At 75.0% G+C, this 113,877-nt stretch carries 105 protein-coding genes and 1 tRNA gene (2 of these 106 running past the window's edge); 63 read left to right on the top strand and 43 right to left on the bottom strand.

Going from position 1 to position 113,877, the window contains the following annotated elements; genetic code table 11:
• A protein-coding gene (locus AB0J00_RS04680) for a histidine kinase (protein ID WP_357740857.1) crosses the window boundary here: on the bottom strand, positions 1-319 show its beginning. 1,760 nt of this gene lie to the left of the window's left edge; the window shows 319 of its 2,079 coding nt (coding positions 1-319); the start codon lies at positions 317-319; its stop codon lies beyond the left edge, outside the window.
• A 197-nt stretch (positions 320-516) separates the two neighbouring features.
• Here AB0J00_RS04680 and AB0J00_RS04685 point away from each other — a divergent pair, with 197 nt between their 5' ends.
• Positions 517-1,155 carry a hypothetical protein gene (locus tag AB0J00_RS04685; RefSeq protein ID WP_357740860.1) on the top strand — a complete coding sequence of 213 codons (639 nt, stop codon included), beginning with the start codon at positions 517-519 and terminating at the stop codon, positions 1,153-1,155.
• Between the two features lie 56 nt (positions 1,156-1,211).
• On the opposite strand, the gene AB0J00_RS04690 is transcribed toward AB0J00_RS04685, so the two are convergent.
• Both AB0J00_RS04690 and AB0J00_RS04695 read right to left on the bottom strand, forming a co-directional pair.
• Positions 1,212-1,652, bottom strand: a complete 441-nt coding sequence (locus tag AB0J00_RS04690) for a YdeI/OmpD-associated family protein (RefSeq protein WP_357740863.1) — start codon at positions 1,650-1,652, stop codon at positions 1,212-1,214.
• Positions 1,653-1,706: 54 nt separating this feature from the next.
• The gene (locus tag AB0J00_RS04695; protein ID WP_357740866.1) at positions 1,707-3,164 is read right to left on the bottom strand and encodes an NAD-dependent succinate-semialdehyde dehydrogenase; all 1,458 of its coding nucleotides are present in this window, start codon (positions 3,162-3,164) and stop codon (positions 1,707-1,709) included.
• Between the two features lie 138 nt (positions 3,165-3,302).
• On the opposite strand from AB0J00_RS04695, the gene AB0J00_RS04700 reads away from it, so the two are divergent.
• Complete coding sequence (locus AB0J00_RS04700) at positions 3,303-4,049, top strand: SOS response-associated peptidase (RefSeq protein WP_357740869.1); 747 nt, start codon at positions 3,303-3,305, stop codon at positions 4,047-4,049.
• Between the two features lie 7 nt (positions 4,050-4,056).
• The gene (locus AB0J00_RS04705) at positions 4,057-5,571 is read left to right on the top strand and encodes a fused MFS/spermidine synthase (RefSeq protein ID WP_357740871.1); all 1,515 of its coding nucleotides are present in this window, start codon (positions 4,057-4,059) and stop codon (positions 5,569-5,571) included.
• Between the two features lie 6 nt (positions 5,572-5,577).
• On the opposite strand, the gene ybaK is transcribed toward AB0J00_RS04705, so the two are convergent.
• Positions 5,578-6,054 carry a Cys-tRNA(Pro) deacylase gene (gene ybaK / locus AB0J00_RS04710; protein ID WP_357740874.1) on the bottom strand — a complete coding sequence of 159 codons (477 nt, stop codon included), beginning with the start codon at positions 6,052-6,054 and terminating at the stop codon, positions 5,578-5,580.
• Between the two features lie 249 nt (positions 6,055-6,303).
• On the opposite strand from ybaK, the gene AB0J00_RS04715 reads away from it, so the two are divergent.
• The 5 genes from AB0J00_RS04715 (at position 6,304) to AB0J00_RS04735 (ending at position 10,617) form a co-directional block, all read left to right on the top strand.
• A complete protein-coding gene (locus tag AB0J00_RS04715; protein WP_357740877.1) occupies positions 6,304-6,993 on the top strand; it encodes a sigma-70 family RNA polymerase sigma factor in 690 nt (229 codons plus the stop codon).
• The gene (gene rsrA / locus AB0J00_RS04720; protein WP_357740880.1) at positions 6,990-7,355 is read left to right on the top strand and encodes a mycothiol system anti-sigma-R factor; all 366 of its coding nucleotides are present in this window, start codon (positions 6,990-6,992) and stop codon (positions 7,353-7,355) included. Before AB0J00_RS04715 ends, rsrA begins: the two co-directional genes overlap by 4 nt.
• Positions 7,356-7,701: 346 nt before the next feature.
• Entirely contained in the window at positions 7,702-8,718 is a 1,017-nt protein-coding gene (locus tag AB0J00_RS04725; RefSeq protein WP_357740882.1) for a biotin carboxylase N-terminal domain-containing protein, read from the top strand.
• A 76-nt stretch (positions 8,719-8,794) separates the two neighbouring features.
• Entirely contained in the window at positions 8,795-9,019 is a 225-nt protein-coding gene (locus AB0J00_RS04730; RefSeq protein WP_357740885.1) for a biotin/lipoyl-binding carrier protein, read from the top strand.
• Positions 9,020-9,120: 101 nt separating this feature from the next.
• Positions 9,121-10,617, top strand: a complete 1,497-nt coding sequence (locus AB0J00_RS04735) for a DUF222 domain-containing protein (RefSeq protein WP_357740888.1) — start codon at positions 9,121-9,123, stop codon at positions 10,615-10,617.
• A gap of 82 nt (positions 10,618-10,699) precedes the next feature.
• On the opposite strand, the gene AB0J00_RS04740 is transcribed toward AB0J00_RS04735, so the two are convergent.
• Entirely contained in the window at positions 10,700-11,194 is a 495-nt protein-coding gene (locus AB0J00_RS04740) for a GNAT family N-acetyltransferase (protein WP_357740891.1), read from the bottom strand.
• Between the two features lie 42 nt (positions 11,195-11,236).
• Here AB0J00_RS04740 and AB0J00_RS04745 point away from each other — a divergent pair, with 42 nt between their 5' ends.
• Positions 11,237-12,724 carry a sensor histidine kinase gene (locus tag AB0J00_RS04745; RefSeq protein WP_357740894.1) on the top strand — a complete coding sequence of 496 codons (1,488 nt, stop codon included), beginning with the start codon at positions 11,237-11,239 and terminating at the stop codon, positions 12,722-12,724.
• 61 nt (positions 12,725-12,785) lie between these two features.
• Here the strand turns inward: AB0J00_RS04745 and AB0J00_RS04750 are convergent, their stop codons facing one another.
• Positions 12,786-13,037, bottom strand: a complete 252-nt coding sequence (locus AB0J00_RS04750) for a WhiB family transcriptional regulator (protein ID WP_153361367.1) — start codon at positions 13,035-13,037, stop codon at positions 12,786-12,788.
• A 293-nt stretch (positions 13,038-13,330) separates the two neighbouring features.
• Positions 13,331-14,278 (bottom strand): diacylglycerol kinase family protein, encoded by a 948-nt coding sequence (locus tag AB0J00_RS04755; protein ID WP_357740897.1) that lies wholly within the window; start codon positions 14,276-14,278, stop codon positions 13,331-13,333.
• Between the two features lie 98 nt (positions 14,279-14,376).
• On the opposite strand from AB0J00_RS04755, the gene AB0J00_RS04760 reads away from it, so the two are divergent.
• Positions 14,377-14,874, top strand: coding sequence for a hypothetical protein (locus AB0J00_RS04760; protein WP_357740900.1), 498 nt, complete (start codon positions 14,377-14,379; stop codon positions 14,872-14,874).
• Positions 14,871-15,800: a threonine/serine dehydratase gene (locus AB0J00_RS04765; RefSeq protein ID WP_357740903.1), complete on the top strand. Its 930-nt coding sequence runs from the start codon at positions 14,871-14,873 to the stop codon at positions 15,798-15,800. Before AB0J00_RS04760 ends, AB0J00_RS04765 begins: the two co-directional genes overlap by 4 nt.
• Here AB0J00_RS04765 and AB0J00_RS04770 read toward each other — a convergent pair.
• The 6 genes from AB0J00_RS04770 to sodN form a co-directional block, all read right to left on the bottom strand.
• On the bottom strand, positions 15,797-16,579 hold the full coding sequence (locus AB0J00_RS04770) for an HAD-IIA family hydrolase (protein WP_357740906.1): 783 nt from the start codon (positions 16,577-16,579) through the stop codon (positions 15,797-15,799). The genes AB0J00_RS04765 and AB0J00_RS04770 overlap by 4 nt on opposite strands.
• 23 nt (positions 16,580-16,602) lie before the next feature.
• Complete coding sequence (locus tag AB0J00_RS04775; RefSeq protein WP_357740910.1) at positions 16,603-17,085, bottom strand: GNAT family N-acetyltransferase; 483 nt, start codon at positions 17,083-17,085, stop codon at positions 16,603-16,605.
• Complete coding sequence (gene pssA, locus AB0J00_RS04780) at positions 17,082-17,882, bottom strand: CDP-diacylglycerol--serine O-phosphatidyltransferase (RefSeq protein ID WP_357740913.1); 801 nt, start codon at positions 17,880-17,882, stop codon at positions 17,082-17,084. Before pssA ends, AB0J00_RS04775 begins: the two co-directional genes overlap by 4 nt.
• A gap of 14 nt (positions 17,883-17,896) precedes the next feature.
• Positions 17,897-18,562 carry a phosphatidylserine decarboxylase gene (locus AB0J00_RS04785; protein WP_357740915.1) on the bottom strand — a complete coding sequence of 222 codons (666 nt, stop codon included), beginning with the start codon at positions 18,560-18,562 and terminating at the stop codon, positions 17,897-17,899.
• A 64-nt stretch (positions 18,563-18,626) separates the two neighbouring features.
• Entirely contained in the window at positions 18,627-18,821 is a 195-nt protein-coding gene (locus AB0J00_RS04790) for a hypothetical protein (RefSeq protein ID WP_357740918.1), read from the bottom strand.
• 306 nt (positions 18,822-19,127) lie between these two features.
• Positions 19,128-19,532 (bottom strand): superoxide dismutase, Ni, encoded by a 405-nt coding sequence (gene sodN / locus AB0J00_RS04795; RefSeq protein WP_357740921.1) that lies wholly within the window; start codon positions 19,530-19,532, stop codon positions 19,128-19,130.
• Between the two features lie 51 nt (positions 19,533-19,583).
• Here sodN and AB0J00_RS04800 point away from each other — a divergent pair, with 51 nt between their 5' ends.
• Positions 19,584-19,958, top strand: coding sequence for a S26 family signal peptidase (locus AB0J00_RS04800; protein ID WP_357740924.1), 375 nt, complete (start codon positions 19,584-19,586; stop codon positions 19,956-19,958).
• A gap of 3 nt (positions 19,959-19,961) precedes the next feature.
• Here AB0J00_RS04800 and AB0J00_RS04805 read toward each other — a convergent pair whose 3' ends face one another.
• From AB0J00_RS04805 to AB0J00_RS04840, 8 genes are all read right to left on the bottom strand, one after another.
• Complete coding sequence (locus AB0J00_RS04805; protein ID WP_357740927.1) at positions 19,962-20,672, bottom strand: metal-dependent hydrolase; 711 nt, start codon at positions 20,670-20,672, stop codon at positions 19,962-19,964.
• A 27-nt stretch (positions 20,673-20,699) separates the two neighbouring features.
• A complete protein-coding gene (locus AB0J00_RS04810) occupies positions 20,700-23,546 on the bottom strand; it encodes an FAD-binding and (Fe-S)-binding domain-containing protein (RefSeq protein WP_357740930.1) in 2,847 nt (948 codons plus the stop codon).
• Positions 23,543-24,778 (bottom strand): multidrug effflux MFS transporter, encoded by a 1,236-nt coding sequence (locus AB0J00_RS04815; RefSeq protein ID WP_357740933.1) that lies wholly within the window; start codon positions 24,776-24,778, stop codon positions 23,543-23,545. The genes AB0J00_RS04810 and AB0J00_RS04815 overlap by 4 nt, the downstream gene beginning before the upstream one ends.
• Before the next feature lie 3 nt (positions 24,779-24,781).
• Positions 24,782-24,976: a DUF6104 family protein gene (locus tag AB0J00_RS04820; protein WP_357740936.1), complete on the bottom strand. Its 195-nt coding sequence runs from the start codon at positions 24,974-24,976 to the stop codon at positions 24,782-24,784.
• Positions 24,977-24,996: 20 nt separating this feature from the next.
• Positions 24,997-28,875, bottom strand: coding sequence for a multifunctional oxoglutarate decarboxylase/oxoglutarate dehydrogenase thiamine pyrophosphate-binding subunit/dihydrolipoyllysine-residue succinyltransferase subunit (locus tag AB0J00_RS04825; protein WP_357740939.1), 3,879 nt, complete (start codon positions 28,873-28,875; stop codon positions 24,997-24,999).
• A gap of 164 nt (positions 28,876-29,039) precedes the next feature.
• Positions 29,040-29,858: an ankyrin repeat domain-containing protein gene (locus AB0J00_RS04830; protein ID WP_357740941.1), complete on the bottom strand. Its 819-nt coding sequence runs from the start codon at positions 29,856-29,858 to the stop codon at positions 29,040-29,042.
• A gap of 10 nt (positions 29,859-29,868) precedes the next feature.
• Positions 29,869-30,624, bottom strand: a complete 756-nt coding sequence (locus AB0J00_RS04835) for an ABC transporter permease (protein WP_357740943.1) — start codon at positions 30,622-30,624, stop codon at positions 29,869-29,871.
• The gene (locus tag AB0J00_RS04840) at positions 30,624-31,607 is read right to left on the bottom strand and encodes an ABC transporter ATP-binding protein (protein ID WP_357740946.1); all 984 of its coding nucleotides are present in this window, start codon (positions 31,605-31,607) and stop codon (positions 30,624-30,626) included. The genes AB0J00_RS04835 and AB0J00_RS04840 overlap by 1 nt, the downstream gene beginning before the upstream one ends.
• Positions 31,608-31,843: 236 nt before the next feature.
• Between AB0J00_RS04840 and AB0J00_RS04845 the strand changes: the two genes are divergently transcribed.
• Together AB0J00_RS04845 and AB0J00_RS04850 are read left to right on the top strand one after the other, a co-directional pair.
• Positions 31,844-32,875 (top strand): adenylate/guanylate cyclase domain-containing protein, encoded by a 1,032-nt coding sequence (locus tag AB0J00_RS04845; RefSeq protein WP_357741363.1) that lies wholly within the window; start codon positions 31,844-31,846, stop codon positions 32,873-32,875.
• A gap of 35 nt (positions 32,876-32,910) precedes the next feature.
• A complete protein-coding gene (locus tag AB0J00_RS04850; protein WP_357740949.1) occupies positions 32,911-34,569 on the top strand; it encodes an ABC-F family ATP-binding cassette domain-containing protein in 1,659 nt (552 codons plus the stop codon).
• Positions 34,570-34,617: 48 nt separating this feature from the next.
• On the opposite strand, the gene AB0J00_RS04855 is transcribed toward AB0J00_RS04850, so the two are convergent.
• The 3 genes from AB0J00_RS04855 to AB0J00_RS04865 all read right to left on the bottom strand — a co-directional run bounded on the left by AB0J00_RS04855 (position 34,618) and on the right by AB0J00_RS04865 (position 36,348).
• Positions 34,618-34,689 (bottom strand) — tRNA-Arg (locus AB0J00_RS04855).
• 82 nt (positions 34,690-34,771) lie between these two features.
• Positions 34,772-35,494 (bottom strand): DUF305 domain-containing protein, encoded by a 723-nt coding sequence (locus AB0J00_RS04860; RefSeq protein ID WP_357740952.1) that lies wholly within the window; start codon positions 35,492-35,494, stop codon positions 34,772-34,774.
• A complete protein-coding gene (locus tag AB0J00_RS04865) occupies positions 35,491-36,348 on the bottom strand; it encodes a DUF3105 domain-containing protein (RefSeq protein WP_357740955.1) in 858 nt (285 codons plus the stop codon). Before AB0J00_RS04865 ends, AB0J00_RS04860 begins: the two co-directional genes overlap by 4 nt.
• Before the next feature lie 222 nt (positions 36,349-36,570).
• Between AB0J00_RS04865 and argS the strand changes: the two genes are divergently transcribed.
• The 9 genes from argS to prmC all read left to right on the top strand — a co-directional run bounded on the left by argS (position 36,571) and on the right by prmC (position 48,117).
• Positions 36,571-38,232, top strand: coding sequence for an arginine--tRNA ligase (argS, locus tag AB0J00_RS04870; protein ID WP_357740958.1), 1,662 nt, complete (start codon positions 36,571-36,573; stop codon positions 38,230-38,232).
• Positions 38,229-39,722 (top strand): diaminopimelate decarboxylase, encoded by a 1,494-nt coding sequence (gene lysA, locus AB0J00_RS04875; RefSeq protein ID WP_357740961.1) that lies wholly within the window; start codon positions 38,229-38,231, stop codon positions 39,720-39,722. The genes argS and lysA overlap by 4 nt, the downstream gene beginning before the upstream one ends.
• Positions 39,719-41,041, top strand: a complete 1,323-nt coding sequence (locus AB0J00_RS04880) for a homoserine dehydrogenase (protein ID WP_357740965.1) — start codon at positions 39,719-39,721, stop codon at positions 41,039-41,041. The genes lysA and AB0J00_RS04880 overlap by 4 nt, the downstream gene beginning before the upstream one ends.
• Before the next feature lie 114 nt (positions 41,042-41,155).
• Positions 41,156-42,241 (top strand): threonine synthase, encoded by a 1,086-nt coding sequence (gene thrC, locus AB0J00_RS04885; RefSeq protein ID WP_357740968.1) that lies wholly within the window; start codon positions 41,156-41,158, stop codon positions 42,239-42,241.
• Complete coding sequence (thrB, locus tag AB0J00_RS04890) at positions 42,238-43,173, top strand: homoserine kinase (RefSeq protein WP_357740971.1); 936 nt, start codon at positions 42,238-42,240, stop codon at positions 43,171-43,173. Before thrC ends, thrB begins: the two co-directional genes overlap by 4 nt.
• A gap of 281 nt (positions 43,174-43,454) precedes the next feature.
• A complete protein-coding gene (rho, locus tag AB0J00_RS04895; protein WP_357740973.1) occupies positions 43,455-45,686 on the top strand; it encodes a transcription termination factor Rho in 2,232 nt (743 codons plus the stop codon).
• 150 nt (positions 45,687-45,836) lie between these two features.
• Positions 45,837-46,061, top strand: a complete 225-nt coding sequence (gene rpmE / locus AB0J00_RS04900; protein WP_357740976.1) for a 50S ribosomal protein L31 — start codon at positions 45,837-45,839, stop codon at positions 46,059-46,061.
• Positions 46,062-46,159: 98 nt separating this feature from the next.
• On the top strand, positions 46,160-47,248 hold the full coding sequence (prfA, locus tag AB0J00_RS04905) for a peptide chain release factor 1 (protein ID WP_357740979.1): 1,089 nt from the start codon (positions 46,160-46,162) through the stop codon (positions 47,246-47,248).
• 11 nt (positions 47,249-47,259) lie between these two features.
• Positions 47,260-48,117 (top strand): peptide chain release factor N(5)-glutamine methyltransferase, encoded by an 858-nt coding sequence (prmC, locus tag AB0J00_RS04910; protein ID WP_357741366.1) that lies wholly within the window; start codon positions 47,260-47,262, stop codon positions 48,115-48,117.
• Here prmC and AB0J00_RS04915 read toward each other — a convergent pair.
• Positions 48,087-48,878 (bottom strand): endo alpha-1,4 polygalactosaminidase, encoded by a 792-nt coding sequence (locus AB0J00_RS04915; RefSeq protein WP_357740982.1) that lies wholly within the window; start codon positions 48,876-48,878, stop codon positions 48,087-48,089. The two genes, prmC and AB0J00_RS04915, sit on opposite strands and share 31 nt — an antisense overlap.
• 30 nt (positions 48,879-48,908) lie before the next feature.
• On the opposite strand from AB0J00_RS04915, the gene AB0J00_RS04920 reads away from it, so the two are divergent.
• The 14 genes from AB0J00_RS04920 (at position 48,909) to AB0J00_RS04985 (ending at position 60,086) form a co-directional block, all read left to right on the top strand.
• Positions 48,909-49,550, top strand: a complete 642-nt coding sequence (locus tag AB0J00_RS04920) for an L-threonylcarbamoyladenylate synthase (protein ID WP_357740985.1) — start codon at positions 48,909-48,911, stop codon at positions 49,548-49,550.
• A gap of 170 nt (positions 49,551-49,720) precedes the next feature.
• Complete coding sequence (locus AB0J00_RS04925; RefSeq protein WP_357740988.1) at positions 49,721-51,013, top strand: MraY family glycosyltransferase; 1,293 nt, start codon at positions 49,721-49,723, stop codon at positions 51,011-51,013.
• The gene (locus tag AB0J00_RS04930; RefSeq protein WP_357740990.1) at positions 51,010-51,528 is read left to right on the top strand and encodes a hypothetical protein; all 519 of its coding nucleotides are present in this window, start codon (positions 51,010-51,012) and stop codon (positions 51,526-51,528) included. The genes AB0J00_RS04925 and AB0J00_RS04930 overlap by 4 nt, the downstream gene beginning before the upstream one ends.
• 14 nt (positions 51,529-51,542) lie before the next feature.
• Positions 51,543-51,869 carry a hypothetical protein gene (locus AB0J00_RS04935; protein WP_357740993.1) on the top strand — a complete coding sequence of 109 codons (327 nt, stop codon included), beginning with the start codon at positions 51,543-51,545 and terminating at the stop codon, positions 51,867-51,869.
• Complete coding sequence (gene atpB, locus AB0J00_RS04940) at positions 51,866-52,681, top strand: F0F1 ATP synthase subunit A (protein WP_357740996.1); 816 nt, start codon at positions 51,866-51,868, stop codon at positions 52,679-52,681. Before AB0J00_RS04935 ends, atpB begins: the two co-directional genes overlap by 4 nt.
• 103 nt (positions 52,682-52,784) lie before the next feature.
• On the top strand, positions 52,785-53,009 hold the full coding sequence (gene atpE / locus AB0J00_RS04945; RefSeq protein ID WP_357740999.1) for an ATP synthase F0 subunit C: 225 nt from the start codon (positions 52,785-52,787) through the stop codon (positions 53,007-53,009).
• Positions 53,010-53,052: 43 nt separating this feature from the next.
• Entirely contained in the window at positions 53,053-53,616 is a 564-nt protein-coding gene (locus AB0J00_RS04950) for a F0F1 ATP synthase subunit B (protein WP_357741002.1), read from the top strand.
• Positions 53,613-54,443 carry a F0F1 ATP synthase subunit delta gene (locus tag AB0J00_RS04955; protein WP_357741005.1) on the top strand — a complete coding sequence of 277 codons (831 nt, stop codon included), beginning with the start codon at positions 53,613-53,615 and terminating at the stop codon, positions 54,441-54,443. The genes AB0J00_RS04950 and AB0J00_RS04955 overlap by 4 nt, the downstream gene beginning before the upstream one ends.
• A gap of 59 nt (positions 54,444-54,502) precedes the next feature.
• Positions 54,503-56,140, top strand: a complete 1,638-nt coding sequence (atpA, locus tag AB0J00_RS04960; protein WP_357741008.1) for a F0F1 ATP synthase subunit alpha — start codon at positions 54,503-54,505, stop codon at positions 56,138-56,140.
• Between the two features lies 1 nt (position 56,141).
• Positions 56,142-57,089 carry a F0F1 ATP synthase subunit gamma gene (locus AB0J00_RS04965; protein ID WP_357741011.1) on the top strand — a complete coding sequence of 316 codons (948 nt, stop codon included), beginning with the start codon at positions 56,142-56,144 and terminating at the stop codon, positions 57,087-57,089.
• A 95-nt stretch (positions 57,090-57,184) separates the two neighbouring features.
• The gene (atpD, locus tag AB0J00_RS04970; protein WP_357741014.1) at positions 57,185-58,630 is read left to right on the top strand and encodes a F0F1 ATP synthase subunit beta; all 1,446 of its coding nucleotides are present in this window, start codon (positions 57,185-57,187) and stop codon (positions 58,628-58,630) included.
• A gap of 254 nt (positions 58,631-58,884) precedes the next feature.
• Entirely contained in the window at positions 58,885-59,118 is a 234-nt protein-coding gene (locus tag AB0J00_RS04975) for a hypothetical protein (RefSeq protein WP_357741016.1), read from the top strand.
• 142 nt (positions 59,119-59,260) lie between these two features.
• Positions 59,261-59,641, top strand: a complete 381-nt coding sequence (locus AB0J00_RS04980) for a F0F1 ATP synthase subunit epsilon (RefSeq protein WP_357741369.1) — start codon at positions 59,261-59,263, stop codon at positions 59,639-59,641.
• A gap of 40 nt (positions 59,642-59,681) precedes the next feature.
• The gene (locus AB0J00_RS04985) at positions 59,682-60,086 is read left to right on the top strand and encodes a DUF2550 domain-containing protein (protein ID WP_357741019.1); all 405 of its coding nucleotides are present in this window, start codon (positions 59,682-59,684) and stop codon (positions 60,084-60,086) included.
• Between the two features lie 12 nt (positions 60,087-60,098).
• Here AB0J00_RS04985 and AB0J00_RS04990 read toward each other — a convergent pair whose 3' ends face one another.
• Positions 60,099-60,701, bottom strand: a complete 603-nt coding sequence (locus AB0J00_RS04990; RefSeq protein WP_357741022.1) for a cob(I)yrinic acid a,c-diamide adenosyltransferase — start codon at positions 60,699-60,701, stop codon at positions 60,099-60,101.
• 65 nt (positions 60,702-60,766) lie between these two features.
• Here AB0J00_RS04990 and murA point away from each other — a divergent pair, with 65 nt between their 5' ends.
• A complete protein-coding gene (gene murA, locus AB0J00_RS04995) occupies positions 60,767-62,053 on the top strand; it encodes a UDP-N-acetylglucosamine 1-carboxyvinyltransferase (protein ID WP_357741025.1) in 1,287 nt (428 codons plus the stop codon).
• A 4-nt stretch (positions 62,054-62,057) separates the two neighbouring features.
• Here murA and AB0J00_RS05000 read toward each other — a convergent pair whose 3' ends face one another.
• The 5 genes from AB0J00_RS05000 to AB0J00_RS05020 form a co-directional block, all read right to left on the bottom strand.
• Positions 62,058-62,378, bottom strand: coding sequence for a hypothetical protein (locus AB0J00_RS05000; RefSeq protein ID WP_357741028.1), 321 nt, complete (start codon positions 62,376-62,378; stop codon positions 62,058-62,060).
• Positions 62,379-62,456: 78 nt separating this feature from the next.
• Positions 62,457-63,482 (bottom strand): Gfo/Idh/MocA family oxidoreductase, encoded by a 1,026-nt coding sequence (locus AB0J00_RS05005; protein ID WP_357741031.1) that lies wholly within the window; start codon positions 63,480-63,482, stop codon positions 62,457-62,459.
• Positions 63,483-63,534: 52 nt separating this feature from the next.
• Positions 63,535-64,716 (bottom strand): EAL domain-containing protein, encoded by a 1,182-nt coding sequence (locus tag AB0J00_RS05010; protein WP_357741033.1) that lies wholly within the window; start codon positions 64,714-64,716, stop codon positions 63,535-63,537.
• Positions 64,717-64,771: 55 nt separating this feature from the next.
• A complete protein-coding gene (locus tag AB0J00_RS05015) occupies positions 64,772-65,521 on the bottom strand; it encodes a DUF2071 domain-containing protein (protein WP_357741036.1) in 750 nt (249 codons plus the stop codon).
• Positions 65,518-66,357: a hypothetical protein gene (locus AB0J00_RS05020; RefSeq protein ID WP_357741039.1), complete on the bottom strand. Its 840-nt coding sequence runs from the start codon at positions 66,355-66,357 to the stop codon at positions 65,518-65,520. Before AB0J00_RS05020 ends, AB0J00_RS05015 begins: the two co-directional genes overlap by 4 nt.
• A 61-nt stretch (positions 66,358-66,418) precedes the next feature.
• Here AB0J00_RS05020 and nucS point away from each other — a divergent pair, with 61 nt between their 5' ends.
• The 3 genes from nucS to AB0J00_RS05035 all read left to right on the top strand — a co-directional run bounded on the left by nucS (position 66,419) and on the right by AB0J00_RS05035 (position 69,227).
• Positions 66,419-67,090 (top strand): endonuclease NucS, encoded by a 672-nt coding sequence (gene nucS, locus AB0J00_RS05025; protein ID WP_357741042.1) that lies wholly within the window; start codon positions 66,419-66,421, stop codon positions 67,088-67,090.
• Positions 67,091-67,201: 111 nt separating this feature from the next.
• Positions 67,202-68,878: a 3-hydroxybutyryl-CoA dehydrogenase gene (locus AB0J00_RS05030; RefSeq protein WP_357741045.1), complete on the top strand. Its 1,677-nt coding sequence runs from the start codon at positions 67,202-67,204 to the stop codon at positions 68,876-68,878.
• A gap of 4 nt (positions 68,879-68,882) precedes the next feature.
• On the top strand, positions 68,883-69,227 hold the full coding sequence (locus AB0J00_RS05035; protein ID WP_357741048.1) for a hypothetical protein: 345 nt from the start codon (positions 68,883-68,885) through the stop codon (positions 69,225-69,227).
• Here AB0J00_RS05035 and AB0J00_RS05040 read toward each other — a convergent pair.
• The 5 genes from AB0J00_RS05040 to mce form a co-directional block, all read right to left on the bottom strand.
• Positions 69,221-69,793 carry a class F sortase gene (locus AB0J00_RS05040; RefSeq protein ID WP_357741051.1) on the bottom strand — a complete coding sequence of 191 codons (573 nt, stop codon included), beginning with the start codon at positions 69,791-69,793 and terminating at the stop codon, positions 69,221-69,223. The two genes, AB0J00_RS05035 and AB0J00_RS05040, sit on opposite strands and share 7 nt — an antisense overlap.
• Before the next feature lie 80 nt (positions 69,794-69,873).
• On the bottom strand, positions 69,874-70,728 hold the full coding sequence (locus tag AB0J00_RS05045; protein ID WP_357741054.1) for a DUF4397 domain-containing protein: 855 nt from the start codon (positions 70,726-70,728) through the stop codon (positions 69,874-69,876).
• Between the two features lie 86 nt (positions 70,729-70,814).
• A complete protein-coding gene (locus AB0J00_RS05050; protein ID WP_357741057.1) occupies positions 70,815-71,681 on the bottom strand; it encodes a hypothetical protein in 867 nt (288 codons plus the stop codon).
• Between the two features lie 66 nt (positions 71,682-71,747).
• Positions 71,748-73,208 carry a hypothetical protein gene (locus AB0J00_RS05055; RefSeq protein ID WP_357741059.1) on the bottom strand — a complete coding sequence of 487 codons (1,461 nt, stop codon included), beginning with the start codon at positions 73,206-73,208 and terminating at the stop codon, positions 71,748-71,750.
• A gap of 78 nt (positions 73,209-73,286) precedes the next feature.
• On the bottom strand, positions 73,287-73,739 hold the full coding sequence (gene mce, locus AB0J00_RS05060) for a methylmalonyl-CoA epimerase (RefSeq protein ID WP_357741062.1): 453 nt from the start codon (positions 73,737-73,739) through the stop codon (positions 73,287-73,289).
• 266 nt (positions 73,740-74,005) lie between these two features.
• Between mce and AB0J00_RS05065 the strand changes: the two genes are divergently transcribed.
• The 6 genes from AB0J00_RS05065 to AB0J00_RS05090 all read left to right on the top strand — a co-directional run bounded on the left by AB0J00_RS05065 (position 74,006) and on the right by AB0J00_RS05090 (position 81,083).
• On the top strand, positions 74,006-75,214 hold the full coding sequence (locus tag AB0J00_RS05065; protein WP_357741065.1) for an acetyl-CoA C-acetyltransferase: 1,209 nt from the start codon (positions 74,006-74,008) through the stop codon (positions 75,212-75,214).
• The gene (gene meaB, locus AB0J00_RS05070; protein ID WP_357741068.1) at positions 75,211-76,221 is read left to right on the top strand and encodes a methylmalonyl Co-A mutase-associated GTPase MeaB; all 1,011 of its coding nucleotides are present in this window, start codon (positions 75,211-75,213) and stop codon (positions 76,219-76,221) included. The genes AB0J00_RS05065 and meaB overlap by 4 nt, the downstream gene beginning before the upstream one ends.
• Before the next feature lie 36 nt (positions 76,222-76,257).
• Positions 76,258-77,730, top strand: a complete 1,473-nt coding sequence (locus tag AB0J00_RS05075; protein WP_357741071.1) for an NAD(P)/FAD-dependent oxidoreductase — start codon at positions 76,258-76,260, stop codon at positions 77,728-77,730.
• A gap of 43 nt (positions 77,731-77,773) precedes the next feature.
• On the top strand, positions 77,774-78,322 hold the full coding sequence (locus AB0J00_RS05080) for a MarR family transcriptional regulator (RefSeq protein WP_357741074.1): 549 nt from the start codon (positions 77,774-77,776) through the stop codon (positions 78,320-78,322).
• A gap of 22 nt (positions 78,323-78,344) precedes the next feature.
• Positions 78,345-80,036, top strand: a complete 1,692-nt coding sequence (locus AB0J00_RS05085; protein ID WP_357741076.1) for a methylmalonyl-CoA mutase family protein — start codon at positions 78,345-78,347, stop codon at positions 80,034-80,036.
• Positions 80,037-80,168: 132 nt separating this feature from the next.
• Positions 80,169-81,083 carry a tetratricopeptide repeat protein gene (locus tag AB0J00_RS05090; protein WP_357741078.1) on the top strand — a complete coding sequence of 305 codons (915 nt, stop codon included), beginning with the start codon at positions 80,169-80,171 and terminating at the stop codon, positions 81,081-81,083.
• A gap of 107 nt (positions 81,084-81,190) precedes the next feature.
• Here AB0J00_RS05090 and AB0J00_RS05095 read toward each other — a convergent pair whose 3' ends face one another.
• The 5 genes from AB0J00_RS05095 to AB0J00_RS05115 form a co-directional block, all read right to left on the bottom strand.
• Positions 81,191-82,642, bottom strand: a complete 1,452-nt coding sequence (locus AB0J00_RS05095; RefSeq protein ID WP_357741081.1) for a neutral zinc metallopeptidase — start codon at positions 82,640-82,642, stop codon at positions 81,191-81,193.
• 67 nt (positions 82,643-82,709) lie between these two features.
• Positions 82,710-85,907, bottom strand: a complete 3,198-nt coding sequence (gene glgB, locus AB0J00_RS05100; RefSeq protein ID WP_357741084.1) for a 1,4-alpha-glucan branching protein GlgB — start codon at positions 85,905-85,907, stop codon at positions 82,710-82,712.
• Positions 85,908-85,966: 59 nt separating this feature from the next.
• Positions 85,967-87,337 carry a hypothetical protein gene (locus AB0J00_RS05105; protein ID WP_357741086.1) on the bottom strand — a complete coding sequence of 457 codons (1,371 nt, stop codon included), beginning with the start codon at positions 87,335-87,337 and terminating at the stop codon, positions 85,967-85,969.
• Between the two features lies 1 nt (position 87,338).
• On the bottom strand, positions 87,339-89,210 hold the full coding sequence (gene treS, locus AB0J00_RS05110; protein WP_357741089.1) for a maltose alpha-D-glucosyltransferase: 1,872 nt from the start codon (positions 89,208-89,210) through the stop codon (positions 87,339-87,341).
• A 93-nt stretch (positions 89,211-89,303) separates the two neighbouring features.
• Positions 89,304-91,334 carry an alpha-1,4-glucan--maltose-1-phosphate maltosyltransferase gene (locus AB0J00_RS05115; RefSeq protein ID WP_357741091.1) on the bottom strand — a complete coding sequence of 677 codons (2,031 nt, stop codon included), beginning with the start codon at positions 91,332-91,334 and terminating at the stop codon, positions 89,304-89,306.
• A gap of 182 nt (positions 91,335-91,516) precedes the next feature.
• Here AB0J00_RS05115 and glgP point away from each other — a divergent pair, with 182 nt between their 5' ends.
• Together glgP and AB0J00_RS05125 are read left to right on the top strand one after the other, a co-directional pair.
• Positions 91,517-94,066, top strand: a complete 2,550-nt coding sequence (gene glgP, locus AB0J00_RS05120; RefSeq protein WP_357741094.1) for an alpha-glucan family phosphorylase — start codon at positions 91,517-91,519, stop codon at positions 94,064-94,066.
• A 183-nt stretch (positions 94,067-94,249) separates the two neighbouring features.
• Entirely contained in the window at positions 94,250-95,218 is a 969-nt protein-coding gene (locus AB0J00_RS05125) for an FHA domain-containing protein (RefSeq protein ID WP_357741097.1), read from the top strand.
• A 65-nt stretch (positions 95,219-95,283) separates the two neighbouring features.
• Here AB0J00_RS05125 and glgX read toward each other — a convergent pair whose 3' ends face one another.
• On the bottom strand, positions 95,284-97,530 hold the full coding sequence (gene glgX, locus AB0J00_RS05130; protein ID WP_357741099.1) for a glycogen debranching protein GlgX: 2,247 nt from the start codon (positions 97,528-97,530) through the stop codon (positions 95,284-95,286).
• A gap of 112 nt (positions 97,531-97,642) precedes the next feature.
• Here glgX and AB0J00_RS05135 point away from each other — a divergent pair, with 112 nt between their 5' ends.
• The 10 genes from AB0J00_RS05135 to ligA all read left to right on the top strand — a co-directional run bounded on the left by AB0J00_RS05135 (position 97,643) and on the right by ligA (position 110,696).
• The gene (locus AB0J00_RS05135; protein WP_357741102.1) at positions 97,643-98,431 is read left to right on the top strand and encodes an ABC transporter ATP-binding protein; all 789 of its coding nucleotides are present in this window, start codon (positions 97,643-97,645) and stop codon (positions 98,429-98,431) included.
• Between the two features lie 60 nt (positions 98,432-98,491).
• Positions 98,492-99,277 carry an enoyl-CoA hydratase-related protein gene (locus AB0J00_RS05140; protein WP_357741105.1) on the top strand — a complete coding sequence of 262 codons (786 nt, stop codon included), beginning with the start codon at positions 98,492-98,494 and terminating at the stop codon, positions 99,275-99,277.
• Positions 99,274-100,392: a PLP-dependent cysteine synthase family protein gene (locus tag AB0J00_RS05145; protein WP_357741107.1), complete on the top strand. Its 1,119-nt coding sequence runs from the start codon at positions 99,274-99,276 to the stop codon at positions 100,390-100,392. The genes AB0J00_RS05140 and AB0J00_RS05145 overlap by 4 nt, the downstream gene beginning before the upstream one ends.
• A 119-nt stretch (positions 100,393-100,511) precedes the next feature.
• A complete protein-coding gene (locus AB0J00_RS05150; RefSeq protein ID WP_357741110.1) occupies positions 100,512-101,291 on the top strand; it encodes an electron transfer flavoprotein subunit beta/FixA family protein in 780 nt (259 codons plus the stop codon).
• A gap of 28 nt (positions 101,292-101,319) precedes the next feature.
• Positions 101,320-102,282: an electron transfer flavoprotein subunit alpha/FixB family protein gene (locus tag AB0J00_RS05155; protein ID WP_357741111.1), complete on the top strand. Its 963-nt coding sequence runs from the start codon at positions 101,320-101,322 to the stop codon at positions 102,280-102,282.
• A gap of 119 nt (positions 102,283-102,401) precedes the next feature.
• Positions 102,402-103,589 (top strand): cysteine desulfurase family protein, encoded by a 1,188-nt coding sequence (locus tag AB0J00_RS05160; RefSeq protein ID WP_357741114.1) that lies wholly within the window; start codon positions 102,402-102,404, stop codon positions 103,587-103,589.
• Between the two features lie 79 nt (positions 103,590-103,668).
• Complete coding sequence (gene mnmA, locus AB0J00_RS05165; protein WP_357741117.1) at positions 103,669-104,769, top strand: tRNA 2-thiouridine(34) synthase MnmA; 1,101 nt, start codon at positions 103,669-103,671, stop codon at positions 104,767-104,769.
• Positions 104,770-104,961: 192 nt separating this feature from the next.
• Entirely contained in the window at positions 104,962-107,370 is a 2,409-nt protein-coding gene (locus AB0J00_RS05170; RefSeq protein ID WP_357741120.1) for a bifunctional metallophosphatase/5'-nucleotidase, read from the top strand.
• Positions 107,354-108,412, top strand: a complete 1,059-nt coding sequence (locus AB0J00_RS05175) for a methionine synthase (protein WP_357741123.1) — start codon at positions 107,354-107,356, stop codon at positions 108,410-108,412. The genes AB0J00_RS05170 and AB0J00_RS05175 overlap by 17 nt, the downstream gene beginning before the upstream one ends.
• 91 nt (positions 108,413-108,503) lie before the next feature.
• Complete coding sequence (gene ligA / locus AB0J00_RS05180; protein ID WP_357741125.1) at positions 108,504-110,696, top strand: NAD-dependent DNA ligase LigA; 2,193 nt, start codon at positions 108,504-108,506, stop codon at positions 110,694-110,696.
• Between the two features lie 9 nt (positions 110,697-110,705).
• Here the strand turns inward: ligA and AB0J00_RS05185 are convergent, their stop codons facing one another.
• A complete protein-coding gene (locus AB0J00_RS05185; RefSeq protein WP_357741128.1) occupies positions 110,706-111,368 on the bottom strand; it encodes an ACT domain-containing protein in 663 nt (220 codons plus the stop codon).
• 228 nt (positions 111,369-111,596) lie between these two features.
• Here AB0J00_RS05185 and gatC point away from each other — a divergent pair, with 228 nt between their 5' ends.
• The 4 genes from gatC to gatB all read left to right on the top strand — a co-directional run.
• A complete protein-coding gene (gatC, locus tag AB0J00_RS05190) occupies positions 111,597-111,896 on the top strand; it encodes an Asp-tRNA(Asn)/Glu-tRNA(Gln) amidotransferase subunit GatC (protein WP_357741131.1) in 300 nt (99 codons plus the stop codon).
• Between the two features lie 79 nt (positions 111,897-111,975).
• Positions 111,976-113,493, top strand: a complete 1,518-nt coding sequence (gene gatA / locus AB0J00_RS05195) for an Asp-tRNA(Asn)/Glu-tRNA(Gln) amidotransferase subunit GatA (protein WP_357741134.1) — start codon at positions 111,976-111,978, stop codon at positions 113,491-113,493.
• Positions 113,490-113,684, top strand: a complete 195-nt coding sequence (locus AB0J00_RS05200; protein WP_357741136.1) for a hypothetical protein — start codon at positions 113,490-113,492, stop codon at positions 113,682-113,684. The genes gatA and AB0J00_RS05200 overlap by 4 nt, the downstream gene beginning before the upstream one ends.
• 2 nt (positions 113,685-113,686) lie before the next feature.
• Positions 113,687-113,877, top strand: the start of a protein-coding gene (gene gatB / locus AB0J00_RS05205) for an Asp-tRNA(Asn)/Glu-tRNA(Gln) amidotransferase subunit GatB (RefSeq protein WP_357741139.1). The gene runs 1,315 nt beyond the window's last position; only the first 191 of its 1,506 coding nucleotides appear in the window; the start codon lies at positions 113,687-113,689; the stop codon falls past the right edge of the window.

The following is a 113,877-nucleotide window of genomic DNA, read 5'->3' on the forward strand; positions in this document are numbered from 1 at the left end:
CGGGGCGGGCGGGTGAGCTGCTCACCGCCCAGCCGAGCCACGCGGTCGCGACGACGTCGAGCGCCCACACCAGCCCGCCGGCGGCCAGCACCCAGCCCGGCACCGAGCGGGGCTGCGCGGTGAGCACCACCGCGCCGGCGGCGGCCAGCACGAGCGCGGTGAGCAGGTCGATCGGGCCGGTGCCCAGCTCGAGCGCCGCGCTGACCCCGTCGGGTGTGGAGAGCTCGAGCGCCACGGCCACCGCGCCCAGCACGACCGCGGCCGCCGGCGGAGCCACCGCGCGCAGGGGCACGGCGGCGAGCGCGGGCCGGTGCAGCACGCGCTGATCCTGGCCCGTCCGGTGTCCCGTTGTCCCGGGTCCGGTGTCCCGTCCGACCGGGACACCCCCGCCCGGCGCCCGGGCCCCCGGAGGGGACGGCGGTCGTGACGGCGGGCCCTGCCGGCCCGGGACGGCGCATCGAGACGGTTCCCCTGCAGCGCGGCACCCCGGCCGCCGACGTCCGGAGAGGAACCGAGATGACCCTCAGCACCAGCCCCGCCCCCGCCCGCAGCGACGCCCGCCCCGCCCCGCCCGCGGCGGGCGACACCGCCGGCCTGCGCACCACGGTCCGGCGGGGCGGCGCGGTCCTCGCCGCCGGCGCCGCGGCGTGGGCCGTGGGCACCGCGGCGGTCGGCATCAACCCCGACGACACCACCGGGCTGTGGGTGCAGGCGGCCACCGCGCTGGCGTTCCAGCTCGGCCTCGTCGCGCTGCTGACGGTCTACCGGCGGACCCGCGCCCTCGGCACCGGCCGGGTCGCCCGGGCGGTCGTGGTGGTCGAGCACGCCCTGCTGGCCGGCGCGATGCTGAACACCCTCGACCCGGCGCTGCCGTTCCTGCGCGGTACCGCCCTGCACCTGGCCTTCGACATCTGCTGGCCGCTGTCGATGCTGGGCATGTTCGGCATCGGTGTGCGGATGGCGCTCGCCGGCCGCTGGACCGGCGCGGCCCGGGTGTGGCCGCTGGTCGCCGAGACCTGGGCGGTCGTGGTCATCCCGCTGAGCGGGCTGCTCCCCGGCATGGACCGGGTGATCTCCCCGGTACACCTGCTGGTCGGCTACACCACCCTCGGCCTGGTGCTGGCCACCCGCCCGCAGCTGGCCCGGCGCCGCTGACCGCACCCGCAGCACCGAGGGGCCGGCCCGCTCGACGGGCCGGCCCCTCCGCGTGCTCAGCCGGCGCGCAGCGCGGCGACGACCGCGGCCACCCGCCGGGCGCGGGTCGCCTCGGCCTTGGCGCTCTCCACGGCCCGCGCGTGCTCCTTGCGGGCGGAGGGCGCGAGGGCGTCGAAGCGGGCGCGCAGGCCCGGCTCGGCGTCCAGCGCGGCGGCCAGGTCGGCGGGCACCTCGACCTCGCGCGGCGCGGTGTCCAGCGCCACGTCCACCTCGACCTCGTCGCCGGCGGCCAGCCCGGCCGCCGTCCGGTGCTCGGCGCTCACCGGGAGCAGGGACCGGCCGCCCATGACGCCGACGGTGGTCCGGTAGGTGTGCCCGCCGAGGGTGACGACCACCGGGGGCCGCCTGCCGCCGCCGAGCGCCTCGACCACGTCCGGGGGCACGACCAGGCCGGTGGCGGTCTTGCCGTGCAGCTCCAGGACGGTCGTGAACCTCATGCGGCAGAGGGTGGCAGCCCGGGGCGCCGGCGACCAGCGCCCCGGGCGCCCGGCTCAGCCGGCGGCCTCGTCGACGGTCTCCTCCTGCTTGGTGCCGACGACCCGCACCAGCCGCTGGTTGGCGAACTCGAACATGCCCAGCTCGGACAGCTCACGGCCGTAACCGGACCGCTTCACGCCGCCGAACGGCAGCTCCGGCGAGGTGCCCGACGGGGAGTTCACCCAGACCATGCCCGACTCCAGCCGCTCCGCGACCTGGCGGGCCCGGTCGACGTCGCTGCCGTAGACGGTGGCCGACAGGCCGTACTCGGTGTCGTTGGCCAGCTGCACCGCCTCGTCCTCGCTGGACACCCGGTAGACGACGGCCGCGGGGCCGAACAGCTCCTCGCGGTAGGCGCGCATCTCGGGGGTGACGTCGGCGAGGATCGTCGGGTTCACGAAGGCGCCCGGCCGGTCGGGCCGGTCGCCGCCGGTGACCACGGTGGCGCCCTTGTCGATCGCGTCCTGCACCTGGGCGTGCAGGTCGGCCGCGGCCCGCTCGGAGGACAGCGGGCCCAGCGTCGTCGCCGGGTCGGTGGGGTCGCCGGGGGTGAAGGCCTGGAACGACTGCGACAGGCCGCTGACGAAGTCGTCGTACACGTCGTCCATCACGATGAACCGCTTGGCGTTGATGCACGCCTGGCCGGTGTTGAGCAGCCGGGCGATCGTCGCCGCCTGCACCGTCTGCTCCAGGTTGCCGCCGTCGAGCACGATGAACGGGTCGGAGCCGCCGAGCTCGAGCACCGACTTCTTCAGGTGCTTGCCGGCCAGCGACGCCACGCTGCTGCCGGCCCGCTCGCTGCCGGTCAGCGTGACCCCCTGGACGTGCCGGTGGGCGATCACCTGCTCGACGTCGGAGATCTTCAGGAACAGGTTGGTGTAAACGCCCTCGGGGACGCCGGCGTCGTGGAAGATCCGCTCGATGGCCAGCGCCGTCTGCGGGTTGTTCTCCGCGTGCTTGAGCAGGATGGCGTTGCCGAGCACCAGGTTGGGCGCGGCCACCCGGGCCACCTGGTACAGCGGGAAGTTCCACGGCTCGATCGCCAGGATGACGCCGACCGGCTCGCTGAGCACCGACGCCTCGCCGTCCATCACGTCGATGCGCTTGGGCGCCAGGAAGCCGGGGCCCTTCTCCGCGTAGTAGCCGTAGATGCCGGCCACCATCATCGCCTCGCCGGTGGCCTCCTGGATGCGCTTGCCCATCTCCGTGGTGATGAGCGCGCCGAGCTCGTCGCGGCGCTCGCGCATGAGCTCGCCGATCCGGCCGACGATCGCGGCGCGCTCCTCGACCGGCCGGCGGCGCCACTCCTGGAAGGCGGCGTGCGCCTTCTCCACGACGCCGTCGATCTCGCTGGTCTCCAGGAAGGGGAACTCCTGCTCGGTCTCCCCGGTGAACGGGTTGACCGTCGCGTACCGGCGCTCGCCGGCGTCGCTGGCCGTCTTCCCGGCGGTAGGGCTCTGGGTGGTGCTCACGGGTTCCTCCGTCGTCGTCGATGCGGTGGACGTGCTCGCCCCGTGCCTACCCCGCATGGACCCCGTCGTGCACACGGGGGAGCGCTGGGCGGAAGGCGGACCTAGGCTCGGGTCCCGCCGTCCGGGAGGAGCCCGCCGATGTGTGGTCGGTACGCCGCGAGCCGCAGCCCCGAGGACCTCGCCGTCGAGTTCGAGGCGGTCCCGGCCGAGGGACAGCCGCCCCTGCCGGCGGACTACAACGTCGCGCCGACCAAGGACGTGTACGTCGTCCGGCAGAAGAAGGAGCGCGACGCCGAGGGTGCGCTCACCGGCGCCGCCCACCGGGAGCTGCGGGCCGTCCGCTGGGGGCTGGTCCCGTCGTGGGCCAAGGACCCCTCGGTGGGCAACCGGCTGCTCAACGCCCGGGTCGAGTCGCTCACCGAGAAGCCCGCGTTCCGGACGGCGGCCGCGAGCCGCCGCTGCCTGGTGCCGGCCGACGGCTGGTACGAGTGGGCCAAGCGGCTGGACGGCCCGACCAAGCAGCCGTACTACATCACCCCGCGGGACGGCTCGGGGCTGGCGTTCGCCGGCCTCTGGGAGGTCTGGGGGCGGGGCGACGACCGGCTGTACACCTGCACCGTGATCACCGCGCCGGCCGTCGGCGCGCTCACCGAGGTCCACCAGCGGATGCCGCTGGTGCTGCCGCGCGACCGGTGGGCCGGCTGGCTCGACCCGGCCCGCGACGACGTGCAGGAGCTGGCGCAGCCGACCCCGCCGGAGGTGGTCGAGGCGCTGGAGCTGCGGCCGGTCGGCACCGCGGTGAACAACGTGCGCAACAACGGGCCGCAGCTGGAGGACCGGGTGGAGCAGGTCAGCGCGCCGGCCGACCAGCCGGCCCTGTTCTGAGCCGCCGGTGCCCGAGGACGTCCCGCCCGGGTCGCGGGCGCTGCCGGGCTGGGTCGCCGGCGGCGTGACGTTCCTGGCCTCGGGCACCGTGCTGGTGCTGGAGGTCGTCGGGCTGCGGCTGATCGCCCCGTACGTGGGCATCACCCTGCAGACCAACACCGCGGTGATCGGGTTCGCGCTGGCCGCGATCGCCCTGGGTGCGTGGACCGGCGGGGCGGTGGCCGACCGCACCGACCCGCGGCGGCTGCTCGCCCCCGTCCTGGTGGCCGGCGGCGCGCTGGTGGTCGCCGTCCTGCCGCTGGTGCGGTTCGCCGGCGGCCTGCTCACCGGGGCCGCGGCGGGCAACGTGCTGCTGCTGGCGTTCGTGGCGGTCGGGGTGCCGGCGGCGCTGCTGTCGGCGGTGCCGCCGATGGTGGTCAAGCTGCAGCTGGGGTCGCTCGCGGAGACCGGCTCGGTGGTGGGCCGGCTGTCGGGCATCGGCACCCTCGGCGGGATCGCCGCCACCTTCCTCACCGGGTTCGTGCTGGTCGCGGTGCTGCCCAGCAGCGTGATCCTGGTGGCCACCGGGCTGCTCACCGTCGTCGTCGGGCTCGCCCTGGCGGTGCTGCTGCGCCGGGCGGTGCCGCTGCGCGCGGACCGCCGCACCGCCGGGCTGCTCGCGCTCACCGCCGCGGTGCCGCTGCTGGCCGCCGCGGCTCCCACCCCCTGCGAGGCCGAGACGTCGTACCACTGCGCCCGGGTGACCGCCGACCCCGAGCGGGACGGCGGCCGGGTGCTCGTGCTCGACACCCTGCGGCACTCCTACGTCGACCTCGACGACCCGCGGCACCTGGAGTTCGAGTACGTGCGGGCCATCGCCGCGGTGAGCACGGCGGTCGCCCCGGCCGGGGAGCCGCTGAGCGCGCTGCACCTGGGCGGCGGCGGGCTGACCCTGCCGCGCTGGCTGGCGGTCGAGCGGCCGGGGACGGTCAGCCGGGTGCTCGAGGTCGACCCGGGCGTGGTCGAGCTGGACGAGCAGCGGCTCGGCGTCCGCACCTCACCGGAGCTGCAGGTGCGGGTCGGCGACGCCCGGGTCGCGCTGGCCGAGGAGCCGGCGGGGGAGCGGGACCTCGTCGTGGGCGACGCGTTCGGCGGCCTCGCCGTCCCGTGGCAGCTGACGACGGTCGAGGCGCTGCGGCTGGTCGACCGGTCGCTGGCCGACGGCGGCGTCTACGCGGCCAACCTCATCGACCACCCGCCGCTGGACTTCGTCCGCGCCGAGCTCGCCACGCTGCGCCGGGTGTTCCCCTCGGTGGTGCTGCTGGCCCGGGCGCCGGTCGTGCTCGGGGAGGACGGCGGCAACGTCGTCGCCGTCGCCTCCCGGCAGCCGCTGGACACCGCCCGGCTGGCCGACGCGCTCGCGGCCCGGGAGCTGGCCTGGCAGGTGGTCGCGGGTGCGGAGCTGGACCGCTTCGTGGGGTCCGCGCCGGTGCTGACCGACGACTTCGCGCCGGTCGACCAGCTGCTCAGCCCCTACGGCTGAGGGTCCTCAGCGCGCGATGGCCGCCGTGCGGGCGCGGGTGAGCCGCACCAGGTCGGCGGGGGCGAGCTCGACCTGCAGGCCGCGGCGCCCCGCGCTGACCATGACCGTCGGGAAGGCCAGCGCGCTGTCGTCGACGACCGTGGGCAGCGCCTTGCGCTGGCCGAGCGGGCTGATGCCCCCGCGCACGTAGCCGGTGGTGCGCTCGGCGTCGGCCGGGTCGGCCATCGCGGCCTTGCGGCCGCCGGCCGCCGCGGCCAGCGCCTTGAGGTCCAGCTGGCCGCTGACCGGGACCACCGCGACGGTGAGCGTGCCGTCGACCCGGGTGACGAGGGTCTTGAACACCTGCGCGGGGTCCGCGCCGAGCGCGGCCACGGCGACCCCGCCGTAGCCGTGCCCGTCGGCGCCGTCGGCCGGGTCGTACTCGTGCAGGGAGTAGGACGCCTTCGCCTGGTCCAGGGCCCGCACCGCGGGAGTCGCCGCCACGGCGCAGCAGCGTAGGGGAGGGCGCGCCGGCCTCCCAGCGAGTTCTGCGCCACGCCCCTGCAGGGGAATCGCGGCCGGGGGCGCCCGGTTGCACCGACCGTGAGCAACACAGTCTCGGGCGCCCGCGCGGCACGTGGACTCGCGTCCGCCGGCGCACCCTCCCGTCGTCCGCCCGGCCGCCCGGACCGCTCCCGGCTAGGATCGACCGACGTGGTGGCCCGTGTCCGGGCGCCGCAGAGAGGACGGTCGGTGCCCGAGGAGCCCACGGTCGAGAACGCAGTCGTGACCGACGACCAGGTCGAGACGCCCGAGGCGCGTGCCGACGGCAGCCGCTCGGCCGAGGCCGAGACGCGCGCCGAGCGGGACGCCCGGTTCGAGCGCGACGCGCTGCCCTACCTGGACCAGCTCTACCCGGCGGCGCTGCGGATGACCCGCAACCCGTCGGACGCCGAGGACCTGGTCCAGGAGACGTTCGTCAAGGCCTACTCCGCGTTCCACCAGTTCGCCGAGGGGACCAACCTCAAGGCCTGGCTGTACCGGATCCTGACGAACACCTACATCAACAGCTACCGCAAGAAGCAGCGGCAGCCGCAGCAGTACCCCACCGAGCAGGTGCAGGACTGGCAGCTGTACGCGGCCGAGGAGCACAGCTCCAGCGGGCTGCGCTCCGCGGAGATCGAGGCGCTGGACCACCTGCCCGACTCCGACATCAAGGAAGCCCTCCAGCAGCTGCCGGAGGACTTCCGCCTGGCGGTGTACCTCGCCGACGTCGAGGGGTTCGCCTACAAGGAGATCGCCGAGATCATGGGCACGCCCATCGGCACGGTGATGTCCCGCCTGCACCGCGGCCGCCGCGGTCTCCAGAAGCTGTTGGCCGACTACGCCCGCGAGCGCGGCTTCGTCCGCGCCGGGGCCTCGGAGGAGGCGAAGCAGTCGTGACCGACGACGTTCACGGCAGCAGTGCGCACACCGACCACGGGCACGGGCACGAGCACGCCGCCTCGTGCGACGACGTCCTGTCGCACGTGTTCGAGTTCCTCGACCACGAGACCGGCGACGACCGCCGGGCCGTGATCGCCGAGCACCTCGACGAGTGCTCGTCCTGCCTGCGGCAGTTCGGCATCGAGCAGGAGTTCAAGGCCCTCGTCCGGCGCCGCTGCGGCGGCGACCCGACGCCGGTGGGCCTGCGCGACCGGATCAAGCTGCAGCTGACCACGGTCTCCTTCGAGGAGGACGGCACCCAGGTGTGGGTCGAGCGGGCCAGCGTCGAGACGGTCCGCTCCGAGAGCGCCGGGGACTGACCGGGCGCACCCCAGCACGAGAACGGCCCCCTCCCGCACTGCGGGAGGGGGCCGTTCCGCACCTGTCGCTCAGGCGTTGGGGCGCTTGCCGTGGTTGGCGCCGTTCTTCTTGCGGGAGCGGCGCTTGCGGCCTCGCTTCGACATCGGTGCCTCCTCTCACTGCGGTCGTCCCGGCGGGCGGCCGGGCGGCGGACGGGTACCCGGCGGGGTGCGGGGCACCCCGATCCGGGTCAAGCTGACCCTGCAAGGATCGCACGGCCGAGCAGCAGGCCCCCGGTGGCGGGGTCCGTTGCGCCGGCGTGCGGAGGACCGACCGGCGGCTGCCGCCGGAGGACGGGGGGACGACGTGGTCTCGGGCACCGTCGAGAGCGTGCTGGTGGCCGGGCGCGGGCCGATGGCCTGCGCCGTGGTGCAGGCGTGCTCGCGGCTGGGCGTGAAGGCGGTCGCGGTCTACTCGGAGGCCGAGCGCGACGCCCGGCACGTCCGGCTGGCCGACGACTCGGTGCTGCTCGGGCCGGCCCCGGCCACCGAGTCCTACCTGCACGCCGACCGGATCGTCGAGGCCGCCCGGCGCAGCGGCGTCGGGGCGGTGCTGCCCGTGCCGCCGGCGCTCGCCGGCAACGTCGAGCTGGCCGCCGCGGTCGCCGACGCCGGGCTCCGCTGGGTCGGTCCGGACGCCGAGGTGCTGGAGCGGCTCGGCGGGGACGGCGTCGAGCCGGCCAGCGAGCGCGGCTTCCTGGCCTGGGTCGACGACCGCGGGCTGCACCACGTGACGCCGGTGCTGCGCGACCGGGCCGGCGGCACCCCGCGGGTGAGCTGGACGCCGCCGGAGGGGCTCGGGCCGCTGCCGCCGGCGGCCCGCCGGCTGCCCGAGCTCGGCTGGCGGGGGCTGGTGACCGTCGGCATCAGCCCGGACGGCGAGCTGGCCGAGGTCGCCGCCGGGTTCTCCCTGGACCTCGCGGTGCTCGAGCGCGCGCACGCCGTCGACGCGGTGGCGCTCGCGCTGGGCCGGCGCGCACCGGCGGCGCTGCCCGCGCCGCGGGCGGCGGTCGCCGTCCAGCTGCGCTCGACCCTCCCACCGGGGACGGCGGGGCGGGTGACCGGACGGCTGCCCGACCTGCCGGCCGGCCGGGCGGACGCCGAGCTGGTGGCGGTGAGCGGCTACGACCGCGGCGACCGCCTCGACGGGTGGTACGACGCGCTGCTGTCGACGGTGAGCGCGGCGGGCGCGGACACCGCCACCGCCGCGCGGGCCGCCGTGGACGTGCTCACCGGGCTGCCGGAGACGGGCGTGCCCCACGACGGGGCCGAGGTCTGCGGGGTGCTCCACCAGATCGCCGGACTGGTGCCCGACCGAGGCTGAGCACCCTGGGCCGTGCTTTCATGATCGTGCCGCCGAGCCCCTCGTCGGCACCCGTCCCGAGCACAGGAGGCACCCGGTGGCCGTCGAGGAGATCCACGCCGAGATGGTCTCCAGCGTCTGGAAGGTGCTGGTCTCGCCGGGCAGCGAGGTGGCGGCCGGCGACACGCTGGTCATCCTCGAGTCGATGAAGATGGAGATCCCGGTGCTCACCGAGCACGCGGGGACCGTCGGCGAGGTGCACGTGGTGGAGGGCGAGGTCCTCCAGGAGGGAGACCTCATCGCCACGGTCGACCGCTCCTAGGCCGCCGCCGCCCGAGCTGTCCACCGGGCTGCGGATGCCGGTTGGCGGCACCGGCTGTCTGACCAGCCGGAACTGTCAGACCCTGCTCGTAGGTTGCGGGCATGACCTCGACCGCTGCGCTCCCCGGTTCTGCGGGTGGGTCGCGGGTGGAGGTCGACCTGGCGTGGGAGATCGACCGGTGGCGCGGGGTGCCGCTGTCGGCGTCGCCGGGTGAGGTGCTGGCCGAGCGGATCCAGCGCACGCAGCGGCGCCGGGCGGTCGACGCCGCGGAGGAAGCCGACCTGATCCTGGCGCTGGCGGCTCAGCGGGCCGCCGCCCTCGCTCCGCCTCCGGAGCACCCCGGTGCCCGCCGGCCCGGCTGGTCGCGGGAGGAGGCGTGGGAGCAGGTCAGCGAGTTCTTCCCCGCCGAGCTGTCGATGATCCTCAACCTCGGCCGGGGCACCGCGGCGGTGCGCTTGACCCGGGCATTGACCTGGCGGGACAAGCTGCCGGCGACGTTCGCGCTGCTGCACCGCGGGGCGATCGACGAACGCCGGGCCGATGCCCTCGCCGACGTGCTGAAGGTCGCCAGCCCGGAGGTCGCCGGGCGGGTGGAGGCCGTGCTGCTGCCGCAGGCGGAGCAGCTGTCGGTGACCCGGCTCAAGACGCGGGCCCTCGCGCTGCTGCTGGCCTTCGACCCGGCCGCGGCGGAGGAACTGCGCGCGAAGGCCGCGCAGGCCGCGGACGTGACCCTGTACCCCTCGGCGTTGACCGGGCACACCGCGATCGTCATCGACCTGCCCAGCGACCAGGCCACGATCGCGTTCAGCTTCATCGACGAACTCGCGAAGACCGCCAAACGCGATGGGGACGACCGGCCGATCGGGGTGATCCGCGCCGAGATCGCCGCCGCGCTGCTGCTGCGCCCGGGCACCGGTGGGCTGGTCCCGGTGTGCGCGCACCTGACCGTCACCGTCGACCTGGCCTCGCTGGAGGACCGGAGCAGTGCACCGGGTGAGGTGAACGGGCTGGTGGTCACCGCCGCGCACCTGCGGGAACTGCTCGCCCGGGTGGGTGCGCTGGGGTTGACCGCGCCCGACGGTGGGTCCCTGTCGTTCGCGATCACCGGCCCCGACGGGGAGCTCCTGGCCACCGTCACCGCGGCGGAGCTGGAGCGGCTGGTCCGCCGCGGTTGCCCCGACCACCCGGACACCGCCTGTGGGTGCGCGGCGCTCGGGCCGCCGCCGGAGACCAGCGCATACGCGCCGACGGCGAAGCAGCGGGCGTTCGTCACCACCCGCGACCGGCGGTGCCGGTTCCCCAACTGCGGGCAACGCGTCGGCTGGGCAGACCTCGACCACGTTCTCGCGCACTCCTGCGGCGGTCGCACCGACTGCACCAACCTGTGCTGCCTCTGCCGCAGCCACCACCGGTTGAAGACCTTCGCCCGCGGCTGGCGGTTCGCCATGACTGCCGACGGGACGCTCACCGTCACGACACCGTCCGGGGTCACCCGGACGACCCGACCACCCGGCATGCGACCGCCACGGCCCGAGCCGGAGCCACCGCCGGGTCCGGCACCGCCACCGCCCGTCATCACCGACGATCCACCGTTCTGACCACCCACCGCAGCCCTGCGGTCATCGGCCCCTGCTCGCACACCGGGCGAGGCCGGTGGGCTGGCTCGGTGGTGTGCTGCTCTCAGAGGGGGAGGCCGTAGACCATCAGGTCGATGCCGGGCATGGGCGACCAGTCGCGCTCGGGCAGCCGGGTGAAGCCCAGCCGCTCGTACAGCCGGTGCGCGGTCGTCATCCGCGGGTCGGTCGACAGCACCATCAGCCGCTTGCCCGCGGCCCGGGCGCGCTCCAGGCACTCCTCGACCAGCGCCCGGCCCACCCCGCGACCCTGCACGGTCGGGTCGACCACCAGCATCCGGAACGCCGCCTCGTCGTCCGAGCGGGTCACCTCGCCGAAGTCGCCGGCCAGCACCAGCGCCGTGCTGCCCAGCACCCGCCCGTCGTCGTCCCGGGCGACCAGCAGGGTCGAGCGGTCCGCCCGGCCGGCGACGTCCGCCAGCTGCACCGCGTACTCGGGGGAGGCGAAGCCCTCCGCCACGTACACGCCGGCCGTCAGCTCGGCGATCCGGTCGTGGTCGGCGGGGGAGGCGGGTCCGATGGTCAGCGAGCCGGAGGTCACCCGAGCAGGGTAAGGAGTGCGCCGCCTAGGCTCGTCGGCACCATGAGCAGCCTCTCCGAACGTCTCACGCGCGGCTCGGCGTCCTCCCCGGGGCAGGTCGACCACGCCCGCCGGCTCGTCGCGGACTGGCAGCTGCTGGCCGACCTGTCCTTCGCCGACCTCACGCTGTGGGTCCCGCTGCAGGACGGCGCCTGGTGGTGCGTCGCGCAGGTCCGGCCGCTCACCGCGCCCACCAGCCAGCCGGAGGACCTGGTGGGCGCGGAGGTGCGCGGCGTCGAGGCGGAGTCGCTCGTGCGTGCGCACCAGGAGGGCCGGCCGGTCACCGAGGGGGACCCCGACTGGTCGGGTCCCAGCCCCCGCCGCCGCGAGGTCATCCCCGTCCGGCACGACGGCGTGGTCGTCGCCGTCCTCGCCAAGGACACCAACCTGGCGGCCACCCGGTCGCCGTCCCAGCTCGAGCTCACCTACCTCGACATCGCCGCCGACCTGCAGCTGATGGTCGCCGCCGGCACCTTCCCGCCCCGCATGCTCGACGACGCGGAGATGAGCCCGCGGGTCGGCGACGGCCTGGTCAAGCTCGACGCCGACGGCCGCGCCGTCTACGCCAGCCCCAACGCCCTCTCGGCGTTCCGCCGCATGGGCGTCACCGGCGACGTGGTGGGGGAGAAGCTCGGTGAGGTGACCCGGGCGCTGGCCGGCGACCGGGTGGCCGGCGAGGCGGTCGCCGCGAAGATGGCCGCCGCCGTCGCCGGGCGCTTCCCCGACCCGATGGACGTCGAGAACGACGCCGCCACCATGCTCGTCCGCGCCCTCCCGCTGCAGGCCCCCGGCGGTGAGGAGGGCGCGCTGGTGCTCGTCCGCGACGTCACCGACGTCCGCCGCCGCGACCGCGCGCTGATGACCAAGGACGCCACCATCCGGGAGATCCACCACCGGGTGAAGAACAACCTGCAGACCGTCGCCGCGCTGCTGCGCCTGCAGGCCCGCCGGATGACCGAGCCCGCGGCCCGCGCCGCGCTCGAGGAGTCCGTCCGCCGGGTCGCGTCCATCGCGGTCGTCCACGAGACGCTCGCCGGCAGCCGGGAGGACGTCGTCGAGGTCGACGACGTGCTCGACCAGGTGATCCCCATGCTCGGCGACGTCACGTTCGTCGGGCCGGCCGCCCGGATCAAGCGGGACGGCCGCTTCGGTGAGCTCCCCGCCGCCGCGGCGACCCCGCTGGTCATGGCGGTCACCGAACTGCTGCACAACGCCGCCGAGCACGCCTTCGACGACGACGGCGCCCCCGGCACCATCACCCTCGGCGCGGAGCGCGACGGCGCCGACCTGCGGGTGGTCGTGCGGGACGACGGCCGCGGGCTGCCGGACGGCTTCGACCCCGCGCAGAGCACCGGCCTGGGCCTGCAGATCGTGCGCACCCTGGTCACCAGCGAGCTGCACGGCTCCCTGCAGATGGGTGCGCCCGCCGACGGAGGCCCGGGCACCGAGGCCGTGCTGGTGCTCCCCGGCGCCGGCCGCCGCCGGCGCTGAACGCAGCGAGGCCCGCTCCCCGGGAAGAGCGGGCCTCGCTGCGTTCAGCGGTGGTGCGTGATCAGGCGGTGCGAACCCGGGTGCGGGCGGTGCGGCGCTTGAGCGCGCGACGCTCGTCCTCGGACAGCCCGCCCCAGACGCCGGAGTCCTGCCCGGAACTCAGGGCCCACTCGAGGCACGACTCGACGACCGGGCAGCGACGGCAGACGGCCTTCGCCTGCTCGATCTGCACGACCGCCGGACCGGTGGTCCCGATGGGGAAGAAGAGCTCGGGGTCCTCGTCGCGGCAGAGGGCGCGGTGGCGCCAGTCCATGGCCGTGTACTCCTCGATGTCGTGTGCCTGGTCGTCCTGCATCCGGTCACCGGTCTCGGACCGTCTCCGGCTGGCATGCTGGGTTCCCCAGCGCCTCGCTCGGCGACCGCCTGCCCTGTGTTACCAGCAGGTTGCTTACTTGTGATGCTTTCACGAAGTACCCGAGAGTCAAGCAGTTCAGGGGCATCGCGGAGAGCCTCGTGAGCAACCTCACCACGCACGTGGGAGCCCCGCCACTCGTACCTAGCACACGCCGTCCGCGGGGTCCGTCCCCCGGGCGGGTCGAGACGTGCCTAGGCGACCACGCGGAGCGCGTCGGGCAGTGACCGCACCCGCAGCGCGGTGGTGGTGCCGAGGTGGTCGCCGTCCAGCTGCCAGCCCCGCGGACGGGTGGCGGTCAGGGTGAGCTCGGCCAGGTCGTGCCAGCGGTGCACCCGGCGGCCGCGGGGTTCGGCGCCCGCGACCATCGTCTGGCGCAGCGTGCGGAGCATCCGGGTCGCGCCCATCCGCCCCAGCGCGAAGACGTCCAGGCCGGTCTCGAACGACGCCTGCGGGGTGGGCCGGATGGGGCGGTCGCCGAGGTAGGTCCACGGGTCCACGTTGGAGACCAGCCCGAGGAAGACGCCCTCGACCGCCGGCTCGCCGGGCACCTCCACGGTGATCGGCGGACGGCGGTGGTCGGCGCCCAGCAGGAACGCGGCGACCCCGGACCGCACGTACAGCGCCCCGGTCGAGCGGCGCCCCTTCGCCCGCTGGCCCTCCACCCGGGCGATCACGTCGGCGTCGAACCCCAGCCCGGCGGCGAACACGAACGCCCGCGGGTCGGTCCACCCGTCGTCCGCGGTGCGCGCCTGCGCCGTCCCGAGCGACACGCTGCGCACGTGCCCGGCCCGCAGCGACTCCAGGATCTCGCCGGTCGCTTCGACCGGGTCCCGCGAACGGCCCAGCGCCCGGGAGAAGACGTTCGTCGACCCGCCCGGGACGACGGCCAGCAGCGGCGTGCGCGGGCCGTGGTCGAGCAGCCCGTTGGCCACCTCGTTGACGGTGCCGTCACCGCCGAGCGCGACGACCACGTCGATGCCCTCGGCCGCGGCCCCGGCGGCCAGCTCCCGGGCGTGCCCGCGGTGGCCGGTCTCCGCGACGTCGACCTTCAGCTCGCTGGACAGCGCCCGCACCAGCACGTCGCGCACCTTGCGGGTGGTCGTGGTCGCCGCCGGGTTGGCGACCAGCAACGCACGCATGCGGTCAACCTAACCGGCGCCCCGGGCGGGCCCGGGGGAGGGCCGCTCCCGTGCCCGAGCGGCCGGGCGGGGCGGCCGCCCGGCGTAGCCTCTGCGGCGTGTCAGGCCAGCCGACCGGGGAGCCCGGGCGTCGTCGTCCCCGCGCGGAGGGGCTGCTCGGCGGAGCCGCGCAGCCGTCGCCCGCCCGCCCGCCGCGGCCCGCCTCGGCCGCGCCGCGCGCCCTCCGCCGGGCCGCGCTGGTGGTCGGGCTCGAGACCCTGGGGCTCGCCGCGGTGGCCGTCGTCCTCGTGGTGCTGGTGGTCGCCGGGAACGCGACCGACGTCACCGGTGCGCTGGGTGAGGCCGTCTTCGTGGCGATCATCGCCGCGGCGCTCGGCGTCGCGGGCCGCGGCCTGTGGCGCGGCGCGAGCTGGTCGCGCGGCCCCGTGGTCGCCCTCCAGCTGTTCCTGGCCGTGATCGGGTTCTCGTTCGCCTTCCAGGGCGACCAGCCGGCCATCGGGGTCCCGATCCTGGTGCTGGTGCTCGCCGAGCTGTACCTGCTGCTCACGCCGGAGGCCCGGCTGGCGTTCGCCGAGCAGCACCCGGGCGACCGGTGATCACCCGGACGGACGTCGAGGCGGCCGCCGTCCGCGCCGCCGGCCGGGTGGTGCGCACCCCGCTGGTGACCGCCGAGGTCGCCGGCCGGCCGGTGGTGTTCAAGCTGGAGTTCCTGCAGCACACCGGCACCTTCAAGGCCCGCGGCGCGGTCAACCGCATCGCCGGCGCCGCCGAGCGCGGCGAGCTCGACCCGCGGGTGGGCGTGGTCGTGGCCTCCGGGGGCAACGCCGGGCTGGCCAACGCGTGGGCGGCCGCGGCGCTCGACGTCCCGGCGACCGTCTTCGTGCCCACCACCGCGCCCGAGGTCAAGGTGCGCCGGCTGCGCGCGCTGGGCGCGACCGTCGTCCAGCACGGCACCGAGTACGCGATCGCCCACGCGGCCGCCGTCGAGCACGCGACGGCCACCGGCGCGGTGTACTGCCACGCCTACGACCAGCCGGAGATCGCCGCCGGCGCCGGCACGCTCGGCCTGGAGCTGCTGGCCGACACCCCCGCTGTCGACACCGTGCTGGTCGCGGTCGGCGGCGGCGGGCTGATGGCCGGGGTCGCCGCCGCCGTCGAGGGCACGGCCCGGGTGGTCGGCGTGGAGCCGGAGAACGCGCCCACGCTGCACGCCGCCGTCGCCGCCGGTGAGCCGGTCGACGTGGCGGTGTCCGGCGTCGCCGCCGACTCGCTGGGTGCCCGGCGGATCGGCGACATCGGCTGGTCGGTCGCCGTCCGCACCGGGGTGCAGCCGGTGCTGGTCACCGACGACGACGTCGTCGCCGCCCGCCGGCACCTGTGGGCCGAGCACCGGGTCGTCGTGGAGCACGGCGCGGCGACGGCCCTGGCCGCGCTGCTGGCCGGCGCCTACGTGCCGGCCGAGGGGGAGCGGGTCGCCGTCGTGCTGTGCGGCGCGAACACCGACCCCTCAGACCTGCACTAGACCAGCTCGATCACGTCGGCGATCGAGTCGCACACCCGGCTGGGGCGGAACGGGAAGCGGCTGATCTCGCCGGCCTTCGTCGAGCCGCTGAGCACCAGGATGGTGTCCAGCCCCGCCTCGATGCCGGCGACGACGTCGGTGTCCATCCGGTCGCCGATCATCGTGGTCGACTCCGAGTGCGCCTCGATGCGGTTCATCGCGCTGCGGAACATCATCGGGTTCGGCTTGCCGACGAAGTAGGGCTCCATGCCGGTGGCCCGGGTGATCATCGCGGCGACCGAGCCGGTGGCCGGCAGCGGCCCCTCGGCCGACGGGCCGGTGGCGTCGGGGTTGGTGGCGATGAACCGCGCGCCGTCACCGATCAGCCGGATCGCGCGGGTGAGCGCCTCGAACGAGTACGTGCGGGTCTCGCCGAGCACCACGAAGTCCGGGTCGGTGTCGGTGAGCGTGTAGCCGGCCTCGTACAGCGCGGTGGTCAGCCCCGCCTCACCGATGACGTACGCCGAGCCGCCGGGCAGCTGGGTGGACAGGAAGTCCGCGGTCGCCAGCGCGGAGGTCCAGATGGCCTCCTCGGGCACCTGCAGCCCCGCCCGGGACAGCCGCGCGGCGAGGTCGCGCGGGGTGAAGATCGAGTTGTTGGTCAGCACCAGGAACCGGCGGTTGCGGTCGACCAGGCGCTGCAGGAAGTCCGCGGCGCCGGGCAGCGCGTTGCCCTCGTGCACCAGCACGCCGTCCATGTCGGTGAGCCAGCACTGGGACTCCGTGCGCTCGATGGTCACGCCTGCTCCTGTCGGTCGGTCGGTCAGCGGGGGTCGGCGGCGAACCGGGTGAGCGCCTCGTCGGTGAGGCGGAACGTCGTCCACTCGTCCATCGGCACGGCGCCCGCCGCCCTGTAGAACCCGATCGCCGGCTCGTTCCAGTCCAGCACGACCCACTCCAGCCGGGACCACCCGCGGGCGACGCACTCCGCCGCGAGGGTGCGCAGCAGCTCGCGGCCGTACCCGCCGCCGCGGTGCTCCGGCCGGACGTAGAGGTCCTCGAGGTGGATGCCGTGCGTGCCCCGCCAGGTGGAGAAGGTGCGGAACCACAACGCGAAGCCGGCCACCGAGCCGTCGGGGGCCTCGGCCACGTGCGCGAACACCGCCGGGGAGTCGCCGAACAGCGCGGCGTCCAGCTGGTCGGTGGTCATCAGCGCCTCGTGCTCGGCCTTCTCGTAGGCGGCGAGCTCGCGCACCAGGCCGACGACGGCCGGGACGTCGTCCGGCCGCACCGGGCGCACCGTCATGACAGCACCTCCTTGACCCGCGGCGGCACGAGGCGCCCCAGCGGTGCGACGATCGGGACCACCAGCGGGGACAGCAGGTAGGCGTAGGCGAACACGCACACGGTGATGCGGGGCGCCAGCGCCAGCCCGGCGAGCAGCACCACCACCGCGATCACCAGGCCGTACGGACGGCGGCTCTTCGGGCTGACCAGCGACCGGAACGACCGGTAGCGGACGTTGCTGATCATCAGCAGCGCCGGGACGGCGAGCACGGCCAGCACCCACAGCCGCTCCCGGCCCTGCATCTGCTCCTCGAACGCGAAGACGCTGGCCAGCACCACCGCGGCCGCGCCGGGGCTGGGCAGGCCGATGAAGTACCGCTTGTCGGCGGTCGGGTCGATGGTCGTGTTGAACCGGGCGAGCCGGAGCGCCGCGCACGCCACCCAGAGGAAGCAGGCGACCCAGCCGAGCACGTCGAGCTGGTCGAGGTCGCCGGACAGCAGCGCGAACGCCAGCAGCGGCGGGGCCAGCCCGAACGACACCAGGTCGGCGAGGGAGTCGAACTGCAGGCCGAACGGCGAGACCGCGCCGACCAGCCGGGCCACCGCGCCGTCGGCGATGTCGAAGACGACCGACAGCGCGATGAGCAGGCAGGCCAGCCCGTACTCGCCGCGGAAGGCCACCAGGATGGCGGCGAAGCCGCACATCATGTTGGCCAGGGTGAACAGGCTCGGCAGCCACGAGCGGGCGCGGCGCCGGCCGCCGCGGACCGAGCCGCGGACGAACTCGACGGTGGCGGTGCGCCGGGTGGGCGGCATCCTCGCCGTACCCGTCAGCTCGGCGGGGCCCAGCGGGCGATGACGGTCTCGCCGCCGCGCACCCGCTGACCCTCGGTCACGGTGACCACGCAGTCCCGTGGCACGAAGACGTCCATCCGCGACCCGAACTTCATCAGCCCCACCCGTTCCCCCGTGGCCACCTGCTGGCCGACCTGCACCCGGGTGACGATCCGGCGGGCGAGGACGCCCACGATCTGCCGGAAGACGACCGTGCGGTCGCCGTCACGCACCCACAGCTCGCTGCGCTCGTTCCGGTGGGCGCTCTCCTTGCGGTACGCCGCGAGGAAGCTGCCGGGCCGGTACTCGTACGACTCGATGCGCCCCCGGTACGGGGCGCGGTTGACGTGCACGTCGACCACCGACAGGAAGACGCTGACCTGCTGCCAGTCACCGTCGGGGGCCACGCCCGGCTGCGGCTCCCCGGCCACCATCACCACGCCGTCGGCGGGGGAGAGCACGTCGTCGGCCGGCGCCGGGTCGACGTCGCAGCGGCGCTGCGGGTCGCGGAAGAAGACCGCCATGTAGCCGGCCAGGGCCAGCAGCGGCCAGCTCCACCACCGCGCCCAGCGGCTACCGGTGGCCCGGCCCAGCACGGCCAGACCGGCCCCGGGTACCAGGGGGACGGTGAGGAAGGGCCAGCCGGCCCGGTCGATGCGCATGTCGTACCGAGGTTACTTGGGTGGGCTCCCGCCCACTCCCCGGCGGCCGCGCGACGCGGGCGGATCAGGCCGAGGCGCGCTCGCCGCTGGCCCCGCGGGTGCTGAGCCGCGGGCGCTGGGGGCCGCCGTACCAGTCCAGGCAGATCACCGTCGCGTCGTCGCGCAGGTCGCCGCCGGTGGCCCGCAGGACGGCCTGGCCGAGGGCGTGCACCGCCTCGCGGGGGTGCAGGTCGGCGGTGCCGGCGAGCGCGCGGGCCACGTCGAGCGAGGCGGCGTTGCGCGGACCAGCGAGTGCCCGCTGAAGTCGGACACCAGCAGCGACACCTCGCGGGCGCCGGAGAGCGTCATGAGCTCCTCGGCGACGGCGGTCACGGCGTCGACGGGTGCGGCCGCCTCCACCCGCTCCAGCAGGGAGCGCAGGTCGAAGCAGGGCTCACGGGACTCGGCTCCTCGAGGCAGCGCTGCAGGGGTGGGGGACAGGGGTGGGCGACCGGGGGACGGGACACCGCTGCCGGGCAGTCCGCGGAGGACGGCCCGGCAGCGGGGGTGGTGCGTGCGGCCTGGATCAGGCAGCGGCCTTGGTCTCCCAGAAGATCTTGTCGATCTCGGCGATGTAGTCGAGCAGCTTCTGGCCCTCGGCGGGGTCCATGCTGCCCTTGCCGCCGGCGGCGCCGGCCTGCTTGGTGGCCTTGTTGAACAGCTCGTGCAGCTGCGGGTACTTCTCGAAGTGCGGGGCCTTGAAGTAGTCGGTCCACAGCACCCACAGGTGGTGCTTGACCAGGTCGGCCCGCTGCTCCTTGATGAGCACGCAGCGGGTCTTGAAGACCTCGTCGTCCGAACCCTGGTACTTCTCCTGGATGGCCTTCACCGACTCGGCCTCGATGCGGGCCTGAGCGGGGTCGTAGACGCCGCAGGGGAGGTCGCAGTGCGCGGTGGCCTCCACGGCGGCGAACATGCGGAACAGACGCATGGGGGTGCCTCCCGGGATCGTGGTGTGCTTCCGGGTGGGACCCTACTCGCGGTGATCACCGACGACATGCCCAGCAGCCCACCCGCCCGCTGGTTCCGGGCCCGGGTCAGCGGCGCGTCCATGTCGCCGACCCTCCGGCACGGTGACCAGCTGCTGGTGCGCGCGGTCGCCCCGGGCGGTCCGGTCCGCCCCGGTGAGGTGGTGCTCGCGCGGTTCCCGGCGCGGCCGGCGCTGCTGGTGGTCAAGCGCGTGGTGCGGGCCGTCGACGGCGGGCACTGGGTGCACGGCGACAACCCGTTCGGCACCGATGACAGCCGGTCGTTCGGCGTCGCGGTCGTCGTCGGCCGGGTGGTGGTCCGCCTGTGGCCCCGGCCCGGCCGGCTGCCGGCCGCACCGGAGGCGGACGGCGCCGCTGCCGCGGGCTGAGGGTCAGCCCGCCGCGAACCGGTCGAGCAGCGGGCCCAGGGAGTCGGCAGCGCCGGTGTTGACGAACACCAGCAGCACCGCGGCCAGCAGGAACGCCGGGGCGAGCACGAACTTCTCGAAGCCGGCGCCGGTGCGCAGGGGGGTGAGCTTGAGCCGGGCGCGGTGCAGCACCCAGACCAGCGGCACCGGCACCCCCTGGCAGGTGAGCGCGTCGCCGGCGATGTGGGTGAGCACGCCGACGGCGACCGCGGCGGGCAACCAGGTCGGGTCGTAGGTGTGGTCCAGCAGCAGCCAGGCCGCGCCCCAGGACATCACCAGGTTGCCGATGACGGTGTTCTCCGCGCGCCCGGGGATCACGAAGTTCAGCGCCCGCAGCGCCAGCCCGATCGCCAGCGCGAGCAGGAGCAGCGACGTCCACGGCGTCCAGGTCGCGGCGTACGCGAGCAGCCCGAAGGCGACCGGGCCGAGGACGGCGTCGTGGGTGCCCCAGCGGTGCCCGCCGGACACCGCGCCGACCACCGCCGCGGGGACGTCGGTCAGCGGCCCCCACATCCGGGAGATCGTCGCGCCCTTCTGGTCGAGGTCGGGCAGCATGGCGAACCCGCCGACGGCCGCCGTCCAGGCGACCTGGGCGACCACGCCGTGCACCGGGGCCCAGGGCAGCGTCGCGGCCCCGGCGGCGAGGCCGGACAGGGCGTGGGAGTGACCGAGCACGTGCCCAGGGTGACCCCGGGGGCCGGGTCAGGCAGGGAGGCGCGCGGCCAGCAGCTCGGCGAGGTGGACGCCGGGGCGGTCGGCCAGCTGGTCGAGCTGGGTGCGGCAGGAGAAGCCGTCGGCCAGCACGACGGCGTCCGGGCCCGCGCCGCGGACGGCGGGCAGCAGCGACTGCTCCGCGATCGCCACCGAGACGTCGTGGTGCCCGCGCTCGGCGCCCCAGTTGCCGGCCAGCCCGCAGCAGCCGCCGACCCGGGTGACGGCCGCACCGGCCTCGCGCAGCAGCCGCTCGTCGGTGCTCCAGCCCATCGTGGCGTGGTGGTGGCAGTGCGGCTGGGCCACGACCTCGACGCCGGACAGGTCCGGTGCCCGCCAGCCGGGCGTGCCGGTGAGCACCCCGGCCAGCGTGCGGGTGGCGGCGGCGACCCGCTCCGCCGCGGGGCCGCCGACCAGGTCCACCGCCTCGCCGCGCAGCACCGCGGTGCACGAGGGCTCCAGCCCCACCAGCGGCAGGCCGGCGTCGGCGTAGGGGGCCAGCCGCGCCACGGTCCCGGCGAGCACCCGGCGCGCGGCGTCGAGCTGGCCGGTGGTGATCCAGGTGAGCCCGCAGCAGGTGTCCTCGGCGACCACCGCGACCCGGTGACCGGCCGCGGTGAGCACCCGCACCGCGGCGTCGGCGACGTGCGGCGCGAAGTGGTCGGTGAACGAGTCGACCCACAGCGCGACGGTCGGGCTGCCGGCGTCCGCGGCGGGGGTCCAGCCGGCCCGGAAGGTGCGCGCGGCGAACGACGGCAGCCGGCGCCGCTGGTCGACCCCGGCGCCCCACTTGGCGAGCGCGCCGCCGACCCGTGAGCCGAGGAACCCGTTGACCAGCCGGGGCGCGCGGGCGGCGAGGTCGGCCCAGCGGGGCAGCCGGCCCAGTGCGTAGTGCGCGCGCGGGCGCAGCCGGCGCCGGTAGGTCTGGTGCAGCACCTCGGACTTGTAGGTGGCCATGTCGACGCCGGTCGGGCAGTCGCGGGCGCACCCCTTGCACGACAGGCACAGGTCCAGCGCCTCGTGCACCTCCGGCGACCGCCAGCTCCGCACCGGCCCGCCGGGCGCGAGCATCTCCTGCAGCACCCGGGCGCGGCCGCGGGTGCTGTGCGCCTCCTCCCGGGTGGCCTGGAACGACGGGCACATCACCCCGCCGGTGGCGGTCAGGTCGGCCCGGCACTTCCCGACGCCGGTGCACCGGTGCACCGCGGCGGAGAAGTCGCCGCCGTCGTGGCCGTAGGCGAAGGCCAGCCCGCGGCGGAGCGCGGGGGCGGCGGCCACCCGCAGGTCGGCGTCCACCGGCGCCGGGCGGACCAGCACGCCGGGGTTGAGCACGTCGTCCGGGTCGAGCAGGCCCTTCACCTGCTCGAAGAGCGCGAGCGCGGCGGGGGAGTACATCGCGGCCAGCAGCTCGCTGCGGGCCCGGCCGTCGCCGTGCTCACCGGACAGCGACCCGCCGTACCCGGCCACCAGCTCGGCGGCGTCGGTGACGAAGGCGCGGTACCGGTCGCGGCCGGCCGGCGCGGGGGCGCCGGGGCCGAACGGGAAGTCGATCCGCACGTGCACGCAGCCGTCGCCGAAGTGCCCGTAGGGCAGCCCCTGCAGGCCGTGCTCGGTCAGCAGCGCCTCGAACCGGCGCAGGTAGCTGCCCAGCTGCTCCACCGGGACGGCGGCGTCCTCCCAGCCGGCGTGCGCGGGGCGCCCGTCGCTGGTGCGCGCGGCCAGCCCGGCGCCGTCCTCGCGGATCCGCCAGATCGCCGCTGCGTGCGCCGGGTCGGTGACCACCATGGTGTCGACGGCGCCCGCGGCGGCGGCGATCCGGCGGCCCCGGTCGGCGACCTCGGCGGCGTCGTCGCCGGTCAGCTCCACGATCAGCCAGCCGTCGCCGCGGGGCAGGTCGGGGACGACGGCCGCCGGGACGTCGCGCAGCCGCTGCACGATCCGCGGGTCCAGCCCCTCGACGGCGGTGGGGGAGTGCGGCAGCAGCGCGGGCGTGGCGTCGGCGGCCTCGGGCATCGACGGGTAGCCGAGCACCACCAGCGCCCGGGCGGCGGGCTCGGGCACCAGCCGCACGGTGGCGCCGAGGGTCAGCGCGAGCGTGCCCTCGCTGCCGACCAGCGTGCGGGCCAGCGCGGTGCCGAGGTCGCGGTCGGCGCCGCGCTCGGGCAGCAGGTGCTCCAGCGCGTAGCCCGACACCTGGCGGCCGAACCGGCCGAGCTCGGTGCGGACGGTCGCCAGGTGCGCGTCGACCAGGGCGCGCAGCCGGTCGCCGACGGGGCCGACGGGCAGCCCGGCGGCCAGCCGCAGCCGCTCGCCGCTGCCGGTGACGACGTCCAGGCCGGTCACGTTGTCCGACGTCCGGCCGTAGCCCAGCGCCCGCGAGCCGCAGGCGTTGTTGCCGATCATCCCGCCGATCGTGCAGCGGTTGCTGGTGCTCGGGTCGGGGCCGAACCGCAACCCGTACGGGCGGGCGGCGGCCTGCAGCGACGCCTGGACGACGCCCGGGTCGACCACCGCGGTGCGCGACCCGGGGTCGATCCGGTGCACCCGGGACAGGTGCCGGCTGGTGTCGATGACGACGCCCGGCCCGACCGCGTTCCCGGCGATCGAGGTGCCCGCACCGCGCGCGGTGACCGGTACGCCGAGCTCGCGGCAGACGGCGAGGGTCGCGACGATCTCGTCCGGGTGCCGCGGCCGGACGACCGCCCGGGGCAGCACCCGGTACAGCGAGCCGTCGCTGGAGTACAGCGCCCGGGCCAGCCCCGAGCCGTCCGCGTCGGCGACCCCCGCGCGCTGCAGCGCCGCGAGCAGCGCGGCGTCCGTGTCGTCCGGCGCGCTCATGCCGGCACCTCCGAGGTGGGGACGGGCACGGCGGGCGTGCGCTCGCGGACGAGGAGGAACACCCCGGTGGCGGCCAGCGCGCTGCCGGCCATGACCACCGCCATGGGCAGCAGCTCGCCGGACGGGCCCAGCCCGGCGAGCGGGGCGATCAGGCCGCCCAGCGCGAACTGGGAGATGCCGAGCAGCGCCGAGGCGCTGCCGGCGACCTGGCGGGCGCCGGACATCGCCAGGGTGGTCGCATTGGGCGCCACCAGCCCGAAGGCGGTCGCGTTGACCAGCAGCGCGGGGACGACGACCGGCAGCCCCCACCCGGCGAGCGCGGCGGTGACCAGCACGGCCGCCGCTGCAGACTGCAGCAGCAGCCCGGCGAGCACCAGCCGCCGCGGGCCGGCGCGGGCGACCAGCACCCGCGAGGCCTGGCCGGCCGCGACGATGCCGGCGCCGTTGAGGGCGAACAGCAGGCTGAACTGCGCCGGGGAGAGCCCGAAGCCGTCCTGCAGCACGAACGACGACGTCGAGATGTAGGTGAACAGCGCGCCGAAGCCCAGTCCGAAGGCGAGCACCGGGCCGAGGAACGCGCGCTGGCCGAGCAGCACCCGGCCGGTGGCGAGCGTCGCGCGCACCCCGCCGCCGGTGCGGTCGGACCGCGGCAGGGTCTCCGGCAGCCGGGTCGCCGACCAGACCAGCAGCACGGCGCCGATCGCGGTGAGCACGGCGAACACCCCGCGCCAGTCGGTGACCCGCAGCAGCTGCCCGCCGGCCACCGGCGCCAGCACGGGGGCCACGCCGTTGATCGAGGCGAGCACGGCGAACGCCCGGGCCGCGGCCAGGCCCTCGGTGCAGTCGCGGACGATCGCCCGGGACAGCGCGATGCCGGCCGCCCCGGCCATGCCCTGCAGCAGCCGGACGCCGACCAGCACCCAGATCGACGGGGCGAGCGCGCAGAGCACCGACGCGACGGCGTAGGCGACCAGCCCGATCAGCAGGGGTGCCCGCCGGCCGAACCGGTCCGACAGCGGCCCGGCCACCAGCTGACCGGCGGCCAGGCCCAGCGCGGCCGCGGTCAGCGTCAGCTGGGCGGCGGCCTGCCCGGCACCGAGGTCGTCCTCGACCGCGGGGAGACCTGGCAGGTACATGTCCATCGACAGCGGCCCGAACGCCGAGAGCAGTCCCAGCAGGACCATGAGGTCCTTGCTGGGCACGCTCCCGGCGGTCAGCTGCTGGCGGCGCACCGGCTAGTCGTCGAGGTCGTCGGAGTCGTCGTCGGTGCCACCGCGGGCCAGCCAGGTGGCCAGCCGCTCGACCGGCACCTCGAAGTCGGGGTGCTCGTCGACGAAGGCCTGCAGCTGGTCGGCCAGCCAGGCGAGGGTCACCTGCTCCTCGCCCCGCCGGTCGGCCAGCTCCTCCAGCCCGCGGTCGGTGAAGTACACGGCTGCTCTCCCGCCCGGTGTCAGCCGGTGAACGCGCGGGCGACCAGCTCGCGCTGCTCGACCTCGTGCACCTTGGCCGAACCGACGGCCGGGCTGGCCGACGCCTTGCGGCTGATGCTGCGCAGCGTGCGGCCGGCCGGCAGGTGCTCGGGGAGGTTGACCAGCATGAACTGGCGGGCGCCCATGTTGGCCGGCTCCTCCTGCACCCACACCACGTCGCGGGCGTTCGGGTAGCGGGACAGCGCCGTGGCGACCTCCTCGGCCGGCAGCGGGTACAGCTGCTCGACCCGCAGGACGGCGGTGTCGGTCGCCCCGCTCGTCTCGCGCTGCGCGAGCAGCTCGTAGGAGATCTTGCCGCTGCACAGCAGCACCCGGGTCACCGCCGCGTCGTCCAGCGGCTCGCCGCCGACGCCCGGGTCGCCGAGCACCGGCTGGAAGCCGGCGTCGGTGAAGTCGGCGACGGCGCTGACCGCGGCCTTGGCCCGCAGCAGCGACTTCGGCGTGAACACGACCAGCGGCCGGTGCACGTCCGACAGCGCCTGGCGGCGCAGCAGGTGGAAGTAGTTCGCCGGGGTCGAGCAGTTGGCGACGGTCATGTTGTTCTCCGCCGACAGCTGCAGGAACCGCTCGATGCGGCCGCTGGAGTGGTCGGGGCCCTGGCCCTCGAGACCGTGCGGCAGCAGCAGGACGACGCCCGACCGCTGGCCCCACTTGGCCTCACCGGAGCTGATGAACTCGTCGATGACCATCTGCGCGCCGTCGACGAAGTCGCCGAACTGCGCCTCCCAGAGCACCAGCGCCTGCTGGTTGGCCACCGAGTAGCCGTACTCGAAGCCCAGCGCCGCGTACTCGCTGAGCAGCGAGTCGTAGACGAAGAACTTGCCCTGGTCCGGGCTGAGGTTCAGCAGCGGCGTGTACTCGCCGGCGTTCTCCCGGTCGATGAGCACCGAGTGGCGCTGCACGAAGGTGCCGCGGCGGGAGTCCTGCCCGGCGAGCCGGATCGTGCGGCCGTCCATCAGCAGCGAGCCGAAGGCCAGCAGCTCGCCCATCGCCCAGTCGATGCCGCCCTCGCTGGCCATCGCCGCGCGCCGCTCCAGCAGCCGCTGCAGCTTCGGGTGCGGGGTGAAGCCCTCGGGGAAGGAGACGTGCGCGTCGCCGACCGCCTTGAGCACCTCGGGGGTGATCGCCGTCCGCACGGTCGCCTCCTGCGGCGAGCGCGGGTCCATGACCGGCTCGGGCGCGGAGGTGTCGCGCGCGTCGTGGGTCTCGGCGAACGCCCGCTCCAGCTGGTCGCGGTAGTCCTTCAGCGCCTCCTCGGCCTCGGCCAGCGTGATGTCGCCGCGGCCGACCAGCGCCTCGGTGTACAGCTTCCGGACCGAGCGCTTGCGGTCGATGATGTCGTACATCAGCGGCTGGGTCATCGAGGGGTCGTCGCCCTCGTTGTGCCCGCGCCGGCGGTAGCAGACCAGGTCGATGACGACGTCCTTGCGGAACGCCTGCCGGTAGTCGACCGCCAGCTTCGCGACCCGCACGCACGCCTCGGGGTCGTCGCCGTTCACGTGGAAGACCGGCGCGCCGATCATCCGGGCGACGTCGGTCGAGTACAGCGTGGAGCGCGACTGCGCCGGGCTGGTGGTGAAGCCGACCTGGTTGTTGATGACCACGTGCACGGTGCCGCCGGTGCGGTAGCCGCGCAGCTGGGACAGGTTCAGCGTCTCCTGCACCACGCCCTGGCCGGCGAACGCGGCGTCGCCGTGCAGCAGGACCGGCAGGACGGTGAACCCGTCGGCGCCCTGGCCCTTGTCGAGCATGTCCTGCTTGGCCCGCACGATGCCCTCGAGCACCGGGTTGACCGTCTCCAGGTGGCTGGGGTTGCTGGCCAGGGAGACGGCGATCTCGCGGCCGTCGGCCGGGTTGGTGAACGAGCCCTCGGCGCCGAGGTGGTACTTCACGTCGCCGGATCCCTGGACGGTGCCCGGGTCGATGTTGCCCTCGAACTCACCGAAGATCTTCGAGTAGCTCTTGCCCAGCACGTTGGCCAGCACGTTGAGCCGGCCGCGGTGGGCCATGCCGATGGCGACCTCGTCCAGGCCGTACTCGGTCGAGCTGACCAGCACCTCGTCCAGCAGCGGGATGACCGACTCGCCGCCCTCGAGGCTGAACCGCTTCTGGCCCACGTACTTGGTCTGCAGGAAGGTCTCGAACGCCTCGGCGGCGTTGAGCCGGGCGAGGACCCGCTTCTGCTTGTCCCGGCCGGGCTGGTCGTGCTTGACCTCGACCCGCTGCTGGAGCCACTCGCGCTCCTCCGGGTCGGTGATGTGCATGTACTCGACGCCGACGGTGCGGCAGTACGAGTTGCGCAGCACGCCGAGGATGTCGCGCAGCTTCATCACCCGCTCGCCGGCGAAGCCGCCGACGGGGAACTCGCGGTCGAGGTCCCAGAGGGTGAGCCCGTGCTGGACGATGTCCAGGTCGGGGTGGGTGCGGACCTTGAACTCCAGCGGGTCGGTGTCGGCCATCAGGTGGCCGTTGCGCCGGTAGGCCTCGATGACCTCGATGACCCGGGCGTTCTTGTCGATCTGCCCCTCGTGGGTGACCCGCTTGTCCGGCACCCAGCGGACCGGCTCGTAGGGGATCCGCAGCGAGCGGAAGACCTCGTCGTAGAAGCCGTCCTCGCCCAGCAGCAGGGCGTGCATCCGGCGCAGGAAGTCGCCGGACTCGGCGCCCTGGATGATCCGGTGGTCGTAGGTCGAGGTCAGCGTGATGATCTTCGAGATGCCCATGTCGGCGAGCGCCTCGGGGCTCATCCCCTGGAACTCGGCCGGGTACTCCATCGCGCCGACGCCGATGATGGCGCCCTGCCCGGCGGTCAGCCGCGGCACCGAGTGGTTGGTGCCCAGGGTGCCGGGGTTGGTCAGGCTGACCGTGGTGCCGGAGAAGTCCTCCATGGTCAGCTTGTTCGCCCGGGCCCGCCGGATGATGTCCTCGTACGCGCCCCAGAACTGGGCGAAGTCCATCTGCTCGGCGCCCTTGATCGAGGCGACGACGAGCGAGCGCGAGCCGTCGGCCTTGGGCAGGTCGATGGCCAGGCCGAAGTTCACGTGCTCGGGCTGCACGTGCGTGGGCTTGCCGTCGACCTCGGCGAACGCCGCGTTCATGTTCGGGAAGCTGTCCAGCGCCCGGACCAGCGCGTAGCCGATCAGGTGCGTGAAGGAGACCTTGCCCCCGCGGGCGCGGGCCAGGTGGTTGTTGATGACCACCCGGTTGTCGGCCAGCAGCTTGGCGGGGACCGCGCGCACGCTGGTGGCCGTCGGCACGGTCAGCGACGCGTTCATGTTCTTGACCACGGCGGCCGCGGCACCGCGCAGCGGCGAGCGCTTCGGGCCCTCACCGGTCGCGGCCTTCGGCTGCGGCGCCGCCGGGGCGGCCTTCGCGGCCGGCTGCGCGTTCGCGGCCCGCTCGGCCGGCCGGGCCACCACGGTGTCCTCGGTCCGGGCGGAGACCGACGTCGCCCGCGAGGGCGCGGGCTGGGCCTGCGCGGCGGGCTTCCCGGCCGCCTGCGCGGCGGGCGCCGACTGGGCGGCCTGGGCCGCCGCCTGCTGGGGGGCCGGGGCCGGGGCCGGCTTCGGGGCCGGGGTCTGCTGCGGGGCGGGAGCCGCCTGCTGCGCGGCGGGCGCCTGCTGCTGGGCCGGCGCGGCCGCGGCGCCCGCGGTGCGGTCCTGGCCGTCGGAGACCGGGCTGCCCGGGCGGTAGTCGGCGAAGAACTCGTGCCACGCCTGGTCGACGCTCTTCGGATCGGCCAGGTACTGCTGGTACATCTCCTCGACCAGCCACTCGTTGGTGCCGAAACCCGCCACCGGAGAGGAGTTCGAGGCGGCGGACGGCTGGGATTCGCTCACGCTTGACACGGGGTCGAGTGCCTTCTTCGTCGAGGGACGTCGTTGGACCGGGTGCCCACTCTAGTCCTCGGCCCAGGAGGTCGGCCGGAGGCGACAGGACGTCCCGTACGTGTGCCGGCTCACGTCCGGACGGCGGTGCGCGTCACGTCCGCTGCGGCGGTCGCTCAGTGCCGGGCGCCGGCCGCGACGAGCAGCGCGGTGACCTCGTCCCGGGCCGCGGCGGGGCGGCCTGCGGCGCGGTCCCGGGCGGCGGCGACCCGGCTGATGTCCAGGGCGCTGGCGCCGTCGGAGGTGGTCGCGTCGACGTCGGCCCCGGCGGCCAGCAGCCGCCGCACGACCTCGGCGGCTGCGTCCTCGGGCGCGGTGGCGACGGCCGTGTGCAGCGGCGTGCGCCCGGTGTCGGGCTCCCGGGCGGCGACGTCGGCCCCGGCGGTGAGCAGCAGGCCGACCACCTGGGCGGCCCCGGCCCCGGCCGCCGCGTGCAGGGCGTCGGCGTCCGCGTCGGCGCCGCGGCCGAGCAGCAGCCGGGCGGCCGGCACGGACCCGCCGTGGGCGGCCCACCGCAGCAGCCCCACGCCGGTGGCCGGGTCGCGCAGCGGGGCGCCGGCGTCGAGGTGCCCGGCGAGGGCCGGGACGTCGCCGAGGAACGCCGCGCTGGCCGCGTCGACCGGCGCGCCCAGCCCGCGCAGCACCCCGACCAGCGCCGGGGCGTGCTGGAGGGCGACGTGCAGCGGGGTGCGGCCGTCCTCCGTGGTCGCGGCGAGGTCGGCGCCCGCCTCGACCAGCGCCGTCACCAGCTCCTCCCGGCCGCCGGCGACGGCCAGGTGCAGGGGCGTCCAGCCGCTGACGCCGTCCCGCTCGACGGGAGCGCGGAGCAGCCGCGGCGCCTCGTCGACCGCCGACCGGACGGCCGCGCCGTCGCCGGCGGCGATGAGCGCGGCGAGCCGCGGTGCGGTCATGCGGAGGCCGGCGGGCTCGGTCACGGGGCGGCCGTCAGACGATGTCGCGGCGGACGGCCAGCAGGGTGCCCAGGACGGCGGCCACCAGCCCGTACGCGAGCAGCAGCAACCCGCCCTGCCACTGGTTGAGCAGGTCCGCCGGCCCCTCGGTCACCGCGGTGAGCGCGGCGGTCGCGCCCCCGGGCAGCCACTTGTAGACGCCGGAGATGGCCGAGATGCCGCCGATGATGTTCTCGATGATGAACAGGTAGACCAGCGACCCGACGATCGCGCCGACCTGGTTGCGGAACAGGGCGCCCACCCCGACGCCGATCACGGCGTACAGCACGATCGAGAGCCCGGCGCCCAGCAGCACCTCGCCGTTGTCCCCGCCCAGCGACGGGGCGGCGCCCCGCGCGCCGGCGTAGACCACCACGACCAGCACCGTCACCGCCACGGTGACCAGCGCGAACGGGATGCCGGCGAGCAGGTAGGCGAGCAGCTTCGCCGACACCACCCGGCCGCGCCGCGGCGTGGTCAGGAACGTCGGGGTGGCGGTGCGGTGCCGGTACTCCTGGGTGATCCCGATGATGCCGAGGACCAGGGCCAGGATGCTGCCGTTGCCGGCCAGCCCCAGCACGGTCTGCTCGAACTCCGCGGTGCCGACCGGGCCCGGGCCGCCGTCCTGCCCGGCCAGCCCGGTGAACAGCGCGGCGAGCCCGGCCGACAGCACGCACGACCCCAGGAGCAGGCCGATCCACACCTTCGTGGTCAGCAGCTTGGTCCACTCGGCCTGCACGAGGCGGCCCATCACGCGGCACCCTTCCCGTCGGACGCGGGCGCGGTGCCCGACGCGTACTGCTCCTGGCCGCTGGTCAGCTGGAAGTAGACCTCCTCGAGCCCGCTGGTGCGGGACCGCAGCTCGTGCAGCTCGACGCCGGCGGCGAACGCCGTCGAGCCCACCTGCGCGGAGGTCAGCCCGTGCACCGTCAGCGCGTCCGGTCCGGTGGTCTCGACGCGGGTGCCGGCGGCGGTGAGCCGCTCGGCCAGCTGGACCGCCTGCGGGCTGCGCACCAGCACGCTGCCGCCGCCGTTGCCGTCGGCGCCGGCGCGCAGCTCGGCCAGCGAGCCCTGCCGCACGAGCCGGCCGGCCCCGACGATGACCACCCGGTCGGCGGTCTGCTCGACCTCGGCGAGCAGGTGGCTGGACACCAGCACGGTGCGGCCCTGCTCGTGGGCGAGGTAGCGGAGGAAGCCGCGCAGCCACTGGATGCCCTCGGGGTCCAGGCCGTTGGCGGGCTCGTCGAGCACCAGGACGGCGGGGTCGCCCAGCAGTGCGGTGGCCAGGCCCAGCCGCTGGCGCATGCCCAGGGAGTACCCGCCGGCCTTGCGGTGCGCGGCGGGGGTGAGCCCGACCTGCTCCAGCACGTCGTCGGCGCGGGAGACCGGCAGCCCGGCGGCGCGGCAGTAGACGCGCAGGTGGTTGCGCCCGGTGCGGGCCGGGTGGAACGCCGTCTCCAGCACCGCACCCACCCGGCGGGTCGGCTCGGTCAGCTGCGCGTAGGGCACGCCGTCGAAGGTCGCCGTCCCGGCGTCGGGGGTGATCAGGCCGAGGGCCATCCGCAGCGTCGTGGTCTTGCCGGCGCCGTTCGGGCCGAGGAAGCCGGTGACCTGCCCCGGCTCGACGGTGAAGCTGAGGTCGTCGACGGCGCGGACCTGGCCGAAGGTCTTGGTCAGGCCGCTGACCTCGACCCGGACCGGGGCCGCCGCGGCCGTGCTGGCGCTGCTGATCACGTCCTCCTGCTGCTCGGGGGACCGCCCGGGAGCCCGGACGTCGCGCCCCATCCAAGCGCACCGGCCCGCCCGAGCACAGCACCCCGCCCGGCCCGCCACCGCCGGGACGTGACCCCGCACACACCGGCCGGGGGAGCGCGTCGGGTAGCTTCCGCCGCGTGAGCGCCTCCGCCGTCGTGCACGCCGGGGGCTGACCGCTGCCCGGTCCCGACCCCCGCGCGTCCCTCGAGCAGCTGCTGCTCGGCGGGCCCCGCCGGCACACCCGGCTGGACGTCGCCGCGCTGTCCGGGCTGCCGCCCGAGCGCACCCAGCGGCTGTGGCGGGCGCTGGGCTTCGCCGACGCCGCCGACGACGACCCGGTGTTCACCGACGCCGACGTCCGCGCGCTCGCGCTGCTGCGCACCCTCATCGACTCCGGTTTCGCCGACCCGGACACCGAGGCGTCGATCGCCCGCGCGATGGGGCAGGCGCTGTCCCGGCTGGCCGACTGGCAGACCGACATGCTCGCCGCCGTCCTCGCCGGCGCGCAGCGCGGCCGGCCCGGTGGTGCCGACCTGGACGCCGAGGTGGTCCGGGCCGCGGAGGCGCTGCTGCCGGTGGTGGAGGAGCTGCAGCAGTACGTGTGGCGACGGCACCTGGCGGCCATCGCCGGCCGGCTGCTGGACGCCGACGCCGCCGACCGCCGGGAGCTCGCGGTCGGGTTCGCCGACCTGGTGGGCTACACCTCGCGCAGCCGCGGCATGGGCGGCCGGGAGCTCGGCGCGATGGTCGAGGACTTCGAGAGCACCGCCGCCGACGTCATCGCCCGCCACCACGGGCGGGTGGTGAAGACCGTCGGCGACGGCGTGCTGTTCACCTGCGCCGCGCCGGTGGACGCGGTGGAGATCGGGCTGCAGCTGCCGGTCGAGTGGTCCGCGCCGGACCGCCCGCCGCTGCGGGTGGGCGCCGCGTTCGGCCCGGTGCTCACCCGGCTCGGCGACGTCTACTCCCCGGTGGTCAACCTGGCCAGCCGGCTGACCTCGATCGCGCACCCGTCCTCGGTGCTGGTCGACCAGGAGCTGGCCCGGCGGCTGCGCGGCATGCGCGCCTACCGGGTGCGCCCGCTGCGCCGGGTGTCGGTGCGCGGCTACGACGACCTGCGGCCCTGGCTGGTGCGCCGGCGCGGTGCGGACGAGCCGCCGGGCGTGGAGTCGTTCGAGGACCTGCTCGACGAGATGACCGACGAGGTCCTCGAGGACCTGCCGGCGGACCCGCCCACCGACCGCTGAGGGAACCCGCTCGCGCCGGGCGGCACCATGGGGGCGTGTCCGCCACCCTGCTCGCCCGCGGCCTGGCCGCCGGCCACGGCGCCCGCGTCCTGTTCACCGACCTCGACCTGGTGGTGGCGCCGGGCGACGTCGTCGGCCTGGTCGGGGTCAACGGCGCCGGAAAGTCGACCCTGCTGCGCACCCTGGCCGGCCTGCTGCCGGCGGAGTCCGGGGAGGTCACCCTCTCCCCGCCGACCGCGACGGTCGGCTACCTGCCGCAGGAGCCCGACCGCCGGCCGGGGGAGACGGTGCTCGACGCGCTCGGCCGGCGCACCGGGGTGACCACCGCGACGCGGGTGATGGACGACGCCCTGACGGCGCTGACCGACGGCGAGCCCGGCGCGGACGACGCCTACGCCGACGCCCTGGAGCGCTGGCTGGCCCTCGGTGGCGCCGACCTCGCCGAGCGCGCCGAGGAGGTCGTCGCCGAGGTGGCGCCCGGGGTGGCGCTGGACGCCGCGATGACCGGGCTGTCCGGCGGGCAGGCCGCGCGGGTGGGGCTGGCGTCGCTGCTGCTGTCGCGCTACGACGTCCTGCTGCTCGACGAGCCGACCAACGACCTCGACCTCGCGGGGCTGGAGCAGTTGGAGCGCTTCGTCGCCGGTCCAGGGCGGTCGGGTGGGTCGGCGGTCGGCGTGGTGCTGGTCAGCCACGACCGCGAGTTCCTCGCCCGCACGGTCACCCGGGTGGTGGAGCTGGACCTCGCCCAGCAGCTGGTGCGGGTGCACGACGGCGGCTACGAGGCTTACCTGACCGAGCGGGAGGTGGCCCGCCGGCACGCCCGCGAGGAGTACGAGGAGTACGCCGACACCAGGGAGGGGCTCGAGGCCCGGGCCCGGATGCAGCGCAACTGGATGACCCAGGGCGTGCGCAACGCCGTCCGCAAGCAGGGCAAGGAGCCGGACAAGAGCATCCGCGCGCACATGCGCGCCACGTCGGAGAAGCAGGCCGCCAAGGCCCGGCAGACCGAGCGGCGCATCGAGCGGCTGGAGGTCGTGGAGGAGCCGCGCAAGGAGTGGGAGCTGCGGATGGAGATCGCGGCCGCCCCGCGCGCGGGCAACGTGGTGGCGAGCCTGCGCGGCGCCGTCGTCCGCCGGGGCGGTTTCACCCTCGGCCCGGTCGACCTGCAGGTCGACTGGGGCGACCGGCTGGCGATCACCGGCGCCAACGGGTCGGGCAAGAGCACCCTGCTCGGGGCGCTGCTGGGCCGGGTGCCGCTGGCCGAGGGCAGCGGCGGGCTGGGCTCGGGCGTGCAGGTCGGCGAGGTCGACCAGGCGCGCGGGCTGTTCCTCGGCGACGAGCCGCTGGCCCGCGCGTTCGGCCGGGAGGTGCCCGACTCGCCGGACGCCGACGTCCGCACGCTGCTGGCGAAGTTCGGGCTGCGCGCCGACCACGTGCTGCGCCCCGCCGCGACGCTCTCCCCGGGGGAGCGGACCCGGGCGGCGCTGGCGCTGCTGCAGGCCCGCGGGGTGAACGTGCTGGTGCTCGACGAGCCGACCAACCACCTCGACCTGCCGGCGATCGAGCAGCTCGAGCAGGCGCTGGCCGGCTACCCGGGCACGCTGCTGCTGGTCACCCACGACCGCCGGATGCTGGAGGCGGTGCACACCACGCGGCGGCTGGTCGTGGACGGCGGGCGGGTCACCGAGGCCTGAGACGGCGAACGGCCCTCCCGACCAGGTCGGGAGGGCCGTTCGCGGATGTGCCCCCGGCAGGATTCGAACCTGCGCCCCTGCCTCCGGAGGGCAGTGCTCTATCCCCTGAGCTACGGGGGCTCATCTCGGCCCCGCTCGCGCGGCGCCGAGAAGGAACGCTACCAGCCCCGCCCGCCGGCTCCGGCAGGGGGGCGGGGAGGTCTCAGGCGTCGGCCGGCAGCGGCGCGCCGCCCTTGGCGCGCAGCATCTGCTCCATCGTGGTGGCCTCGGCGGTCTGCGTCTCGGCGATGGTCCGGGCCAGCGCCCGGACGGCGGGCTCCTGGGCGTGCGCCGCGCCGTCCTGCGCCATGGCCAGGCCGCCCTGGTGGTGCCGGATCATCAGCTGCAGGAACAGCACGTCGAACGGCGTCCCGGTGAGCGAGCGCAGCCGGGCGAGGTCGTCCTCGGTGGCCATGCCGGGCATCAGCGCCCCGCGGGCCTCGGCCGCCTGCATCTCGCCCATGTCGTGCATCCCGTGGCCGCCCTCGCCGCCCATCCAGGACATGACGCCGTCGCCGCCCTTGAGCGGGAGGTCCCACAGCGACAGCCAGCCGCGCATCCGCCCCGCCTGGTTGTTCTGGGTGGAGGAGATGTCGAAGGCCAGCTGCTGCACCTGCGGGTCGGCGCTGCGGGTCTGCGCCAGGTTGGCCATCTCCACCGCCTGCAGGTGGTGGGTGGACATGTCCCGGGCGAACCCGGCGTCGACCGAGCCGGTGCCCGGGGGATCGGTGCGGCCGATGCCCAGGGCGACGGCGAGCCCGCCGCCCAGGGCCACCAGCGCGACGGCGATGACCGCGACCAGCACCGCGACCAGCGCCCGGTTGCCCCGGGGCGCCGGTGCGGCGTCCCGGGTCCGGTCCGGCCCGGTCCTGGTCACCGCGGTCACGGCGCCGAGGTGCCGGCCGGCGTCGAGGTCGCAGGGGCCTCGCTGGAACCGGTCGGGGTGGTCGGGGCATCGGTCATCACCGCGGCCGAGCCGGAGCCGGCGCGGCTGCTGTCGCCCTGCACCAGCGGGTCCGAGACGAAGTTCGGGTTCTCGCAGCTGGCGCCGACCTCGGGGTAGGCCCCCTCGACCTTGTCGTTGAAGGCCATGAAGTCGGCGAACTGCTGCACCCGCTTGTCGCCGGCGCTGTCGACGAACAGCTGGTGGTTCCACGACTGCAGGCTGATCGGGCTGGTCAGCCCCTCGTACGGGGACAGCATCAGCCCGGAGTTGCCGTCGACGACCTTCTTCAGCTCGTCGACGTCGCCGCTCTTCACGGTGTCCGGGTTGTAGGTGATCCAGACCGCGCCGTGCTCCAGGGAGTGCACCGCGTTCTCGTGCCGGATGTCGACGTCGTAGACGGTGCCGGTGCAGTCGGCCCACTCCAGGTCGTGCGGGCCGCCGACCGGCGGCGACTGGTCGTAGGTGACCGGGGTGGCCACGTGCTGCTGCCCGGCCGCGTAGTCGAAGCTCTGCACGCCCTTGATCTCGCCGAGCGAGCTGACCTTGTCGGCGTTGGCCTTGTTCACCGACACCACCGCGTAGGTGAGCACGCCGGCGGCGAAGACGACGACCGCGATCGCCGCGGCGATCAGGCCCCACGGGCGCTGCCGGTTGACCACGTCGACCGGCGGGCGGGTGCGGCCGCTGCCGCTGCGGTTGCCCGGGCGGTTGCCGGCGCCTCCGGATCGGCCGCCGGACCCCCCGCGGGACGCGCCGCCGGGGCGGCTGTTCGACGCCTTGGGGTCCTTGGGCACTGCCTCTCCTCGCTGCCGCACCGCGCCGCCGGGGGCGGGTGCCGTCTTCTCGTCTGCCGCCGCGGGCGCGGCGCTGGCGGCCGCGAGTCTAGGTCGCCTCCCTGGGAGGCCGGCCCGGTCGACGGCCCTCCCGGCGGGTCGCGCTACCACGCCGGCGGGCCCGCCGCACCCGCTCCCGGCGGCCGGGGGAACCCGCTGGCCGGGCGAAAGTACGATCGGCAGGTGACACCTGAGCAGCTGCGCGACGTCGTCCGGTCCGCCGTGGCGGGGGCCGTGGAGCGTGGTGCGCTCGCGGTCGCCGTCCCCGAGGACGTCACCATCGAGCGCCCGAAGAACCCCGAGCACGGCGACTACGCCACCAACGTGGCCCTCCGGCTGGCCAAGCCGGCCGGCCGCCCGCCGCGCGAGGTCGCCGAGCTGCTGGCCGCCGAGCTGCGCGGGCACGAGGGGATCGCGGCGGTCGACGTCGCCGGCCCCGGCTTCCTCAACGTCACGCTCGCCAAGGACGCGCTCGGCCAGATCGCCGTCCGGGTCGTCACGGCGGGTGAGACGTACGGGCGCACCACGGTGCTGGCCGGGCAGCGGCTCAACCTCGAGTTCGTCTCGGCCAACCCGACCGGCCCGGTGCACATCGGCGGCACCCGGTGGGCGGCGGTCGGCGACGCGCTCGGCCGGCTGCTGGAGGCCAGCGGCGCCGCCGTGAGCCGGGAGTACTACTTCAACGACGCCGGCTCGCAGATCGACCGGTTCGCCCGCAGCCTGCAGGCGGCCGCGCACGGCCGGGAGGTGCCCGAGGACGGGTACGCCGGGGCCTACATCAACGACATCGCCGCCGCCGTCGTCGCCGCGGAGCCCGGCATCCTCGAGCTGCCCGCCGACGCCGAGCAGGAGCGCTTCCGGGTGCGCGGCGTCGAGCTGATGTTCGACGAGATCAAGCGGAGCCTGGCGGCGTTCGGCGTCGTCTTCGACGTGTACTTCTCGGAGAAGACGCTGCACGACAGCGGCGCGCTGGAGAAGGCCGTGGCCCGGCTGCGCGAGCAGGGCCACGTCTACGAGGCCGACGGCGCCGTCTGGCTCCGGACGACGACCTTCGGCGACGACAAGGACCGGGTGCTGGTCAAGAGCGACGGCGAGCCCACGTACTTCGCCGCCGACTGCGCCTACTACCTGGACAAGCGTGCGCGCGGCTTCGACAAGGTCGTGATCATGCTGGGTGCCGACCACTCCGGCTACGTCGGCCGGTACAAGGCGCTGGTCGCGGCCTCCGGCGACGACCCCGAGGTCAACCTGGAGATCCTGCTCGGCCAGCTGGTCAACCTGCTGCGCGACGGCGAGCCGGTGCGGATGAGCAAGCGCGCCGGCACCGTGGTGAACCTCGAGGACCTGGTCGAGGGCATCGGGGTCGACGCCGCCCGCTACGCGCTGGCCCGCGCCTCGGTCGACCAGCAGATCGACATCGACCTGGACCTGTGGACCCGGAAGACCAACGACAACCCGGTCTTCTACGTCCAGTACGCGCACGCCCGGATCTCCTCGGTGCTGCGCGGCGCCGCCGACCTCGGCCTGGCGCTGGGCGAGGCCGCCGACGTGCAGCCCGCGCTGCTCGAGCACGACCGCGAGGGCGACCTGCTCACCGCGCTGGGGGAGTTCCCGCGGGTGCTCACCGCCGCCGCCGAGCTCCGCGCGCCGCACCGGGTGGCCCGCTACCTGGAGGAGCTGGCCGGCACCTACCACCGGTTCTACGACACCTGCCGGGTGCTGCCGCGCGGCGACGAGGAGGCCACGCCGCTGACCACCGCCCGGCTGTGGCTGTGCGCGGCCACCGCGACGGTGCTGCGCAACGGCCTGGGCGTGCTCGGCGTCTCCGCCCCGGAGCGGATGTGAGGGCGCACCCGGCCGGGCCGCTGCACGGCAACATCTCGCCCGCGCCCTCCGTCGGGCCCGCCCCCGACGACCTCGGGCAGCTCGACCCGCAGGTGTGGCCGCGCTCGGCCACCCGCGTCGGTGGGGAGCTGCACCTGGGCGGCCGGCCGGTCACCGAGCTGGCCCGCGCGCACGGCACCCCGCTGTTCGTGCTCGACGAGGGCGACTTCCGCGGCCGCGCCGCGGACTTCGCCACCGCCTTCGCCGGCGCCGACGTGCACTACGCGTCCAAGGCGTTCCTGTGCGGCCAGGTGGCCCGCTGGATCGCCGACGACGGCCTGCACCTGGACGCCTGCAGCGGCAACGAGCTCGCCGTCGCGCTGGCCGCCGGCTTCCCGGCGGAGCGGATCGCGCTGCACGGCAACAACAAGTCGCTGGTCGAGCTGCAGCTCGCCGTCGACGCGGGGATCGGGCACGTGGTGCTCGACTCCTTCGACGAGATCGACCGGCTGGTGCCGCTGGCCGAGGCCCGGGTCGCCGCCGGCGGCTCCCCGGTGCCGGTGCTGATCCGGTCGACCGTCGGCATCGAGGCGCACACCCACGAGTTCATCGCCACCGCCCACGAGGACCAGAAGTTCGGGTTCTCGCTGGCCACCGGCGACGCGCTCACCGCCGCCGTCCGGGTGATCCGGGAGCCGGCGCTGCACCTGGCCGGCCTGCACAGCCACATCGGCTCGCAGATCTTCGACACCGCCGGCTTCGAGGCCGCCGCGCACCGGGTGGTCGGGCTGATGGGCCAGGTGCACCAGGCCACCGGCCAGGTGCTCGAGGAGCTCAACCTCGGCGGTGGCTTCGGCATCGCCTACCTGCCCGAGGACGACCCGGTGAGCGCGTCCGACGTGGCCGCCAAGCTGCGCAGCGTCGTCGCCGCCGAGTGCGCCCAGCTGGGGCTGCCGGTGCCGCGGCTGGCGGTCGAGCCGGGCCGGGCCATCGCCGGCCCGGGCACCGTGACGCTGTACGAGATCGGCACGATCAAGCCGGTCCGGCTGGGGGCCAGCGGCGCACCGGGCGCCCCGCTGGTGCGCAACTACGTGTCCGTCGACGGCGGGATGAGCGACAACATCCGCACCGCCCTCTACGACGCCAGCTACACCTGCGTGCTGGCCAACCGCACCTCCGACGCCCCGCCGGCGCTGTGCCGGGTGGTCGGCAAGCACTGCGAGAGCGGCGACGTGCTGGTGCGCGACCTGTGGCTGCCCTCGGACGTGCAGCCCGGCGACCTGCTCGCGGTCGCCGCGACCGGTGCCTACTGCTGGTCGATGGCCAGCAACTACAACTACCTGCTCAAGCCGCCGGTGGTCGCGGTGGCCGACGGCGTCGCCACCGAGATCGTGCGGCGGCAGACGCTGTCCGACGTGTTCGCCCTCGACGCCGTCCTCGCCGGCGTCCCCGCCCCCAGCCCGGCGATCGACCAGCCGGCGCCCGAGCACGCTGCCGGAGCTGTCTCATGAGTGATGCCCTGAAGGTCGCCCTGCTCGGGTGCGGCACGGTCGGGAGTGCCGTGCTGCGGCTGCTGTCCGAGCAGGCCGACGACCTCGCCGCCCGGGTGGGCCGGCGGGTCGAGGTGGCCGGGGTCGCCGTCCGGCGTCCCGACCGGCACCCCGGCGTCCCCGCCGAGCTGCTGACCACCGACGCGCACGAGCTGGTCACCCGCGACGACGTCGACCTGGTGGTCGAGGTGATCGGCGGCATCGAGCCGGCGCGCACCCTGCTGCTGGCCGCGATGGGCGCCGGCAAGTCGGTGGTCAGCGCGAACAAGGCGCTGCTGGCCGAGGACGGCGTCGCGCTGCACGCCGCGGCCGCCGAGGCCGGCGTCGACCTCTACTACGAGGCGGCCGTCGCCGGGGCCATCCCGCTGCTGCGCCCGCTGCGCGAGTCGCTGGCCGGTGACCAGCTGCGCCGGGTGGTCGGCATCGTCAACGGGACGACCAACTACGTGCTGTCGCGGATGGTCGAGACCGGCGCCGGGTTCGGCGAGGCGCTGGCCGAGGCCACCGAGGCCGGGTACGCCGAGGCCGACCCGACCGCCGACGTCGACGGGTTCGACGCCGCCGCCAAGGCCGCGATCCTCGCCTCGCTGGCGTTCCACTCGCCGGTCACCGCCTCCGACGTGCACCGCGAGGGCATCTCCGCGGTCACCGCCACCGACGTCGCCCGCGCCGCCGAGATCGGCTGCACGGTGAAGCTGCTGGCCATCTGCGAGCGGGTGTCGTCGGGTGGGAACGGGTCGGGTCGGGAGGCTGCCGGCGACGGCGACTCGATCGCCGTCCGGGTGCACCCGGCGATGATCCCGACCAGCCACCCGCTGGCGGGCGTGAACGGCGCGTTCAACGCGGTGTTCGTCGAGGCCGACGCGGCCGGGCAGCTGATGTTCTACGGCCAGGGCGCGGGCGGCGAGCCGACCGCGAGCGCGGTGCTCGGCGACCTCGTCGCGGTCGCCCGCAACCGGGTCTCCGGCGTCGCCGGCCCGGGGGCCACGGTCTACGCCGGCCGGCCGGTGCGGCCGATGGCCGAGACGCCCACGCGGTACCACGTGAGCCTGGACGTCGCGGACAGGCCGGGCGTGCTGGCCACCGTCGCCCAGGAGTTCGCCGCGCAGGGCGTCAGCATCGCCACGGTGCGGCAGGACGGCCGCGGCGAGGCGGCGACGCTGGTCATCGTGACCCACCGGGCACCCGACGCCGCGCTGGCCGCCACGGTCGAGCGGCTGCGGGAGATGCCCGCCGTCCGCGCCGTCACCAGCGTGCTGCGGGTCGAGGGGCTGGCCTGACCCGGACCCGCTGACCAGCGGGTCCGGGGCCGAGGTGGCCCGGCCGTAGGATCGCAGCGCCACGCCGGGCCGCCTGACGACCCCGGCCCGACGACCGTGCCGGGAAGGGCTGTCATGACCGGAACCCCCACGCTCCACGGAGCTGTCTCGCCGCACTGGCCGGGGCTCATCGAGGCCTACCGCCACCGCCTGCCGGTGAGCCCGTCGACCCCGGTGGTCACGCTGCAGGAGGGCGCGACCCCGCTGGTGCCGGCGGTCGAGCTGTCCCGGCGCACCGGGTGCGAGGTGTACCTGAAGGTCGAGGGCGCGAACCCGACCGGGTCGTTCAAGGACCGCGGCATGACCATGGCGATCACCAAGGCCGTGGAGGAGGGCGCGCAGGCGGTCATCTGCGCCTCGACCGGCAACACCAGCGCGAGCGCCGCGGCCTACGCCGCCCGCGCCGGGCTGGTCTGCGCGGTGCTCGTGCCGCAGGGCAAGATCGCCACCGGCAAGCTCGCCCAGGCGCTGGTGCACGGCGCCAAGCTGCTGCAGGTCGAGGGCAACTTCGACGACTGCCTCGCGCTGGCCAGCAAGCTGTCGATCGACTACCCGGTGAGCCTGGTCAACAGCGTCAACCAGTACCGCATCGAGGGGCAGAAGACCGCCTCCTTCGAGATCGTCGACGTGCTCGGCGACGCTCCCGACATCCACTGCCTGCCGGTCGGCAACGCCGGCAACATCACCGCCTACTGGCAGGGCTACCGCGAGTACGCCGCCGACGGCCCGGCCACCCGGACCCCCCGGATGTGGGGATTCCAGGCCGCGGGCGCGGCACCCATCGTCACCGGCAAGGTGGTCGAGAACCCCAGCACGATCGCCACCGCGATCCGGATCGGCAACCCGGCGTCCTGGACCAAGGCGCTGGCCGCCCGCGACGAGTCCGGCGGGCGCATCGACGCGGTCACCGACCGGGCGATCCTGGCCGCCTACCGGCTGCTGGCCCGCAGCGAGGCGGTCTTCGTCGAGCCGGCGTCCGCGGCGTCGGTCGCCGGGCTGCTGCAGGTGGCCGAGGCCGGCGAGCTGGCCCCCGGCCAGCGGATCGTCTGCACCGTCACCGGCAACGGCCTCAAGGACCCCGACTGGGCCATCTCCGGGGCGCCCGCCCCGGTCACCGTCCCGGTCGACGCCGCGGCCGCCGCTGCACAGCTCGGCCTGTGACCGCGCCGAGCTGGCGCATCCGGGTCCCGGCCACCAGCGCGAACCTCGGGCCGCTGTTCGACTCCGGCGGGCTGGCGCTGTCCCGGTACGACCTGGTCGACGCCGAGCTCGCCGACCGCCTCGAGGTCCGGGTGACCGGCATGGGCGCGGACACGCTGCCCTGCGACGAGCGGCACCTGGTGGTCCGGGCCTTCCGGGCGGCCTGCGACGAGCTCGGCTGGCAGCCCCCCGGCGTGCGGCTGACCTGCGCGAACGGCATCCCGCAAGGTCGGGGGATGGGCTCCTCGGCGGCCGCCGTCGTCGCCGGCGTGCTGGCCGCCTGGGCGCTGTGCCCGGACGTCGAGCGGGACGACGCCGCGGTGCTGCGGCTGGTCACCGAGCTGGAGGGGCACCCCGACAACGTCGCGCCGTGCCTGCTCGGCGGGGTGACGCTGAGCTGGACCGGCCCCGGCGGTGTCGTCAGCGAGCGGCTGGCCGTCGCGCCGGAGGTCGCACCCGTGCTGCTGGTGCCCCCGGCGGTGCTGTCGACCGAGGTGGCCCGCGGCCTGCTCCCGGCGCAGGTGCCGCACGGCGACGCCGCGTTCACCGCCGCCCGGGCCGCGCTGCTGGTGCACGCGCTCACCCGCGACCCCGGCCGGCTGTTCGAGGCGACCGAGGAGCGGCTGCACCAGGCGCAGCGGGCCGCGGCCATGCCGGGCAGCGCGGAGCTGCTCGCCCGCCTGCGGGACGCCGGGTTCGCCGCCGTGGTGTCGGGGGCCGGCCCGAGCCTGCTCGTGCTCACCACCCGCGGCCCGGACGAGGTGCCCGGCCAGGTGCCGGCGGAGCTCGCCGCGCTGGTCGCGGCGGACATCGCCGCCGGCTGGCAGTGTCTGGCGCTGGAGATCGACCAGCACGGCGCACACGTGTCAGCCGCGGACCATGCGGTATCGTGAGCCCCGTCAGGGAACAACAGCGGGAACGACCGGTGTTGTCATGATCGTCATCCTGAACCTAGGCTGACCGCACAGCCGCCTCCGGGCGAGCATCACGCGTGGCGCTGCAGCGCAGCGATCCGCAGACCAGACCCACGTGCCACCGGGTCCTCGGCTGATCGACGGCTCTGATCCCGCTTCGCACCCATCGGATCCGCAGTCCCCTCGGTGACGCGTCGCGTCGGGGACCGGGTCACCTCCTGCGCTGGTAGGCGCAGGCCACCGCAGGGAAGGACCTGTACGTGAGCGAGACCACCGACCTCCTCGACGGCTCCCCGTCGGACGAGGCAGCTGCCGGCACCGGGACGGCTCCCCGTTCCCGACGTCGCGGCAGTGGACTGTCCGGGATGCTGCTGCCCGAGCTGCAGCGCCTGGCCGGTGAACTGGGGATCGCCGGGACCGGCAAGATGCGCAAGAGCGACCTGGTCGCCGCCATCTCCGCCCGGCAGGTGGGCGGCGACACCGCCGCCCCCACGGGTGACGCCCCCGCCCCGCTGGGCGGCGACGCCGCGGTCACCGGTGGGGTCACCACCTCCGCCGCCCCGCTCGAGGCCCCCGTCAGCGGCGGCGCCAACGGCGGCCCGGTCACCGAGCCCGCGAGCACCGCCGGCACGCCCGCCGAGGACGCCGCGACCCGGGCCCCGGCGAACGAGGCGCCCGCGGGCCGCCGCCGCCGCGGCGCGAGCCGCCCGGCCGGCACCCCCACCGCCGACGCGCCGGCTGCCGAGAGCACCGCGGCCGCCGAGGCCCCCGCGGCACCGGCCGCCGAGACGCCGGCTGCCGAGAGCACCGCCGGCACCGACGACGCCCCGGCCGACACCCGGGCCGAGGGCGAGCGCCCGCAGCGCGGCCGCAACCGCGACCGCGGCGACCGGGACGGTGCCCGCACCGACCGCAGCGAGCGCGAGGGCAACCGCGACGAGCGGGACGGCGAGGGCCGCACCGGCCGCAACCGCAACGACCGCGACGGGGCCCGCGGCGAGCGCGACGGCAACCGCGAGGGCAACCGCAACGACCGCGGCGACCGCGAGGGCAACCGCGACGGCGCCCGCGGCGAGCGCGAGGGCAACCGTGACGGCAACCGTGACGGCGAGGGCCGCAACGGCCGGAACCGCAACGAGCGGGCCGAGCAGCGTGACGGCCGCAACGAGCGGTCGAACGACCGCGGCAACGACCGGGTCAACGACCGCGGCAACGACCGGGACGCGCGCCCCGACGAGGACGACGACGACTTCGAGGGCGGTGGCCGCCGCCGCGGTCGCCGGTACCGGGACCGCAACCGCAACGGCCGCACCGGTGGCCGGGAGCGGTTCGACCAGGGCGAGCCGACCGTGGCCGAGGACGACGTCCTGCTGCCGGTGGCGGGCATCCTGGACGTGCTGGACAACTACGCGTTCGTCCGCACCTCCGGCTACCTGACCGGCCCGAACGACGTCTACGTGTCGCTGTCGCAGGTGCGCCGCTACGGCCTGCGCCGCGGTGACGCGATCACCGGCGCCGTCCGGCAGCCCCGCGAGGGCGAGCGCAAGGACAAGTACAACGCGCTGGTCCGGCTCGACTCGGTCAACGGCCTCGACCCCGAGCAGGCCCGCAACCGGCCCGAGTTCACCAAGCTGACCCCGCTCTACCCGCAGGACCGCCTGCGGCTGGAGACCGAGTCGCACCTGCTCACCACCCGGGTCATCGACCTGGTCATGCCGATCGGCAAGGGCCAGCGCGCGCTCATCGTGTCGCCGCCCAAGGCCGGCAAGACGATGGTGCTGCAGTCGATCGCGAACGCGATCACGACCAACAACCCCGAGGTCCACCTCATGGTGGTGCTGGTCGACGAGCGGCCCGAAGAGGTCACCGACATGCAGCGCTCGGTGAAGGGCGAGGTCATCGCCTCGACCTTCGACCGGCCGCCGTCGGACCACACCACGGTCGCGGAGCTGTCCATCGAGCGGGCCAAGCGCCTGGTCGAGATGGGCCACGACGTCGTGGTCCTGCTGGACTCGATCACCCGGCTCGGCCGCGCCTACAACCTGGCGGCCCCCGCCAGCGGGCGCATCCTGTCCGGTGGCGTCGACTCCACGGCGCTCTACCCGCCCAAGCGCTTCCTGGGCGCCGCCCGCAACATCGAGAACGGCGGCTCGCTGACCATCATCGCCTCGGCGCTGGTGGAGACCGGGTCCACGATGGACACGGTCATCTTCGAGGAGTTCAAGGGCACCGGGAACGCCGAGATCAAGCTCGACCGCCGGCTGGCCGACAAGCGCGTCTTCCCGGCCGTCGACGTCAACGCCTCGGGCACCCGCAAGGAGGAGATCCTCCTCTCGCCCGACGAGCTGGCGATCGTCATCAAGCTCCGCCGGGTGCTGTCGGCGCTGGAGCCCCAGCAGGCGCTGGAGCTGCTGCTCGACCGGATGCGCAAGACCCGCAACAACATCGAGTTCCTGATGCAGGTGCAGAAGAACACCCCGGGTACCGAGTAGCAGCGAACCCCGGCCCGGCCGGCCGGTTCCCCGTCTGGGAGACTGGTCGGCCGAGCCTCCGCTGCCGGGAGCTCCGCCCGCTCCCGGGCAGCACACGGACCACCAGATCCCGAGGCCCCGGCCTCGACGAGCAGAGAGAGGGTGCACGGCATGAAGGCCGACATCCACCCGGACTACCACGCCACCACCGTCACCTGCGGTTGCGGCAACACCTTCACGACCAAGAGCACGATCCCCGGCGGTCAGCTGACCGTCGAGACCTGCTCGGCCTGCCACCCGTTCTACACGGGCAAGCAGCGCATCCTCGACACCGGCGGCCGCGTCGCCCGCTTCGAGAAGCGGTTCGGCAAGCGCAACGCCGGCGCCGCCAAGTAGCACCGCCGACGGCGCCCGCACCGCCCCCGCGCAGGGGTGGGGCGGGCGCCGTCGTCATGTCCGGACCCGAGTTCCACCGCACCTGAGAGGCACCACCCGTGAGCAGCACTGACGGCGGCAGCGACCGGCTGGCCGGGCTGCTCGAGGAGCACGCGCGGCTCGAGCTGGAGCTCGCCGACCCCGCGGTGCACGCCGACGCCGCCCGGGCCCGCCGGCTCGGCCGCCGCTACGCCCAGCTGGCGCCGGTGGTCGAGACCGCCCGCGCGCTGGACGCCGCCCGCGACGACCTCGCCGCCGCCCGCGAGCTGGCCGCCGAGGACACGTCCTTCCGGGCCGAGGCGACCGCGCTGGAGCAGCGGATCGCCGAGCTCACCGCGCGGCAGACCGAGCTGCTGCTGCCCAAGGACCCCGACGACGACAAGGACGTCATCCTCGAGATCAAGGCGGGGGAGGGGGGTGCGGAGTCGGCGCTGTTCGCCGGCGACCTGCTGCGGATGTACCTGCGCTACGCCGAGCGGCGCGGCTGGGCCACCGAGGTGCTCGACGCGGCGCCCGGCGAGATGGGCGGCTACAAGGACGTCGCGGTCGCGGTGAAGTCCCGCGGCGACGAGGGCATCTGGTCCCGGCTGAAGTTCGAGGGCGGCGTGCACCGCGTGCAGCGGGTGCCCGCCACCGAGCAGCAGGGCCGGATCCACACCTCCGCCGTCGGCGTCCTGGTGCTGCCCGAGGCCGAGGAGGTCGACGTCACCGTCGACCCGAACGACCTGCGCATCGACGTCTTCCGGTCCTCCGGGCCGGGCGGGCAGAGCGTCAACACCACCGACTCCGCCGTCCGGATCACCCACGTGCCCACCGGCATCGTGGTCAGCTCGCAGAACGAGAAGAGCCAGCTGCAGAACAAGGAGTCCGCGCTGCGGGTGCTCCGCTCCCGGTTGCTGGCCGCCGCCCGTGAGGAGGCCGACGCCGCGGCGAGCGACGCCCGGCGCAGCCAGGTCCGCACCGTCGACCGCAGCGAGCGGGTCCGCACCTACAACTTCCCGGAGAGCCGGATCTCCGACCACCGGGTGGGCTTCAAGGCGCACAACCTCGACCAGGTGCTCGACGGCGAGCTCGACCCGGTGATCGACGCGCTGACCGCGGCGCACACCGCCGAGCTGCTGGCGGCGACGGAGGAGTCGGCGTCCTGAACGCGCGCACGCTGGTCACCGAGGCGGCCCGCCGGCTCGCCGACGCCGGCATCGAGTCACCGCGGGTGGACGCCGAGCTGCTGCTGGCCGCCGTCCTCGACCTGCCCCGGGCCCGGCTGCTCACCCTCGGCGAGGTGCCGGACGACGCCGCCGCCCGGTTCACCGCCTGGGTGGACCAGCGCGCGGACCGGGTGCCGCTGCAGCACCTCACCGGCCGCGCCCCGTTCCGTCACATCGAGCTGGCCGTGGGCCCGGGCGTGTTCGTGCCGCGCCCGGAGACCGAGCTCATCGCCGGCTGGGTGCTCGACCGGATCGCCGGGCTCGACGCCCCGCGGGTGATCGACCTGGGCACCGGCTCGGGGGCGATCGCGCTGGCGGTCGCGCACGAGCACCCCGGTGCCCGGGTCGTCGCCGTCGAGCGCGACCCGGTGGCCATCGAGTGGACGCGCACCAACGCCGCCGCCCGGGCGGCCGCCGGTGACACCCCGGTCGAGGTCCTCGCCGGTGACATGACCGACCCGCAGCTGCTGCGCGCCCTCGACGGCACCGTCGACGTCGTCGTCTCCAACCCGCCGTACGTGCCCGAGGGCGCCCGGCTGCCCCGTGAGGTGGCCGACCACGACCCGCCGCTGGCGCTGTGGGGCGGGCCGGACGGCCTGGACGTCGTCCGCGGGCTGCTGCGCACCGCTGCCCGGTTGCTGGTGCTCGGCGGGTGGCTCGGCATCGAGCACGCCGACCAGCAGGGCGGGTCGCTGCCGGCGCTGGTCCGGTCGGCCGGCGGCTGGACCGACGTCGCCGACCACCCGGACCTCGCCGGCCGGCCGCGGTACACGACCGCTCAGCTGTCCGGGCACCACTCCGCGACGTAGCCGGGGGTGCCCGGTGTCGACACCGCCAGGTCGCGGCGCTGCACGCTGAAGCCGCCGGCCCGGCAGGCCCGCGCGAAGCCGGCGTCGGAGTACTCGACGTCGAGCACCGCGCTGCCGTACACGTCGGTGTACACGCCGCACTCGTCGTAGCGGCCGCAGTCCTCGGTCACCGCGTAGTCGAAGCCGAGCTGCGCGCCGGCCAGCTCGGGGGCGTTCTTCTGGCCGATCAGCAGCCCGCGGGCGTGCGCCCGGTCGACCAGCAGTCGGGCGAACGCGGCCGCGTCGCCGGCGTCCAGCAGGCCGCCGGAGCGGGTCCAGCTGTCCAGGTTGTCCGGCTCGACGGCGGCGAACCCGGCGCCCGCGCAGCCGTCGAACCACGGGCCGACGACGGCGAGCGCCCGGTCCCGCTGGACCGGCGTGGAGAGGTCGACGAGGAACTCCCCGGGCCAGTCCGGGTCCGCCACCCGGCTGCCGTCGCGGTGCAGCAGCAGGTCCTCCGGCCAGGCGGTCTCCCCGGGCTGGGTCTGGAAGGCGTTGACGTAGCAGCCCGACCAGCGGCCGGGCGCGGGGGAGTCGGTGCGGTCGCGGACCACCCCGGCCACGTCGTCGGCGGGCGGGTAGCCGCCCGCCAGCTGGTAGTCGACCCGGGCGCCGGCCGGCAGGCCGGGCAGCGCCTCCGCGCTCGGGGTGCCCTCTCGCGACCCGGTGCACCCGGCGAGGAGGACGAGGAGACCGGCTGCGACGACCCCCCACCTGCGCACCGACGCAGCGTAGGTGTTGACTCCGGGGACGTGGCCGACGTCTTCGACTGCAGCGACCCCGACCAGCGCGCCCAGGGCATCGAGGCGGCGACCTCCGCGCTCGGGCGCGGGGAGCTCGCGCTGATCCCCACCGACACCGTGTACGGCGTCGCCGCCGACGCCTTCACCCCCGCGGCGGTCAGCCGGCTGCTCGCCGCCAAGAACCGCGGCCGCAGCATGCCGGTGCCGGTGCTCATCGGGGAGGCGTCCACCCTGGCCGGCCTGGTCGTCAGCGTGCCCCCGGTGGCCCACCGGCTCGCCGAGGCGTTCTGGCCCGGCGGCCTCACCCTCGTCGTGGAGCACGCGCCGTCGCTGGCCTGGGACCTCGGGGACGCCGAGGGCACGGTCGCCGTCCGGCTGCCCGACGACGACGTCGCCCGGGACCTGCTGCGCCGCACCGGGCCGCTGGCGGTCTCCAGCGCCAACCGGTCGGGCCGGCCGGCCGCCGCGGACGCCGCCGAGGCGGTCGCCCAGCTGGGGGACCGGGCCGCGGTGGTGCTCGACGCCGGCCGGCGCACCGGCAACGTGCCGAGCACCATCGTCGACTGCACGGTGCCCACCCCGCGGGTGCTGCGGATCGGCGCGATCGGCCTCGACCGGTTGCGCGAGGTCGTGCCGGAGATCACCGACTAGCGCGTCCGGCCGGATCGGGCACGGGCACCAGCCTGACCGTGGGGCCGGGCTCCGCGGGATACCGTGGGATGTCAGCCGTGAGCCCAGGACGGGCGAGCGGTCCTCGTCGCCCGTCCTGGAGTGCACTGCGATGACCCGCCCCGCCGCGACCTCGCCGGTGCGCTGACCGCATGCGCGAGTACGCCGTCGTCCTGCTGACCTCCGCGCTGGTGTGCTTCCTGGCCACCCCGGTGGTGCGGGTGGCGGCGGTCCGGTTCCGGGTGATGGCGGCGGTCCGCGACCGCGACGTGCACGTGATCCCCACGCCGCGCGGCGGGGGGGTGGCGATGTACCTGGGGGTGGCCGCCGGCATCCTCGTCGCCTCGCGGCTGCCCGCGCTGCACCGCACCTTCGAGTTCAACACCCAGACGGTCGCCGTGCTGGCCGCCGGTGGGCTGATCTGCCTGCTCGGCGTGCTCGACGACCGGTTCGGCCTGGACGCGCTCACCAAGCTCACCGGCCAGATCGCCGCGGCCGGGGTCATGGTGCTGCTCGGCGTCCAGCTGGCCTTCCTCTTCCTGCCGTTCGCCGACATCGGCACGCTGTCGCTGGGCCCGGACGTCGGGGTGCCGGCCACCGTGCTGCTGACCGTGGTCACGGTCAACGCGCTCAACTTCATCGACGGCCTCGACGGGCTGGCAGCCGGCGTCTCGGCGATCGCCGCGCTGGCCTTCTTCGCCTACAGCTACCACCTGGGCCTGGTCGGCTACGACGACGTCGCGAGCGCCCCGGCGCTGATCACCGCGGTGCTCGCCGGCGCGTGCCTGGGCTTCCTGCCGCACAACTTCAGCCCGGCCCGGATCTTCATGGGCGACTCCGGCTCGATGCTGGTCGGCCTCATGCTGTCGGCCGCCGCGGTGTCGGCGACCGGGCAGACCGACTCCCAGACGCTCGCGTCGGCGGCCAACCTGGTGCCGCTGACCCTGCCGCTGCTGGTGCCGGTCGCCGTGCTGTTCATCCCGTTCGTCGACCTGGTGATGGCGGTCATCCGGCGCAGCCTGCGCGGCCAGTCGCCGTTCGCGCCGGACAAGATGCACCTGCACCACCGGCTGCTCTCGATCGGCCACTCGCACCGCCGGGCGGTGCTGATCATGTACTTCTGGGCCGCGCTGCTCAGCTTCGGCGCGGTCGCGCTGTCGATCACCGGGGGCACCGTGGAGGTGCTGGTCGTGATCGGGGCGCTCGTGGTCGTCGGCGTCGTCGTGGTGCTCAGCCCGCGCGCCCGCCGCGCGGCGATCGAGGCGCGGAAGGCGGAGGCGGCCGCGCAGGAGCAGCGCAGCCGCGCCGCGCACCCGGTCAACCGGCGGCCCCGGCCGGACCCGCGGCCCGGTGGCGGACCCCTCGCCGGCGGCAGCGCCCCGGCCGGGACGACGGCGCCGCTGGGGACCGGCTCGCCGACCCGGACGGCAGGGGTGCAACGGTGAGCGCCGTGTTCGGTGACAGCAGCTCCCCCCGCAGCGACCTCCCCTGGGACCTGACCTTCCTCCGCGTCGGTGCGCTGGTCACCGGGGTGCTCACCGCGGTCGCCGCCCTGGTGGTCGGCCTGACCCTGAGCTGGGCGGACGCCGTGGCGGTGGTCGTCGGCGCGGTGGTCGTCACCGCGTTCTTCTGCGTCTCCGGCCTGGTCATCGCCTGGGCCGGGCGGATCCACGACAGCTACGCGATGGTCGCCGCGCTCGGCAGCTTCGCGCTCAAGGTGCTGGTGCTCGCCGCGGTCCTGCAGGCCCTGCCGGAGGACGGCTGGCTGGACCTCCGGGTGCTCGCCTGGACCGTCATCGCCGGCGCCCTGGTGTGGGGCGTCGTGCAGGCCCGCTGGGTGTGGACCAGGCAGCTGCTGTACGTCACGCCGCCGGCGCCGCGCGCCGCGGGCGGCGCGCCGGCCGCCGATCTCGCCACCCGCCCCTCGGAAGACCCGGAAAGCCGCACGACAGGCGGCTGATAGTGTCCGGACCGATGGCCGAGGACACGCCCGCACGTGGGGGCGACCGACCGCGACCTCAGGACACCACCGAGCAGCAGCCCAGCGGGGCCGACGTGGGGTGGGGGATCACCGGGACGATGCTCTCGGGGATCGTCGTCTGGGGTGGCGCCGGGCTGGCGCTCGACCACTGGCTGGGGACCCGCTTCCTCGTCGTGGTGGGTCTCCTCCTCGGTCTCGGCACAGCCATCTACCTGGTGGTCGTGAAGTACGCCCCGCCCGTCCCGCCGGTCGGTAAGGGCGCAGGCAACACCGCGGGCGGACGACGGAGCCGGCCCAGCACGCAGAAGGGACGACGGTGACCTCCAGCGCGCTCGCGCTCGATGTGCTCGCTGCCAACGGCGAGGGTTTCGAAGCCCCCACCATCGAGGAGTTCTACCCGAAGCCGATCGCTTCGTTCTCGATCGCCGGGCTCGACTTCGACATCACCCGGATCACGATCATCAGCTGGATCGCGACCGCGGCGATCATCGCCCTGCTGGTCGCGGCCACCCGCAACCCGAAGATCGTGCCCACCAAGATGCAGTGGCTGGCCGAGAGCGGCTACTCGGTGGTGCGCGACGGCATCGCCCGCGACGTCATCGGCCCCAAGGGCCTGCCGTTCGCGCCGTTCCTGGGTGCGCTGTTCTTCTTCATCCTGGCGAACAACGCGATGAGCATCATCCCGTTCGCGCAGATCTCGCCGAACTCCAAGTTCGCCCTGCCGCTGGTCCTCGCGGTCATCTGCTGGGTGATCTACAACTGGGTCGGCATCCGCGAGCAGGGTGCGGGCCGGTACTTCAAGGACGCCGCGATCCCGCCGGGCGTGCCCGCCGCCGCGCTGATCCTGGTGACGCCGATCGAGCTGCTCCAGGTCTTCATCATCCGGCCGTTCACCCTGGCCGTCCGGCTCTTCGCGAACATGTTCGCCGGGCACATGCTGCTGGCCGTGTTCGCGCTGGGCACCTCGTACCTGCTCTTCGTGGGCAACTTCTCGATCGTCTTCGCGCCGTTCTCGTTCCTCATGGCGCTGGCCATGACGTTCTTCGAGCTGCTGGTGATCGTGCTGCAGGCCTACGTCTTCACCGTGCTGATGGCGACCTACCTCAACGGCGCCGTCGAGCCGGCCCACTGACCTGCCGCTCAGCAGCACCGCACCACCCAGACCGCACCACCCCCGCACGACCCCGCCAGCCGCCCGGGCCTCCGGGCGACCGACACAGGAGGAACACCCCGCAATGGAGCTTCTCGCCGCTCTCGACGGCAACATCGGTTCGGTCGGTTACGGCCTCGCCGCCATCGGCCCCGGCATCGGTGTCGGCGTCGTGTGGGCCGCCTACATCCAGGCCACCGCGCGCCAGCCCGAGTCCGCCGGCCTCACCCGCACCTACGCCTTCCTGGGTGCCGCCCTCTCCGAGGCGCTGGCCCTGATCGGCCTGGTCGCTCCCTTCATCTACGGGTGACGTGGGTTCCCCCGTCCACGCCTGACCTAGGGACGTGCAGAGCATGAACATCCTGGCTGCCGAGTCGCACAACCCGCTCATCCCGCCGGTCAGCGAGATCATCGTCGGTCTGATCACCTTCGGGATCCTGCTGATCGTCCTGGTCAAGTTCGTCTTCCCGCAGCTGGAGAAGACGTTCGTGGCCCGCCGCGAGGCGATCGAGGGCGGCATCGAGCGCGCCGAGGCGATGCAGGCCGAGGCCAAGGCCGCGCTGGAGCAGTACCGCGCCCAGCTGGCCGAGGCGCGCACCGAGGCCGCGCAGATCCGGGAGTCCGCCCGGGCCGAGGGCCAGCAGATCCTCGAGGAGCTGCGCACCCAGGCCCAGGAGGAGTCCGCTCGCATCGTCGCCCGCGGCGAGGAGCAGCTGGCGGCCTCCCGCCAGCAGGTGGTCAACGAGCTGCGCGGTCAGATCGGCCAGCTGGCCGTCGACCTGGCCGGCCGCGTGGTCGGCGAGTCGCTGGCCGACGACGTCCGCCGCAGCGGCACCGTCGACCGGTTCCTGGACCAGCTCGACGGCATGTCGGCGACCACCGCCGGCACCGCCACCGCCGGGGACGCCCGCCGATGAACGCCGCCAGTCGACTCGCCCTGGAGGAGGCCCGCGCCCGGCTCAGCCAGGTCGTGGGCACCGCTCCGGGCAGCACCCGCGGGGAGGCGCAGCTCACCCTCTCGGACGAGCTGTTCGCCGTCGCCCGGCTGCTGGACGGCCAGGTCGGCCTGCGCCGGGCGCTGTCGGACCCGTCGGCCCGCCCGGACGACCGGGCCGGGCTGGCCAGCCGGCTGCTCCGGGGCAAGGTCAGCACGCCGGCGCTCGACGTCGTCGCCACGGTCGCCCGGCAGCGCTGGTCGCGGCCGCTCGACCTGGTCGAGGCGCTGGAGACCCTCGGCGTGGAGGCGGCGCTGGACGCCGCCGACGCCCGTCGCGACCTCGACACCGTCGAGGACGAGCTGTTCCGCTTCGGGCGGATCGTCGACGGCGACGCCGACCTCGCCCGCGTGCTCGGTGACTCCACCGCCCCCCGCGAGGGCAAGGCGGCGCTGCTCGACCGGCTGCTGACCGGCAAGGTCTCGCCGGTCACCGAGCGGCTGCTGCGGAACCGGCTGACGACCTCGAACGTCAGAAACGTGGCCACCGAGATCGAGCGGCTGTCCACGGCCGCCGCCGGTCGTCGCGGCCGGTACGTGGCCCGGGTGACCAGCGCGGGTCCGCTGACCGCCGCGCAGGAGGCCCGCCTGGCGGGCGTGCTCGAGCGCCTCTACGGGCGGACGATGGACCTCCAGGTCCAGATCGACCCCGAGGTGCTCGGCGGCCTGGTCGTCCGCGTCGGTGACGAGGTCATCGACGGCAGCATCAGCCACCGGCTCGAGGCCACCGGGCGCCGGCTGGCCGGCTGACGCCGACCCCGCGCCTCCCGACCCACAGACCCTGACCAGCAGCGGAAGAGGAACACAGCATGGCCGAGTTGACGATCTCCGCAGACGAGATCCGCAGCGCCATCCAGGACTACGTCACCGAGTACACCCCCGACGTCTCCCGTGAGGAGGTCGGTGTCGTCACCGAGGCCGGCGACGGCATCGCGCGGGTCGAGGGGCTCCCCTCGGTCATGACCAACGAGCTCCTGGAGTTCGAGGGCGGTGTCCGCGGCCTGGCGCTGAACCTCGACGTCCGCGAGATCGGTGTCGTGATCCTCGGTGACTTCGCCGGCATCGAGGAGGGCCAGACGGTGCGCCGCACCGGCGAGGTCCTCTCCGTCCCGGTCGGCGACGGCTACCTCGGCCGGGTCGTCGACCCGCTGGGCAACGCCATCGACGGTGCCGGCCCGATCGCCACCACCAGCCGCCGCGCCCTGGAGCTGCAGGCGCCGACCGTGGTGCAGCGGCAGTCGGTGCACGAGCCGATGCAGACCGGGATCAAGGCCATCGACGCCATGACCCCGATCGGCCGCGGTCAGCGCCAGCTGATCATCGGCGACCGGCAGACCGGCAAGTCCGCGATCGCGCTGGACACGATCATCAACCAGAAGGCCGCCTGGGCGACCGGTGACCCGAAGCAGCAGGTCCGCTGCATCTACGTCGCCGTCGGCCAGAAGGGCTCCACGATCGCCGCCACCCGCGCGGCGCTCGAGGACGCCGGGGCCATGGAGTACACGACCATCGTGGCGGCCCCCGCGTCGGAGGCCGCCGGCTTCAAGTACATCGCCCCCTACACCGGCTCGGCCATCGGCCAGCACTGGATGTACGAGGGCAAGCACGTCCTCATCGTGTTCGACGACCTGTCGAAGCAGGCCGAGGCCTACCGCGCGGTCTCGCTGCTGCTGCGTCGCCCGCCGGGCCGCGAGGCCTACCCCGGCGACGTCTTCTACCTCCACTCCCGCCTGCTGGAGCGCTGCGCCAAGCTCTCCGACGAGCTGGGCGCGGGCTCGATGACCGGCCTGCCGCTCATCGAGACCAAGGGCAACGACGTCTCGGCGTACATCCCGACCAACGTCATCTCGATCACCGACGGGCAGATCTTCCTGGAGACGGGTCTGTTCAACTCCGGTGTCCGCCCGGCCATCAACGTCGGCATCTCGGTGTCGCGCGTCGGTGGGTCCGCGCAGATCAAGGCCATGAAGTCGGTCGCGGGCCGGCTCCGCCTGGACCTGGCCCAGTACCGCGAGCTCGAGGCGTTCGCCTCCTTCTCGTCGGACCTGGACGCCTCCAGCCGGGCCACCCTGGACCGCGGTCAGCGCCTGGTCGAGCTGCTCAAGCAGGGCCAGTACTCGCCCTACTCGGTCGAGCGCGAGGTCGTCTCGCTGTGGTTGGGCACTACCGGCCGGCTGGACCGGGTGCCGGTCGCCGACGTGCGCCGCTTCGAGTCCGAGTTCCTCGAGTTCATCGGGCGCGGCGACAACACGATCTTCGACTCCATCCGCTCCACCAAGGCCCTCGGTGACGACACCGTCGCCAGCCTGGAGCGGGCGGTCGAGGCGTTCTACGGCCAGTTCACGACCTCGGACGGCGAGTCGCTCGTCGTCCGCGACGAGGACGTCGAGGCCATGGACGCCAGCGACCGCGGCCAGGAGACCGTCCAGGTCAAGCGGAGCGCGTGACGTGGCCGGCAACCTCCGCGCGCTGCGGCGCCGGATCCGCTCCACCCAGTCGACGAAGAAGATCTTCTCGGCCCAGGAGCTGATCGCCGGCGCGCGCATCGTGCGCGCCCAGGCCCGGGTGGAGGCCTCGAAGCCGTACGCCCGGGAGATCACCCGGGTGCTGTCGGCGCTGGCCGGCTCCGCGAGCCTGGACCACCCGCTGCTCACCGAGCGTGAGCGGCCGGGCCGGGTCGCGGTGCTGGTCATCACCTCCGACCGCGGGTTCGCCGGTTCGTACAACGTGAACGTGCTGCGTCGCACCGAGGAGCTGCTCGGCCTGCTCCGGCAGGAGGGCAAGGACCCCGTCCTGTACGTCGTCGGCCGCAAGGGCGAGACGTACTACCGGTTCCGCAACCGCGAGTTCGTGGACAGCTGGACGGGCTTCTCGGAGCAGCCGGCGTACACCGACGCGCAGGCGGTCGGCTCGACGATGATCGACGCCTTCACCGCGGGCATCGACGACGCCGAGGGCAACGCGGACGGCATCGCCGGGGTCGACGAGCTGCACATCGTCTACACCGAGTTCCGGTCGCTGCTCTCCCAGGTCCCGGTCGCCAAGCGGATGGCCCCGCTGGTGGTCGAGGAGGTCGAGGAGTTCCGCGACGAGGAGCCCGAGCGCCGTGGCGAGGTCCCGACCTCCTACGAGTTCGAGCCCTCCCCGGAGGCGCTGCTCGACGCGTTGCTGCCGAAGTACGTCACGACGCGCATCTACGCGGCGATGCTGGAGGCGGCGGCATCGGAGTCGGCCTCGCGCCGGCGTGCGATGAAGTCGGCGTCGGACAACGCCGAGGAGCTGGCGAAGAACCTGGCCCGGCAGGCCAACCAGGCCCGCCAGGCCGAGATCACCCAGGAGATCAGCGAGATCGTCGGCGGCGCCGACGCCCTCGTGTCCGCGAACGCGGACGACTGACCCACCGCACGGTCGCGGCGGCGGCACCCGCCGCCGCGACCGTGGACACCAAGAGTGCGCAGACCACCGAGCCCGAGGGCAGGAGAGCAGTACACATGACCGTCACCGAGGACCGTCCGGTCACCAGTGAGACCACCGGCGCGGGCCGCGTCGTCCGGGTCACCGGCCCGGTCGTCGACGTCGAGTTCCCGCGCGACGCGATGCCCGATCTGTTCAACGCCCTGAAGGTCGAGGTGACCCTGGCCGACCTGGGCAAGACGCTGACCCTCGAGGTCGCCCAGCACCTGGGCGACAACGTGGTCCGCACCATCTCCATGCAGCCGACCGACGGCCTGGTCCGCGGCGCCCCGGTGCGCGACACCGGCGCCTCGATCGAGGTGCCCGTCGGCGAGGCCGTCACCGGCCACGTCTTCAACGCCCTCGGCGAGTGCCTGGACACCCCCGGCTACGGCGAGGACGCCCCGCACTGGTCGATCCACCGGCACGCGCCGAAGTTCGACCAGCTCGAGGGCCGCACCGAGATGCTGGAGACCGGCATCAAGGTCATCGACCTGCTGACCCCCTACGTGGCCGGCGGGAAGATCGGTCTGTTCGGTGGGGCGGGCGTGGGCAAGACCGTGCTCATCCAGGAGATGATCCGCCGCGTCGCCCAGGAGTTCGGTGGCGTGTCGGTCTTCGCCGGCGTGGGTGAGCGCACCCGCGAGGGCAACGACCTCATCACCGAGATGACCGAGTCCGGCGTCATCAACTCGACCGCGCTGGTCTTCGGCCAGATGGACGAGCCGCCGGGCACCCGCCTGCGGGTCGCGCTGTCGGCGCTGACCATGGCCGAGTACTTCCGGGACGAGCAGAACCAGGACGTGCTGCTCTTCATCGACAACATCTTCCGGTTCACCCAGGCCGGTTCCGAAGTGTCGACCCTGCTCGGCCGCATGCCGTCCGCGGTGGGCTACCAGCCGACCCTGGCCGACGAGATGGGCGAGCTGCAGGAGCGCATCACCTCGACCCGTGGCCACTCGATCACCTCGCTGCAGGCGATCTACGTGCCCGCCGACGACATCACCGACCCGGCGCCGCACACCACCTTCGCCCACCTCGACGCGACGACCGTGCTCTCGCGGCCGATCTCGGAGAAGGGCATCTACCCGGCCGTCGACCCGCTGGACTCCACCAGCCGGATCCTCGACCCGCAGTACGTCGGGCAGGAGCACTACGACGTCGCCCGTGAGGTGCAGCGGATCCTGCAGCGCTACCAGGAGCTGCAGGACATCATCGCCATCCTCGGCATCGACGAGCTCGGTGAGGAGGACAAGGTCACCGTCAACCGGGCGCGTCGCATCGAGCGGTTCCTCTCGCAGAACATGTTCGTGGCCGAGGCCTTCACCGGGCAGCCGGGTTCGTTCGTCCCGCTGGCGGAGACCCTGCAGGCGTTCCGGGCGCTCGCCAACGGCGAGTACGACCACGTGCCCGAGCAGGCGTTCTTCATGTGCGGTGGCCTCGAGGACCTCGAGCGCAACTACGAGAAGCTCAAGAAGTCCTGAGCGGCGCCCCCGGACGGGGGCGCACCCAGCACGGCGACGGCCGGGCCTCCTCGTGGAGGCCCGGCCGTTCCGCGTCCGGGCGGGTCGACCCCTGCGTCCGCGTCCCCGGCCGGCGACGCTGCGTGGCCGACACCCCGGTGGACCGGCATCCGTTCGGGTGGTCGGGACGGGTGGGGCTCAAGTGACGGGTGGGACGGGACGATCATGTGGTCAGTGCACCCGAGCAGCGGGTGCCTGCCGCAGGAGAGACGACCGTGCCGAAGGGCCTCGCAGCCGTGCTGCGGCGCACCGCTCCGACCGACGACGCCGGGTCGGACACCCAGCCGCTCCCCGCGGACGCGATGGACTGGAGCTGGCCGCCGTACGCGCCGGTGCCGCACCCCGGCCGCGCCCAGTTCGACACCCAGGACTGGGCACCGTCGTCGGTCGTGTGGCACCCGTACGTGCGGGTGGGCCGCTGGACCGTCGTCTACCGCCGCAGCGCCTAGCAGCGGGCTTCCCCCAGGGGGCAGGCGCCGACACGCCCGGAGAGGGCGTCGGTACCATGGGGCCTGACTCGTCGCCGCGTCCGGCCGGACCGGCGGCCCGCACCGCACAGCGGTGGACCCCCGAGGAGCGTTCGTGGCGACCATGCAGGTCGAGCTCGTGGCCGTGGAGCGGCGGATCTGGTCCGGCGAGGCCAGCATGGTGATCGCCCGGACCACCGAGGGTGAGCTGGGTGTCCTGCCCGGGCACGCCCCGCTGCTCGGCGAGCTGGCCGAGGGTGGCGTCGTCCGCATCCGCCCCGAGTCCGGGGACGACCTCGTCGTCGCCGCGCACGGCGGCTTCCTCTCCGTGAGCGACCAGGGCGTGTCGATCCTCGCCGAGACGGCGGAGATCTCGACCGACATCGACGTCGAGCGGGCCCGTGAGGCGCTGCGCCGCGCCGAGGCCGCCGGCGACGAGCCGGAGGCCAGGGCTGCCGCCCAGCGCGCCCAGGGGCGTCTGCGCGCCGCCGGCCAGGACGCCTGAGCTGCTGACCCGGACCGACTGACCGCTCCGGACGCCGCTGGTGACCACCGCGCTCCTGGTCGTGGTCGGGCTGCTGCTGGTCGGCGTGGTCGTCGCCTTCCTGCTCCGCCGCCGGTTCCTGCTCTCCGGCCTGGGCGCGGTCACCATGTGGCTGCGGCCGGAGGGCGCGCCCCGCTGGGCGGTCGGGGTGGCCTGGTACTCCGGCAACGACCTGCTCTGGTACCGGGCGCTGTCGCTGTCCGTGCGGCCCACCCAGCGGCTGTGCCGCGCGCAGTTCGCCGTCCAGGGGCGGCGCCGGCCCGGCGGGGGAGACCTCGGCCTGCCGGCGGAGAGCGTCGTGCTCGTCTGCCGCACCGCCGCCGGCCCGCAGGAGCTGGCGATGGACCCCTCGACGGTGACCGGCTTCCTCTCCTGGATCGAGTCGGCCCCGCCGGTCGACCGCTGACGAAGGACCCCGCTACCGCTTCTGCGCCCGCTGGGTGTGCGCCCCGCTGTGGGCGCCGGGCTGCCAGAGCACGTCGCCGTCCGGGTTGGCCGTGCGGGCCAGGATGAACAGCAGGTCCGACAGCCGGTTGAGGTAGCGGGCGGTCTCGGGGTTGGTGCGCTCGCCGTCGGCGTCCAGCAGCGCCCAGACGCTGCGCTCGGCCCGCCGGGCGACCGTGCGGCCCTGGTGCAGCAGCGCGGCCAGCGCCGTGCCCCCGGGGAGCACGAACGACGTCAGCGCCGGCAGCTGCTCGTTGTACGTGTCGCAGGCCGCCTCGAGCCGGGCGGTGTACGCCTCGGTGATCCGCAGCGGCGGGTGCGCGGGGGCCTCGACCACCGGCGTCGAGAGGTCCGCGCCCACGTCGAACAGGTCGTTCTGGATGCTGCTGAGCAGCTCGGTCACCTCGGGGGCGGGGGAGCCGAGGGCCAGGGCCACGCCGAGCACGCTGTTGGTCTCGTCGACGTCGGCGTAGGCGACCAGCCGCGGGTCGGTCTTCGCGACCCGGGACATGTCGCCCAGGTGGGTCTGGCCGGCGTCACCGGTGCGGGTGTAGATGCGGGTCAGCCGGACGGTCATGGTCGCGAGCCTAGGCCGACGCGCCCGGGCCGGGCGCCGGGGAGGCCGCCTCTACCCTGGACCGGGTGGACGTCTTCGAGGTGACCGGCGGCGCGGCCCTGCGCGGCCGGGTGCGGGTGACCGGTGCCAAGAACAGCGCGCTGAAGCTGATGGCGGCAGCGCTGCTGGCGACCGGGCGCACCACCGTCGAGGAGGTGCCCGACATCCTTGACGTGGAGATCATGAGCGAGGTGCTCCGGCGCCTCGGCTGCGGCGTCACCTACGAGCGCTACCCCGCCGGCAGCGGCGGCGGCGGCCGGGTGCACATCGACGTCCCGGACCAGCCCTCCAGCGAGACCGACTACGACCTGGTGCGCCGCATGCGCGCCTCGATCAGCGTGCTGGGCCCGCTGGTCGCCCGGTGCGGCACCGCCAAGGTCGCCCTGCCCGGTGGTGACGCCATCGGCTCCCGCGGGCTGGACATGCACGTCGCCGGGCTCGAGCGGCTGGGCGCCACCGTGGTCAACGAGCACGGCTTCCTCATCGCCACCGCGCCCAAGCTGGTCGGGACGTCGATCTGGTTGGACTTCCCCTCCGTCGGGGCCACCGAGAACCTGGTGATGGCCGCGGTCCTCGCCCAGGGCACCACCATCGTCGACAACGCCGCCCGCGAGCCGGAGATCGTCGACATCTGCCGGATGCTCATCGCGATGGGCGCCCGCATCGACGGCGCCGGCACCTCGACGATCACCGTCGAGGGCGTCGACGAGCTGCACCCGGTGGAGTACACGACCGTGCCCGACCGGATCGTCGCCGGCACCTGGTGCATCGGCGCGGTGATGACCCGGGGCGACGTGCTGGTCGAGCGGGCGGTGGCCGAGCACCTCACCGTGCCGCTGGACAAGCTGGTCAGCGCCGGCGCGACGGTGGAGCCGCAGGCCGACGGCGTCCGGGTGCGGATGGACGAGCGGCCGCGCGGCGTCGACGTCGTCACCCTCCCGTTCCCCGGCTTCCCGACCGACCTGCAGCCGATGGCCGTCGCGCTGGCCGCGGTGTCGACCGGGACGGCGCTGATCACCGAGAACGTGTTCGAGGGCCGGTTCATGTTCGTCAACGAGCTGGTGCGGTTGGGCGCCGACGTCCGGATCGACGGCCACCACGCCGTCGTCCGCGGCCGCGAGCGGCTGTCCAGCGCGCCGGTGCTGGCCACCGACATCCGGGCCGGCGCCGGCCTGGTGCTCGCCGGGTTGCTCTCCGACGGCGTGACCGAGGTGCAGGACGTGCGGCACATCGACCGCGGCTACCCGGACTTCGTCGAGGGGCTGCGCGGCCTCGGCGTGACCATCGAGCGCAGCCAGCGCCCCGCCGACTGACCCCTCAGCCGTCGCCGAACGTCATCGCCAGCGCGCGGGCCCGGTCGGCGTCCTCGGGGAAGACCAGCACGTCGGTGCGGTAGGGCGCGGGGGTGCGCACCGTCGAGCGGATGCCGGCGTCGGACAGCACGGCGCGCAGCGCCTGCGCCGTCTCCGGCCGGCTCACCGTCGCGACCCGGGTGAGCAGCTCCCCGCGGTCGCCGCGTCGGCGGGTGTGCGCCGGGCCGCTGAACGCCCAGCGCAGGAACAGCGAGAGGACGCCGAGCACGAGCAGGGCGATGGCCGGCCCCACCGCGAAGTGCAGGCTCCCCGCGTCGATCGGCACCGGCGCCTCCTCGGTCGTCCCCCCGAGTGTGCAGCGGATCGTGCCGCGCCGCCGCCCGCTCCGGTCACAGCCGGACGACTACACCTGGACGACGCGGCCCTCGGTGGCGCTGCGGCGCGCGGCGTCCAGCACGGTGGCCGTCGCGACGGCGTCCGCCGGGTCGACCGGCACCGGCCCCTCGCCGCGGACCGCCCGGGCGAAGGCCGGGTAGAACTCGCTCCACGCGCCCGGAAGCGTGGGCACGACCTCGGCCTCGTCGCCGCGGCGCAGCCGCCCCCAGCGCTCCTCCGGTTCGGCGCCCCACCGCCCGCCCAGGGTGGCCGGCGTGTGCCCGGCGAGCAGCTGGCTCTCCTGGACGTCCATCGGCCCGTCGACGACGTAGCTGCCGGTCGTGCCGGTCACCCGGAACCGCAGCCCCGGCGCGCCCTCGCTCCAGCTGCCGGCCAGGTGCGAGCGGGCGCCGCCGGCGTGGGTGAGCGCGACGAACACGTCGTCGTCCAGGCCGTTCTCCCGCACCCGCCACTCGGCGTACACGCCGGTGACCGGGCCGAGCAGCACCAGCGCCTGGTCGACGAGGTGGGCGCCGAAGTCCAGCAGCGTGCCGCCGCCCGCGCGGCCGGGGCCGGCGTCCGGGGTGAACCGCTCGAACCGCGACTCGAACCGGGTGACGGTGCCCAGCCGGCCGTCGTCGACCAGGGCGCGGACGGTGCGGAAGTCGGAGTCCCAGCGCCGGTTCTGGTACGGGCTCAGCGGCAGCCCGAGACGCTGCGCGCGCTCGACGCTGGCCCGCGCGGCCGCGGCATCCAGCGCGAACGGCTTGTCGCAGACGACGGCGAGGCCCAGGTCGAGGGCGGCGTCGGTCACCTCGCTGTGCGTGTCGGCCGGCGTCGAGACCGCCACCGCCTCCACCCCGGCGGCGACCAGCTCGGCCAGCGAGCCCACGGTCGCGGCGCCCGGGTGCTCCCGCCCGACGAGGGCGCGGCGCTCGGGGGAGGAGGTCACCACCGCCACCAGCTCGCACTCCGGGGCGGCGGCCAGCAGCGGCGCGTGGAACCACCGCCCGCCGAAGCCGTAGCCGACCAGGCCGAACCGGACGGGTTCCATGTGCCGCTCCTCTGCCGTGCCGACGTCGCGACCGATCATGTCGCGCGGCCGGTCAGAGCAGCGGAGCGGGGCTGCCGAACAGGTGGCCCTGCGCGTACGGCACCCCGAGGCCGTGCAGGGTGTCGGCCTCGGCGGCGTGCTCGACCCCCTCGGCGACCAGCCAGGTCGCCGTCCGCGCCGCGAAGGTGGACAGCGCGGTCACCATCGCCTGCTTGGCCGGGTCGGCGCTCACGCCGCTGACCAGACCGATGTCCAGCTTCACCGAGTCCGGCGCCAGCCGCAGCACGTGCCGGAGGCTGGCGTACCCGGCGCCCGCGTCGTCGACGACCAGCCCCACCCCGGCCCGGCGGACCTCGGCCAGCGCCGCCAGCAGCGCGCCGTAGTCGTCGACCGGGGCGTGCTCGGTGAGCTCGACCGCCAGGCCCAGGTGGCTGTGGTCGAGCAGCAGGTCGGTGACGGCGGGCGACAGCAGCGCCTGCGGCGACAGGTTGAGCCCCAGCGGCCGGCCGGCGGGCAGCCGGGGCGCCACGGCCAGCGCCGCTCGGAGCGCCAGTTCCTCCAGCTCCACGCCCAGCCCCGCGACGGCCGCAGCGCTGAACAGCGCCGCCGGGCCCTCGCCGGACTCCGGGAAGCGGGCGAGGGCCTCGTAGGCCACCGGCTCCCGGGTGGTCAGGTCGACGATCGGCTGCACGTGGGTGACGACGCTGCCCTCGTCGAGCACCCGCCGCACCCGCACCGCGGCGTCGGACGGCGCCGGGGGCAGGCTCTCGTCCAGCCGGTCGGCGATGAGGTCGGCGAGGAGCTCCAGCGTCCGGGCCGCCCCGCCGTCCAGGTGCGCCCCGTCGCCCCGGCTCAGGCAGCACAGCATCCCGGTCGGGCGGCCGTCGGGCCCGCGGACCGGCGCCCCGACGTAGGAGCCGATGCCGAGCTCCCCGGTGACGGCCAGGTCGCGGGTGCGGGCGTCCCGCTGGGCGCCGGTGACCACCGGCGGCAGCTGGTTGCTGAGCACCCGCACGCAGAACGAGCCCTCCAGCGACGCGTCCATGCCCTCGTGCACGTGCATGGCGTCGAGCTCGCCGGTGGCGGCGCGGATGCGCTGGGCGTCACCGGTGAACGTGGACAGCCAGGCGACCTCCATGTCCAGCCGGCTGCGGGCGACGTCGAGGACGCGGTGCACCCAGCCCGGCAGCGGCCGCGCGTCCGTGGGGACCGGGACCGGTGATCGACCGCTCACGCACCGATTGTGGCGTAGCTCGCACCCGGAACGGAACCACCACGGCTCGGATCGTTCAGCCGGCGCGCCAGCCCAGCGGTGGGCCGAACCGGACGGCGACACCGGCGGAGAACAGCACGCTGTCCGGCGGCCGGGCGATGCCGGGAACCCCCGCGGCCGCCAGCAGCGACTCGTCGAGGTCGAGCAGCTCCGCCGCGTGCAGCGGCCACTCGGCGTGCTCGTTGGGCCAGTACACGGGGCCGCGGCGGCCGGGCCGGTGCAGGCCCCACCGCGCGGTGAGGAAGGTGGCCAGCGGGTCGCCGGCCGGCAGCCGGTCGCCGATCCGCAGCGACACCCGGCTGTGCGCGCCGCGCGGGCCGGGCCAGCGCCGGGACGACGTGTAGGTGATCCGGTCGCCGTCGCGCTCCACCCGCATCCGCGCCCAGGTGTACGGCAGCCGGGCGGCCCACCGGGCGGTCAGCACGGTCGCCAGCCGGGAGGCCTCCAGCGACCGGAACACCACGCCGCGGCGGCCGAGCGCGTCGACGGAGTAGAGCCGCACGTTGGTCTCCGGGAACGAGCCGAAGTACGGGATCCCCGGCGCGCCGAGCAGCCCGACGCCCTGCATGCGGAACGGGATCAGGCCGACGTAGGTGGCGCCGTCCAGCACGTCGGGCACCGTGCCGGCCGGCAGCAGCGGCGCGACCAGCGCCGGGTCGACCGCCCAGTGCAGGAACGCGAGGTCCCGCCAGCGCTGGGTGAACACGGTCCGCCCCGCCGGTCGCGGCGCGGTCGGGGTGAGCTCCTCCGGCTGCTGGTCGCTCATCGGGCGAGGTCCGCGCAGCCGGTCTCGTGCGGCAGGAGCGGCCGGAACGCCAGCGACCAGGGGGTGCCGTCGGCCGCCGTCCAGGGTGTCAGCGCGTCGGCCTGCCGGGCCGCGGCGGTGACCACGCGGACGTCGTCCCCGGTGACCAGCGTGCAGCCGGCACCGCCGGCCAGCGGCTCGCCCGGCAGCGCGGGCCCCGGCCACGGCACGGCCGGCTGCCCGGCCCCCGACGGCCCGGCCTCCGGTCGCGGGTCGCCGCCCGGTGGGACGGCGAGCACGGCCACCGCGGCGGGCTCGTAGGGCTCCTCACCGGCGGGCAGGTCGCCCAGCAGGTCGAGCAGCCGCTGCCGGGCCGCCTGCTGGTCGCCGGTGAGCTGCGGGTCGCCCACTCCCTCGGTCAGCCCGTACACCTCGCGGACGGCGGCACGGCTGCCGGTCCAGACGGTGAACCGGGTGGTGGTCGCGTCGGCCAGCCCGGGCCGGCCCAGGTCACCCCGCTCCGCCGCGCCCGCCGCGACGGCCCGGTCGAGCAGGTCGCGCAGCTGCGCCCGGTCCAGCCGGGTGACCAGCACGTCCGGCCAGGCCGGGCCCGGGAACACCGCGGCCACCGGCCCCGTCGAGAACGCGCGGCCGTCGGCGTGCACGCTCACCACCGGCAGCCGCCCGGCCTGCTCAGGGAGGCCGCGGAAGCCGCCGGCGACGGCCACCTGGAGCACCAGCGCGTCGCCGTCCGCGGGCAGGTCGTCGTCCGCCGGGCCGGCGTTGCCGGCGTCCGCCCGGGCGCAGCCGGCCACCAGCAGCGCGAGGGCCAGGACGGCGGCGGTGCGCGGGGTCACCCGGTCAGGATGCCGCATCCGCGGAGGGGGCCGCCGCGGCGGACGGGTAGCGTGCTGGCCCGTGCGCCTGGTCATCGCCCGCTGCTCGGTCGACTACATCGGCCGGCTCACCGCCCACCTGCCGATGGCGACGCGGCTGCTGCTCGTCAAGGCCGACGGGTCGGTGTCCATCCACGCCGACGACCGCGCCTACAAGCCGCTGAACTGGATGACCCCGCCGTGCACGCTCAAGGAGGAGCTGACCGACGGCGCGGGCACCTGGACGGTCACGAACAAGGCCGGTGAGCAGCTGGTCATCACGATCGACTCGGTCGAGCACGACCACCGGCACGACCTGGGCATCGACCCGGGGCTGCAGAAGGACGGCGTGGAGGCCGACCTGCAGCGGCTCCTGGCGCTGCACGTGGAGACCTTCGGCGAGGGCTGGTCGCTGGTCCGCCGCGAGTACCCGACCGCGATCGGCCCGGTCGACCTGCTCTGCCGGGACGCCGACGGCGCGACCGTCGCGGTCGAGATCAAGCGGCGCGGGGAGATCGACGGTGTCGAGCAGCTCACCCGGTACCTGGAGCTGCTCAACCGCGATCCGCTGCTGGCCCCGGTGAAGGGCGTGTTCGCCGCCCAGGAGATCAAGCCGCAGGCCAAGGTGCTCGCGGCCGACCGCGGCATCGACTGCCTGGTCGTCGACTACGCCGTGCTCAAGGGCACCGACGACCCCACCCAGCGCCTCTTCTGAGCCCGGGTGGAGTCCCGGCGCTCGGGCAGCGGTGCGCTGGGACTCCACCCGGGGGGCCCGCGGCCGGGTGGGAGACTGCTGCCGACCACCGGAGCACAGGAGGACGGCAGCGTGGCCAGAGAACTGACCCAGGTCGGCGTCGTGGGGCTGGGCACCATGGGCGCCGGCATCGCCGAGGTGTTCGCCCGGGCCGGCCTGTCGGTGACCGCTGTCGAGGTGGGCGACGCCGCGCTCGAGCGCGGCCGCGAGCACGTGCTGACCTCCACCGGCAGGGCGGTCGCGCGCGGCAAGCTCGAGGAGTCCGAGCGGGACGCGGTCCTCGGCCGGATCCGGTTCACCACCGCGATGACCGACCTCGCCGAGGCGGAGCTGGTCGTCGAGGCGGTCCCCGAGCGGGTGGAGCTCAAGGCCGGCGTCCTGCACACCCTCGACGAGGTGTGCCCGCCCGGCACGATCCTCGCGACGAACACCTCCAGCCTGTCGGTGACCGAGCTGGCGGTGACCACCGGCCGCCCGGGCAGGGTCATCGGGATGCACTTCTTCAACCCCGCGCCGGTCATGGAGCTGGTCGAGGTGGTGCGCACCGTCGTCACCGAGCCGTCGGTCGTGGCGGACGTCGAGGCGCTGGCCGCCCGGCTGGGCAAGGTCGACGTGACGATCGGCGACCGCGCCGGGTTCGTCGCCAACGCGCTGCTGTTCGGCTACCTCAACCACGCCGTCGCGATGTTCGAGTCGCGGTACGCAAGCCGCGAGGACATCGACGCGGCCATGCGCCTGGGCTGCGGTCTGCCGATGGGCCCGCTCGCGCTGCTGGACCTGATCGGCATCGACACCGCCCACGAGATCCTGCTGACCATGTACCGGCAGTCGGGCGACCGGCTGCACGCGCCGAGCCCGGTGCTCACCCAGATGGTGACCGCGGGGCTGCTCGGCCGGAAGGTCGGGCGCGGCTTCTACACCTACGCCGGGCGCGGCTCCGCCGAGGTGGTGCCCGACGCGCGGACCCCCGCACCCGGTGCTGCAGCCGCGGGGGCCCGGCCGGTGCGCTCGGTCGGCGTCGTGGGCTCCGGGACCGTGGCCGCCGGCATCGCCGAGGCGGCGGGCCGGGCCGGGTTCGACGTCACCGTCGTGGCGGGCGCGCCCGACGAGCGGCTCGCCGACGCCGACCTGGTGGTCGTGGAGGCCGTCGAGGACCGGGACGACGAGGACGCGCTGTTCGCCGCGCTCGGGGCGGTCGCCCGGCCGGGAGCGGTGCTGGCCACCACGACGTCCCGCCGGCCGGTCATCGAGCCGGCGGTGGCCAGCGGGCGGCCCGGCGACGTCGTCGGCCTGCACCTCCCGGGCCGGCACCCCGCCGGCCCCGCGCCGCTCGGCCGGCTGGTCGAGGTGGTCTCCACGATCGCCACGGACGCCGATGTCACCGCCACCGGCCACGCGGTCGCCGAGGCGCTGGGCGCGCACGCCGTCGACTGCGCCGACCGCGCCGGGTTCATCGTGGACGCGCTGCTGTTCCCCTACCTGAACGACGCGGTGCGGATGCTCGAGGCGCACTACGCCACCGCAGACGACATCGACGCCGCGATGACGCTCGGCTGCGGCTACCCGGTGGGCCCGTTCGCGCTGCTGGACGCCGTGGGGCTCGACGTCGCGCTGGCCGTCCAGCGGCAGCTGCACGCCGAGTCCCGCGAGCCGGGCCTCGCGCCCGCGCCGCTGCTGGCGCACCTGGTCACCGCCGGCCGCGTGGGGCGCGCCGCCGGGCGCGGCTTCCGCGACCACACCGCGCGCTGACGTCGTGCCCCGCCGCGGCCGCTCCTCCTCGGGGCGCTCCTCCTCCGGCCGGTCCGGCCCGTCCCGGCGCGGGGCGGCCGGCGCCCGGTCCACCGGCGGCTGGCAGCCGCCGGTGGAGGAGGCCGCGGACGGCGACTGGGTGGTGCGGCAGGTGTCGGGTGCGGCGACCGACAAGACCTACCGCTGCCCCGGCTGCGACCAGGAGATCCGGCCCGGCACCCCGCACGTGGTCACCTGGCAGGCGTACGCCCGCGACTCCGACCTCGACCCGTGGGACACCGACTCGGCGATGGACTGGCGGAGGCACTGGCACACCGCCTGCTGGCGCTCCCGCAACCGCCGTCACTGAGCCAGCCGCGCGTACACCACCACGTTGTCCAGGTAGCTGCGGCGGGAGCGGTCGAAGGCGCCGCCGCAGGTGACCAGGCGCAGCTGCGGGTCGGCCGTCGGCCCGTAGACCTCGTCGGTGGCGAAGCGGTCCTTGGCGTACCGGGCGACCCGGGTGACGGCGAACTGCACGGTGCGCCCGTCGCTGCGCTCGACGGTGACCCGGTCGCCGGGCCGCAGCTCGTCGAGCCGGAAGAACACCGCGGGACCGCGGTAGGAGTCGACGTGACCGGCGAGTACCGCCGGGCCGACGTCCCCGGGCACCGGGCCGGCGGCGAACCAGCCGGCCCGGGCGAAGTCGGTGGGTGGCACGAGCGCGCCGCCGGCGTCGACGCCGAGGTCGACGAGGTCGCTGTCGACGCCGATCGCCGGGATGGTCACCCGCACCGGGCGGGCCGGGTCGGCGGAACCGGCCGCGGCGAGCACCACCGGAGCGGGGGGCACCTCCGCCCGCGCCGCCGGGGCCTGCCGGTCCTGGTGCCGCGGGTCCCCGACCAGCGCCACCACCCCGGCGGCGACCGCGAGCACGGCCAGCGCCCAGCGGGTCCAGCGCAGCGCGCGGCGGGGTGGACGGCGGTGCCGTCCGCCCGGGGGGTCGGTGCCGTCGGTCAGCGGGCCGCGTGCCGGGCCGGCCGGCCGCGGCGGGGCAGCCGGAACCGGGTGGTCAGCGCCAGGCCCAGCACTGCCACCGTCAGCACGACCAGGGCGATCCGGCCGACGGGCGCGCCCGCGGGGGCCGTGCCGCCCGCGCCGGTCTCGACGCCGCCGACCGGCACGACGCCGGGGCTCGCGGCGTCCAGCGCCGGCTCCACGGCCAGCCCGCCGCCGTCGCGGTCGAGGACCAGCAGCGTGTAGACCGATCCGTCGGCGAGCTGCACCGGCAGCTGCGCGCCCCCGCCGACGGTCAGCGTGCTGGCCCCGCCGGGGACGTCGACGTAGTCGGTGGTCTTCGCGAAGGCCAGCCCGCCGGCCAACCGGGTGCCGCCGTCGAGGGACAGGTCCAGCGACGGGGTGCCGGCGGCGGCGTTGACCACCCGCACCCGGGTCTGCCCGGCCGGGGGCGGGGTCAGGTCGTCGGGCAGGACGGCGAAGCCCAGCTCCGCGAACCGGCCGACACCGGCGACGGTGGTCGCGGTGCCGGCGGCGACGGTCACCGTGCTGGCCAGCACCGGTGGGGACTGCGGGTCGGCTCCCGCAGCGCGGGCGCTCACCGTGTACGTCCCGGCGGGCACCGACCGGTAGGCCGAGACGTCGCCGTAGCTGACGGCCGGCAGCACGACGCCGACGTCCGGGTCGGACACCGAGTCGATGTACGCGTCGACCGAGGGGGTGTCCGGCGAGAGGTGCATCATCCGGACCAGCCCGGTGTCGTCCGACGGCGCGGCGGCCGCGGGGGACAGGCCGAGCGCCGCGAGGCCCGCGCAGAGCACGGCGAGCAGGGCGCCGCGGGTGAGCCGGGCCATGTGGTGCCTCCTCGGGCGGGGACGGGGTGCACCAGGCTTACCCGTGGGAGCCGACCGGCGCATCCCGACCGGCGCGCCGCGGGTCATCATCCCCCGGCCCGGTCGACCAGCCCGTCGGGGTCCGGGTCGAACCGGTAGGCCACCCGCAGCCCGCCGTCGACCGGCTCGACCGAGTCCGGCGCCAGCGGGGCCCGCTGGGCGGCCAGCCAGGCCCGCAGCTGCTCCCGCGCCGCCGGGTCGCCGGTCAGCGCCGCCCCGTCGAAGGCATCCAGGACGGCGACCCGGCGGAGCACCCCGTCGTCCTCGCCGGGCACCACCGGGAGATCGGCCACCCCCACCCCGGCGCGAGCGGTGACCCCCGCCAGCAGCCACACCAGCCGCGCGTCGACCCGGCCCTCGCGCAGCAGCTCGGCCACCGCGGGGTCGGCGGTGGTCCGGGGGTTGGCCAGCAGCGCGTCGGCCAGGTCGCGGCGCCGGGTGACCTGCTGCTCGGGCGGGCGCTCCGGCTCCCGGACGTCGACCTGCAGCGCCTCGTCGCCGCGGCCGAACCGGGCCAGCGGCGCGCTGCCGGCGGGCGGCGGTCCGGTGCCGATCGCCAGTGCCGCGTCGCCGTCCGCGGGGGTCAGCAGCTCGGTGGGTGCGCCGGCCGCGCGCAGGGTGGCGGTGACCGCGGGGTCCGCTGCCAGCCGGGTGCCCGGCGGCAGCTGCCCGGCCGCCCAGTCGAGCAGCTCCCGCGCCGGACCCGACGCGGGAGCCGGACGGCCGTCGAGGGCCGGACGGTCCTCCGGGGCGTCGTCGCCCGGGCCGGTCAGCAGCGCCGCGACCACCGCGGCGACCGCGACCAGCGCTCCGGCGGCGGCGAGCAGGCCGCGCCGGCCGGACAGCGCGGCCCGCAGCCGCGCGGCCACCGGCGGGCGGCGGGCCAGGTGCCGCGGGGAGACGCGGCCACGCACGGTTGCGACCCTGGCACGCGGGGTCGGCTACGGCCACCGGGACCCCGCCCGGCGGCCCCGGCGGGCTCAGCCCTGCGGGGTGGGCCCGCTCGTCGGGGTGGGAGCGGCCTGCGGCTGGACCCGGGTGGCGGGCACGGCCTGCTGCTGGGGTGCCGCCTGCTGCTGGGGAGCGGCCTGCTGCTGGGGCACGGCCTGCTGGGGCACGGCCTGCTGGGGCGCGGCCTGCTGCTGGGGGGCGGGCTGGACCGCGGGCCGCGGGGCCTGCTGGGCAGGGGTGGTCGGCTGGGCGACGGGCGCCTGCTGCGGCCGGGGTGCCTGCTGCGGCGCCGGGGCCTGCGGGGCAGCGGCCGGCCGCTGCACCTGCTGCGGAGCCGGCGCCTGCTGCTGCGCCGGTGCCTGCTGCGCGGGCTGCGCGGCCTTCGTCGCGCCGGTCTGCGGCGCCGGGGCCTGAGCCGGGGCCTGAGCCGGAGCCGGAGGCTGCGCCGGGGCCTGGGCCTGCGGGCGGGCCTGGGCCGGCGCGGCAGGCTGCTGGGTGGCCGGCTTGGCCGTGGTCACCACGGTGGCGTCGGCACCGCCCGGCCGGGGCGCGGGCTGCTGGCCGGCCTGCGCGGGCTGGGCCGGCTGAGCCGCCTGCGCGGGCTGGGCCTTCGGCGCCGGCGTGCGGTCGGAGAGGTCCGGCAGCGTCGCCAGGATCTCGCGGACCCCGGTCAGCCGGCGGGTGAGCTCGTCGCGCACCTCGCGGACGGCGGCCGCCCGGGCCTCGGCGTCCTGGACCGTGCGGGCCGCGCGCGCGTCGGCGTCGGCGACGGTGCGGGTGGCCTGCTCCTCGGCCGCGGCGACGCGCTGCTGGGCCGCGGCGGTCGAGACCCGCTGGCGCTCCTCGTCCTGCCGGGCGGCCTCGGTGCGCCGCGCCCGCTGCGCGATCTCGAAGTCCTCGTCGACCTTCTCCCGGCGGGCCTGCGCGTCGGCCTCGAGCCGGGTGGCCCGCTCCTTCGCCATCGTGACCAGCTCGTCCGCGCGCGCCTGCGCCTTCACCGCGATCTGCTCGGCGTGCTGGCGGGCCTCGGCGACGACGCGCTCGGCCTCCGCGCGCGCGGCCGCGGCCCGCTCACCCAGGGCGCGCTCCTCGCCGGCCACCCGCTCGCGCACGGCCTCGGCCTCGGCGGCGACCGCCGCGCGCAGCTGCCCGGCGTGCTCCTCGGCTGCCCGGCGGATCTCGGCGGACTCCTCCTCGGCCAGCCGCAGCATGTTCGAGATGCGCTCGCCCATGCTCTCGAACGACGGGGCGCCCGCGCTCGCGACCCGGCGGCGCAGCTGCTCGACCTCCCCCTGCAGCGCGGAGAGCTGGCCACCGAGCTCGGAGGCGCGGCCCACGGCGGCGTCCCGGTCGGCGAGCGCGACCCGCAGGTCGGCGTCCAGCCGCTCGATGGTCTCCGCGACCTGGTGCCGGTCGTAGCCGCGCAGGACCACGTCGAAGGTGGCCGTGCCCTCGCGGTACGCCAGCATGTCGTGGCGGGGGTCGCTCATGGCCTCATCCTCGCAGAGCCGGGGCGCCCGGTCAGCACCTCCCAGCGACCTCCCAGGCGTCCCCCCGCGTGCGCCGGTTCAGTGCGCGGCGGCCGGTTCCACGAGCTCGACCAGCACACCGCCGGCGTCCTTGGGGTGCACGAAGTTGACCCGGCTGCCGGCCGTGCCGCGGCGCGGGGTGTCGTAGAGCAGGCGCAGGCCGCGCTGCCGCAGCGCCGCGCTGACCGCCTCGACGTCGGTCACCCGGAAGGCCAGCTGCTGCAGCCCGGGGCCGGAGCGGCCGATGAACTTCGCGATCGTCGACTCGGGCGTGAGCGGGGCGAGCAGCTGGATCCGGGTGGTGCCGTCGCCGACGGCGAGCATCGCCTCGTGCACGCCCTGCTCCTCGTTGACCTCCTCGTGCACCGAGGTGATGCCGAAGGCCAGCTCGTAGAAGGCGATCGCCTCGCGGAGGTCGGGGACGGCGATGCCGACGTGGTCGATGGTGGTGAACAGCTCGGCCGGCAGGCCGGTCTGCGCGTTCTCGGTCATGCGCCGCATCCTGCCGCCGGGCCTCCTCCGCGGGCACCCGGGTGCCCGGGCGGGGACCCGCCGCCCGGGGCAGGGGACGGCGGGTCCGCCCCGGGTTCGGTCCCCGCGCACCCCCCGGATGCCGGCAGTGACCTCTGTCACCGCCGGGGCTCGGCCGCCGGGGCGCCGCCCTATCCTGGGAGGGCTCGTGGCGCCCGTCGGTGCGCGCGCGGCGACGGACCGAGACGGCTGCCAACGGAGGTGGCCGGAGCTCCCTGGAGGCACTGATGACCCAGTCCGCACAGCCCCGCTCGGTGATCGTCGGTGGTGCCCGCACCCCGATGGGCCGGCTGCTCGGCTCGCTGAAGGAGTTCTCCGCCGCCGACCTCGGCGGCGTGGCGATCAAGGCGGCCCTGGAGCGCGCCGGCATCTCCGGCGACCAGGTCGACTACGTGATCATGGGCCAGGTCATCCAGGCCGGGGCCGGACAGAACCCGGCGCGGCCGGCCGCGGTCGCCGGTGGCATCCCGATGTCGGTGCCGTCGTTCACGCTGAACAAGGTCTGCCTGTCCGGCCTCGACGCGATCGCGCTGGCCGACCAGCTCATCCGGGCCGGCGAGTTCGACGTCGTCGTCGCCGGCGGCATGGAGTCGATGACCCGGGCGCCGCACCTGCTGCCCGGCAGCCGCACCGGCACCAAGTTCGGGGACGTCTCGCTGGTCGACGCGATGGCCCACGACGGCCTCACCGACACCTTCGACCAGGTGGCGATGGGCGCGCTGACCGAGCAGTCGAACTCCCGGTACGGGCTGACCCGCGAGGAGCAGGACGCCTTCGCCGCCGCCAGCCACCAGAAGGCCGCGCTCGCGCAGAAGAACGGCCTGTTCGACGACGAGATCACCCCGGTGCTCATCCCGCAGCGCCAGGGCGACCCCGTCGAGTTCCGCGACGACGAGGGCATCCGCGCCGACACCACCGCCGAGTCGCTGGCCCGGCTCAAGCCCGCCTTCGCGCCGGACGGCACGATCACCGCGGCGTCCGCCTCGCAGATCTCCGACGGCGCCTGCGCGGTCGTGGTCATGTCCGCGGCCAAGGCCGCCGAGCTGGGCTGCACCGTCCTCGCCGAGATCGGCGCGCACGGCGTCGTCGCCGGCCCGGACGCCACCCTGCAGACCCAGCCGTCGCGGGCGATCGCCAAGGCCTGCGCCCGCGAGGGGATCGACCCCGCCACCCTCGACCTGGTCGAGCTCAACGAGGCCTTCGCCGCGGTCGGCATCGTCTCCACCCGCGAGCTCGGCATCGACCCCGAGAAGGTGAACCCCAACGGCGGCGCGATCGCCCTGGGCCACCCGGTCGGGATGAGCGGTGCCCGCATCGTGCTGCACCTGGCGCTGGAGCTGGGCCGCCGCGGCGGCGGGGTCGGCGCGGCCGCGCTGTGCGGTGGCGGTGGCCAGGGCGACGCGCTCATCCTGCACGTCCCCGCCCGCGCAGCGTGACCGCAGGCGCCGGCGTCCCCGCCGTCCGCTCCGGACGGCGGGGACGGCGGGCGGCCGACGTCCCCGCGCTGGTCGCCGGCGCCCGGGACGGCGACGCCCGCTCGGTGGCCCGGCTGATCTCGCTGGTCGAGGACGCCAGCCCGCTGCTGCGCGAGGTCGCCACGGCGCTGGCCCCGCACACCGGCGGCGCCCGGGTCCTCGGCCTCACCGGCCCACCGGGCGTGGGGAAGTCGACGACCACCACCGCGCTGGTCCGCGCCTTCCGCGCCGCCGGCCGGCGGGTCGGGGTGCTGGCGGTCGACCCGTCGTCCCCGTTCTCCGGCGGCGCCCTGCTCGGCGACCGGGTGCGGATGCAGGACCACGCCGGCGACCCCGGCGTCTACATCCGCTCGATGGCCTCCCGCGGGCACCTCGGCGGGCTGGCCTGGGCGACGCCGCAGGCGCTGCGGGTGCTCGACGCGGCCGGCTGCGACGTGGTGCTGGTCGAGACCGTCGGGGTGGGGCAGTCGGAGCTCGAGGTCGCGTCGCTGGCCGACACCACGCTGGTGCTGCTCGCGCCGGGGATGGGGGACGGCGTCCAGGCGGCGAAGGCGGGCATCCTCGAGGTGGCCGACGTCTTCGTCGTGAACAAGGCCGACCGGGACGGCGCCGACCAGACGGTGCGCGACCTGCGCTCGATGCTGTCGCTGGGCGGCCGGCACAGCGCGGCCGGCGCGTGGCGGCCGCCGATCGTGAAGACCGTCGCCGCGCGCGACCGCGACAACGGCGTCGACGAGCTGGTGGCCCGCCTCGACGAGCACGCCGCGTGGCTGGCCTCCTCCGGCGAGCGGGAGCGCCGGCGGCTCGAGCGCGCCACCCGCGAGGTCGAGGCGATCGCGGTGGCGGGCCTGCGGGAGCGGATGGGCGACGTCGGCGGGTCCGCGGCGCTGGCGGCGCTGGCCGCCCAGGTCGCCGCCGGCGAGCTCGACCCCTACACCGCCGCCGACGCGCTCGTCGCGCAGCTCTGATCTGCACCCGCTCGGGCGGGCGGGCAGGATGACGGGGTGAACGGGACCCCGGACGCCGTCGTCGTCGGAGCTGGACCCAACGGCCTGGCCGCCGCGCTGCGGCTGGCCGCCGCGGGGCTGTCGGTGCGGGTGGTGGAGCGCGGGGAGCAGGCCGGTGGCGGGCTGCGCACCGAGGAGCTGATGCGCCCGGGCTACAAGCACGACGTCTGCTCGACGGTGCACCCCATGGCCGCCACGGCGCCGTTCTTCCGGGAGTTCGACCTCGCGTCGCGCGGCGTCCGGCTGCTGCAGCCGGAGATCAACTTCGCCCACCCGCTGGACGGCGGCCGCGCGGCGCTGTCCTTCCACGACCTGGACCGCACCGCCGACGGCCTGGGCCGGGACGCCGCGGCCTACCGCCGGCTGTTCGGCCCGCTGCTGCGGCACGCGGACGACATCACTGACTTCTTCCTCACCTCCGCGTTCCGCCGGCTGCCGCTGCGGGGTGCCCCGGCCATCGCCAGCTTCGGGCTGCAGGGGCTGCCGAACGTCAGCTCCCTGGCCAACCGGTACTTCTCCGACGACACCGCCAAGGCGCTGGTCGCCGGCGCCGCGGCGCACGGGATGCTCGACCTGTCCCGGGCGCTGACCGCCGCGCTGGGCATGTTCCTGGGCATGCTGTCCCACCACCAGGGCTGGCCGCTGGTCGAGGGCGGCTCGCAGGCGCTCGCCGACGCGATGGTGACCGCCCTGGAGCAGCAGGGCGGCGAGGTGGTCACCGGGCACGAGGTCACCGACCTGCGCGAGTTCGCCGGCGTCCCGGCGGTGCTGCTCAACACCTCACCCGGCGCCTTCGTGGCGATGGCCGGCAACCAGCTGCCCGAGGGTTACCGGCGCTGGGTGCGCAGGTACCACCACGGGCCCGGCGTGTTCAAGATGGACTGGATCCTCTCCGAGCCGGTGCCGTGGGCCAACCCCGACGTCCGGCGGGCCGGCACCATCCACGTGGCCGGCACGATCGAGGAGACGGTCGCGGGGGAGGCGGCGCCGGCGCACGGCCGGCTCGCCGACAAGCCCTACGTGCTCGCCGTCCAGCCGACCGTCGTCGACACGAGCCGGGCGCCGGAGGGCGGGCACGTGTTCTGGGCGTACGTGCACGTGCCGCACGGCTCGACGGTCGACATGACCGAGGCGATCGAGGCGCAGATCGAGCGGTTCGCGCCCGGCTTCCGCGACACGATCGTCGAGCGGCACACCATGCACGCCGGCGAGATGGAGCACTGGAACCCCAACGACGTCGGCGGGGACATCTCCAACGGCGAGGCGTCGCTGCGGCAGATGCTGGCCCGCCCGGTGCCGCGCTGGAACACGTACAAGACCCCGATCACCGGCACCTTCCTCGCCTCGGCGGCCACCCCGCCCGGGCCCGCGGTGCACGGCCAGTGCGGCGACAACGCCGCGCAGGTCGCGCTGCGCGAGGTCTTCGGCATCCGTCGGACGCCGCGGCTGAAGCCGGCCCCGGCTGCCTGACGCCCGGTGGGGTGCCCGGGGCGGCCAACTAGCCTGTCTGGTCATGGTCCGACCCCTGGGGCTCCCGTTCGACCCGATCGACAAGGCCGGGCAGACGTGGGAGCAGCGGTTCGGCCCCGCGGCCGCGATGCGCGCGGCGACGTCGGTGTTCCGCGTGCAGCAGATCCTGCTCGCCCGGTTCGACGAGGTGCTGCGCCCGCACCGGCTCACCTTCGCCCGCTACGAGGTGCTGGTGCTGCTCACCTTCTCCCGCCGCGGCGAGCTGCCGCTGAAGGTGATCGGCAGCCGGCTGATGGTGCACCCGACCAGCGTCACCAACGCGATCGAGCGCCTGGTGGCCGCCGGCTACGTGTCCCGCCGGCCCAACCCGGCCGACGGCCGCGGCGTGCTGGCGGCCATCACCGACGCCGGCCGGGACGTCGTCGAGCAGGCCACCGCCGCGCTGACCGCGCTGGAGTTCGGCCTCGGCGACCTGCCCGACGCGGAGCTGGGCACCCTGTTCGAGCTGCTCAAGCGGGTGCGGCTGGGCGCCGGCGACGTCGCCGGCAGCGAGCTCGCGGCCGACACCCCGGCGAGCGGTGACAGCAACTAGTAGGACCTCCTAGCATCGGCGCATGGGCACCGATGCGGGCAGCGCCGCCCGTCGCCGCTGGGAAGAGCGCTTCGCCGCCGCGCAGGCCGCCGGGAAGGTCCGGGACGCCGACTTCACCACGCTGTCCGGGCTGACCGTGGAGCCCGCGTACGGGCCGGCCGACGAGACCGCCGTCCCCGGCTTCGAGCGGATCGGCTGGCCGGGGGAGTTCCCGTTCACCCGCGGCCTGCACGCCACCGGCTACCGCGGCCGGGCGTGGACGATCCGCCAGTTCGCCGGCTTCGGCAACGCGCGGCAGACCAACGAGCGGTTCCGGTCGCTGCTGGCCGCCGGCGGCGGCGGGCTGTCGGTCGCCTTCGACATGCCGACGCTGATGGGCCGCGACTCCGACGACCCGCGCGCGCTCGGCGAGGTCGGGCACTGCGGGGTCGCCGTCGACTCGGCCGCCGACATGGACGTGCTCTTCGACGGCATCCCGCTCGAGGGCACCACCACGTCGATGACGATCAGCGGCCCCGCCGTCCCGGTGTTCTGCATGTACCTGGTGGCCGCCGAGCGCCAGGGTGCCGACCTCGGGAAGCTCAACGGCACGCTGCAGACCGACATCTTCAAGGAGTACATCGCGCAGAAGGAGTGGCTGTTCGCGCCCGAGCCGCACCTGCGCCTGATCGGCGACCTGATGGAGTACTGCGCGCGGGAGATCCCGGCGTACAAGCCGCTCAGCGTCTCCGGCTACCACATCCGCGAGGCCGGCTCGACCGCCGCGCAGGAGCTGGCGTACACGCTCGCCGACGGCTTCGCCTACGTCGAGCTGGGGCTCGCCCGCGGCCTGGACGTCGACGTGTTCGCGCCGGGGCTGTCGTTCTTCTTCGACGCGCACATCGACTTCTTCGAGGAGATCGCCAAGTTCCGCGCGGCCCGCCGCATCTGGGCGCGCTGGCTGCGCGACGTCTACGGCGCGCGCACCGAGAAGGCGCAGCAGCTGCGGTTCCACACCCAGACCGCCGGTGTCTCGCTCACCGCGCAGCAGCCGGACAACAACATCGTCCGGACGGCGGTCGAGGCCCTGGCCGCGGTGCTCGGCGGCACCAACTCGCTGCACACCAACGCCCTGGACGAGGTGCTCGCGCTGCCCAGCGCCAAGGCCGCCCAGATCGCGCTGCGCACCCAGCAGGTGATCATGGAGGAGACCGGCGTCGGCAACGTGGCCGACCCGCTCGGCGGCTCCTGGTACGTCGAGGCGCTCACCGACGCCCTGGAGGCCGAGGCGGAGCGGGTCTTCGCGCAGATCCGCGAGATGGGCAGCGACGGGTCGATGACCAGCGGCATCCTGCGCGGCATCGAGGACGGCTGGTTCACCGGGGAGATCGCCGAGGCCGCGTTCGTCTACCAGCGGGCCCTGGAGAAGGGCGACAAGAAGGTCGTCGGGGTGAACACGCTGACCGGCTCGGTCGAGGGCGACGACCAGCTGGAGATCCTGCGGGTCAGCCACGAGGTGGAGCGCGACCAGCGGGCCGAGCTCGCGGAGCGACGGCGCACCCGCGACGACGCCGCCGCCCGGGCCGCCGTCGTCCGGATGGTCGAGGTGGCCCGGACGAACGAGAACATGGTGCCGGCGATGCTCGAGGCCGTCCGCGCGGAGGCGACCCTCGGGGAGATCTGCGACGCCCTGCGCGCCGAGTGGGGCACCTACACCGAGCCCGCCCGCTTCTGAGCCCGGCTGTTCGCCGGTGGCGGACCGCCGACCGCGCGGCGACGCTCCCGGGCCGCCGGTGGGATGATCGAGGTCATGCAGCCCAACCGTCCCGCTCGTACCGATCCCCGCGCCGCTGCGCAGCAGGCCCGGATGGCGGCCTCGCTCGCCGGCGCGGTCGACCTGGCCGCGGTCCAGGCGCGCAACGAGGCGGCGGCCCGCGCCGCGGCCGCCCCGCCGCCGAGCGCCGCCGCCCCCGCGGGTGCGCCGGGCAGCGCGGTCGTCGACGTCACCGAGGCGACCTTCCAGTCCGAGGTGCTCGACCGCTCCTTCCAGGTGCCGGTCGTGCTGGACCTGTGGGCCGAGTGGTGCGGGCCGTGCAAGCAGCTGTCGCCGGTGCTGGAGCGGCTGGCCGCCGAGGGCGGTGGCGCGTGGGTGCTGGCGAAGGTCGACGTCGACAGCAACCCGGCGCTGGCCCAGGGGCTGCGCGTGCAGGGCATCCCCGCGGTCAAGGCCGTGTGGCAGGGGCAGCTGGTCGCCGAGTTCACCGGCGCCATCCCGGAGGAGCAGGCCCGGCAGTTCGTCACCGAGCTGGTCGCGGCCACCACCGGCGGGGCGGTGCCCGGTGCCGGCGCCCCCGACGAGCTCGTCGAGGCCGACGACCCGCGGCTGGACGAGGCGGAGGCCGCGCTCGACCGCGGTGACCTCGCCGCCGCCGAGGCCGCCTACCAGGCGATCCTGGCCGCCGAGCCCACCCACGAGGTCGCCGGCCTGGCGCTGCGCCAGGTGCAGCTGTTCCGGCGGGCGGAGGAGGCCGGGCCCGACGCCCTCGCCAAGGCCGACGCCGCCCCCGAGGACGTCGCCGCGCAGACCCGCGCCGCCGACTTCCTGCTCGGCACCGGCGAGGTCGACGCCGCGTTCGAGCGGCTGCTCGCGGTCGTCCGGCGCACCAGCGGTGAGGACCGCGACCAGGCCCGCCAGCACCTGGTCGAGCTGTTCGGCATCGTCGGTGACGACGACCCCCGGGTCGGCCCCGCCCGCCGCGCCCTGATGACCGCCCTGTTCTGACGGGCCCAGCGTTGATCAGGTGACCTGATCAGAACGCGTCCCCCTGCGCCGACGTTGGTGCGGGGGGACGCCTGTTGATCAGGGAACCTGATCGACGCTGCCGGGGGTCAGGCGTCGACGTCGCAGGCGGGCAGGCCCTCGAACACCCCGCCGCGGAAGACGTCGACCAGCTGGAACCCGGTCAGCCCGGCGTCGCCGAGCACCTCGGGCTGGGTGCCGTACTCCAGCAGGAACCGGACGCTCTCGTCGACGTCGCCGGGGGAGATGGAGATGACCTGGCTGCGGCCGGCCAGCACCGCCTGGGTGAACGCGCCGGCCAGGCAGACCGCCGAGCGCACGGCGTCCCGGTCGCCGGTCGACAGGCCCAGCTGCTCGCGGGCGGCCAGCGCGTACGGGACGGCGACCGCGGTCAGCACCGCGTAGTCGCCGACGTCCTCGTACAGCGGGCGCACGAGGTCGGTCTCGTCGTAGCCCACGCGGTCGCCGTCCTCGCAGTAGACGAGGTCCTCGCCCCGGTCGGCGGCGCAGGCGGGCGCCCGCCGGCTGAAGGGCGCCACGTCCGGGCGCTGGAAGGCCCCCCGGCCGAGCGCGGTGAAGGCGCCGGTCCAGAACTCCGGCAGCGCCTCCGGCACGAACGTGCCCACGGTGACGCGGTAGCTGGCGTCGCCGTTGCTGAGCAGGTCCTGGTCGCTGAACCGGGCCTGGGTGTACTGGCGCTGCTCACCGAAGTCGTCGCGGCACGCGGTGGGCCCGTCGTCGAAGCCCTCCTGGAACGCCGACACCCGGTCGAAGTACGAGCCGTGGGCCTCCTGCGCCCCGGCGCCGGTGCCCACCGGGTCGCGCAGCAGCAGGTACCCGCGCAGCACCTCGTCGAGCTCCGCGGGCCGGATGCTGCTGTGCTGCGCCTGGCCGAGCGCGACCCACTTCGTCCAGGCCCCGGCGAAGCAGTCGGCCTGCGTCTCGATGGCGATCGAGTACGGCGGGCGGGGGTAGCCGACCCGGCCCTGGACGGCGTGGCCGAACTCGTGCGCCATCACCAGCGCGGGGATGAACTGCACGAACCGGCCGCTGCTGCCGGCGAGCTCGCGGAGGAACGACCGGTCGTACTGGATCGCGTCGCCGTTGCGGGTGCCCTCGTCGGCCGAGCAGTAGAAGGCGTTGTCCTCCACCGCCGACGGCTCCTGGCCGCAGCCGATCTCCCCGCCCGGGTAGGCGGCCGGGTCCAGGTCGGCCGGGTCGACGGAGAAGTAGCCGCCGGCCAGCGGGGTGAACTGCCGGCGGTAGACCTCCGGGAACTGATGGGCCCAGTAGGTGTTCAGGTCGACGAGCGCGTTGCGGGCGATCCGGTCGACGTCGTCGTCGGCGGCCCCGACGATCGGGAGGTCCTGCGGTGCAACGTCGCTGACCGGCGCCTGCTTGGGGCTCGCCTCGCCGCGGACCAGCCGGGCGCCGCAGCCGGACAGCACCAGCACGGCGACGAGCGCGCCCACCAGGGCACGCAGGGCCGCCCGCGCCGGCGGGCGGCGGTCCCCGGACGCGGTGCGTCGTTGCGGCGTCATCGCGCTCCCGATCGATCGCTCCGGGTGCCGGGGCGGGAGGTGCCTGCCCTCCCGCCCCGGCCGGTGGTCAGCCCTCCAGGGCCCGGTCGGCGTCGGCCGGGGCCGGCACCGGCTCGTCGCTGCCGCCCCGCGACTCCGCGTCCCCGGACGCCTCGGCGGCGGCCTGCTGCGCGGCGTCGGCCGGCAGTGCGGGCTCGGGGCCCTCGTGCACGAACCAGACGGTGCCCAGCGGGGGAGCGGTGACGGTGGCCGACCAGGGCTGGCCGTGCCAGCTCTCCGCGACCGCCTCGACGCCGCCCAGGTTGCCCACCCCGGAGCCGCCGTACTGCTCGGCGTCGGTGTTGACGACCTCGCGCCAGCGACCGCCCCTGGGCAGCCCGATCCGGTACTCGCGGTGCGGCTCGCCGGAGAAGTTCGCCACGCAGGCGAGCACCTGGCCGTCCTTGCCGTACCGCAGGAAGGTCAGCGTGTTGCCGACCGCGTCGTTGGCGTCGATCCACTGGAAGCCGGCCGCGTCGACGTCGAGGGAGTACAGCGCCTCGGTCTCCCGGTAGACCCGGTTGAGGTCGGTGACCAGCTCCAGGACGCCGCGGTGCGCCGGGTCGTCGAGGTGCCACCAGTCCAGCGAGCGGCTCTCCGCCCACTCCGACAGCTGACCGAACTCCGAGCCCATGAACACCAGCTGCTTGCCCGGGTGCGCCCACATGTAGGCGAGGTAGGCGCGCAGGTTGGCCAGCTGCTGCCACCGGTCGCCGGGCATCTTCCGGAGCAGCGAGCCCTTGCCGTACACGACCTCGTCGTGGCTGATCGGCAGCACGTAGTTCTCGGAGTACGCGTAGACCAGCGAGAAGGTGAGCTGGTTGTGGTGGTAGCTGCGGTACACCGGCGGCCGGGACATGTAGTCCAGCGAGTCGTGCATCCAGCCCATGTTCCACTTGAAGCCGAACCCGAGGCCGCCGACGTAGGTGGGCCGGGTGACCCCCGGCCACGCGGTCGACTCCTCGGCGATCGTGATCACGCCCGGCACCTCGCGGTAGACGGTCGCGTTCATCTCCTGCAGGAACTTCACCGCGTCCAGGTTCTCGCGCCCACCGAACTCGTTCGGCGTCCACTGGCCCTCGCCGCGCGAGTAGTCCAGGTAGAGCATCGAGGCGACCGCGTCGACCCGGATGCCGTCGACGTGGAACTCCTTGGCCCAGAACAGCGCGTTCGCGACCAGGAAGTTGCGCACCTCGCTGCGGCCGAAGTCGAAGACGTAGGTGCCCCAGTCCAGCTGCTCACCGCGCCGCGGGTCGCCGTGCTCGTACAGCGCGGTCCCGTCGAAGCGGCCGAGCGCCCAGTCGTCCTTCGGGAAGTGCGCCGGCACCCAGTCGACGATGATGCCCAGGCCCGCCTGGTGCGCCCGGTCGATGAGGTAGCGCAGGTCGTCGGGGTGGCCGAACCGCGAGGTCGGCGCGTAGTACGACGTCACCTGGTAGCCCCACGAGCCGCCGAACGGGTGCTCGGCGACCGGCAGGAACTCCAGGTGGGTGAACCCGGCGCTGCTCGCGTACTCGACCAGCTCGTCGGCCAGCTCGCGGTAGGTCAGGCCCTGCCGCCACGAGCCGAGGTGCACCTCGTAGATGCTCATCGGCCGCTCGTGCCAGTTGCCGGCCGCGCGCGCGGTCATCCACTGCTCGTCGTCCCACTCGTGGCGCGAGGAGGTGACCACCGAGGCGTTCGCCGGCGGGACCTCGGTGGCGAACGCCAGCGGGTCGGACTTGACCCGCCACACGCCGTCGGCACCCAGCACGTGGAACCGGTAGCGGCTGCCCTCCTGGACGCCGGGGACGAAGATCTCCCAGACGCCGGAGGAGCCCAGCGACCGCATCGGGTAGGCGCGGGCCTCCCAGTAGTCGAAGTCGCCGGTGACCTTCACGCCGCGGGCGTTGGGCGCCCACACCGCGAAGGAGACGCCCTCGACGCGGCCCTGCGGGGTGTCGTAGCCGCGCAGGTGCGCGCCGAGCACGGTCCACAGCTGCTCGTGCCGGCCCTCGCGGATGAGGTGCTGGTCGAGCTGGCCCAGGGTGGGCAGCCAGCGGTAGGGGTCGTCGACGGTGAAGGTGTTCGTGCCGCCCTCGCCGTCGGGGTAGGCGACCTCGATGCGGTAGTCGCCGGGCTGCTGCGGCAGCCGCGCCTCGTGCACGCCGCCGCGGAAGACCTGCCGGGCCTCGTACCGCGCGCCGTCCTCGTCGACGACGGTGACCGAGACGGCGTCCGGGCGCAGCGTGCGCACCGCCCAGCCCTCGTCGAGGCGGTGGGCACCGAGCACGCCGTGCGGGTCGTAGGACCAGCCGTCGACGACCGCTGCGAACTGCTGCTCGTCGACCCCGCTGCTGGCCGGCACGGCCTCGGCGGGCACCGCGTTGGTGACCGGCAGCTCGCCGTCGGGCAGCGCCTCGACCAGCTCGGCGGCGGCCGGCTCCGGGGCCACCTCGGGCGCCGGCGGCAGGTCCTCGACCGGCGGCGCGACGTCGTCGGTGGACGGCGCCTCGGCCTGCGGCGCGGCCGGCTCGGGGGTCGCCGCGGTGCCGGTGGCGGCCGGCTCGGTGTCCGGCGCGTCGACGACGGCGGGGGTCTCCTGCGCGGACGCCGACGCCGGGGCGTCGTCCGTGCCGCCGGCGACGGTGTCCTCGGCGGTGACGCCGGCGGTCTGCGCCGGGGAGTCGCCCCCGGTGCCCGCGTGCCCGCCGTCCTCGGGCACCTGCGGGGTGCTCGGCTGGTCGGGCTCGGGCGACGGCGGCTCCGGCTGCGGGGCCGACGGCGCGGTCGGGTCACCGGGCTCGGCGATCGGCGCGGGGGCGACGACCGGCGCGGCGGTCACCTTCTTCGCCGCGGCCTTGCGGGTCCGCTTCGCCGGGGCGGGCGCGCCGTCGGCGGCCGGGGCCTCGGCGGCGGCCTTCTTCGCCGTCCGCCTGGTGGTCTTCCTCGCAGGCTCCGCGGCCTCGACGATGGTGCCGTCGGCGTCGGCGTCGGCAGCGGTGACCGTGGTGTCGGCGGCCTTCTTCGCCGTCCGCCTGGCCGGCGCCTTGGCGGCCTTCTCCGCGGTCGTCCCTGCGGCGGCCGTCTTCTTGGCGGCGGCCTTGCGGGTCGCCTTCTTCGCCGGCGGGGTGTCGCCGGCCGTCGCCGCCTGGACGGCCTCGGTCTTCTCCTCGACCCGGCGCAACAGCTCCGCCTTGTCGGCGGGCTCTCCGCCCGTCGGGGTGGAAGCGTCGTCGATGCTCATGGTCTCCGTCCTGGGTCCTTCGGGTGTGTCCGTGGTCGTGACCGCTCGGTGCCGGCCGCTCAGTCCTGCGCCGTCAGCCGCGACAGCGACTGCAACGGGATCATGAGCCAGTGCGGGCGGTTCCGCGCCTCGTAGACGCACTCGTACACCGCCTTGTCCGCCTCGAACGCCCGGACGAGTGGTGACCGGGGGTCCAGCTCGACCCCCGCGGCGGCCGAGTAGCCGGCGATGAACGCCGTGCGGTTCCGGTCGGCCCACTCCTGAGCGCGGTAGGCGCGCTGCGGGTCGCCGGGGGACTCGACGAGCATGTGCCGGGCCGCGTAGTCGAACGACCGGAGCATCCCGGCGACGTCGCGCAGCGGGGTGTCCAGCTGCCGGCGGTCGGCCAGCGGGCGGGCCGGCTCGCCCTCGAAGTCCAGCACGATCCAGCCGGTGGCGGTGCGCAGCACCTGGCCCAGGTGCAGGTCGCCGTGCACCCGCTGGCGGACGACGGGCTCCTGGGTGCCGGCCACCGCCGCGTACAGCGCGCGCAGCCCGTCGGCGTGCTCGCGCAGCTCCTCGACCACGCCGATCGCCGCCTCCAGCCGGTCGGTCATCTGCTCGGCGACGGCGGCGTACCAGGCGCGGTCGGCCTGCTCGGTGGGCAGCACCCGGGCGAGGTCGGCGTGCACGGACGCGGTGGCCTCGCCCAGCCGCTCGCTCTCCCCGGCGAAGTCGCCGCCCACCTCGTCGGCGTGCAGGTCGCCCTCGGCGTACAGGTCGCGGACGCTGGAGGTGGCCAGCCGCCACCCGTCGCTGGCGCCCTGCACGAACGTCTGCAGCATCGCGACGGTCGAGGGCTCCTCGCCCGCGGCGTTGTCGATCTCGACGTACCCGAGCAGCGGCGCGATGTGCGAGTTCTCGGTGCTGCGCAGCGCGTCGTGGATCTCGACGTCGGGGTTGAGCCCGGGCTCGAGCCGGCGGAACAGCTTGAGGATCGCGCCCTCGCCGTAGACCAGCGAGGTGTTGCTCTGCTCGGTCGAGACGATGTCGCCGGGCACGCCCTCGGGGATGTAGGCGACCCCGGCCGGGTGGAAGTGCATCGGGCCGACGGTCGAGGCGGCGACCATGTGGGTCAGCCACGGCACGGTGGCGTCCCGGTCGCGCATGGCGTCGTAGGCGTAGTTGCTGCCGCCGTTCCCGCCCGGGACGGCGCCGATGAACGCCGAGGACAGCTCCTCGGCGGGGGAGTCGCGCCACGACAGCGGGACCAGGTAGGTGTCGGTCTGCCCGTCGGTGTAGGTGATGCGCACCCGGTGCACGGACAGGACCGGGTCGGACTGGTCGAGGAAGAAGCCCTCCTCGGCCACCTCCGCCCACTCCCGGCCCTTGCCGCCGAACCAGCGCTGGCCGGGGATCCAGTCGGCGAGGATGTCGGTCAGGGCTGTCATCTCAGGCCTCTCCGTGGGGGTCGGTGGTGCTCGTCGACGCCTGCGCGCCGAGGCCGCCGCTGCCGGCCGGGGCGCCGCCGTCGCCCACCACCCCGGAGCTGAGCAGCGACTGCGCGACCGAGCTGCTGGTCTGGGTCTCCCAGGCGTCCTCGGGCTCGTCGGTCTCCGGCGTGGCCGGCTTGGACAGCTCGAACCAGTAGAAGCCGTGCCCGCCGAGGGTGAGCATGTACGGCAGGACGCCGATCTGCGGGAACTGCACCCGCCCGGTCAGCTCGACCGGCGTCCAGCCCTCGAACCGGCGCAGGTCCAGCTCGACCGGCTGCGGGAACCGGGACAGGTTGTTGACGCACAGCACCACGTCGTCGCCGAACTCGCGGACGAACGAGAGCACCGTGGGGTTGCGCGAGCCGACCTCGGTGAAGCTGCCCAGGCCGAAGGTCGGGTGCTCCTTGCGCACCTGGATCATCGTGCGGATCCAGTGCAGCAGCGACGTCGTGTTGCGCAGCTGGGCCTCGACGTTGGTGACCTGGAAGCCGTAGACCGGGTCGGCGACCAGCGGCAGGTGCATCCGCTGCGGGTCGGCGGTGGAGAAGCCGCCGTTGCGGTCCGGCGTCCACTGCATCGGGGTCCGGACGCCGTCGCGGTCACCGAGCCAGATGTTGTCGCCCATGCCGATCTCGTCGCCGTAGTACAGGACCGGCGAGCCCGGCAGCGACAGCAGCAGCGCGTTGAACAGCTCGAGGGTGTCGATGTCGTTGTCCAGCAGCGGCGCCAGCCGGCGCCGGATGCCGATGTTGGCCTTCATGCGGGGGTCCTTGGCGTACTCGGACCACATGTAGTCGCGTTCCTCGTCGGTGACCATCTCGAGGGTCAGCTCGTCGTGGTTGCGCAGGAAGATGCCCCACTGGCAGTTCGCCGGGATGTCCGGCGTCTGCGCCATGATCTCCGAGATCGGGAACCGCTGCTCCCGCCGCACGCCCATGAACAGGCGCGGCATCACCGGGAAGTGGAAGGCCATCTGGCACTCGTCGCCGTCCTCGCCGAAGTACTCGACGACGTCGCCCGGCCACTGGTTGGCCTCGCAGAGCATCACCTTGTCCGGGTACTCGGCGTCCACGACCTTGCGCACCTTCTTGAGGAAGGCGTGCGTCTTGGGCAGGTTCTCGCAGTTGGTCCCCTCCTCCTCGAACAGGTAGGGGACGGCGTCCAGCCGGAACCCGTCGATGCCCAGGTCCAGCCAGAACCGGAGCGCGTCGATGATCGCGTCCTGGACGGCGGGGTTCTCGAAGTTCAGGTCGGGCTGGTGGCTGAAGAACCGGTGCCAGAAGTACTGCTTGCGGATCGGGTCGAACGTCCAGTTGGAGGACTCGGTGTCGACGAAGATGATCCGCGCGTCGGAGTAGCCGGAGTCGTCGTCGGCCCACACGTAGAAGTCGCCATAGGGGCCCTCGGGGTCGCTGCGGCTGGCCTGGAACCACGGGTGCTGGTCCGAGGTGTGGTTCATGACGAAGTCGATGATGATCCGCATGCCCCGCGCGTGGGTGGCCTCGACGAGCTCCTTGAAGTCCTCGATGTCACCGAACTCCGGCAGCACCGCGGTGTAGTCGCTGACGTCGTAGCCGCCGTCGCGCAGCGGGGAGGCGAAGAACGGCGGCAGCCAGAGGCAGTCGACCCCGAGCCACTGCAGGTAGTCCAGCTTGCCGATCATGCCGCGGAGGTCGCCGATCCCGTCGGCGTTGCTGTCGGCGAAGCCGCGCACCAGCACCTCGTAGAAGACGGCGCGCTTGTACCACTCCGGGTCGGTGCCCGGCGCAGGCAGCGTCGACTGCTCACCCTCGCCGGGGGTCGACTGGGAGGGGACGGGGAGGGTCATGGAGAGGTGTCCTTGCGATCGAGCGGGGGCGGGCGGTGACCGGTCCGCCCCCGCCGCTCCCGGTGGGGCGGCGGGGGCGGGGCAGGCCGTCGTTCAGGCGGGGGAGACCGGGCCGGGCAGGCTGCGGTGGACGGTGAACACGTGGGCCGGCTCGCGGTACGGGTCGAGCTCCACGTAGTTGTTCTGCCCCCACTCGTAGTGGGCGCCGGTGATCTCGTCGGTCACCGAGAACCGGTCGGACCAGTCCAGCCCGAGCGCCGGCATGTCCAGCGACGTGGTGCCGATCTGGGTGTTGTGGCTGTTCAGCGACACCACCACCAGCACGCAGTCGTCGGACCCCGGGTCGGTCTTGGAGAAGCAGAGCAGGTTCTCGTTGTCGACGTGGTGGAAGCGCAGCGTGCGCAGCTGCTGCAGCGCCGGGTGCGCCCGGCGCACCTCGTTGAGCGTGCGCAGGTACGGCGCGAGGGTCCGGCCGCCGGCCTCGGCGCCGGCCCAGTCGCGCGGGCGCAGCTGGAACTTCTCGGTGTCGAGGTACTCCTCGCTGCCCGGCCGCAGCCCCACGTGCTCGAACAGCTCGTACCCCGAGTAGACGCCCCAGGTCGGGCTCATCATCGAGGCGAGCACCGCCCGGATCTTGAACATCGGCGGGCCGCCGACCTGCAGCGTCTCGTGCAGGATGTCCGGGGTGTTCACGAAGAAGTTCGGTCGCATGTAGTGCGCGTTGGCGGCCAGCTCGCGGCCGTACTCCTCCAGCTCCCACTTCGCCGTGCGCCAGGTGAAGTAGGTGTAGCTCTGGGTGAACCCGAGCCGGGCGAGCTGGTGCATCATCGCCGGCCGGGTGAAGGCCTCGGCGAGGAACAGGACGTCCGGGTCGGTCTTCTTGACCTCCCAGATCAGCCAGTGCCAGAAGTTCAGCGGCTTGGTGTGCGGGTTGTCGACCCGGAAGATCCGCACGCCGGCGGCCATCCAGTGCCGCACCACCCGCAGCACCTCGGCGTACAGGCCCTCGGGGTCGTTGTCGAAGTTGAGCGGGTAGATGTCCTGGTACTTCTTCGGCGGGTTCTCCGCGTAGGCGATCGTGCCGTCGGGCTTGGTGGTGAACCACTCGGGGTGCTCGCGCACCCACGGGTGGTCGGGGGTGGCCTGCAGCGCGAGGTCGAGGGCCACCTCCATGCCCAGCTCGCCGGTCCGCCAGACGAAGTCCTGGAAGTCCTGCAGCGTGCCCAGCTCCGGGTGGACGGCGTCGTGGCCGCCGTCCTCGCTCCCGATCGCCCACGGCGAGCCGACGTCGTCCGGCCCGGGGGTCAGGGTGTTGTTCTTGCCCTTGCGGTTGGTGTGCCCGATCGGGTGGATCGGCGGCAGGTAGACGACGTCGAAGCCCATCTCGGCGATCGCCGGCAGCCGGTGGGCGGCCTGGGCGAAGGTGCCGTGGGTGGGCGTGCCGGCGACGACCGGGCCCTCCGAGCGCGGGAAGAACTCGTACCAGGAGCCGTACAGCGCCCGGGGGCGGTCGACCCACAGCTCGACGGTCTGCGACGGGGTCACCAGCCGGCGCACCGGGTGCGCGTCGAGCACCGGGACGAGCCCGGCGGCGAGCGCCGGCGCGAGGCGCGCGGGCACCCCCAGCGAGGTGTCGCGCAGCGCGGCCGCGGCGGCGAGCAGGTCCGCCTCGTGCTCCTGGGGGGCCAGCGCGGCGACCTCCTCCATGAGCCGGGCGCCGCTCTCGAGGTCGTTGGCGAGGTCGTCGGCGCCCTGGCCGGCCTCCACCTTCACCTCGACGTCGTGGCGCCAGGTCGACAGCGGGTCGTCCCAGGCCTCGACGCGGAAGGTCCACAGCCCCTCGCGGTCGGGCACGACGGTGGTCGCCCACCGGTCGGGCTCCGGGCCGTACTTGCGCAGCCGCGCGAGCGGCGCGGCCGGGTCGGCCTCGCCGGGCTCGAGCGAACCGGGGGCTGCCGGGGGGACGAGCACGACGTTCGCGGCGACGGCGTCATGGCCCTCGCGGAACACGGTGGCCGTGATCGGCACGTGCTCGCCGACCACGGCGCGGGACGAGAACGCCCCGCAGGACACGACGGGTGCGACATCGGTGATGCCGAAACGGAGGTCAGCGCGGCCAGTCATCACGGTGAACGCTAGCGATCATCCGGTCCCCGGGCACTTCGGCGATCACCGCACTCAGCCGGGCGGGGGAGACAGCGGCGCCGGGACGACGCGCCGGACGCCTCCCGCGGCCCGCCCGCAGGGCGCCGGACGGCGTGCCTTCCGACCCGGTGGGGAGGCCCCGTCGCCGATAGTGTCGGCCCGTGCGCGCTCTCCGCAGACTCACCGTCCGCGCCTCCCTCCCGGAGGCCCTCCGGCCGCTCGCCCCGCTGGTCATGAACCTGCGCTGGTCGTGGCACCCCGAGACACGGGACCTGTTCGAGGCGCTGGACCCCGACCTGTGGGAGTCCTGCGGCGGCGACCCGGTCAAGGTGCTGGGCGAGGTCTCCGCCGAGCGGCTGGCCGCGCTGGCCGCCGACGACGGCTTCCTCCGCCGCCTGGAGCAGCTGACCGACGACCTGCGGGACTACCTGGACGCCCCGCACTGGTACCAGTCGCTGGGCGAGCAGGCGCCGCGCAGCATCGCCTACTTCTCCGCCGAGTTCGGCATCACCGAGGTGCTGCCGCAGTACTCCGGCGGGCTGGGCATCCTGGCCGGCGACCACCTCAAGGCCGCCTCCGACCTCGGCGTCCCGCTCATCGGCGTGGGGCTGCTCTACCGGTCGGGGTACTTCTCCCAGAGCCTGTCGCCCGACGGCTGGCAGCTGGAGCACTACCCGGCGATGGACCCGCACGGCCTGCCGCTGAAGCTGCTGCGCGACAGCGACCGGAACGCGGTGGTCATCAGCGTGCCGCTGCCGGAGGGGCGCACGCTGCACGCGCACGTCTGGCGGGCCCAGGTCGGCCGGGTCTCGCTGCTGCTGCTCGACAGCGACATCGAGGAGAACGAGGCCGCCGAGCGGGGGGTCACCGACCGGCTCTACGGCGGCGGCGAGGACCACCGGCTGCGCCAGGAGATGCTGCTGGGCATCGGCGGCGTCCGGGCGCTGCGCGCGTACTGCTCGCTGACCGGCACCCCGCAGCCGGAGGTCTTCCACGCCAACGAGGGCCACGCCGGGTTCCAGGGCGTCGAGCGGATCCGGGAGCTCACCGAGTCGCACGGGCTCTCGTTCCCCGAGGCGCTGCAGGCGGTGCGCGGCGGCACCGTCTTCACCACGCACACCCCCGTGCCGGCGGGCATCGACCGGTTCCCCCGGGCGCTCATCGAGCGGTACTTCGCCGGCTTCGGCGTCCCGCTGGACCAGCTGCTGGCGCTGGGGCGGGAGCCGGACCCCGGCACGTTCAACATGGCGCACATGGGCCTGCGGCTGGGGCAGCGCGCCAACGGCGTGAGCGAGCTGCACGGGCACGTCAGCCGCGACATGTTCGGCGCGCTGTGGCCGGGCTTCGACGCCGACGAGGTGCCGATCTCCTCGATCACCAACGGCGTGCACGCGCCGACCTGGACCGCGCGGGAGCTGCTGGAGCTGGGCACCCAGAGCAGCAGCCAGGGCGACCCGGTCACGCTGCACGAGGACGTGCACTTCGACGGCGTCGACCGGATCCCCAGCGGGGAGCTGTGGGCGACCCGGCGGCTGCTGCGGGCCCGGCTGGTCGACGAGGTGCGCCGCCGGGTGCGGGAGACGGCGCTGTCCCGCGGCGCCACCCCCGCGGAGCTGGGCTGGACGGCGACCGCGTTCGACCCGGACGTGCTGACCATCGGCTTCGCCCGCCGGGTCCCCTCCTACAAGCGGCTGACCCTGATGCTCAAGGACCCGGCGCGGCTCAAGGCGCTGCTGCTGGACACCGACCGCCCGCTCCAGCTCGTCATCGCCGGCAAGAGCCACCCCGCGGACGACGGCGGCAAGCAGCTGATCCAGCAGATGGTGCGGTTCGCCGACGACCCGGAGATCCGGCACCGGATCGCGTTCCTGCCGAACTACGACATCGGCATGGCCCGCTACCTGTACTGGGGTTGCGACGTCTGGCTGAACAACCCGCTGCGGCCGCTCGAGGCGTGCGGGACGTCGGGCATGAAGTCGGCCCTCAACGGCGGGCTCAACCTGTCCATCCGCGACGGCTGGTGGGACGAGTGGTTCGACGGCCAGAACGGGTGGGCCATCCCGACCGCCGACGGCGTCACCGACCACGACCGCCGCGACGACGTCGAGGCGCACGCCATCTACACGCTGCTCGACGAGCAGGTGCTGCCGCGGTTCTACGAGCGCGACCACGACGGCGTGCCCGGCCGGTGGGTGGAGATGATCCGCGACGCGCTCCGCGAGACCGGCCCGAAGGTGCAGGCCACCCGGATGGTCCGCGACTACGTCGAGCAGCTGTACGTGCCGGCCGCCGGCGCCGCCCGCGAGATGGCCACCGGCGGGTACCAGACCGCGCGGGACGAGGCCGCCTGGCGGGCGCACCTGCTGGAGAACTGGCCCGGGGTGCGGGTGGCGCACGTCGAGGCCACCGGCGTCGGGGAGACCCCGGAGATCGGCGGCGGGATCGACCTGCGCGCCGAGGTGGAGCTGCCCGGGCTCACGCCGGCCGAGGTCACCGTCGAGGCGGCGTACGGCCGGGTGGACGAGGCCGACGGGATGCACGCGGTCACCACGCTGCCGATGCGGCACGAGACGGGCGAGGGCTCCCGGCACTGGTTCACCGCCACCGTGCCGCTGACCCGCACCGGCTCGTTCGGCTACACGGTCCGGGTGCTCCCGCACTCCGAGCACCTCGCCGCCCCCGCGGAGCTCGGCGTCGTGGTCACGGCCTAGCCCCCCGGCCCCCCGGCGGCCGGGCAGGGCCGCCGGGGACGGGGCGCAGTGTCGTCCAGACGGGCGATCCCCGTGCGTCTGCTGCGACGGCTGTGACGGATCGTGCGCAATTGGCCGTGTCCGCGGCGTGGCACGCGGTGGGCGCGGCGCCGGATGCGGCCGGGCATCACTAGGCTTGCCGACATGCCCGACCGCTGTGAGGTCCTCCCCGGAGACTCTGTCGTCGCCCGCCGCGGCGGCGGCCTGCTGTGGGTGGACGCCCCCGGTTCACCCGCCCTCGTCGCCGCGCTCCACGCCTGCCTGGGTGTGTCCGGCCCGGGCGCCGAGCGGGTGCTCGCCGCCGTCGCCGGCCAGGTGGCCCGGCTGTCCGACAGCCCCGCCTCCTTCGCCCTGGTCCTGACCGACACCGTGGGGGGCTCCGGCTCGGCCGTCGCCCTCTGGTCCGGCAAGGGCCAGCCCGCCGTCGACGGCGTCCCGGTGTCCGGCTCCTCGGCCGACGGCTGCACGCTGGCGTCGGGCTTCGCGCTCGGCCAGACGCTGTACGTCGGCCCCGGCCAGCCCGCCGCCGCGATGCCCCCGGGCGTCGCGTTCGACCTGACCGAGGGCACCGTCCCCGGAGCGGGTGCGCTGCTGCAGGTGGCCGCCGCGGCGTCCGCCGGTGCCGCGACCCCGCCGCCGAGCGGTGGCTGGGCGCGCGCCGAGTCGTTCAGCGCCGGCTCCGACGCCGGGTTCGGCGCCGCCCGCACGCCGTCCGGCCCGATCGCCGAGGTCGGCGAGCAGACCGCCTTCTGGCGGCCGGAGCCGCCGGCGGCCCCGGTGCTGCGGTTCGACGACGGCATGGTCGTCACCGTCGACGAGGACCTGGTGCTCGGCCGCCGTCCCGACGGCCACGAGCTGGTCACCAGCGGCTCGGCCCGCCCGGTGCCGATCGCGGACACCCAGAACGTGCTCTCCTCGGCGCACGCCGCCATCCAGCGGCACGGCCGCGAGGTGTCGCTGGTCGACCTGGGCTCGCTCAACGGCACCCACGTCGCCGGCCCCGAGGCCACCGAGTGGACCCAGCTCGAGCCCGGCGTGGCGCACCCGCTCGCCGACGGCGACCGGCTGCTGCTCGGCTGGACCGTCATCACCTTCGAGCAGTCCGCCGAGTAGCGACCCACCAGACGACAGCGACCCCCGTGCCGGCCGGCACGGGGGTCGCTGTCGTCGCGGGGCGGTCAGCCGGGCCAGCCCACCGGGGAGCTGGCCGGTCCGCCGTCCGCCGCCGGCGGCTGCTCGGCGTGCGGCACCGGCGCCGGGGTGCGGAGCACGCGCAGCGCCCAGACGCTGTGGCCGGGCAGCTCCACCGGGCCGGGGGCGACCGCGGTCGGGCGCGGCGGGGCCCCGGTCGGGTACTCGGTCGAGACGACCAGCTCGTAGGCGTCGCCCCACGGGGCGCCGGGCAGGGCCACCTCGATCGGGTCGGGTCCGGCGTGCAGCCAGATCAGCCACGACTCGTCGACCACCGGGCGGCCCCGCTGGTCGCGGTGCCGCAGCCCGCGCCCGTCGAGGTACATGCCCAGGGTCTGCAGCCCGTTGTCGAACCAGTCGGCGCTGGTGAGCTGGCCGCCGTCCGGGGCGAACCAGGCCAGGTCGCGGGTGCCCCCGGTGCCGGGCACCTCGCCGCCCTCGAAGAACGCCTCCTGCCGCAGCACCGGCGATCCCCGGCGCAGCTCGACCAGCCGGGAGACGAACGTCCACAGGTCGGCGTCGATCGCCGCCCAGTCGATCCAGGACAGCGGGGAGTCCTGGCAGTAGGCGTTGTTGTTGCCCTGCTGGGTGCGGCCGAGCTCGTCGCCGGCGGTGAGCATCGGCACGCCGGTCGACAGCAGCAGCGTGGCCAGGTGGTTGCGCACCTGCCGGGCGCGCAGCGCGGTGACCTCGGGGTCGTCGGTGGGGCCCTCGACGCCGCAGTTCCAGTTCCGGTTGTGGCTCTCGCCGTCCCTGTTGTCCTCGCCGTTGGCCTCGTTGCGCTTGCGCTCGTAGGTGACCAGGTCGGTCAGGGTGAACCCGTCGTGCGCGGTGACGAAGTTGACCGAGGCGAACGGCCGGCGGCCGTCGGAGCGGTAGAGGTCCGAGGAGCCGGTGAGCCGGTAGGCCAGGTCCCGGACGCCGACCTTCGCGCCGGACCACACGTCGCGCACGGTGTCCCGGTACTTGCCGTTCCACTCCGTCCACGGCGGCGGGAAGTTGCCGACCTGGTAGCCGCCCTCGCCGACGTCCCAGGGTTCGGCGATGAGCTTCACCCCGCTGACCACCGGGTCCTGGTGGACGACGTCGAAGAACGCCGACAGCCGGTCGACGTCGTGCATCGAGCGGGCCAGCGCGGAGGCCAGGTCGAACCGGAAGCCGTCGACGTGCATCTCGGTGACCCAGTAGCGCAGCGAGTCCATCAGCAGCGCGAGCACCGGCGGCCGGCGGACGTCGAGGGTGTTCCCGCAGCCGGTGTAGTCGGTGTACCGCGACCGGTCCTCGCCGGTGCCGTGGCCGCCGAGCCGGTAGTACCCGCCGTTGTCGATGCCGCGGAACGACAGCGTCGGCCCGGTGTGGTCGCCCTCCGCGGTGTGGTTGTAGACGACGTCGAGGAGCACCTCGATGCCCGCGGCGTGCAGCGCCTTGACCATCGCCTTGAACTCGGTCACCTGCCCGCCGCGCGAGCCGACCGAGCTGTAGGCGGCGTGCGGGGCGAAGTAGCCCAGCGTGTTGTAGCCCCAGTAGTTGGTCAGCCCGCGGCGGAGCAGGTGCGGCTCGCTGACGAAGTGGTGCACCGGCAGCAGCTCGACCGCGGTGACGCCCAGCGAGACCAGGTGCTCGACGAACGCCGGGTGCGCGAGGCCCGCGTAGGTGCCGCGCAGCGCGGGCGGGACGTCGGGGTGCTGCATCGTCGCGCCCTTGACGTGCACCTCGTAGATGACGGTGTCCGACCAGGAGGTGTCCGGGCGGGTGTCGCCCTCCCACGGGAACGAGTCGTGGATGACCACCCCGCGCGGCACCGACGGGGCGGAGTCGGTGGGGTCGGGGGTGAACGGGTCGCCGGGCACCGAGCCGAACAGCGCGTCGGAGAGCACCAGCTCGCCGTCCACGGCCCGGGTGTAGGGGTCCAGCAGCAGCTTGGCCGGGTTGTACCGCGCGCCGGACGACGGGTCGAACGGGCCGTGCACCCGGTAGCCGTAGCGCTGCCCCGGGCCCACGCCGGGGAGCCGGCCGTGCCACACCTGGTGCGTCGTCTCCTGCAGCCGCTGGCGGTGCTCGGTGCCGTCGGCGTCGAACAGGCACAAGTCGACCGCGCTCGCGCCGGCCGACCAGAGGGCGAAGTTGGTGCCGGTGCCGTCCCAGTGGGCGCCCAGCGGGGCGGGCCGGCCGGGCCACACCTCGGCGGTCCGGCCGGGCAGGCGCGCGGGCTCGGGGGCAAGGGGTGCGCTCACGCCATGGATCGTGCCCGACCGGAGCGCGTTCGGGTGGGACGGCGGGTCGGTGGGCGGCGGGCAGGGCGGGTCGGTGCGGCAGCCGGCACCCCCGGGTTGGTTGGATGGGCGGGTGCAGAACGAGCCGGTCGTCGAGATCCGTGGCGTCGACGTCGTCCGGGGGCAGGCGCACCTGCTCCGCGGGGTCGACTGGACCGTGCGGGCCGACGAGCGGTGGGTGCTGCTGGGGCCCAACGGCGCGGGCAAGACGACGCTGCTGCAGCTGGCGTCGGCGCAGATGCACCCCACCCGCGGTGAGGTGACGCTGCTGGGCGAGACGCTCGGCTCGGTCGACGTGTTCGAGCTGCGCCCGCGGATCGGGCTGACCAGCGCGGCGCTGGCCCAGCGGATCACGCCGTCCGAGCGGGTCGGCGACGTCGTGGTCAGCGCCGGGTACGCCGTGGTCGGCCGGTGGCGGGAGCGCTACGACGTCCACGACCTGACCCGGGCCGCGATGCTCATGCAGCAGTGGGGCGTCGCCGCGATGGCGCACCGGCCGTTCGGCACGCTGAGCGAGGGCGAGCGCAAGCGCGCCCAGATCGCCCGGGCCCTGATGACCGACCCGGAGCTGCTGCTGCTCGACGAGCCCGGCGCGGGCCTCGACCTCGGCGGCCGGGAGGACCTGGTCGCCCGCCTCTCGGACCTCGCCCGCGACGCCTACGCGCCGGCGCAGGTGCTGGTCACCCACCACGTCGAGGAGATCCCGCCCGGCTACACGCACGCCCTGCTGCTGCGCGGTGGCCAGGTGCTCGCGGCCGGCCCGGTCGGTGACGTGCTCACCGCGCCGCTGCTGTCGGAGACGTTCGGGCTGCCGCTGGCGGTCTCCCGGGACGCCGGCCGCTACAGCGCCCGCCGCGCCTGAGCCGGGCCGGGCCATAGGGTGCCGGGGACGAGGACGTCGGACCCCCAGCAGGAGGCAGGCATGGCAGCGCCGGAGTTCGTCACCCTGGAGGTCGCCGACGGCGTCGGCACCATCCGGCTGGACCGCCCGAAGATGAACGCCATCGACGAGCAGCTGCACCGGGAGGTGCGGACCGCGGCGATGGAGGCGACCGAGCGGGCCGACGTGCGGGCGGTGGTGCTCTACGGCGGTGAGCGGGTGTTCGCCGCCGGCGCCGACATCAAGGCCATGTCCCAGCTGACCGGCGCGAGCATGGTCGCCTGGGGCCGGGAGCTCACGGTGTCGTTCACCCAGGTGGCCAGGATCCCCAAGCCGGTCATCGCCGCGATCACCGGCTACGCGCTGGGCGGCGGCTACGAGCTCGCGCTGTGCGCCGACTTCCGGGTGATGGGCGCCGGCGCGAAGGTCGGCCAGCCGGAGGTGCTGCTCGGGGTCATCCCGGGCGCCGGGGGCACCCAGCGGCTGGCCCGGCTGGTGGGTCCGGCCAAGGCCAAGGACCTGGTGTTCACCGGCCGGCACGTGAGCGCCGAGGAGGCGCTGGAGATGGGGCTGGCCGACGCGGTGGTGCCGGACGACGAGGTCTACGCGACCGCCGTCGCCATGGCGCGGAAGTTCGCCGCCGGCCCGCCGCTGGCGCTGGCCGCCGCGAAGCAGGCCATCGACGAGGGGCTCGACGGCCCGCTGGCCGCGGGTCTGGAGCTGGAGAGCCGGCTGTTCGCCGGGCTGTTCGACACCGAGGACCAGCGGACCGGCATGCGCTCGTTCCTGGAGAACGGCCCGGGCAAGGCCACCTTCACCGGCCGATGACGGCCACCGACACCGGCCGGTCCGACGTCGACCGGTCCGACCTCGCCGGCCGCGCCTGGGTGGACCGGGCCGTCGCGCTGGTCGAGGCCGACGCGCTGCGCAGCGCCGACACCCACCTGCTGGTGCACCCGCTGCCGCCCGAGTGGGGCGTCGACCTGTACCTCAAGGACGAGTCGACCCACCCGACGGGCAGCCTCAAGCACCGGCTCGCGCGCTCGCTGTTCCTGTACGCGCTGTGCTCGGGGCAGCTGGTCGAGGGCAGCACCGTCGTCGAGGCCTCGAGCGGGTCGACCGCGGTCAGCGAGGCGTACTTCGCCCGGATGCTCGGCCTGCCGTTCGTCGCGGTCATGCCCGCCTCGACCAGCCCGGAGAAGATCGCGCTCATCGAGTTCCACGGCGGCCGCTGCCACCTGGTGAGCGACCCCTCGACCGTGTACGCCGAGGCCCGGCGGCTGGCCGCCGAGTGCGGCGGCCACTACCTGGACCAGTTCACCCACGCCGAGCGGGCCACCGACTGGCGGGGCAACAACAACATCGCCGAGTCGGTGTTCGAGCAGCTCGCGCTGGAGCGCCACCCGGTGCCGGAGTGGATCGTCGTGGGCGCCGGCACCGGTGGCACCAGCGCCACGATCGGCCGGTTCCTCCGCTACCGGCGGCACCCCACCCGGCTGGCCGTCGTCGACCCGGAGAACTCGGCGTTCTTCGGCGGCTGGGCCGACGACGACCCCGCCCACGTGACCGGCCGGCCCGGGCGGATCGAGGGGATCGGGCGGCCCCGGGTCGAGCCGTCGTTCGTGCCGACCATCGTCGACCGCATGCTGCGGGTTCCCGACGCGGCCTCGCTGGCCGCGATGCGGCACCTGGAGCGGGTCACCGGACGGCGGGCCGGCGGCTCGACCGGCACCAACCTGTGGGGCGCCTACCAGCTGGTCGCGGAGATGGTGGCGGCCGGGCGCACCGGCAGCGTCGTCACCCTCCTCTGCGACGGCGGGGAGCGCTACGCCCACACCTACTACTCCGACGACTGGCTGGCCGCGCAGGGGCTCGACCTCGCGCCGCACACCGCCACGCTGACGCACTTCGCCGCCACCGGGGAGTGGCGCCCGGCCGGCTGACGCCGCCGCTCCACCCTCCCTCCCACCCGGGTGTTACTGGTGGGTAGCCTCGATGATCGGCAGGCGGGCGCACCCGATCGCCCGAGCCCTCGAACCACTCCGCGGAGGTTGGTCTGACGATGGACATCGTCGTTCTGGTCAAGCAGGTCCCCGACTCCGGCGGTCAGCGCGCGCTGGACCCGTCGGACAACACCGTCGCCCGCGCCGCAGCCGACAACGTCATCAACGAGATGGACGAGTACGCCATCGAGGAGGCGCTGACGGTCAAGGAGGCCCAGGGCGGCGAGGTCACGGTGCTGACCGTCGGCCCGGACTCCGCCACCGACGCCATCCGCAAGGCGCTGTCGATGGGTGCGGACAAGGCCGTGCACGTCAGCGACCCGGCGCTGCACGGCTCCGACGCGCTGCAGACCAGCGCGGTCATCGCCGCGGCGCTGCAGCAGCTGCAGTACGACCTGGTGCTCTGCGGCGCCGAGGCCACCGACAGCCAGATGAGCGTCATGCCGGCGCTGCTGGCCGAGCGGCTGGGGCTCCCGCAGCTGTCCGGTGCCCGCAAGCTGACCGTCGAGGGCACCACCGCGCGCGTCGAGCGGCAGGCCGACGGCGGCTACTGGCTGCTGGAGGCCCAGCTGCCGGCGATCGTGTCCACCTGGGACACGATCAACGAGCCGCGCTACCCGTCCTTCAAGGGGATCATGGCCGCCAAGAAGAAGCCGGTGCAGACCCTGACCCTGGCCGACCTCGGCATCGACCCGTCGACCGTCGGCCTGGCCGCGGCCGGCAGCACCGTCGTCGACTTCGCCGGCCGCCCGCCGAAGGGCGAGGGCGTGAAGGTCGCCGACGAGGGCGACGGCGCCGAGAAGCTCGTCGGCTACCTCGCCGAGCAGAAGATCGTCTGAGCGCAGGATCGAGGAGGAGACAGAAGTCATGGCAGAGGTCCTGGTCCTGGTCGAGCTCAACCCCGCCGGCCCCGGCGTCCGCAAGACGACGCTGGAGGCCCTGACCGCCGCCCGCGCGCTCGGTGAGCCCTCGGCCGTCGTCGTCGGCGCCCCCGGCACCGCTGCGGCCGTGAAGGACGCGCTCGCCGAGTACGGCGCGGCGAAGGTCTACGTCGCGGAGTCCCCGGAGGTCGACGACTACCTCGTCGCCCCCAAGGCCGAGGTGCTCGCGCAGCTGGTCGGCTCCGCGTCGCCGGCCGCCGTCGTGATCCCGTCCTCCCCGGAGGGCAAGGAGGTCGCCGCGCGCCTGGCGGTCAAGACCGGCAGCGGCTTCCTCACCGACGTCACCGCGATCGAGGCCGACGGCACCGCCACCCAGGTGGTCTTCGCGGGCGCGACGATCGTGCACTCGAAGGTCACCACCGGCACGCCGATCTACACGGTGCGCGGCAACTCGGTCACCCCGCAGCCGGCCCCGGCCGCCGCGGCCGAGGAGACGGTGGCCGTCGCGCTCACCGACGCCGCGAAGGCCACCCGGGTGGTCGACCGCGTGGTGGAGCAGAAGAGCAACCGGCCCGAGCTCACCGAGGCGTCGATCGTCGTCTCCGGCGGCCGCGGCGTCGCCAGCGCGGAGAACTTCTCGCTCATCGAGGCGCTGGCCGACTCCCTCGGTGCCGCCGTCGGCGCGTCCCGCGCCGCGGTCGACTCCGGCTTCTACCCGCACTCGTTCCAGGTGGGGCAGACCGGCAAGACCGTCTCGCCGCAGCTGTACATCGCGGTGGGCATCTCCGGCGCCATCCAGCACCGGGCCGGCATGCAGACCTCGAAGACGATCGTCGCGGTGAACAAGGACCCGGAGGCGCCGATCTTCGAGCTCGCCGACTTCGGCGTGGTGGGCGACCTGAACACCGTCGTCCCGGCGGCGACCGAGCAGATCACCGCCCGCAGGTAGCAGCGCGTCCCGGGCGCCGGTCCTCCGCGGAGGCCCGGCGCCCGTCGCGTGCCCGGACCGCTCCACTGGGCGGGAGCGCGTCGGTGCCGCCCCGGACCGGCGCCTACGCTGGGAAGGCCATGACCTACCTCGACCACGCGGCGACCACGCCGCTGCTGCCCGCGGCGCTGGCCGCGATGACCGAGCAGCTCGGCCGCGTCGGCAACGCCTCGTCGCTGCACGCCAGCGGCCGGGAGGCCCGCCGGGTCGCCGAGCAGTCCCGCGAGCGGATCGCCGCCGCGGTGGGCGCCCGCCCGTCGGAGGTGCTGTTCACCGGGGGCGGGACCGAGGGCGACAACCTCGCCGTCAAGGGGCTCTTCTGGGCCCGCCGGACCGCCGACGCCCGGCGCCGCCGGGTCGTGGTGAGCCCGGCCGAGCACCACGCGGTGCTCGACAGCGTCGAGTGGCTGGAGAAGCACGAGGACGCCGAGGTCACCTGGCTGCGCGTCGAGCCCAGCGGCCGGGTCACCCCCGAGGCGCTGGCCGAGGCGCTCGGCGACGGCACCGACGTCGCGGTCGCCAGCGTGATGTGGGCGAACAACGAGATCGGCGCGGTCAGCGACGTCGCGGCGCTCGCCGCGGCCGCGCACGCGGTCGGCGTGCCGTTCCACACCGACGCGGTGCAGGCCGTGGGCCAGCTGCCGCTGGACTTCGCCGCCTGCGGCGCCGACGCGCTGACCATGACCGGCCACAAGCTCGGCGGCCCGGTGGGCGCCGGGGCGCTGCTGCTGCGCCGGGACGCCGAGTGCACCCCGCTGCTGCACGGCGGCGGCCAGGAGCGCGACGTCCGCTCCGGCACGCTGGACGTGGCGGCGATCGTCGGGCTGGCCGCGGCCACCGAGGCCGCCGTCGGCGACCGCGCGGCGCGGACCGCCCGGGTGGCGGCGCTGCGCGACCGGCTGGTCGCCGGGGTGGTCGAGCAGGTGCCCGACGTGCAGCTCAACGGACCCGCGCTGGACGACGTGCTGCCCGACGGGACCCCCGGCCGGCTGCCGGGCAACGCCCACCTGTCGTTCCCCGGCGCCGAGGGTGACGCGCTGCTCATGCTGCTGGACGCGCGCGGCATCGAGTGCTCGACCGGCTCGGCGTGCAGCGCCGGCGTCGCGCGGCCCAGCCACGTGCTGCTGGCCACCGGCGCCGACGCGGCCCGGGCGCGCAGCTCGCTGCGGTTCAGCCTGGGCCACACCTCCACCGACGCCGACGTCGACGCGCTGCTCGCGGTCATCGCGCCGGTCGTCGAGCGCGCCCGCCGGGCGGGGCGCGGGTGAGGCGACAGCGAGTGAGCATCGCAGCGAGCGCCAGCGAGCGAGGAGCGGAGCGAGCGCGGAGCCGAACGGTGGGAGCAGCATGAGGGTCATCGCCGCGATGAGCGGGGGCGTGGACTCGGCCGTGGCCGCCGCGCTGGCGGTGGAGGCCGGGCACGACGTCACCGGCGTGCACCTGGCGCTGTCGCCGGACCGGCAGACCCTGCGCAGCGGCGCGCGCGGCTGCTGCAGCGTCGAGGACGCGCACGACGCCCGCCGGGTCGCCGACGCCCTCGGCATCCCGTTCTACGTCTGGGACCTGGCCGACCGGTTCCGCGAGGACGTCGTCGAGCCGTTCGTCGCCGAGTACGCCGCCGGCCGGACGCCGAACCCGTGCCTGCGCTGCAACGAGAAGATCAAGTTCTCCGCCGTGCTGGACCGGGCGCGGGCGCTGGACTTCGACGCCGTGGTCACCGGCCACCACGCGCGGCTGGCCGAGGGCGAGCTGCGCCGCTCGGTGGACGCGGCGAAGGACCAGTCGTACGTGCTCGGCGTCCTCACCCGGGCGCAGCTGGCCGGGGCGGTGTTCCCGCTCGGCGGGATGACCAAGGACCGGGTGCGGGCGATCGCCGCGGAGCGCGGGTACGCCGTCGCCACCAAGCCCGACTCGCACGACATCTGCTTCGTCTCCGACGGCGACACCCGCGGCTTCCTGGCCCGGCGGCTGGGCGAGCAGCCCGGCCCGGTGGTCGACGCCGCGACCGGGCAGACGCTGGGCACGCACTCCGGTGCCTACGGGTTCACCGTGGGCCAGCGTCGCGGGCTCGGGGTGACCGCGGGCGACCAGCGGCCCCGCTACGTGCTGGGCATCGAGCCGGTGTCCCGCACGGTGACGGTCGGGACCGCCGAGCAGGCGGAGGTCGACGAGGTGCTCACCGGCCCGGCGAGCTGGACCGGCCCGGTGCCGGACCTGCCGCTGCGGGCGGAGGTGCAGCTGCGCGCCCACGGGACCCCGGTGCCGTGCACGGTGACGGCCGACGGTGCCGGCGGGCTGCGGATCGAGCTTGACCTGCGGCAGCGCGGGGTCGCCCCCGGTCAGTCGGCGGTGCTGTACCTGCCGGACGCCGAGCGGGGCGACCTGGTGCTCGGCCAGGCCGCGGTCCGCGCCGCGCGGGACCGCGTGCGGGAGACGCTCCCGGTCTGAGCGACGCCAGGGGAGGCGTCGGTCGCCGGCGCGCGCCCCGGTGGCGCCCGCCGCCCGGTTGCGGTGCGGTGAACGGGTGGCGGCCGGTCACATCCGGCACTTGGGCATCGCCCAGGGAAGCGTTAGCGTGCCGTGACGGACCGGTTCCCCTCGGGAGCGGTCCGACCCGCCGACGCCGTCCCTGGAGGCCCCGTGCGCCGAACGCGCCTGTCACTCGCAGCACTGGTGGTGGCGTCGTCCGCCGTCCTGGGGCTGCCCACCGCCGCACTGGCCGACGACGCCGCGCCGGCGCCCGCGGTCGCGCAGCCGGACGCCGGGGCGGTGCCGGCGGACCAGCCGGCCGCGGACGGCCCGGCTGCAGAGGCCCCGGCCGCTGACGTCCCGGCTGCCGAGTCCGCACCGGCGCCCGCGACCGACGGTGCACCGGCGGCCGCCGCCGAGCCCGCGCCCGAGGTCGCCGAGCCCGCGGCCGCCGAGGCGCCGGTCGCCGCGGCGGCGGCAGGCGACGTCGTCCAGCTGGTCACCATGAACGACTTCCACGGCCGGATCAGCCCGCAGAGCGGCGGTGACGGCACGCTGATCACCGATCCCGGTCCCGACGGCGCCTACGGCACCGCCGACGACGTGAGCCAGACCGTCGGCGGTGCCGCGAACATCGCCACCACGCTGGCCGGGCTGCGCACGGACTTCGGCGGCCCGGCGGAGAGCTCGTTCTTCGTCGGCGCGGGCGACCTGGTGAGCGCCTCGCCGTTCAACTCCAGCGTGTTCAAGGACGAGCCGACCATCGAGGTGCTCAACGCCCTCGGCCTGGACTTCTCCTCGGTCGGCAACCACGAGTTCGACCGCGGCATCGACGAGCTGAAGCGGATCTCGGGCGCCACCGACGCGTACGAGGCCGCCCACGGCGGCGCCGTGACGGCGTGCCAGGGCGTCACCGCGGAGGACGACGGCTGCTTCACCGACAGCACCGGTCACCCCTTCGCCGGCGCGGACTTCCCGTACCTGGCGGCCAACGTCGTCGACACCGCGTCCGGCGAGCCGGTGCTGCCGCCCTACGAGGTGGTCACCGACGCCGCGGGCAACAGGATCGGCCTGATCGGCGTCGTCACCGACGACACCCCGAACATCGTCAGCCCGGACGGCGTCGCCGGCCTGACCTTCGGCGACGAGGCGGCGGCGGTCAACCGCTACGTGCCCGCGGTGGAGGCGGCCGGCGCCGAGGCGATCGTGGTGATGATCCACGAGGGCGGCACGCAGGAGGCCGGCAACGGCCTCACCTCCTGCGGGCTGGCGCCGGACTCGCCGATCCTGGCGATCAACGCCGCCATCGACGCGGAGGTCGACGCGATCGTCAGCGCGCACACGCACGTGCCCTACGACTGCACGCTCCCCGACCCGGCCGGCCAGCCGCGGCTGGTCACCCAGGCCGGCTTCTACGGCAAGGCGCTCACCGACGTCCGGCTCACCCTCGGGGCGGACGGCGACGTCGACCGGGCGCTGTCCACGGCGACCAACGTGCCGGTGCTGCGGACCGCGCCCGACCCCGCCGTGCAGGCGGTCGTCGACTACTGGGACGGTCGCGCGGCCGAGGAGGGCAGCGTCGGCGTCGGCTCGCAGACCGCCGACCTCGACCGGGCCTACCGCGGTGGGACGGCGGTCCGCGACGCCGAGTCGGGTCTGGGCAACCTGGTCGCCGACGCGCAGCTGGCCTACGCCCGGAGCGTCCCGAGCCTCGGCGGCGACGACGTCGACGTCGCCTTCATGAACCCCGGCGGGCTCCGCGCGGACATCAACTGCGCCTCCAGCGGGCCGGCCGACCCGGACGGCAACGTCACCTTCGCGGAGACCTTCGCGGTGCAGCCGTTCAGCAACACCGTGAACACCGTCGACCTCACCGGGGCGGGCATCGAGCAGGTGCTCGAGCAGCAGTGGGCCACCCGCAGCGGCTCGAACGCGATGCTGCACCTGTCGGTGGCCGGGCTGACCTACGAGTTCGACGCCCGCCGTGCGGTCGGTGACCGGGTCGACCCGGCGTCGGTGCGCATCGGCGGTCAGCCGCTCGACCTCGCCGCGACCTACCGGGTCGCCGCCAACTCGTTCCTGATCGCCGGCGGCGACAGCTTCGCCGCCTTCGTCAGCGGGCGGCCCAGCGGCGCCGCGGTGGTCACCGGCGCCAACGACGTCGACGCGTTCGACGACTACGTCCGGGCCCACTCCCCGGTGAGCCCGCCGGCGCTGGACCGGGCCGTCTCCCTCGACCCGGCCAACAGCTGGGACGACGACGGCTCGGGCACCGGCACCTGCAACCCGTCCGCCGGCGGCTCCGGCGGTGGTGGCCAGACCGGCGGTGGCGACCAGACCGGTGGTGGCGCCGGCCAGCCGGACGCCGCGGCCCCGGTGCAGGGCGTCGTCCCGGTCGCCGGCCCCGCGCCTGCCGCAGCACCCGTCGCGGCCCGGGTCGCGGGCGGCTGGGACGGCGACCGGCTGGCGCACACCGGGGTCCCGGCGGCGCAGCTGCTCGGCGCCGGTGGCGTCCTGGTGGCGGCCGGCGTCGTGCTGACCGCCGCGGGCTACCGTCGGCGGCGTGGCCTCCCCGAATGACCTGCCCGACGACCGCGGGCTGGTCCTCCCGGACCCCGCGGACGACCTGACCCCGGAGCCGGCCCCCGCACCCTGGGGGCCGGCCACCGGGGTCGGCTCGCTGCCCGGCGACGACCCGGTCGAGGCGCTGCGCACCGTCACCGGTGAGCTGCCCGACTTCCCGCACCTGCCCGAACTGCCGGGCCGGGGTGCGGGCGCCGACCTGATCGGCCGCACCGCGGCCCTCCTCGTCGACATCGCCGTCGACCTCACGCCGGCCGGCTGGCGGCTGGTCGACCGCGGCGGCGCCGACCTGCGCCGGGCCCGGGAGACGCTGGCCCGCGACCTCGACGCGCTCCACGACGTCGCCGACCGCTACACCGGCCCCTTCAAGGTGCAGGCCGCCGGCGTCTGGACGCTGGCCGCGGGGCTGGAGCGGACCCGCGGCGACCGGGCGGTCATCGACCCGGGTGCGCGCCGCGACCTGGCCCAGTCGCTGGCCGAGGGGATCGGCCGGCACGTCGCGGAGGTCACCGGGCGGGTGCCCGGCGCGCGGGTCGTCGTCCAGCTCGACGAGCCGTCGGTGCCCGCCGTCCTCCGGGGTGCGCTGCCCACCGCCAGCGGGTTCGGCAAGCTGCCGGCGGTCGAGGCGAGCACGGTGGAGGAGGAGCTCACCGCGCTGGTCGACCGGATCGGGCAGCCGGTCGTCCTGCACTGCTGCGCGCAGCGGGCGCCGCTGGAGCTGTTCCGGACGGCGGGCGCGGCCGCGCTGTCGTTCGACCTCGGCCTGGTCCAGGACCTCGACGCCGTCGGCACCGTCGTCGAGGACGGCGCCCACCTGCTGCTCGGCGTCGTCCCGGGCACCGACGCGGCGCTGCCCGCACCGAAGGCGACCGCGAGCCGGGTGCAGGCGTTCTGGCGCGAGCTCGGGTTCGCCGCCGACGAGCTGCACGAGCGGGTCACGCTCACCCCGTCGTGCGGGCTGGCCGGCGCGACGCCGGGCTACGCGCGCCGGGCGATGGGCCACGTCCGCGAGGCGGCGAAGTTCCTCCTGCCCGAGTAGCCCGCCGCCCCGCCGGTCGTGGTCGCCGCTCGATCCGGTGACGGTGCCGGGTGCGCCGTTTCCCGTCGTACCCGGCGGATACGGTCAGTCCGTGAGCACGCAGGACGACGTCGTGGAGCTGGACGCGGTCGACGGACCCGACCAGCCGCAGGTCGCGGCCGGGGTGGAGCGCGAGGACCTCACCGAGGTCCCCGACGACGCCCGCACCCGGCACCGCGACCTCTCCGAGGAGCTGGACCGGTACGCCTTCGCGTACTACGTGCAGGACGCGCCGCTGGTCAGCGACGGCCAGTACGACGAGCTCATGGGCGAGCTCAAGGCGATCGAGGCCGCGCACCCGGCGCTGGTCACCCCCGACTCGCCGAGCCAGAAGGTCAACGGCGGCTTCGGCGCCACCTTCGCCCCGGTCACGCACCCCGAGCGGATGCAGAGCCTGGACAACGTCTTCTCCTCCGACGAGCTGTCCTCGTGGGCCGACCGCGTGGCCCGCGACGCCGGCGCCGGGGTCAGCTGGCTGTGCGAGCTGAAGGTCGACGGCCTGGCCATCGACCTGGTCTACGAGCGCGGCCGGCTGGTCGGCGCCGCCACCCGCGGGGACGGCGTCACCGGGGAGGACGTCACCGCGAACGTCCGCACCCTGGCCGTCGTCCCGCAGCAGCTCACCGGCAGCTACGAGGACGGCGACGTCCCCGAGTTCCTGGAGGTCCGCGGCGAGGTCTACTTCCCGGTCGCCGCGTTCGCCGAGCTCAACGCCGCCCTCGTCGAGTCCGGCAAGGCGCCCTTCGCCAACCCGCGCAACGCCGCGGCCGGCTCGCTGCGGCAGAAGGACGCCCGGGAGACCGCGAAGCGGCCGCTGAGCATGGTCGTGCACGGCATCGGCGCCCGCCGCGGCTTCGAGCCGGCGACCCAGTCGGAGGCCTACGCGAAGCTGCAGGAGTGGGGGCTGCCGACCAGCGCCCGCTACGAGGTGGTCGGTGACCTCGAGGCGGTGTGGGCCTACATCGAGCGGTACCGCGAGCAGCGGCACTCGGTCGAGCACGAGATCGACGGCGTGGTCGTCAAGGTCGACCAGGTCGCGCTGCAGCGCCGGCTCGGCAGCACCAGCCGCGCCCCGCGCTGGGCGATCGCCTTCAAGTACCCGCCGGAGGAGGCCACCACCAAGCTCCTCGACATCCGGGTCAACGTCGGGCGCACCGGCCGGGTCACCCCGTTCGCGTACATGGAGCCGGTGAAGGTCGCCGGCTCGACCGTGGGCCTGGCCACCCTGCACAACGCCAGCGAGGTCAAGCGCAAGGGCGTGCTCATCGGCGACACCGTGGTCATCCGCAAGGCCGGCGACGTCATCCCCGAGGTGCTCGGCCCGGTCACCGCCGCGCGCACGGGCGACGAGCGGGAGTTCGTCTTCCCCACGCACTGCCCCGAGTGCGGCACCGAGCTGCGCCCGGAGAAGGAGGGCGACGCCGACATCCGCTGCCCGAACGCCCGGTCCTGCCCCGCCCAGCTGCGGGAGCGGGTCTTCCACGTCGCCGGCCGCGGCGCCTTCGACATCGAGGTGCTCGGCTACGAGGCGGCGATCGCCCTGCTGCAGAGCAACCTGCTCACCGACGAGGGCGACGTGTTCTTCCTCGACGAGGAGAAGCTGCGCGAGGCGCCGTTCTTCACCCGCAAGGACGGCGAGCTCTCCGCCAACGGCCGCAAGCTGCTCGCCAACCTGCAGACCCGCAAGGACGTCCCGCTGTGGCGGGTGCTCGTCGCGCTGTCGATCCGGCACGTCGGCCCCACCGCCGCCCAGGCGCTGGCCCGCGAGTTCCGCTCGATCGACCGGCTCATGGAGGCGGGGGAGGAGGAGCTCGCCGCGGCCGAGGGCGTCGGGCCGACCATCGCCACCGCGGTGCGCGACTGGTTCGCCGTCGACTGGCACCGCGACGTGGTGGAGAAGTGGCGGGCCGCCGGCGTGCGGATGGCCGACGAGGGCACCGACGCCGGCCCCGGCCCGCTCACCGGCGTGACCGTCGTGGTCACCGGCTCGCTGCGCGACTTCAGCCGCGACCAGGCCATCGCCGCCATCCAGGAGCGTGGCGGCAAGGTCACCGGCGGGGTGTCGAAGAAGACCGGCTTCGTCGTGGTCGGTGCCGACCCGGGCAGCAAGTACGACAAGGCCGTCCAGGTCAAGGCCCCGGTCCTGGACGACGACGGCTTCACCGTGCTGCTCGAGCAGGGCCCGGACGCCGCCCGCGCGGTCGCCACCATCGGCGACGGGACGGCGCCCGCCGAGGAGGGCTGACCGGGCGGGTCAGCCGTCGGCGGGCAGCCGGGCGACGGTCGCGGCCAGGCCGGTCAGGTGCGCCAGCCGCAGCAGCTCCGAGCGCCGGAACGCAGGCCCGCCGGAGCGGCCGAGCAGCACTGCCGTGCCGTCGTCACCCAGCGGCGCGGCCATCATCTCCACGGCCAGGTCCTGCCACCGCTCCGGCACCCACGCGTCGTCGCTGGGCAGCAGCCGCGGCGAGGTGAGCGGCAGCCACGGCATCGGCACCGCCTCCAGCGCGGGCGCGGCGTCCGACGCCGCGAGCACCCGCAGGTCGCCGTCCGCACCGGTCAGCACCGCCGCCCAGCCGCTGCGGAACACCCGGGGCAGCTCCGCGGCCAGCACCTTCGCGGTCGCCCCGCCGGGCGCCAGCGCCTCCAGCAGGTCCAGCTCGCGGTGGGTGTCCATGGGGCCGGAGAACGGCCGCAGCGACTCCACCTCCACCCCCGGGACGGAGGTGGCCGCGGTGATCAGGCTGTCGGCGACCCGGTCGGCGGGCAGGTCGACCACGATGTCGTCGACGGCGACGCCGCCGCCGCGCTCGAGCACGTCGACCGACACGATGTCGATCCCGGCGTCGCCGAGCGCCGTCGCGACGGCGCCCAGGATGCCCGGCCGGTCGGGCACGACCAGGCGCAGGAGATGGGACACGGTTCCCCCCCGGTTCCGCAGAGCTGTCGATCGGGGTGTCGATCGAGTGGTGACCGTCCCGTGCGATCGGCGTCGATCCGGGTTCCCGGGCAGCTTCCCGCATGACCTGCCCCCCGGCCAAGCCCGCCCGGCGTCCCGGCCGGCGCCCGGCCGGAGGCCGCCCACGTACAGTTGACCCGCCGTTCCAGGCGCACTGACGATCGACGACGGATGGGGTCCCACGGCAGCATGAGCAGCATCTCCCGGGAGGACGTCGCGCACCTCGCGCGCCTGGCTCGGCTGGCGGTGACCGAGGAGGAGCTCGACCTCTTCGCCGGCCAGCTCGACGTGGTGCTCAACTCGGTGGCCCGTGTGCAGGAGGCCGCGACCGACGACGTCCCGCCGATGTCGCACGCCGTCCCGCTGACCAACGTCCTGCGCCCCGACGAGGTCGTCCCGAGCCTGCCGCGCGAGGCCGTGCTGGCCGCCGCGCCCGCCGCCGAGGACGACCGGTTCCGCGTGCCGCGCATCCTGGGGGAGGGGGCGTGATGACAGCCGCGGGAGCATCGCAGGGAGCGCCAGCGACCGAGGAGCGGACCGAGACGCGGAACCACGCCGGAGGCACCGAGTGAGCGACCTGACCACCAAGGACGTCGCCGAGCTGTCCCGGCTGCTCACCGCCGGGGAGGTCAGCGCCGTCGACGTGACCCGGGCCCACCTGGACCGCATCGCGGCCGAGGACGGCGCCCTGCACTGCTACCTGCACGTCGAGGACGAGGCCGCGCTCGCGCAGGCCGCCGCCGTCGACGAGGCCCGCGCCTCCGGCGCCGAGCTCGGCCCGCTGGCCGGTGTGCCGGTGGCGCTGAAGGACCTCGTGGTCACCGAGGGCGTGCCCACCACCAGCGGCTCGAAGATCCTCGAGGGCTGGCGGCCGCCGTTCACCGCGACGATCGCCTCGCGGCTGGCCGACGCCGGCACCGTGCTGCTCGGCAAGACCAACATGGACGAGTTCGCCATGGGGTCCTCCACCGAGAACTCCGCCTACGGCCCCACCCGCAACCCGTGGGACCTCGACCGCATCCCCGGCGGATCGTCGGGTGGCTCCTCGGCCGCGGTCGCGGGCTTCCTCGCGCCGTGGGCCATCGGCACCGACACCGGTGGCTCGATCCGCCAGCCGGCCGCCGTCACCGGCCTGGTCGGGCACAAGCCCACCTACGGCTCGGTCTCCCGCTACGGGCTCATCGCGTTCAGCTCCAGCCTCGACCAGGCCGGTCCGATGACCCGCACGGTGCTGGACTCGGCGATCATGCACGAGGTCATCGGCGGCCACGACCCGCGCGACTCGACCAGCATCAGCGGCCCGCTGCCGCGGCTGGCCGACGCCGCCCGGGCCGGCGCGTCCGGCGACCTGCGCGGCGTGAAGGTCGGCGTCGTCCGGGAGCTCGGCGGCGACGGCCACACCGACGGCTACGAGCGCGGCGTGCTCGACCGGTTCACCGAGGCCGTCGAGCTGCTCACCAAGCTCGGCGCCGAGGTCACCGAGGTCTCCTGCCCGTCGTTCAGCCTGGCGCTGCCGGCGTACTACCTGATCGCCCCGAGCGAGGCGTCGAGCAACCTGGCCCGCTACGACGGCGTCCGGTTCGGTCTGCGGGTCGGCGACGACGGCAGCCGCGACCTCGACGACGTCATGGCGCTGACCCGGGAGGCCGGCTTCGGCCCCGAGGTGAAGCGCCGGATCATCCTCGGCACCTACGCGCTGAGCTCGGGCTACTACGACGCCTACTACGGGCAGGCGCAGAAGGTCCGCACGCTCATCACCCGCGACTTCACCGCCGCGTTCGAGCACCTCGACGTGCTGGTCAGCCCGACCACGCCGAGCGTGGCGTTCCCGCTGGGCGCCCGCGTCGACGACCCGATCGCGATGTACGCCGCCGACCTCTGCACGCTGCCGGCCAGCCTCGCGGGGGTGCCGGCCACCTCGGTGCCGGTCGGCCTGTCCGACGGGCTGCCGGTCGGCCTGCAGGTGATGGCGCCGGCGCTCGCCGACGACCGCTGCTACCGGGTCGCCGCCGCGCTGGAGGCCGCGCAGGACAACGCCCGCGGGCACCGGCTGCTCGACGAGCTCCCGAAGCGGGCGACGGCGTGAACGGCATCACCAAGGCCACGCTGGCCCTCGCTGCGTTCGTCGTCGTCCTGGGCGCCGTGCTCTGGGTGACCACCGACCGGCCGTACTTCGCCGCGTTCATCGTGCTCGGCCTGGTGACCGGCGCGGGCGCCTGGTTCACCCGGCCCGCCGCCCCGTCCGCGGGCCGCACCACCCCTGAGGAGAAGAAGTGACCATGACGACCGGGGACCGGCTCGTCGACTTCGACGACGTGGTCTCCCGCTACGAGCCGGTCATCGGCCTGGAGACGCACGTCGAGCTGGGCACCGCCTCGAAGATGTTCTGCGGCTGCTCGACGACCTTCGGCGCCGAGCCGAACACCCAGACCTGCCCGGTCTGCCTCGGCCTGCCCGGCTCGCTGCCGGT

The sequence above is a fragment of the Modestobacter sp. NPDC049651 genome, assembly GCF_040659695.1.
Classification (GTDB): Bacteria; Actinomycetota; Actinomycetes; order Mycobacteriales; family Geodermatophilaceae; genus Modestobacter.

Bases quoted from the DNA above. Each gene is read 5' to 3' on its own strand.
- atpE (WP_357740999.1), top strand. From the start codon at position 52,785: ATGGAGCTTCTCGCCGCTCTCGACGGCAACATCGGTTCGGTCGGTTAC.
- AB0J00_RS04990 (WP_357741022.1), bottom strand. From the start codon at position 60,701: ATGACCGTCCGGCTGACCCGCATCTACACCCGCACCGGTGACGCCGGC.
- AB0J00_RS05015 (WP_357741036.1), bottom strand. From the start codon at position 65,521: ATGAGCGACCAGCAGCCGGAGGAGCTCACCCCGACCGCGCCGCGACCG.
- AB0J00_RS04700 (WP_357740869.1), top strand. From the start codon at position 3,303: ATGTGTGGTCGGTACGCCGCGAGCCGCAGCCCCGAGGACCTCGCCGTC.
- gatC (WP_357741131.1), top strand. From the start codon at position 111,597: ATGAGCAGCATCTCCCGGGAGGACGTCGCGCACCTCGCGCGCCTGGCT.
- AB0J00_RS05065 (WP_357741065.1), top strand. From the start codon at position 74,006: ATGACCCAGTCCGCACAGCCCCGCTCGGTGATCGTCGGTGGTGCCCGC.
- sodN (WP_357740921.1), bottom strand. From the start codon at position 19,532: ATGCGTCTGTTCCGCATGTTCGCCGCCGTGGAGGCCACCGCGCACTGC.
- AB0J00_RS04685 (WP_357740860.1), top strand. From the start codon at position 517: ATGACCCTCAGCACCAGCCCCGCCCCCGCCCGCAGCGACGCCCGCCCC.
- AB0J00_RS04955 (WP_357741005.1), top strand. From the start codon at position 53,613: ATGAACGCCGCCAGTCGACTCGCCCTGGAGGAGGCCCGCGCCCGGCTC.
- AB0J00_RS04735 (WP_357740888.1), top strand. From the start codon at position 9,121: ATGACCTCGACCGCTGCGCTCCCCGGTTCTGCGGGTGGGTCGCGGGTG.
- AB0J00_RS04835 (WP_357740943.1), bottom strand. From the start codon at position 30,624: ATGGGCCGCCTCGTGCAGGCCGAGTGGACCAAGCTGCTGACCACGAAG.
- AB0J00_RS05140 (WP_357741105.1), top strand. From the start codon at position 98,492: ATGGCAGCGCCGGAGTTCGTCACCCTGGAGGTCGCCGACGGCGTCGGC.
- AB0J00_RS05095 (WP_357741081.1), bottom strand. From the start codon at position 82,642: ATGACGCCGCAACGACGCACCGCGTCCGGGGACCGCCGCCCGCCGGCG.
- AB0J00_RS04690 (WP_357740863.1), bottom strand. From the start codon at position 1,652: ATGAGGTTCACGACCGTCCTGGAGCTGCACGGCAAGACCGCCACCGGC.
- rpmE (WP_357740976.1), top strand. From the start codon at position 45,837: ATGAAGGCCGACATCCACCCGGACTACCACGCCACCACCGTCACCTGC.
- AB0J00_RS05145 (WP_357741107.1), top strand. From the start codon at position 99,274: ATGACGGCCACCGACACCGGCCGGTCCGACGTCGACCGGTCCGACCTC.
- AB0J00_RS05085 (WP_357741076.1), top strand. From the start codon at position 78,345: ATGGGCACCGATGCGGGCAGCGCCGCCCGTCGCCGCTGGGAAGAGCGC.
- AB0J00_RS05125 (WP_357741097.1), top strand. From the start codon at position 94,250: ATGCCCGACCGCTGTGAGGTCCTCCCCGGAGACTCTGTCGTCGCCCGC.
- AB0J00_RS04980 (WP_357741369.1), top strand. From the start codon at position 59,261: ATGCAGGTCGAGCTCGTGGCCGTGGAGCGGCGGATCTGGTCCGGCGAG.
- AB0J00_RS04755 (WP_357740897.1), bottom strand. From the start codon at position 14,278: ATGCGTGCGTTGCTGGTCGCCAACCCGGCGGCGACCACGACCACCCGC.
- AB0J00_RS05045 (WP_357741054.1), bottom strand. From the start codon at position 70,728: ATGGCCCGGCTCACCCGCGGCGCCCTGCTCGCCGTGCTCTGCGCGGGC.
- AB0J00_RS04745 (WP_357740894.1), top strand. From the start codon at position 11,237: ATGAGCAGCCTCTCCGAACGTCTCACGCGCGGCTCGGCGTCCTCCCCG.
- AB0J00_RS05160 (WP_357741114.1), top strand. From the start codon at position 102,402: ATGACCTACCTCGACCACGCGGCGACCACGCCGCTGCTGCCCGCGGCG.
- AB0J00_RS05005 (WP_357741031.1), bottom strand. From the start codon at position 63,482: ATGGAACCCGTCCGGTTCGGCCTGGTCGGCTACGGCTTCGGCGGGCGG.
- AB0J00_RS04935 (WP_357740993.1), top strand. From the start codon at position 51,543: ATGGCCGAGGACACGCCCGCACGTGGGGGCGACCGACCGCGACCTCAG.
- AB0J00_RS04880 (WP_357740965.1), top strand. From the start codon at position 39,719: ATGAGTGATGCCCTGAAGGTCGCCCTGCTCGGGTGCGGCACGGTCGGG.
- treS (WP_357741089.1), bottom strand. From the start codon at position 89,210: ATGACCCTCCCCGTCCCCTCCCAGTCGACCCCCGGCGAGGGTGAGCAG.
- glgB (WP_357741084.1), bottom strand. From the start codon at position 85,907: ATGAGCATCGACGACGCTTCCACCCCGACGGGCGGAGAGCCCGCCGAC.
- AB0J00_RS04925 (WP_357740988.1), top strand. From the start codon at position 49,721: ATGCGCGAGTACGCCGTCGTCCTGCTGACCTCCGCGCTGGTGTGCTTC.
- atpD (WP_357741014.1), top strand. From the start codon at position 57,185: ATGACCGTCACCGAGGACCGTCCGGTCACCAGTGAGACCACCGGCGCG.
- thrC (WP_357740968.1), top strand. From the start codon at position 41,156: ATGACCGGAACCCCCACGCTCCACGGAGCTGTCTCGCCGCACTGGCCG.
- AB0J00_RS05080 (WP_357741074.1), top strand. From the start codon at position 77,774: ATGGTCCGACCCCTGGGGCTCCCGTTCGACCCGATCGACAAGGCCGGG.
- AB0J00_RS04750 (WP_153361367.1), bottom strand. From the start codon at position 13,037: ATGGACTGGCGCCACCGCGCCCTCTGCCGCGACGAGGACCCCGAGCTC.
- AB0J00_RS04810 (WP_357740930.1), bottom strand. From the start codon at position 23,546: ATGAGCGCGCCGGACGACACGGACGCCGCGCTGCTCGCGGCGCTGCAG.
- mnmA (WP_357741117.1), top strand. From the start codon at position 103,669: ATGAGGGTCATCGCCGCGATGAGCGGGGGCGTGGACTCGGCCGTGGCC.
- AB0J00_RS05150 (WP_357741110.1), top strand. From the start codon at position 100,512: ATGGACATCGTCGTTCTGGTCAAGCAGGTCCCCGACTCCGGCGGTCAG.
- AB0J00_RS05090 (WP_357741078.1), top strand. From the start codon at position 80,169: ATGGCGGCCTCGCTCGCCGGCGCGGTCGACCTGGCCGCGGTCCAGGCG.
- AB0J00_RS05155 (WP_357741111.1), top strand. From the start codon at position 101,320: ATGGCAGAGGTCCTGGTCCTGGTCGAGCTCAACCCCGCCGGCCCCGGC.
- AB0J00_RS05055 (WP_357741059.1), bottom strand. From the start codon at position 73,208: ATGAGCGACCCCCGCCACGACATGCTGGCGTACCGCGAGGGCACGGCC.
- AB0J00_RS04785 (WP_357740915.1), bottom strand. From the start codon at position 18,562: ATGCGCATCGACCGGGCCGGCTGGCCCTTCCTCACCGTCCCCCTGGTA.
- atpA (WP_357741008.1), top strand. From the start codon at position 54,503: ATGGCCGAGTTGACGATCTCCGCAGACGAGATCCGCAGCGCCATCCAG.
- mce (WP_357741062.1), bottom strand. From the start codon at position 73,739: ATGACCGAGAACGCGCAGACCGGCCTGCCGGCCGAGCTGTTCACCACC.
- AB0J00_RS05105 (WP_357741086.1), bottom strand. From the start codon at position 87,337: ATGACAGCCCTGACCGACATCCTCGCCGACTGGATCCCCGGCCAGCGC.
- AB0J00_RS04950 (WP_357741002.1), top strand. From the start codon at position 53,053: ATGAACATCCTGGCTGCCGAGTCGCACAACCCGCTCATCCCGCCGGTC.
- AB0J00_RS05115 (WP_357741091.1), bottom strand. From the start codon at position 91,334: ATGACTGGCCGCGCTGACCTCCGTTTCGGCATCACCGATGTCGCACCC.
- AB0J00_RS04775 (WP_357740910.1), bottom strand. From the start codon at position 17,085: ATGACGGTGCGCCCGGTGCGGCCGGACGACGTCCCGGCCGTCGTCGGC.
- pssA (WP_357740913.1), bottom strand. From the start codon at position 17,882: ATGCCGCCCACCCGGCGCACCGCCACCGTCGAGTTCGTCCGCGGCTCG.